The organism is Geomicrobium sp. JSM 1781026 (assembly GCF_041949955.1).
Taxonomy (GTDB): domain Bacteria; phylum Bacillota; class Bacilli; order Bacillales; family Marinococcaceae; genus Geomicrobium_A.
The window spans coordinates 461372-576714 of the sequence record NZ_JBHFQF010000001.1 but is presented as its reverse complement, the minus strand read 5'-3'; the positions used below and the strand labels follow the sequence as shown (position 1 = coordinate 576714).

Sequence of the window (115343 nt, the reverse complement as noted above, 5' to 3'; positions counted from 1 at the left end):
TTTGTCCCGGTATTCTTTATGTATGCCTTCATAAATTCTTTTCTCTTCTTAAATGCATGTTCCGGTTCAATAGATGGGTTCACTTCCAAAGCTTCGATAATCTCTTCTCGATTCATCTTCATTCCTCCCAAGGGTTTTATAAATCGTTCGTATTGGTCGAGTTTCCCTTCTTGAATCAAAACCTTTTGTTGGTGCGTTCCAAACAAATCGAAGTGTGACAATGACCCTCGCTCATGAATCCATTCTTTACGAAGACCGTAGCGTTTCCCCCATTGTAGCAATTTTTCTAGATCTGCACAGGCGACTTTTGTTACAGTATCACAATCTGGAAAACGATCATCTAACCAAAAATGCGTGAGAATGCTAATTTCACCAGCTCTCGCCCGCGCTTTCCATTGCTCCATCTCTCGTTTTGATACGCCAAACGCCATTACAACTTGTCCCGCTTCGATTGAACTTCGTTTTCATATACACGATGCCACTCCGGTGCAACTTTCTTCATGGATACCGGTCGGAATCGGTCGGCTGTCACAACGACGTGTGTCGTCGTTCCTTCAACACACACTTGTCCTTTGTCATTCGTAATTGTGTACGCATAGGTTGCCCGAATGCCCGTATAATCGGAAAGCCAAGTCGCAATATGAGCCGTCTCAGGATACCGTAGTGCTTGTTTATATTGGAGATTTACTTCTGTTACAGGCGCAAGCAAACCGTCCTGTTCCATTTGTGTGTAAGAAAAGCCAAGTTTTTCAATGAAGTCTGTGCGACCGATTTCACACCAAATAAGATATTGAGAATGATGAATCACACCCATTTGATCCGTTTCTGCATAACGTGTTTGAATGGTCGTGTTGCTCGTTGTCATATGAATAACTCCCTTATTGAACGTTCTCTTCACTTAAGCATAGTAAATAACCCTCAAGCAATCAAGCACTACGATTGAAAAGCTTGCAAACAATAGAAATTGCTCGGTTTTCTCTGAACGCGACATCTCGCTCGTAAAAAACGGACATCCCTATGATTGGGGATGTCCGTTTCTTGCAAATCTTATTTCCGCTTTGCATCCATCTTTTCATCAATTTTTGCAAGTGCTTCGCGATCATTCATAATTTGTTCGCGATTCGTGCGCAACAATTCTGCAAACCTTACTTTTTTCATTCGTTTCATCGTTGATCACCTCTACTGTACATTATGGGAAGACGTTGTCGAAATTATTCATCATGTGCAAATTGATGCACTAATACGGTACGTGAAATTTTTTAATGCACAATAAAGATCCCTCTGCTTATTACACAGAGGGATCGTAAATGACGGCTTATTTGTTTGCCGCTTCTTTCAGTTTGTTACGAAGAACCATCGGCAAGATTCCGCCGTGACGATAGTAATCAATCTCTACTTCAGAATCAAAGCGTACCGTCGCGTCGAATGATGTCTTCTTGCCATTCTCATCCGTCGCTGTTACTTGAATCGTGTCTCTTGGTGTAACGGCGTCGGTAATGTTAATATCAAACGTTTCTTTCCCTGTAAGACCAAGAGAATCTGCACCTTCACCTTTTTTGAATTGTAGTGGGAGTACACCCATCAATGCAAGGTTACTTCGGTGAATACGCTCAAAGCTCTGGGCAATAACCATCTTGATGCCAAGAAGATTCGTTCCTTTTGCTGCCCAGTCACGTGAACTTCCCATTCCGTAATCTTCTCCAGCCATTACAACGAGTCCTGTATCTTCTTCTTTATACTTCATCGCTGCATCATAGATCGGCATGACTTCATCTGTTGGCCAATAGGTTGTGAAGCCACCTTCAGTACCTGGTGCCAATTGGTTTTTGATTCGGATGTTTGCGAACGTACCGCGCATCATAACTTCATGATTCCCGCGTCTAGAGCCGTACGAGTTAAACTGCGCAGGCTTAAGACCTTTGGACATGAGGTACTCACCCGCCGGGCTATTTTTCGCAATTGAACCTGCAGGAGAAATGTGGTCTGTCGTAACAGAATCACCAAACTTCCCGATGGCTCTCAAGCTATTTAAAGATGTAATGCTTTTTGGATCTTTCGACATATCTTCAAAGAACGGTGGGTTTTGGATGTACGTAGACTCCTCATCCCAGTTATAAAGTTCTGCGTTGTCCTTAGACTGAAGCGCATTCCAACGCTCATTGTTATCGAAAACATCCGCATACTCATCTTTAAACAGTTGTGGTGACACGTTGTCGCGGATAAATGACTCGATCTCCGCAGAAGATGGCCACAAGTCTTTAAAGTAAACGTCTGTTCCGTTTGCATCTTTACCAAATGAATCATTACGCAAGTCGAAGTTCACATTGCCCGCAAGTGCATAAGCAACGACAAGTGGCGGTGATGCCAAGTAGTTTGCACGCACGAGTGGGTGAATACGACCTTCAAAGTTACGGTTACCACTGAGTACAGAAGAAACGAGCATATCATTGTCGGCGATTGCTTTTTCAATCTCGTCAGGAAGTGGACCACTGTTACCGATACACGTTGTACAACCGTAACCAACAAGGTTAAACCCAAGTTTATTCAAGTAAGGCATAAGCCCAGAGTCTTCAAGGTAACGCGTAACCACTTTTGAACCTGGTGCGAGTGAAGTTTTTACATACTCTGGCACATCAAGTCCTTTTTCAACGGCTTTCTTGGCAACCAAACCTGCACCAATCATAACCGATGGGTTCGACGTGTTCGTACAGCTTGTGATGGCAGCAATCGTAACAGCACCTGTATCAAGCTTTGATGTTTTGCCGTTCGGATGCTCGACATCTACAGAGCGCTCGAGCTCAGATTCTTCAAGACCAAATCCGTGGTTCCCTGCTGGAGCCGTTACCGCTTTTTTGAATGATTTTTGCATGTCGTCAAGCTCAATGAGATCTTGAGGACGTTTTGGACCTGAAAGTGCTGGATCGACGTTGCTCATGTCCAATTTAACGACTTCAGAGTACGTTGGCTCTGGTGCATCTTCAGTAAAGTAAAGACCGTTCGCTTCGCTATATGCCTTTACAATTGCGATTTGTTCTTCACTACGTCCAGTCAAACGCATGTAGTTAAGCGCTTCCTCGTCAACAGGGAAGAAACCACACGTTGCACCGTATTCAGGAGCCATGTTTGAAATCGTCGCACGATCAGCAAGGCTCATACCGCTAAGGCCCGGTCCGAAGAATTCGACGAACTTGCCGACAACATTTTTGGATCGTAGAAGTTGAGTCACTTTGAGTGCCAAGTCTGTTGCTGTTGCACCGTCTGGAAGCTTTCCTTCCAAGCGTACACCGACAACTTCAGGCGCTGGGAAATAAGAAGGTTGCTGGAGCATACCTGCTTCGGCTTCAATACCACCAACACCCCAACCAAGTACACCAATTCCGTTAATCATCGTTGTATGAGAATCGGTACCGACTAGCGTATCAGGGAAAGCAATCTTCTCACCTTCATCGTTCTTTCCAACGTGAACAACATTCGCAAGATATTCGAGGTTCACTTGGTGAACAATACCCGTTGCTGGAGGTACCGCACTGTAGTTTTCAAATGCTTTTGTTGCCCAGCTGAGCAATTTGTAGCGCTCTTCGTTACGCTCAAACTCTAAGTTCATGTTGCGCATAAGTGCGTCACTTGTACCAAACTGGTCGACTTGAACCGAGTGGTCAACAACGAGGTCGGCTGGAATTGCTGGATCGATCGAAGAAGGGTCTCCCCCAAAATCAGCAATCGCTTTACGAAGTGAGGCAAGGTCAACAACCGCTGGTACACCTGTAAAGTCTTGAAGGATGACACGCGATGGTTTAAAAGGAACGTCTTCAGTTCCGCCACCTTTTGTGCCCCATTTTGCGAGACTTTCCACATGTTCCTTTTTGATGACTTTACCATCTTGCTGTCTTAATAAAGATTCCAATAATACTTTAATTGAATATGGTAGTTTAGTAACATCCGCGACATTGCTTAACGACTGTAAGTCATAATAAACATAAGATTCGCCGTTAACGTCGAATGTTTTTTTGGCTTGATAGAGATCATTTGTTTCACTCATCAAATCCCTCCCTTTACTCCTATCATATAATACCGTAACCAATTTGTCGAAGTATAATCTCTTAAAATCACAAACCTTGTTCATCGAATTTCTTATATGCTAATATAAGAATTGATTATAATACCGAGGTGAACCGAGTGGCTGAAAATCTATTCATGTGGTTTATCGTATTTTGGACCGTCTTTATGGTTGTTTTTATGTTTATCGGTGGTTTCTTTATGTTCCGTAAGTTTCTCAAACGGTTGCCAAAAGAAGATGGACGCTCCATCTTAGACTGGCAAGACCATTACCTTGAGCGAACGAGACACTTGTGGACAAAACAGCAAAGTGACTTGCTAGAAGAGCTCATATCTCCTGTTCCAGAGCTATTTCGTGATGTGGCAAGAGACAAGATCGCTGGTAAAATTGGCGAACTTGCGATCGAGCAAAAAGCAGATCATATTACTGAGGATCTTTTGATTCGCGGTTATATTCTTGCGACACCAAAAAGGGACCATAAATTCCTTCGCAGAAAACTGGACGAGAAAAATATGAGTTACGAAAAATACGAACACTTATTATCATAAAACAACCTCTCACGCTCGTTCGTGAGAGGTTGTTTCGTTATGTTCGTTCACTTTTCATCGGAAATTGGAACGCGGAGTTGGATAACGTCCGTCTTTCAAATTTCTTAAACGATACGAGCATCGCAATCCTCCATGGTAAAATCATTCCAAATGCAAGCAAGAAAAACATGCCCGCTAATTGAGGAAGGTGCACTTGTTCTCCTAAAATCATCTTTACGATCACTCTCGCAATGAGTAAACCTACGAGTAAGTAAATAAACAATTTGGATCGTTTCATATAAATATCTCCATCTTTTAGATGGAAATGTGACGTCCGAATCAAAAAATACGAACAAACGATCCCGGTAAGTAACGGCGCCATAATTTGCAATGTTTCTAAGCGTGCAGGTTCGTAGATGAACATTAAAAAACCAGTGCTCATCATAATTGGCGGAATGATAATCTTTTTAACGCTAGCTGGCTTTTTGATCGCTTTCAGTCTTACGAAGATGATGAAAGAGCTCATAAATACCGCGCCAATCGTCGTAAGGAGCAATAAAGTTGACTCGCTCATAAAGCGTTCTCCTCCTGCTGTCTAGATTGAACGTTATGTATAGGGTACACGATTCTACAATTCTCATTCATACAGATAAAACACCTCGGTGTCGAGGTGTTCACTTTTTGGTGTCTTGCTGCTTTTGCATCGCCTTCATCATCTGATTAATCTTCTTTTGAGAAGGGTTTTGCCCCATTTGCATCATCATGACACGAAGCATTTGTTCATTAATTGGTGGATTCTTTTTCATATAATTCATCATCGTTTTTCTAGCGATGAAAAATCCTAGTGCAACACCTGCTAACATCGCAGCAATTGCAATTAGTACAACCCAGATAGTGCTCACGATCGTTTCCTCCTAATCTTTACACTCGCAGTTCCTTATTACAGCACGTCCCATTATACCGTAACTGAACCTGCATGAAAAGACCATTACACATTCTCAAGCAAAAGCGATTTAAATTTTATCGGTTTTAACCAGCCATACTTTTGCCGATGAATGTCACATGCGAAAAAATAAGGGTCATACGTTTGCAATTGATCAAACCACGGCCACTCATCACCCATGTTTCCATCACTCCATATTTGCATGCGCTCATCGTTCATTGCCACTTTAACCCCGTCTTCACCTTCCATGAATAGTAGCTCTCGTTCTTTTGGTGTTGTCGCAATACGGTCAAGGGAAAATTGTTCACAAATATCATGAACAGGTAACGGCCGGCAAATGTATGCTATTTGTTTTTTTACGATGTGATACAGAGGTTTTACCGTTTCATATTCTTCGAACAGCTGAAACAATTTCGCTTCAGCGCGTATAAATCGTTTCGCGACGTCAGGTTGCAACAAATAAATATCATAGCGATGCATGTTTCGACCTCCTTTAGCTTGTCCTTATCATACCAAGATACTAAAGAGAATCTTGTCAATATTTGCACAGCACATTCGACAAAATGATTCATTCACTGCACACTTTCGCCTCCCTCGACATTTCCGATAAAAATAAACCGCCCTAGCTGAAAGGGCGGTTTATTTTAGTCAATTCACATTTACTTAATCAAACGATTTACGTGGGTAATTACGTTTTCTACATTAAAGCCGTACTCGTCCATCACGACATCTCCAGGTGCAGATGCTCCGAACGTATCAATCCCGATGTTCGCTCCGGAACGCCCTGTGTAACGTTGCCATCCATAAGTCGTACCTGCTTCAATTGAAAGGACTGGAATGTTCGCAGGCAGTACGCCTTCTTGATACGTACGATCGGTTTGTTCAAACAACTCTTGACTTGGCATACTTACGACGCGTACGTGCGTCCCTTGTTCTTTCAATTGTTTCTGTGCGTCCATCGCAAGTGACACTTCAGAGCCCGTCGCAAGAAGAGTAGCTACCGCTCCATCCGCTTCAGCGAGTACGTATGCCCCTTTCTTCACTTGCTCGTATGCGTCATCTGCAGAAATAAGTGTTGGCAATCCTTGTCGGGTCAACACAAGGGCGGTTGGTGTCCCTTTAGACTCAAGGGCGATTCGCCATGCTGCTGCAGTTTCATTGCCATCTGCTGGGCGAAGAACATTCAAGTTTGGAATCATTCGCAGCGATGAGGTTTGCTCGACAGGTTCATGAGTTGGACCGTCTTCCCCGACAGCAACGCTGTCATGGGTAAAGACAAACGTCGAAGGTACGTTCATCAATGCCGACAAACGAATGGCCGGGCGCATATAGTCAGAGAACACGAGGAACGTCGCTCCGTATGGATGTAATCCACCGTGAAGAGCGATACCGTTTACTGCTGCAGCTGTTGCAAATTCACGAACTCCAAACCATACATTTCTCCCTGTACGATTTTCTTTCGTAAAATCGTCATGATCGTTCATCATCGTATTGTTAGAAGAAGCAAGATCAGCTGAACCACCAAACAACGCATCCGTTTGTTTAGAAATTGCACTAATCATTTCACCAGAAGCTTTTCGTGTAGCCAACTTATCTTTTCCTACTTCATAAGCAGGAAGATCTAGAAGCGCTTCTTTATTAAACCATTCTCTGGCAAACGCACCGCGAAGTTCTTCTGCTTTTTTTGGTTCATCTTGTTCGTATGCGGCCAATGTATTTTCCCAATCGCTAAACTGCTTTTTATTGTTTTCTTTTAAAGAAGCAAAGAATGAAGCCACTTCCTCAGGCACATGGAACTCATCGTGCTCCCATTTATAGCTTTCTTTCACGAGTACAGTCTCGTCTGCTCCGAGAGCTTTCCCGTGAGCTTCATTCGTACCTGCTCTGTTCGGGGACCCAAAACCGATGACTGTCTTAATTTCAATCAAGCTTGGACGCGGATCCGCTTTTGCATCTGCAATTGCCCGGTCAATGGCATCAACATCACTTCCATCTTCTACAAGAATCGTGTGCCAGCCGTATGCATCGTAACGTGCCATTACATCCTCAGAAAACGAGCGATTCAAATCTCCATCTAAAGAGATGTCATTTGAATCATACAAAACAACAAGCTTCCCAAGTCCGAGATGACCCGCAAGGGATGCGGATTCTGAAGCGACCCCTTCCATCACATCTCCGTCACCACAAAGAGCGTACGTGTAATGGTCAAACAGCTCATATTTGGATGTATTGTATACTGCGCTCAGGTGGGATTCAGCCATTGCCATACCTACAGCCATTGCAAGGCCTTGACCGAGAGGTCCTGTTGTTGCATCCACACCTGGTGTATGTCCGTATTCAGGGTGACCTGGCGTTTTACTTCCCCATTGGCGGAAGTTCTTCAGTTCATCCATGCTCAAGTCATATCCACTAAGATGAAGCAGGCTATATAAAAGCATCGATCCGTGTCCGGCCGAAAGTACGAAACGGTCACGATCCCACCAGTTTGGGTTATCTGGTTCGTGCTTTAAATGTCTTGTCCACAATGCAAACGCCATCGGTGCTGCACCCATCGGAAGCCCCGGGTGACCGGAATTGGCTCGATTAATGCTATCAATGGATAACGTACGAATCGTATTAATTGCTTTTTCTTCTACTGTATTCAACACTCGTTCATCCTCTCCATCATTCCTATTAAACCTACTCTTGTCCATGATATACGGTTTTATTCATCAAAACAACCTTTAGAGCGGTTTGTTCATGACATTGAAAAAACCTGGATGCACCGTCCAGGTTGATGGGTTAAGCTATTCATTCTGTTAATAGGAACGCCTTCGTTTCTTTAATGAATGAGGAGTCACATCGCTTCCATTCTCATCAACCACTTTAACGGCTTGTAATTGCTTCTTAAAAGATGTTCTTAGACTACTCAAGTACTCATCTCTAAGCGAATGCTGTTCGAACTCTTCGTCATGAGTTAACCCCATCGTCCTTGCCCGCTTGGCAAGTTCGTTCATACGGTCGATTTTCTTACTAGAGTTCATCACGGATCCTCCTTTCGTTATTTATCATCGTTCTCACACGTTAGTATGTATATTCCCGAACAGCAAAAGAAATAAACCTAACATTTATAATTTAAAGAATTTAACCGGTTCGTCATTGTTTTCAGACCTCACGTAAAACGATGGCCAAAGTTATTAGTTTTACTTATATGAAAGAAATGCTGGATTTAAAACGACGGGTTCACTCGCCGCTAATGACGTTTGGGCTACAAACAACATGACAGCGACCGCAAAACCAAACAGAAGAATAATGAGCCACTCTTCTACCGTTTTCCTCTTTATAAGTGCTTTTGATAACTTGACCATCTGATCCCCTCCAAAACGTACGTTCGTATAACGATCATAACCGGAACAAATGTTCTTGTCAACAAGAAAAACAGAACGAGTGTTTGCAAACACATGTTTTGTATGCTATGCTTTTCCTAAGATTGGAAAGAGATAATGAGGTGAAACGATGACAAAGTTATCCGCACGCCAAGAACGCATTCTTACTTATATTAAAGATAATGTACGCAGCAAAGGTTACCCGCCGTCCGTACGAGAAATCGGTGAAGCTGTCGGTCTCGCTTCAAGCTCTACTGTGCACGGTCATTTAGCACGATTAGAGAAGAAAGGCTTTATTCGGCGTGACCCTACAAAACCTCGCGCAATCGAAGTGTTAGGATTAGATGGTGCAACGACAGACGCCTCTTCATACACCGAGAACAGCAATGCACCAGCGGCAACCGCTTACGTACCCGTTATCGGTAAAGTTACCGCAGGTCAACCGATTACGGCTGTTGAGAACATTGAAGAATACGTCCCTCTCCCTGAATCTTTTGTTGGGAATGAGTCGGTTTTCATGCTAACCATTGTCGGTGAAAGTATGATAGATGCCGGGATTTTGGACGGGGATCAAGTCATTGTTCGGCAACAACAGACAGCGAATAATGGCGATATCATCGTTGCAATGACTGAAGAGCAAGAAGCGACGGTAAAGCGCTTTTACAAGGAAGGTAATCAAATTCGTTTGCAACCAGAAAATGAAACGATGGAACCGATCTATTTAGATAATGTATCTGTGCTAGGGAAAGTGACCGGCGTACTGCGAAATATTCATTAAAGAACTGTTGAAATAATCTGTGTAGACACACAGGTTTTTTCTTTTTCGCTTTAAGTTTACATAATGTTTTTATTGTTTACTTTTCCGTTCTTTCACATAGAGAGCGACCCCGATCACACTAAGCATTCCAATTCCTGGTGTAGCGATCATAAGTGACACAATTAATCCAAACTCAAGCATACGCGGACCCCTTTAGTGTCTTTTACATCTAGTGTATGCAAGAAAATTTCTCACGTAACCGAGCGTTTGCACATTTGCCGGTTTGGGCACGATAACGGTATCTAAATAGATGAAGGGAGATATCGTTCATGTGCGGGCGATTTACATTCTTTGAGCAATTAGAAACCCTAGAAAAGCTATTTAACATCAAGTACAGACAGAATACCCCACTACCAACAAGCTATAATATCGCACCGACTCAATCAATTTTTTGCGTTTATCATGGCGGTACGTACGAACAGTTAAAAACGGTCAGATGGGGACTCATCCCCTCTTGGGCGAAAGAACAGAAATCTAGCCGTCCACTTATTAATGCCCGAGCAGAGACCGTCACAGAAAAACCTAGCTTCCGTCAATCCTTTCAAAGGAGGCGATGCATCATTCCTGCCTCTGGCTTTTACGAATGGCAAACGAAAAACAAAAAGAAGCAACCGTTTCACATCCAATTAAAAAACGGTGACCCACTCGCTTTCGCAGGCATTTGGGATACGTGGTCAAACGACACAGAACAGATGACGAGCTGCGCTATTATTACGACAGAAGCAAACGAATTGGTCGCTGACATCCATGAGCGCATGCCGGTCATTCTCTCCCCTGCTGATTTCGATCGTTGGCTAGATCCAACAAACACCGACCCCCAATCGGTAACCCCAATGTTAGAACCCTATCCTGCCGGAGACATGATTGCTTACGAAGTATCCCCACGAGTGAACGACCCAAGATCTAACGATGCTGAGCTAGTGAACTCGCTATAAGTCAAGTCATTACGTTTAATTCTTCAAGTAAACTAGTGGGCAAGCCAACCTGTACCACATTCCACGAGACATATAAAAAAGCCCTATCCCCTGAAGGATAAGGCTTTTTCCATTTTAGTATGCTTGGAAATACTGCTCTCTTTCCCAAGGGTGAACTTGGGTTCTAAACATATCCCATTCGATTTCTTTAGCTTCAACGAAGTGTTCCATTGCATGCTCGCCAAGTGCGTCGACGAGAATTTTGTCGGCTTTTAGTTCTTCAAGCGCTCCTTTTAAGCTACCAGGAAGGGCTTCGATTCCTTCGTCTTTAAGTTCTTGCTCATCCATTACATAGATGTTGCGGTCTGTTTCTTCTGGTGCTTGAAGCTTTCTTTTGACACCGTCAAGACCTGCAGCAAGCAGTGCGGCCATTGCCAAGTATGGGTTGGCAGATGGGTCTGGGCTTCTCACTTCAATTCTTGTGCTCGCTTTTCTAGAAGAAGGAATTCGCACAAGTGGACTACGGTTACGTAGTGACCAAGCGATGTATACCGGCGCTTCATAGCCTGGAACAAGACGCTTGTAAGAGTTCACGATTGGGTTTGTAATTGCTGTGAACGCTTTGGCGTGATCGAGAATCCCAGCTAAGAATTGCATCGCTGTTTCACTCAATTGGGAAGGCGTGCTCTCATCGTAAAAAGCATTCGTCTTTCCTTTGAATAAAGACATGTTACAGTGCATCCCCGAGCCGTTTACACCAAATAGTGGTTTTGGCATAAATGTCGCGTGCAAGCCATGCTTTCTAGCAATCGTTTTTACGGCTAGTTTGAACGTTTGGATGTTGTCACAAGTAGTGATTGCATCGGCATATTTAAAATCAATTTCATGTTGTCCTGGTGCTACTTCATGGTGAGATGCTTCGATTTCGAAGTCCATATCCATGAGTTCAAGTACGATGTCACGACGGCAGTTTTCACCTAAGTCTGTCGGAGCAAGGTCAAAGTATCCACCTTTGTCATTCAACTCCATCGTCGGCTCGCCTTTTTCATCGTTTTTGAAGAGGAAAAATTCTGGTTCAGGTCCAATGTTAAAGTCGGTAAACCCGAGCTCTTCTGCCTGTTTGAGTACACGCTTTAGAATGCCACGCGGGTCGCCTTCAAACGGTTTTGGTTCTTCGCCTGGTGCACCTGGCTCATAGATGTCACAAATGAGACGAGCAACTTTGCCTTTTTCCGGCGTCCAAGGGAAAATGACCCAAGTATCAAGGTCCGGATATAAGTACATATCTGACTCTTCAATACGAACAAATCCTTCAATTGAAGACCCGTCAAACATCATTTCGTTATCTAACGCTTTCTCAAGCTGATCAACCGGGATTTCAACGTTTTTAATCGTCCCTTGAAGGTCAGTAAATTGCAGTCGAATAAACTTTACGTTTTCTTCTTTTGCCAGTCGCGCAATATCTTCTCGCGTATACTTTGCCATGTTTCGTCATTCCCCTTTTCGTTTAATAATTCAAAAAGCAATGTATGTGACTTCCCCACAAAGTGTATGTGGAGAAGGTAATACCGAATTATGATCTAAAAAAGTGAGACAGTTGCCCTTGAATCATGCTTGCTTTCGTTTCGTTTGGATGATTCACTGCTTCTCGCTTCAACCGTTCACGAAGCTTTTTTAGTTCTTCACGCTCACGCACTTCTTTCTCGCGCTCTGCTTCTTGTTCTTTCATCATTTCCTTAATGCCTGCCATGTTCACGCCGCGATCGGTGAGCTGCTTGATATCAAGGAGAACATCGACATCCGCAAAAGAGAAAAGCCGCTGGTTGCCATCCGTCCTTGCCGGTCTTACAAACCCGTGTGTTTCATAATAGCGAATTTGTCTTGGCGTAAGGCCTGTTAATTCCTTCACGATACGGATCGAGAACAAAGGCATGTGCAGTCGTTCACTTTGCTCCAATTGTTTGCTCCTTTCAAGATCAGCACGTGTGATCCGTGAAAATATTACGTTGTATCTATGAATATATTACTTAGTTTAAGAGATACAAAATTTCATGTCAACTTTTTTAATCAATTTATGTTAACTTTTTTGACATGAGTGGTGCAACATCGTTGCAAGTGCCCGTTTCACCGCAATCTTTACGTGAGCGAAAGAAAGGCCCCCTTGAACATACGCGGTGTAAGGCTCTGCCACAGGTCCATCCGCACTAAGTTCAATACTTGCCCCTTGCACGAATGTCCCAGCTGCCATAATGACGTTGCCATCATAACCCGGAAGCGGACCTGGGACCGGTAATGCGCGGGCATCTACCGGTGAATTCTGCTGAATGCTCTGGCAGAAGCTCACCATTGCGCGCTCTTCACCAAAATGAACCGCTTGGATTAAGTCCGTTCGCTTTGTCATTGAGCTAGGAGTGGTATGAAAGCCCGCCTTCTCCAACATAGCGGCTGTAAAATGTGCTCCTTTTACGGCGTCGGCGACGACAGTTGACGCCATGAATACACCTAAAAAGGCGTCATGTAAAAACGGACCGGTTGCCCCAGCTTCAATTCCAATTCCAGGCGCACTTAAACGAGAGGCTGCCCGTTCGACGAATCGAGCTTTTCCGGCGATGTAACCACCGGTTTTGGCAATGCCCCCACCTGGGTTCTTAATGAGGGAACCTGCAATCAAATCCGCTCCAACATCCCCTGGTTCTTCAGTTTCTACAAACTCCCCGTAGCAATTGTCCACGAAGACGTTCACGTGCGGGTGATGGGTTTTAATGTGCAAAATGTACGCACCAAGCTCGTCCAAAGTAATGGATGGGCGGGAATCGTAACCCGAGGAACGTTGAATGACTACCCAGCTCGTTTTTTCAGAAATTGCAGCTGTTACACAGGAAAGATCAATGCGTCCTTCTTTGAGGGGAACGACGTGCGTGTCCATATTATACTCTTTGAAATTCCCAACCTCGTCGCCTGTTAAACCTAAAACCGATTGCATCGTTTCATAGGGATCGCCGCTAGCATACACTAATTGTTCCCCTGGCCTCATGTTCCCGAACAAAGCTGCGCTAATGGCATGTGTTCCCGACACGAAATGCGGACGTACAAGCGCCCTTTCCATCCCAAAGATCTGGGCGTACACTTGCTCAAGCTTTTCTCTCCCCTCGTCGTCATACCCATAACCGTCCGAACCTACGAGATGGTGCTTTGAAATTCCCGCCTCTTGAAAGGCATCCAACACTTTCGCTACATTTCGTTCACTCGTTTGGTCGATTTGTGTATAGATGTCAGAGAGGTCAATATTGATTTCTCGCTCCCACGTCTGAATTTGGTCTGTCATTCTCTTTTGTCTCCTTTAGTTGTCTTTGTTCACGTAGCGATTTTGTGAGCGTGCATAACCCTTCACGAAATAACTCTCCGTTTGTTCATCAAAATCTTCCTCTTGAACAATCGTTGTACTTTTTAACCGAGACAACCGCTTCCCATCTCCAGCAGGAACCACTTGTTCGTACGGTTCCATAAAAGAGATGATTTGCTTCTCCAATAAAAGCAAAAGCTCCTCGATATTTCTGCCGGTTTTCGCACTAACTTCGATTCGCGGGGCATTACCTGACACCAACGTTTCTCGGTTCGAGTGATGCTCATCTTGTTTATTCAGTACTGTAATCGTTTCAATACCACTTGCGCCAAGGTCTTGAAGCAGCGATTCAACGGTTTTCACTTCATCATCTGCGTGCTCGCTCGAAGCGTCCACTACGTGAACGAGCAAATCTGCTTCTGTAACCTCTTCGAGGGTGGATCGAAAGCTCGCAATAAGTGTGGTGGGCAAGTCCCGAATAAAACCAACCGTATCACTCACTTGCACTTCTAAGCCTGATGGCAGTCGTAGTCTTCGAGTGAGTGGATCAAGTGTAGCAAACAACAGGTCCTCGGCGAATGCTTGTTCATCCGTTAGTGCATTCAAAAGCGTCGTTTTCCCTGCATTTGTATACCCTACGAGCGTAATGTGCAGCCGCTCTCCTTGTTGCTTTTGATGCTTGCGCACATCTCGGTGCTTTTGCACGCGAACGAGGTCCCGCTTTAACTCATCCATTCGCCGGTGAATGTGACGACGGTCGGTTTCTAGTTTTGTTTCACCAGGACCCCGCGTTCCAATGCCTCCGCCTAACCTAGAGAGCGATAACCCTTGACCTCTTAGACGCGGCAACAAGTACGTCAACTGCGCAAGTTCCACTTGAATTTTCCCTTCTCGGGTTCGTGCGCGTTCGGCGAAAATATCAAGAATCAACTGGGTGCGGTCAATGACCGCAACACCGGTCGATTCTGAAAGCGATTGGCCTTGCCTCGGGGACAGCTCATCGTTAATGACGATCACGTCTACTTCTAGCTCCGAAGCGAATTCTGATAGTTCATCAACTTTACCAGAACCAACATAACGAGACACGTCTGCAGTTCTACGGTTTTGTAAACTCGTATGCACAACTGTGCCGTGGGCCGTCGTTACAAGACTTTTCAATTCTTCTACACTTCTATGTTGCAAAGCTTCGTCTTCTTTTTCATTGATGACTGCAACAACAATAACTCTTTCCAAAAATGGCTTCCTCCTAAAAATCACGATCAGATAAGGTTTTTAATGCATCTACGTCATGTTCATTATGCTCGCGCATCGTTCGAACCGCATGCTGGCGAATCGCCTGCTCAATCGTGTTTCGAATGTATCGTCCGTTACTAAACGGCTCTCTAACTGAGGATTTACGTTGCTGTAACGCTTGCTCAAATTTCGTTTTTGCACGTTCGGTCCAAATGTATTCTCGCTCCACGAGTAGACGCTCTGCAATTCGCATGAGCTGTTGTACCGAGAAGTCCGGGAACTCAAGTTGTAATGGAAACCGAGATGGCAAACCAGGATTCAAATCCAAAAACGCATCCATTTCCCTTGAATACCCTGCGAGAATGAGAATAAACGACTGTTTGTGGTCTTCCATCGCTTTCACTAGTGTATCAACAGCTTCTTTTCCAAAGTCTTTTTCCCCACCTCGGGCCAGTGCATACGCCTCGTCAATAAAGAGAATTCCCCCTGACGCTTTTTGCACCAGCTCACGAGTCTTTTGTGCCGTCTGACCAATATATTCCCCAACAAGATCTGCCCGCTCTGCTTCAATAAAATGGCCTTTTTGTAAGAAACCAAGGTCTTTAAACAACCGACCGAGAAGACGGGCAGCTGTCGTTTTACCTGTACCAGGACTTCCTTTAAAAATCATGTGCATCGACTGTTCAACGGTCTTCAATTGATGTTTCTCGCGACAACGGTTAATATGAATCCAAGCATAAATTTCACGAACCATTGTTTTGACGTTCTCGACACCAATCAGTTTTTCCAATTCTTTTTCTGCTTTTTGCAGTAGATAATGGTGGTCGGTTTCTAACGTTGCTGTTTCTCGTTTCTCTTTCTCTTTTAAACGTACGCGGATGCGAGATCTTCCCTGCTGACTGCTGATCATTGTTATCCCTCCGAACAATCACGGGCATTTGCCCATAGTGTACGCAAGCAAAGGGAAAGATGTGCAAAAACCGCGTTGCCTACATTATTGTATCGAAAGGAGAAGGAATTTGCACCCAAACGAATGTTCATTACCCAAACCTGCAAACAAGTACTTAGACGCTTTAGCCGCAAAAGGCAGAAAGACGTCTACGATCAAGCGATATCGATATGACTTATTAGATTATTACTCTTATGTTCATGAACATGTACAACCCGATGAACAATTGCCCACATATGAGTCTCTTTCGACGTTCTTTACTGAAATTATCGAGAAGCGAAACTATAAATACAAAACGTACAAACGAATTCATACGGTATTGCTCCGTTATGGCGCGTATTTATGTGAGATGCGTTGGCAGTCGGTTAATCCCGTCGAAGACATTACACTTCCAGAGAGCGATGAGGATGAGCTTTCAGTAGAGGATTTATTTAGTCATCGCGAAGTGGATCAATTGCTCCGTTCCATTCATTCAGACAATGGTCTCTCAGAAACTCAGCAGAAATCCCGGCCGCTTCTAGCACCACGAAACCTCATTATGATCCGACTTCTCTTGTTTTACGGTTTGCGATTGCAAGAATTGTACGGCCTACAAATCGATGACTGGCAACGGCCCGGTCGCTTACACGTCAAACCGTTAGACGGTGAGGTGCTTCCGCGTACGATTTCACTTTCACAAGCCGACCGCACGTACCTCCGTGATTATCTTGACGTAATTCCAACGCCAGTTCAGCCGGTACTCGGAAGTGAGCACCCGCTATTTATCAGTTTCGACTACCAACGGCAAACGTATCGCTGGTCATATGAAGAAGATATGCCTAAAAGACTCACGATCGTGGCAATGCAAAAAATGATTCGAGAGGAACTAAAACGAGCAGGACTGCCTCTCGGGCGAAGCGCACAGCACATGCGACATACATTCATTGTTCGTTCCCTTGAAAATGATGAACCCCTCTCAAGCCTCCAACAAAAACTTGGTTTGCACTCCCCACTCGTACTTCAACGCTATGAGCAACTGGCCTTGAAGGATGAATCGTAGCATGTAAGGAACTGGCTCACACAATTTCTTTCGTGTGAACAATGTGGCGATCTATATATTGGCAAGGTATTCTTTACTCATTTGAAAAGAAAATCCCGTCTCTTTTAAAAGAGACGGGATTTTCTTTATTCTCCTTGATTCGGATCTAATTGTAGTTGGACGTTCCGCTGCGGAGCAAACGTTGAAATGGCGTGCTTGTACACCAACTGTTGTTTGCCGTCGGTATCAATGATGATCGTGAAGTTGTCAAATGCTTTCAAATACCCACGAATTTGAAAGCCATTCGTCAAAAATACAGTAATTGCGATATTCTCTTTTCGCAACGTATTTAAGAATTGATCTTGAATATTGACGTTTTTCAATACAGGTCCCCCCAATTCATGTCTTCTGTTCATTTCGACACGTCTTGCACGATTCCTTCAAGAAATTTAACAATTCCTTGAAAATCCTCTGACTTCGGTTCAGCACCCATGTCGAACCATGTGACCGTCTCTTTATTTTTAAACCAAGTGAGCTGACGTTTCGCAAATTGTCGAGAATGAATTTTAATTCGATCTACCGCTTGTTCGAATGAGTATTCGCCTTCAAAATAGGCAACGAGTTCTTTGTAACCAATTGCCTTCATTGCTTGAGTATGTGCATACCCTTCTTCGTAGAGACGCTCAACCTCTTGAACCAACCCTTGATCAATCATCCGGTCTACTCGTCGTTCTATACGGCTATACAACTTACTCCTCTCCATCTCCAAACCAATGATAATGACGTCGTAAAGAAGCGCGGGATTCGTTTGTGAGAGAGGATCGGGAGCCGACTTACCACTGTGAATCAATTCCAAAGCTCGAATGACCTTGCGCGTGTTGTTTTGATGGATACGTTCTGCTGCCGCCTCGTCCTGTTGCCGCAATGCTTCGTGCAACTCTTCTTTTCCACCCGGTTGATTGGCAAGCTGTTCCATCTTTTCCCGCCATGCCAGGTTCGCTGGTTGGTCCTCAAATTGCCAATCAGACGTGACGCTTTTCACATACATCCCGGTACCACCGACTAAAATAGGTAGATGACCTGTTTCTTGAACGCGATGAATGGCTTCTTTCGCTTGTCGTTGAAACTCGGCGGCACTGAACGATTCATCGGGAGCTATGTAATTGAGAAGGTGATGGGGAACGCCTTGTCGCTCATCGACCGTTGGTTTTGCTGTTCCAATATCAAGTCGTTTGTACACTTGGAATGCGTCACCGTTGATGACTTCACCATGAAATGCTTTCGCAATTTCAATACTGAGCGCCGTCTTACCGACGGCTGTCGGTCCGACGATGACGACTAATGGTAATCGTTTCACACTGCTACTCCTTTCTCATAAATCAATTGTGCCATACGTCACCGTGCCCCGCCTTCGGTCTAACCGCTGAAAGCCGAACTCGTCAAACAGGGAGCTTTGTGATTCTGCTTTCAGTACAACTGCCTTCTTAGCGACCCGCAACGCCTCTTGAACGGTTTCATTAGATAATCCATCATAACATGCAATCTCTTTTAGCGGCTGCAAATGTACAGATTGTTGTACGGACTGTTTAAACATCGGGTCCATATAGATCACATCAAAACTATTATCGGCTTGTTTCTGTAAATATTGTCGTTGGTCAACACAGACGACTTGAACTCTTCTCATCGCTTCTACCAATGCAGGGTGTTGGTCATCAGTCCAATTTTTCAACCCTTCTTGGACGACACTCGCAATCATCGGTTGCTTTTCAACACCAATGACTTTTCCATTCGGTCCCGCATAAAAACTCGCAACAATACTGTCACTGCCAAGCCCTAATGTCACATCCAAAAACGAATCTCCTGGCACCAATCTTGAGGCTCTCACTAACGGATCGGCTTCTCCATTTTGCAGTCGTTGAATCCGTAACGTTGCCATGCTCGGGTGGAAAAAGAACGGTTCCTTGCGCTTCGTATAGACCACATCTTTGCCGGCTTTTCCTACCATATATACGTGCGGGTGATGCGCATGAAATTCCGTAATCGTCTGCTTGTTTCGCCGATGGTAAGGCAGCTCAAAATCGGCGGCAATTTGCTCAGCACGAGCGACCATTTCCTGTGTAGGCTTACGACTTGTCGTAATCATCGGCGTATGCTCCTCACCAAAATAAAAGAGGTGCGCCTTTAACTTGGCCGCACCTGGTTCATTGTATTAGTGTTTCTCCGAAAACTTGTACAAAACGTATGCCATGACAGTGGCAACGAGCACAGCTGCAAATGTGATGCCGAGGATGGCTACAAGATCCATTGGTGTCATCGTTCTCTCTACCCCTTTATCTCTAGTTGTATCGTCTACTATAGTCGTTATTGTACCATATCTAAGACGAGCTTGCATTACGTACCGATTGCTTAATTCATGACTCTCTTAAACATTTTCTCCAATTCATACGTAGATATATGAACAAAAATATTCCTGCCATGCGGGCACGTAAACGGCTGGTTGCACGACCGTAATCGTTCTAACAGATGAAAGATTTCATCTGTTCGCAAATGCCGATTCGCTTTGATTGCTTGTTTACAAGACATAAGAATTGCAGCTTCTTCACGAATTTGGACAGTGTCAGGCTTTTTTAATTGTAATGACTGGGCAGCGAGTTCCCGAATCGTCTCTTCTTCATATCCTTTCGGAAACCATACCGGGTGCGCCGTTACACGATACGTATTCGTACCGAACGGTTCCATCCTTAAGCCAAACGCAGCGAATTCGTCTTGCACTTGCTCCATTTGCATAAACTCTTCCGACGTAAAGTCCATCGTAAACGGGACGAGCAACTCTTGTTCGTCCCGTTGCTTTTCGTGAAGTTTCTCGTGAAATTCTTCATAATAGATTCGTTCTTGTGCGGCATGCTGGTCAATCATATACAAACCGTGATCATTTTGAGCAAGAATATACGTCCCATGAAGCTGACCAATCGGATAAAGAACAGGAATTCTCTCTTTTTGCTCCGTCTCTTCTTTAGGGAGTTCATCCTCTATCGAACGAACAGACGTCGTCTCTTCTGCCTCCAGCTCTCGTTTTCGTTCTATACGAGCAGGTGCGGGATCTTCTTTCACAACGAGCGGTTCATTCTCTTCACGTTTCTCTCCAATTTCCTTACGTGTTGGCTCTACAGCACGTTCATAAGAAAGTGGCAGCTCCTGAGCGACAGGAACCGGTGCTGTTACGCGTTTTGAAGGCGTCGCAGTAGGAATGAATGTTTCTTTTTTAAGGTGAGCGGCAATCGTACTCTCCACCTCTTGAAGCAATTCGTCTTCTTTACTTAATCGCACATCCCATTTGGACGGGTGCACATTTACATCGACTAACGTTGGGTCCATCGCAATTGAAAGTAGTACAACCGGATAGCGGTGCAAAGGTAAGAGTGTATGATACGCTGACTCCAACGCTTTCACGATTGGAAAATGACGAATATAACGGCCGTTAATAAACGTGCTCATATAATGCCTGCTCGCTCGATTCAACTCCGGCCGTCCGATAAACCCTGAGATGGTATAGTCTAACGATTCATGGGAGACTGGGAGCATCTGTTCAGCCACTTGCTTGCCGTACACTTGAAAAATGACCGATTGCAAATTGCCATTCCCATTCGTAAATAACAGTTGCTTGTCATTGTGCTTAAACCGAATTGACACATCGGGTCGGGAAAGCGCCGCCCGGTTGATCACATCGCTCACTCTTCCAAGTTCCGTATTGACGGTCTTCATATGCTTAAGCCTAGCAGGCGTATTGTAAAACAGCTCGTCCACAACGATGCGCGTGCCTTGCCTTGCTTTTGTCGTATTCTTTCCTATGAGACGCCCACCTTGATAGCGAAGTTCAATGCCCGCTTCACCAGAGACGGCCGTTTCCATCGTCACTTTCGCGACTGACGCAATACTTGGCAACGCCTCCCCTCTAAACCCTAGCGTGCGTATTCGATTAAGATCTGATTCACGGGCAATTTTACTCGTGGCATGCCGTAAAAAGGCGAGCTCAGCTTCACCGCTTCGAATTCCTGAGCCGTTATCAATAATGGAAATGGAGGCAAGCCCTCCTTCGGTAATTCCAATATCGATTTCTGTACTGCCCGCATCTAGTGCGTTTTCCAACAGCTCTTTTACGACCGAAGCGGGGCGTTCGACCACTTCTCCTGCAGCAATTTTGTTTGATAAGTGATCATCCAACTGTATGATCTGAGCCATTGTCATCCCCTTTCTGAATCATTGATTTTTCGTTGCCACTCATAGATTTTTTCGAGTGCCTGTATTGGCGATAAGTTTAATACATCTAGTTGTTGCACTTCTTGTTCGAACTCACTTTTGCTTCGCTTTGCTGTCTTGTCTCGTTTTTTTGTTGACGCCGGTTCCATTTCTTCAAACAAGACGAGCTGTTCATGAACACTTGAATGACGGGTCGGTCTGTGTTCGGTTTGTTCCAATTCTTGCAACAAATGTTCGGCACGATCAATGACTTGATCGGGCAAATTGGCAAGCTTGGCTACGTGAATCCCATAACTTCGATCTGCTTTGCCATCTTCAACTTTATGCAAGAAAATAACGTTCCCGTCTTCTTCCTCCGCACGAACATGAACATTTTTTAGCCTTCCAAGTTGTTCTTCAAGGATCGTCAATTCATGGTAGTGCGTTGAAAATAGTGTTTTGCATTGGTTCTTCTCATGAATGTATTCGATGATTGCTTGTGCGAGCGCCATTCCGTCATACGTTGACGTTCCACGGCCAATTTCGTCGAGCAACACCAAACTGTTTGCAGAAGCTTGTTGCAATGCATATTCTGTTTCCACCATTTCCACCATGAATGTGCTCTGGCCGCTAGCCAAATCGTCCGCTGCCCCAATACGGGTAAAGATCCGGTCAAATAACGGCAATACCGCAAGATCAGCAGGAACATAACAGCCGATTTGTGCCATCACACTAATCATCGCCACTTGGCGCATGTACGTACTTTTACCCGCCATATTTGGCCCTGTAATGAGCAGCATATCCCGCTCCCCGTCTAAGTGAATATCGTTCGGTACGTAATCACCGACTGGGATCGTCTCTTCTACGACGGGATGGCGACTCCGTTCGAGCCGAAGTTCCCCGGCTTCTGAAAACAGAGGTTTAGTGAAGCGTTTCTCTTCACTTGCAACTGAAAAGCTTTGCAATACATCGATCTCACTAATCATCTTAGCGGCTTGTTGGATGTTCGGAATATACCTTTGGACTTCTTCTCGAATTTGCAGAAAAAGTTCATACTCCAACGTTTCCATCTGATCTTCTGCATTTAAAATCTTACTTTCCATCTCTTTAAGCTCGTTGGTTGCAAAACGTTCTGCATTGGTTAACGTCTGTCTACGCTCGTACTGTTCAGGTACGAGGTGCGCACTTCCTTTTGACACTTCTAGATAAAAGCCAAACACGCGATTGTACCCGACTTTTAGCGTTTTAATTCCCGTTCGCTCACGTTCTGTCTTCTCCAGATCAGATAGCCACGTCTTCCCATTCTCTGTCGCTTCTCGGTAAGTGTCGAGCTGTTCATTGTACCCAGCAGAAATCATCCCGGCTTCTTTAATTGAGATCGGCGGCTCATCAACAAACGCTTCTCGTAAAAGCACTTCTAACGGTGCGCACTCTTCGATGTTTTTGCCGTATTCGTTTGCAGACTCTCCAAGCTGTGAAAGTAGCGCGCGGATCCCGGGCACTTGTTGCAAAGACTTTCGCAATTGCACGAGCTCTCTTGCATTCACATTGCCGTAAGCGACTTTTCCGGCGAGACGTTCCAAATCATACACTTGTTGAAGCGCCTCTTGTAACGTGCGACGTTCAATGGGGTTGTCCAAAAATACCGAGACCATTTGAATTCTTGCCTCGATTTGCGATTGGTCATATAACGGTTGTTCAATCCATTTCCGTAACCTTCGGCTCCCCATTGCTGTTTTTGTGAAATCTAGCAATCCATATAACGACCCGCTTTTCGTTCGTTCACGCAACGACGCGATAATCTCTAAATTCTTTCTCGTATGCACGTCCATTTGCATGTGTTGCTGATGGATATGAGTAACGGCGGGCTGCATATGTTGCAATGACCGCTTTTGTGTGTGTGTTAAATAATTGAGCAATCGGCCAAAAGCCGAGCGTATGAGCGGTTCATTTCCATCATAGAGATGGTCCATATGAGATGGGATTTCTTCTTTCATCTCTGTAGACATCGTCATTCCAACAACTGGGAGGTGTGACCCTGCTGCTTCATCAACCACAACCTCTTTAAGACCATCCATATGTAATAACCGATGCATTTCGTGATCGCCGCGGTCCGTCACACCGACCTCGGTTTCTCCTGTCGACAAATCGGTACGCGCATAACCCATCTGTGCGATACCGATTGAAAGCGAGAGAATATATTGATTTTCCTCGGCTTGAATCGCTTTCCCTTCCATGACCGTACCAGGCGTAATGACACGAACGACGTCACGTTTGACGACCCCCTTTGCTGTTGCGGGATCTTCCGTTTGTTCACAAATGGCAATTTTATAGCCTTGTTCTACAAGGCGAGTAATATAATTTTCTGCTGAATGGTAAGGAACACCACACATCGGCGCTGCGTCGTCTCCCTTTCCTCTTTTCGTTAAAGTAATTTCAAGTACACGCGCTGCAAGTACGGCATCATCATAAAACAGCTCATAAAAATCACCAAGACGAAAGAACAAAAACGCATCCTGATGTTCTTCTTTGATTCGAAAATATTGTTGCATCATCGGTGTTTGTTTAGACACTTTGTTTCCCCCACTATATAACGAACTAGAACAAATTATAGCATATTCATGTTTTGATGATGAACGAATTCAAATAGAAAAACCAGGAGCAAATCTCCTGGTTAATCTTTCTTATAGCTTTCTTTTTCTTCTTCATGTTTACGATGATCTTCTTTCTCTTTATGATCGTAGTCTCGTCGATCATCTTGTCGTTCACGCTTTCTATTTCCAAACTCTCTTGGTGGTCTACGATCAAGAAATTTCGGATCAATCTGATCTTTTAGCTCTTGGTCACTCACTTGTTCGCTCCACTTTACATCTTCATAATGGGCATCTTCTTTGTCTGGATAAACGAGAATGCTCACTTTTGTCTCCCCGACAACTTCAGCAGCGAACTCTTTCTCAACTTCAACATTCACATCTTTTTCGTTTTTCGCGATTAATGCCTCAATCGTTTGCGGTTGCTTCGTTGCTCTTGCAATGACGTCCAACTCATCGGTCATGAGTTCATCGGGTCTCATCTTTAATGGCACGTGTTCATGGTAAGATACCCGTTCTGTTGCCACATCGGTTTTCGTGTTTTTCTCATAAGAATACCAAACGTTAATATCATAGGAACCTTTAATTTCTACACTGTCCCCTTTACGCTCTGCATCATAGCGATGATTAATAACCCAGCACCCTAGTATACTCGTAGGATTGTGCTGCGGACAAATGGTGTGCATCGTTTTGGAGAATTTTCTTCCTTTACCGCAAACGGCTTTCGTAATAATTTCTCTGTAATGTTCAGACACGTCACGTTCCTCCCTTATTTTCGGCATTCCGGCGCTTGCATGCCTCTTCTTATTCATATGTATGACCTAAATGTACGTTCATGCCCATAAATTGTTGCTCACGAAAAAAAGAGATGAGGATCTGATCTCCTCATCTCTTACCTATGCAAAACCAAATTCATTTATTCTTGGTCTAAATAAGCTCTTAACATCCAATCATCTTTTTGGAAGTCTCTTGCAATTTCTTGAATCGCATCAGCAAGGGACAATGCTTTTTTATCTTCAAGTTGTTCCATAATCTCATACAATTCATTACTCATCTTCTGAAGGTCGAGGGAAATGCTGTTTACCATATCCAATTCACCTTCATTACCTGTCGCTTCGTCAATCGTAGAAGCAGCGAGGAAATCTTTCATCGTAGCGAGCGGCTGCACTCTTACCGTTAGCATTTGCTCTGCATACTCATCAATGTGTGTTTTCGTTTTGTCATACATCTCTTCAAATTTCTCATGCAAAGAGAAGAAATGCTTCCCTTTAATATACCAGTGATAGTTATGAAGCTTGATATAGAAAACATGAAGATTGGCGAGTTGCTCGTTTAATTCTTTGTCCATTGCTCTAGCGCTTGTGCCTTTAATTTCTGCTTGTCGTTTAACCATGTAAAACGCCTCCTATAAGTAGTGATGTGTATTCAACTAATTATTGATTATAATTATTATATAATAATAATTATAATTTGACAACCATTATCGTGTTTTCGTGGCGTCTAATTATTATCTACCCGTTTCTCAAATAAAATATGCCCCTATTTATAGAAAAACACCCGCGATCATCCTCGCGGGTGTTTTTGATTAATGATTACTCTTTATCTTTAGAGCTTGTAATGTGCGCGGTTACCGTATCTGAAATCGTACTGGATACGAGTTGCAACACTTCGTTTACTTCTGTTTGGCTGCGCTTAAATTCTTGGACAATCGGAATGTCATCAATTTTTTTGTGAAGATCTTCAATCTCCGCCTCAGTTTTCTTAATGGCTTCTGTTTTTTTGTAGTGCTTCAAGTTTACAAGTTCTTTTTGTTTTGCTTTCACTTCATCGATGAGCCCTTGAATCTTCGTATTTTGGTTAATTTGCGCTTCAGCCCGAATGAAAAAGTCGACCTCTTCCGTTTGGGTAAGTTCATTCGCCAACTGCTTCGCTTTTGCCATAATCTCTTCTTTTGTATACAATCCTTCTGTCATGCGTTCTGCACCTCGCTGTATTCGACCAGTTCACCATCTAGTGACCACGTTTTTACGTTTGTGATTTTTGCATAGATTAGCTGTCCAATTTTATCTTTTGACGTTCGTACGTTTACACGTTTGTTTGTACGTGTTCGACCAGAAAGTACATCTGGATTTTTCTTACTCTCGCCCTCAATAAGAACTTCAACCGTTTGTCCTTGCATTGCGGCATTACTCTCTGCGGACAATCGGTTTACAAGTTCGTTCAGTCTTTGTAATCGTTCTTTCTTCACGCTCATCGGAACATTATCTTCCATCCGAGCCGCAGGTGTACCTTCTCGAGGAGAATAAATGTACGTAAACGCACTGTCATATCTCATCTCTTCAACCAACGTGAGCATATCTTCAAACTGCTCATCGGTTTCATTCGGGAAGCCAACGATGAGGTCAGTCGTGAATGTGGCATGCGGCATCGCTTTTTTAATTCGGTTAGCAAGGTCGATGTATTGTTCTCTCGTATACTTTCTCCCCATAAGCTTAAGAATCTCGTTATTTCCATGTTGGACAGGGAGATGAATATGTTCTAACAAGTTGTCTCCTTTTGCCAAGACTTCGATCAGCTCGTCGTCAAAGTCTCTTGGGTGGCTCGTCGTAAAACGCACACGTGGAATATCGACTTGTCGAATCATATCCATCAGTTTTCCGAGGGAACTCGGGTCCTCAAGATCTTTTCCGTACGCATTCACATTTTGCCCGAGAAGCGTGATCTCTTTGTACCCTTGCCTTGCCAAATCTCTCACTTCATGAATGATGTCTTCAGGTTTTCTGCTTCGCTCTTTTCCTCTCGTATAAGGAACGATGCAATATGTACAGAACTTGTCACACCCATACATAATGTTGACCCATGCTTGTGTTTTCCCTGCACGTTTGCGCGGCATGTTCTCAACAACATCGCCTTCTTTTGACCACACCTCAACGACCATTTCTTTACCGAGGATCGCATCATGCAAAAGCTCTGGTAATCGGTGAATGTTGTGTGTCCCGAAAATAAGATCCACATGTTGATGCTTTTGCAAGATCTTATTGACGACCGTTTCTTCTTGAGACATGCATCCACAGATTCCGAGCACAACTTCTGGTTTCTCCAGTTTCAAATTCTTTAAGTGACCGATCTCGCCGAACACTTTATTCTCGGCGTTCTCACGGATCGCGCACGTGTTCAATAAGATCACATCGGCATCTGCGGTTTCATCTGTACTCGTAAACCCTAGTTCTTCTAAAATGCCGGCCATGTTTTCGGTATCATGAACGTTCATCTGACATCCGTACGTGCGAATATAATAGCGCTTGCCTTGGCCAATTTGTTTCATTTGCTCTGGAACCGAAAAGTCATAATGAAAGTCGACTTCTTTTCTTCGTCTTCGTTGGCCTTGTCGGTAATTCGGTGGTTCATTAACGACGATACTTCTCCCGCCAATTTTCATGACGTTTTTGCCTTCATCATTCTCTTCGAAAACTGCATTCGAGAAATCAAAGTATTTCCCGAAGTCCTTTTGGTCTAAAGACTTCCCATTTTTTTCTGTATGATCAGGGTTGGTCTCGTTTTGACGGCGTTTGTGATCGCTCATAGCCATCCCCTTTCTGTATACCAAAAATCTCATATATAAACGGATGTTACTGCAAATCCATTAACTGCAGAACTTACCAGTTCAAATTATAATGGTTCAACGTTAGGAAAACAACCTCAAGTTCTTTCACTCGTAGATGTTCACCTCTTAGTCACAGATTTCAGGAATGATTCAGTTGCAACCCTCGGTGCCGATTTAAGGCAGCGGCAATTTCCATCTTTCGAGGCCTAGCCAAATCCCCTGGGTGTTGACCATAAAACGAAGATACTTGTTCAATACCAGCTATTGTTGCTTGTTCGTAACGCTCTAACAGCTCGTTAATGGACGTGTTCCCGTCCATATGGTGCTTCGTGAGCATCCGCAATATCTCTGCAATCGCACGTGTTTGACTGTCGTCGACGATTTGCTCGACATTCGTCAAATCAATGGCTTCACGCCCAAAGAGAATCGTCTTTGTACCTTTGGCTCCTACTTTTTCTTTTTTGCCTTTTTGTGCATTCCAACCTGCTTTTTTCGGCATCCGCTTTTTCGTTGAACGAGTAACATCATCGGGCATAACCGCCTGCCTCGTCGTTCCTTCGCTTGCAATTTGTTTCGCACGATCGGTGACGTCGGTGACTTCGTATTCATCAAGCATAATGACCGTGTCTGCCACTTCTAAATAATCGCCACTTCCTCCTACAACGACAATCGTTGAGATGCCTTCTTCTTCATATAAATATCGAACCCGATCAATAAATGGCGTAATTGGCTCCTTCTCTTTCGCTACGAGTTGCTGCATGCGTTGGTCACGAATCATGAAATTCGTTGCGCTCGTATCTTCATCAATGAGCAAAAGCGTTGTGCCAACTTCTCGAGCCTCTATAATATTTGTCGCTTGTGACGTACTCCCACTTGCATTTGTTGTTGAAAACGAACGAGTGCTTTTATCATTTGGCAAATTACCGATAAACATGCCAATATCAACACCACTCACGCTTCTTCCATCCTCGGCTCGAATTTTCATCGCTGTGTCGTCGGTAGCAATGTACTCTCGCCCATCTCCAGCAATATGGTTGTACACCCCTTGCTCAATCGCTTCAAGCAACGTGCTTTTGCCGTGATAACCACCTCCAACAATGACCGTTACACCTCGTTTAATCAACATTCCGCGAACGTTGCCCGCATGGGGTAAGTTTGCGTAAGCTTCCAGTTCTTTTGGGCTCGTAAAACGTTTTGTGTGATCACTTTGAAGTGGCTGTTTACTTATGCCACTCGATCGTGGCAAAATCGCGCCATCACGAATAAACACTAAGCCACCCTCTTTGGCTACAAATTGGCGCAAAGCATGCTGATCATCACAAAGACGTAAGTGCTCGTGTAACTGATCGATGTCCATATCGTCAACGGCTGATTGCATAATTTTTGGGAGTTGTACCGTTAGTCGTTGGATCGCTTCTTTCGCAAGAATGGAGCGCCCCCTTGCCGGTAACTGAACAGATAGACGCACTTCCAGTTGACCATTATGAATAACGACTGCACTTCTCTCCAATATTTCTTGAGAAGGAGCGTCAATGAAAATGCCTTTGTTTGCTTGGTACTTCTGGATCATTCGGTTTACCACTCTTGCCAAATAATCCGTGAATCCTACATACCGCCAATGATCGGTGTACATGTCTTTCGTAAACGATAGCTTGTCCACCGATGCACTTACGCGTATTCGAGACGGAGACGCATATGGGTCGGCTTGGACATGATCAATGTGCAGCGTATACTTCCCAAACGTGTGCGCGCCTTTAATGTCGTGATATGCTTTGTATCCTTTATGATCAATGCGATGTAAGATCGAGGTTAATTGCTTCATAAGAATTCTCCTTGTATTACGGTTTTATAAGAAAGTTTGGCACATGGATAAAAAACCTAGTGTACGTACACTAGGTTTTTTATCGTTACCTTTGCTAGTCATCACTTATCTTGGTTCAATGATCAATTTAATCGCCGTGCGTTCCTCACCATCAATCTCAATATCGGTAAAGGCTGGAATACAGATTAAATCAATGCCACTCGGTGCTACAAATCCTCTAGCAATGGCAACCGCTTTAACCGATTGATTGAGTGCGCCAGCGCCAATGGCTTGAATCTCTGCCGCACCTCGCTCTCGTATGACTCCTGCTAGGGCACCGGCTACAGAGTTCGGAACAGATTTCGCTGAGACTTTTAAAACTTCCATGTATTGTCCTCCTATCGCTTTTAAATGGCACCGTTACCCCCATAATATTCAGCAGTTGCCTTCCTATGCCTTTATCGTGATAATTTACGGTTATTCATAAAAAGGATGATCATCATTAATCATAATTCTTTGCAGGGAACGTGCCTTGCCTGTTTGGTCATCGAGGTCAATGCAAATCCCATTTAATTGGGTTCGACCTTCGGCCACTTCGAACTTCACTGGCATCGCTGTCAAAAACTTGTCCAATACAGCCTCACGTTCAACCCCGAGTATTCCGTCATACGGCCCGGTCATACCAACATCTGATTGGTAAGCCGTCCCACCCGGAAGAATTCGGTCATCGGCTGTTGAAACATGAGTGTGTGTTCCAATGACAGCACTTGCTTTCCCATCTAAAAACCAGCCCATTGCTTGCTTCTCACTTGTGACTTCAGCATGAAAATCTACAAATACAAACGGGGTTCTTTTCTTTGCTTCTTCCACCGCTTCTTCAACAGCCCGAAACGGGCAGTCAATATCAGCTAAAAATGTACGACCCATCGCATTAATAACGACAACTTCTTGTCCATTTATATTCACACTCACTGTTCCTTTACCAGGTGTGCCTACCGGGTAATTGATCGGACGAATGAGCTTTTTGGCATCATCAATAAATGAGAATATCTCTCTTCTTGCCCAAGCATGATTGCCAAGTGTAACGACTTGTGCTCCTGCTTCTAAAAAGCTTTTGTAAATCTTTTCTGTAATGCCTTTGCCACTAGCCGCATTTTCGCCATTAACAATCGTAAGCGATGGTCTATACTTCTTACGCAGTTTCGGTAAATAGTCTTGTACCATGCTTCTGCCTGGTCGACCGACGACATCTCCAATAAATAAGATTCGCATGCTGTTTCCCTCGCCTCATCTTCGAATTCATGCGATAGTCATTATATACCCTTTCAGGGAGTTCATAAAACTATCATCGCTTTTAACACGTGTAAAACGTAAAGAAAGCAGCACAATGTGCGCTGCTTTACTTTGCATAATCTACTGCCCGTGTCTCCCGAATGACAGTAATTCGGATATGACCTGGGTAGTCTAATTCGTTTTCGACCCGCTTTGTAATATCGCGGGCAAGACGATGTGCTAACACATCATCAATTAAATCAGGTTTCACCATAATGCGGACTTCGCGACCCGCCTGTATGGCATACGTTTTTTCAACACCATCAAATGATTCTGCAATCTCCTCGAGTTTTTCGAGTCGGCGTATATACGTTTCCAGTGTCTCTCTTCTTGCTCCAGGGCGTGCTGCAGATAACGCGTCTGCTGCAGCGACGAGTGTCGCTATGACAGACTCGGCCTCTTCATCGCCATGGTGAGAAGCAACACTGTTGACGACTACCGCATGCTCATTGTACTTTTTCGTTAGTTCTACACCAATTTCTACGTGGCTTCCTTCAATTTCATGATCAATCGCTTTTCCGATATCATGTAGAAGACCCGCTCGTTTTGCTAGTTGCACATCTTCTCCTAGCTCCGCCGCCATTAAGCCTGTCAAATGAGCCACTTCCAATGAATGTTTGAGCACATTTTGTCCATAACTTGTTCTAAATCGAAGTCGACCCATAATCTTAATTAAATCTGGGTGCAAGTTATGAATGCCCATTTCAAAGGTTGCTTGCTCACCGTACTCACGGATCCGCTCATCCACTTCTCGTCTCGCCTTTTCAACCGTTTCTTCAATACGAGCTGGATGAATACGGCCATCTTGTACGAGACGTTCAAGTGCGGTTCGTGCAATTTCACGACGAATAGGGTCGAAACCAGATAGGATCACCGCTTCTGGTGTATCATCAATGATGAGATCGATGCCAGTTAGCGTTTCTAAGGCACGGATATTTCGACCTTCTCGTCCAATAATCCGACCTTTCATCTCATCATTTGGCAAATTCACGACTGAAACTGTTGTTTCGGCAACATGATCCGCCGCAAATCTCTGTAAAGCTAAAGATAACATTTCTTTTGCTCGCTTGTTCGTTTCTTCTTTTATACGCTCGGTGTTCGACTTGATCATAACGGCTGATTCGTGTTCCAGTTCTTGTTCGAGATCGACGCGAATCATTTCCTTCGCTTCTTCCCTCGTTAATCCGGATACGCGCTCCAGCTCTTCTTGCTGTTTACTGATCAAACCTTCCATTTTACTGTTCATCGCTTCGGTTTCACGCTGTTTCTCTGCGAGAACCTCTTCTCGTTTTTCGAGTGATTCTTCTTTTTTATCTAAAGACTCACTCTTGCGATCAAGTGTTTCTTCTTTTTGAAGAAGTCGACTTTCTTGTTTTTGAACATCGTTTCTCCGTTCGCGAATATCGTTTTCGGCTTCGGAACGAATGCGATACGCTTCATCTTTCGCTTCAAGAATGGATTCTTTCTTGCTTGCTTCAGCGTTTCGCTCCGCTTCTTCAATCATCTTCTTGGCTGCTTGCTCAGCACTTGAGATCTTTGCCTCCGCAATCTTCTTACGGATCAAATAACCGATGAACCCGCCGACGCCAACACCGACCAACAGCAGCAAAATGGAAGTGACCACCATAACAGGACTGTTATCTATCAAGAGATACACCTCCTTTGCTATGAAGTTGTTCTGTGTGAATCTTGTTCACCTTGCGGGTTTGCCAACGAAAAACGGAGACAGCAGGTTTCTGGTGTTGAATTCCATTTGGGTTTTCATCAAACGCATTGTTCATTGAACCAAATGTTTCTGTTCATTCTGTTCCATCATTCATCTTATCTGTTATGAATGTACTATCTGATGGAGAATACGAACTGTATTCTTCATCGATGATAAGCGGCTGCTAACCTTGTCTATCCAAGTCAATTCTTGCCAACAGCAACTCATTTCATTCTTTATAATTGTATACTTCTATTCATGAAAATGTCAACATTACGACGCTGTTCATCTTCGTGTGGAATAAGGAAGATTTGATACGAAAAGAGCAGGGAATGTCCCTGCTCTTCATTAAGCGTCCTCAAGTTTCAACGTCACTTCTTCTTCGTCACTATCTTTCTTCGCGCTAGCGTTCAATTCATAGTGAGCACGAATCTTTTGCTCAATATCTTTAGCGATATCTTCGTTTTCTTTCAAGTATTGCTTCGCATTCTCACGGCCTTGACCGAGCCGCTCGCCTTCATATGCATACCATGCACCGCTTTTATCAACGATGTCAATATCCGTCGCAATATCAAGCAAGGAACCTTCTCTTGATATTCCTTCTCCGTACATAATATCCACTTCTGCTTGGCGGAAAGGAGGCGCTACTTTGTTCTTCACGACTTTCAGTCTCGTTTTATTACCAACCGTTTCATTGCCTTGTTTTAGCGCTTCGGCACGACGTACTTCTAAACGAACGGAGGAATAGAACTTGAGTGCTCGCCCACCTGGTGTCGTCTCTGGATTTCCAAACATTACGCCAACCTTCTCACGAATTTGGTTAATGAATACGGCAATTGCATTGGATTTACTAATTGCTCCTGACAACTTACGAAGCGCTTGGGACATAAGGCGTGCTTGCAAACCGACGTGAGTATCCCCCATATCCCCTTCAATTTCCGCCTTAGGTACGAGTGCAGCCACTGAGTCAATAATCAAAATGTCGACCGCACCACTGCGAATAAGCGCCTCAGCAATTTCCAAGCCTTGTTCTCCAGTGTCTGGTTGAGAGAGCAACAGCTCATCAGTGTTTACACCGAGGTTACGTGCATAGACAGGATCTAGTGCATGCTCAGCATCAATAAAGGCCGCTTGTCCGCCATTTCTTTGAACTTCTGCAATCGCGTGGAGAGCTACTGTCGTCTTACCTGAAGATTCCGGACCGTAGACTTCAACAATCCTTCCGCGCGGATAGCCGCCAACGCCTAGAGCAATATCAAGAGCCAAAGCCCCGCTTGATACTGTCGATACTCTTCGTTCACTATCTTCTCCAAGCTTCATGATGGAGCCTTTTCCGAACTGCTTTTCAATGTTTCGAAGCGCTTGGTCGAGCGCTGCTTTGCGGTCACTCATTGTTCTATCTCCTTTATTATAAATTCATACATTTCTCTCATGCAGAATGATGGTCGTTTTATCCCCTGCATTCATCATATCGTCTTTTGTTCATTTTGCCAAGAAAAATACGAACATTTATTCGTTTTTTTCTTGGAGAACTCACGAGCAAGCCGAAACACCTTCTGTGTCAAAGATCGAAAAACGAACGTCGGATTATATAGGGCAAACATCGACAACCTCAGAAAACTGGCGCGTTCATCGGCCGTAAGGTGTTGAGGCTCGATGTGAGCTTTTCCAAAATTGCGCGGAGAGAGCATAAGGCGACATCAACTTGGTCTTCTGTCTACCCGTTTCGTGAAAAATAGGTGAGACTGTCTAGAGATGGGCTCCTCTATTCAAATACTATTTTTTTATGGCAATTAACCGTGCGAAATTCATCATTCTAAACCTGAATAATTTCTAAGAGAAGTCTATGAGACAGTTGGCACCTTACAGTGTCCTGTTTGAGGGGCGGATAAACACATAAAAGAGTCAGAGAGACCGTGATTAGCCTTCTCCTCTTCTATGTTGGCGTTTGACCGTAATGTCCCCCGACTTTCCTATGACAAGTGTATGGAACGAAGACCGGGTGCAATCTCGACCATAAGGTTCATGGAATTTCTGAACGTATAGATTAGCATAAGACGTCTGCGGTTCGTCAAGACTTCGCAGCAGCGCTGACACGGTTTCAGAAAATGCGCGATGCGTTCAACTTTACATTTCCCTTATTTGCGTTGTTGGTCCTCGATTTCGACCAACCGGTTGAAATTCTCCATAGGCGTTGGAGAAAGCAGAAAACGTTTTTTGCTTCCAAAGGGCTTGTAATGGAAACAGAATCAGCTATTATGCTCGTTTTGGTCTCGTTTTGGTTCCAATCCATAGACATCTGCTTCCAAACAGGCATTTATGGAAGCAGATCGAGCGCTTTACAGTAAATGAACGACCGTCTGCTTCCAAAACCTTCTTCATTCTCGTGTAGTACAAAATTCTAAAACAACCCCTAGCCTAGAATTTATATGGAATGTACTTCACGTTTTTCCAGTTTGCACTATTGTTGCTCTCCACTGCAGGCGGCTGCTTGTAATCCAGAGCATAAATACGACATCACCTCTCACTGCGCTCCGCTTGTGCTCGCTGTGTCTACTTGACAGTCCAGACGATAAGGGCAACAACGGTGCAGCACCAAAGATCGACCACCGTGTTTTCTATGCAGTCCAGACTACAAGTGCAACATCGGTGGCCAAAGTGCGCCCACCTTGTTTTCTATGCACTCCAGAGCATAAGGGCGACACGGTTCACGTTTTTGCCTACTGGTTACAGTGTCTGGAATGAAGTCCAAATGTCCCAAATATTTATTAATGTGACACTTGGGAAAGAAAAATCATCATTTTAAACGTGGATCGGCACATAAACGGAGCGGGCGGTCACAAATTGCGATATATGTGACCGTCGAGAGCCGAAAGTGCCCGGATTGAGGGCTGGATTGTCACATAAGTGACACGTCATCACATTCCTTACGCCAGGTGGTGGCCATCGGCTATGCGATGCTTCCCTTCGAGAAACGCTTTCTATTTTGCCTGCAACTCTCACTCACATTGCCGGACAACGTGAGTTGAGATGAGCTTCAACAGTCACTCTGTTAGCGTTCGCCGGCCAATAGCGATCTTAATCATAGGATTTGTTGGAGTTTTTAAGTTTATGTTTAGTCGTACTAAATATCCGAACGTTAGCACATCCAAAAAACGCTCGCCACAAGTCCTCCTCGGACGAATGACAAGCGCTTATCGGAACTTTTCTTACGATTAGGAACGAGCGGGACTCGGTTTGCGAGAATCTCGTTTTGGACGCGGTTTCGCAGGCTCCAAGTTCACTCTTGCTCCGTTCAATCTCGAATGACGAAGGCCTTCATAAACGAAAGGTGCAACGCTCTCAGGCACTTCAACAAAGGTGAAATTCTCAAAGATGTCGATCTTTCCAATTGATTTACCTGGAATGCCAACGGCGTTTGCTACTTCTTCAACGAGAATTTTTGGCGTCATATTCACGTTGCGACCGACGTTAATGAAAAAGCGTACCATTCCTTTTGCACCACCGGTTTCACCGAAGCTATACCCTTCTTCAGACAGGTTGTTTTCCGTCTGGTAGTTCATCTTTAGTAACGCTTGAATAACGTCTTTTTGATCGAAGTCTTTTAGTAGCTCCTCGGTAAGGTCATCAAAAATGGACGTCTCTTCACTCGTCTGAATCACATTTGTAATTTGTGTTTTCCACGCGTCTTGTTGCTTTTCAACCACTTCTTCAATGGTCGGAATATCGCGGGTTGGAATTTGCATCTTGATTTCTTTCTCAATTGAGCGCAGGTGCTTCATTTCGCGTGGCGTAACGAGCGTGAGCGCTTGCCCTTTTTTACCTGCACGACCGGTACGACCGATGCGGTGCACATATGATTCAGGGTCTTGAGGGATGTCATAGTTAATGACGTGAGTGACGTTATCGACATCAATTCCTCTGGCCGCAACGTCTGTCGCAATGAGAAACTCAATTGAACTATCTCTAAATTTCTTCATGACAGCATCTCGCTGTGATTGCGTGAGATCCCCGTGCAAACCATCTGCAAAATATCCACGTGCTTGCAATGACTCTGTAAGCTCAGCGACGCCTTTTTTCGTACGAGAGAAAATGATGGCAAGCTCTGGGTTGTAACGATCAATTACCCGGCATAGTGATTCCAATTTGTTGCGTTCTAACACTTTAAAATAAAGCTGTTCGATCGATGGGGCGGTCACATCACTGCGACTAATCGACACCGTCTCTGGCTTTTCCATGTAGCGACGTGACAACTTGCGAATCGGACCCGGCATCGTCGCTGAAAACAGGAGTGTTTGTCGCTCTTTGTTCGTTTGTTTGAGGATGGACTCGATATCATCAATAAAACCCATGTCCAACATTTCATCTGCTTCATCAAGGACAAACGTTTCGACACGGTCCAAGCGAAGTGTCTTTCTACGCAAATGGTCTTGAATACGCCCAGGCGTTCCGATCACGACTTGGACACCGCGCTTCAATGCTTTGATTTGGTGACCAATTGATTGCCCACCATAAATCGGTAATGTTGTCAGCTTCATATTCGCAGATAATTTCTGCAGCTCACCGGCAACTTGAATGGCTAATTCCCGTGTTGGCGTAAGTACAATCGCTTGCACGTCCGAACTAGCCGTAATTTTATTTAAGAGTGGAATGCCAAATGCGGCTGTTTTTCCAGTTCCTGTCTGTGCTTGACCAACAACGTCATTCCCGTCTAAGACGATAGGAATCGCCTTTTCTTGGATTGGAGAAGGTTCTTCAAACCCCATCTGCTTAATGGCTTGTTTTAATTCTGGCTTAATGGCTTCGTGTTCAAATACGTTCATTCACTAATCACCTTTTTTCTTTTCTAGCAATAGACAACTGCATGCCTCTTTGGCAGCTCTTCGTCGAATCGTTTCGCGGTTGCCTGTAAGCTTTCGTTTATATACAGTGGTTTGATTTGGTAAAGCAATGCCAATGTAAAGCGTACCTACTGCTTTATTTTCTAATGTGTCTGGTCCAGCAACACCGGTAATCGATATGCCTACTGCACTCTCATACCGATCGCGAATTCCTTCTGCCATTTGCTTTGCGCATGCTTCACTAACAGCGCCGTGTTCATCGAGCAGATCAGCATTAACGCCGAGATGCTTGATTTTCATCTCATTGCTGTAAGTGACCATACCACCAGCTGTCACGGAAGATGCACCGGCAATTTCTGTAAGTTGTTGCATCAAGCCCCCACCAGTCATGCTCTCTGCGGTAGCGACTGACCAGTTCTTTTCCTTTAAGTATTCCACAGATTTTGAGAACAAACTATCCTCATTGTAACCGTATAAATACTCACCGACGCGTTCCAAAATCTTATTTTTTGTTTTGTTTAAGCGGTCGGTCGCCCGGTCTTCATCGGTTTCCGTAATTGTGAGGCGAAGCGTCACTTCATCTTGCCCCGCAAGAGGAGCGATCGTTGGGTTCGTTTGTTCGTGGATCAGGTCTTTCAACGTTTCTTCAAGTGCCGATTCGCCGATACCGAAAAATCGTAACACCCGTGAACGAAAAAACGCACCTGCATGATTTCGTTCTGCTAAGAACGGTTCCAACTCCCGTTTGACCATCGTTTTTAATTCTTGAGGCGGCCCCGGTAACAACACATACAGTGTTCCGTCATGTTCCAACGCACAGCCTGCTGCAAGCCCTGCATGATTGAAAAAGACGTGTGATCCATCAAGCACAAGCGCTTGCTTTCGGTTCGCTTCTGACGTCTCTTTGCCTCGGCTCGTAAAAAAGCTTTCAACATGCTGGAGAGCACTAGGGTCATAGATGAGTGGCACTTGCAAGTACTCTGACAGTGCTTCTCTTGTCAAATCGTCTTCGGTTGGTCCGAGACCACCAGAGAAAATAATTAAGTCGTGATGCTGTCTCGCTTCCTCAATCGACGACTGTATTCGCCGTTTATTGTCACCGACAACGGTATGTTTGTATACATTGACCCCAAGAGAAGCGAGCTGCTTTGAAACAAATTGACCATTCGTGTTCGCAATTTGTCCGAGTAGCAGCTCTGTACCTACGGCAATGATTTCAGCGTTCACCAGACCTCCTCCAATCTTCAGACACCTGTTTTATGCATCTTTAAATACATGTTTGTTCTTCCAAAAGTAATCGATTCCCGACACAATGGTTAATAAGACTGCCATCCACATGAGAAAATCAGCGAACGGAATGCCAATTGATTCAAACGGTGCGTTATGTACCATTAGGAAAAAGATCGCAACCATTTGAAATACCGTTTTCCACTTCCCAAGTGAACTCGCAGCGATGACCGTGCCATCTGCTGCTGCTACGAGACGCATGCCCGTTACAGCAAATTCTCTCGTTAAAATAATGACCGCCATCCATGCCGGTAATAAATCCAGTTCGATTAATGAAAGCAACGCTGCCGTCACGAGCAATTTGTCAGCAAGTGGATCGAGAAACTTCCCGAAGTTACTCACCAAATTCCTGCTTCTAGCAATGTAACCATCTACCCAGTCGGTCAAAGCCGCAAATGCATAAATCAGGGCAGCAACAAGATGGTGCACGGGGACTTCTGTACCGAAAAGAGAAACCGAGCCCCATTGAAATGGATAGAGAAAAACAATCATAAAGACGGGAATAAAACATATTCGGGCAATTGTAATCTGATTCGGCAAGTTCACATCCGCGCCCTCCTTTCAACCCTATATTATTTTAACAGAAACGAACAAAAACTAAAAACAGAGGATGTACTTATTTACCGAAGAAACGGGCAAATAAATAAAAGAGGACACGGATTGCGCACGATTCCCGGCACAATCCGTGTCTGTTTCTAAAGACTTCATTTTATTCTCGTTCAATCGTAATATAATGATGGTGCACATCAACCGGGTATTCTAATTCCTCGCCGTTCACCGTAATGTTCACACCAAAAATATTGCCGACGTTAATCGTGATCGCATCTTCATCGAATTCAAATGATTCATCGCTGCTCAGCACCCCACCGGCTTCAATTGGGTCACCGAAGCGCTCAGTACGAAAGTCAATATAACTTTCTCCATCAAATTCAAGATCAATCTCGATTGTATCTCCAGTCACAGTAAAGATGGATTGATTATTATCGGTCACTTCGACAAATTCAAGGCTTGCTGAAGAAGTTTCTTCGTCGTCTTCATTGGTCGAAGGCTCCGTATCGCCATTTTCATCAGCACCATTTTCTTCATCAGTGCCCTCGTCCTCGTCTGTACCTTCGACGTCTTCATCGTCCTCTTCATCCTGTGGAGTATCTACAATTGCCATCTGTTCATCTGAATCTCCATTTTCTTCCTCATCATCACTCGCCGATGGCCATACGGATATTGCCCAAATTCCAGCAACGAGAACGACTAAAAACAAACCGATCAGTATCGCAGGTAAAATGCTCGATTTCTTTTCTCTTTCACTCGTGCGCTTGGCACGTGTATGTTCAGTTCTTGACGGCAGATCGACCGCTTCTTGTTTTGGTTTAGGTAAGTCTGATTCAAATTGTTGAAACACTTGATCTGGTTCCAAACCGAGAACTTCAGAATAGCTCTTAATGAATGCCCGAGCATAAAATGCGCCTGGCAAATCACTATAATTCCCCTCTTCAATCGCTTGCAAATAACGCTTTTGAATCTTTGTGCGCGCTTGTACCTCTTCTAAATCCCAACCAAACTCTTCTCTTTTTTCTTTTAGAAATTGGCCTAACTCTGTCATACTCCCACCTACCACCTAGCTAATATCAAATGAAGAAAAACCTGACTCCACCATTTCATACGTAATCTTTTCATCCTCATTATTTCGCAACTCAATAATACAATCAAAATCTTGTAATGTATAGGCTGTTTCTCGTACAAATATGTCTGGATGTTCCACAACTTTCACACTTGGCATGCTCATAATCTTGTCAACAAGTGTGCGATGCTTTTCGTTGGCACGCATCGTCGTAACAATTCCATCAATGATATAAACGAGATCATCGCCAAGTTCGTCTTCAGGAATGGTCGATCGCACGGTTTGACGGAGCAAAGTGGATGAGATAAAGGACCAATGTTTGTTCGCACACACACTAGCAGCCACAATCGATTCGGTTTTTCCAACACGAGGCATGCCGCGAATGCCGACCAAATAATGACGCTCTTCTTTAAACAATTCAGCCATGAAGTCTACGAGCAAGCCCAGTTCATCACGAACAAACCGATACGTTTTCTTATCATCGGCATCGCGTTCAATGTAGCGACCGTGCATGACCGCCAGACGATCCCGCAACCTCGGCTGTCGAATTTTCATCAGTGTGATGCTTTCCATCGTTTGCAAGATATCTCGAAGCCGTGTGATGTTATCATCCTTTGCACTGCGTATGAGCATTCCACGACGATTGTTCTCCACTCCGTTAATTGTCACAATATTAATGGACAGCATTCCGAGTAACGAGGAGATATCTCCAAGCAAACCTGGGCGGTTTTGATGGATTTGATATTCAAAATACCATTCTTTCTTTTCCATCAATTCCCTCGCCTCCTTCAGCATTTCTATACTTAGCATTATCTCTCATTTTACGTTATTTTCGAGCATTTGGGTAGTAGTATGTAAGAATATGGTTGGACAGCAAGAAAAACGCACCTCGTTCGGTCTGACCGAAGAAGGTGCGTAGCTCCCATCTAATCTCTTTGAACGAGTTTAACCATCATGTTTGCAATCGCATGTTGTTCTTGTTCATCCGCGACATTCCACATGTCTTTAAGCACGCGTTCCTGTTCGTTTTGTGGCTCAACTTCTTTTGCCAAATAATCGCCAACTTCAAAAGCGACATCAGAGACCACGTCATGGCTTAATCCATCATCTTCAGCAGATTCAAGACGATCGCCTAAAAATGATTTCCAATGCTCCCAGTTTTCTAGAACGGACACTGTTGCTCCCTCCTCTACTAATTCACTACGGTTGTAGTTTGAGGCAAGCGGCAACATTTCATACATACTTTATCCGCTCCAAGCTCCGTTGATGGAAAGTACGTGACCATTTACATATGCCGCTTCTTCGGAAAGCAAATAATTGCAAGCATGCGCGACTTCATGTACGTATCCAAAACGACCCGCTGGAATTTCCTCAGACAGTTGTCTCAATTCTTCCTGGCTAAACCCTTCCATTTGTGTGGTTTGAATGACCCCAGGAGAGACTGCATTGACCGTAATGTGCGAAGGTGCTACTTCTTTTGCAAGTGCTTTTACAAATGCAATCTGGCCACCTTTGGCTGCGGAATAAACCGTTTCAAAAGATGCACCCACTTCTCCCCAAATCGAGGCAACAAGTACAATTCTCCCCGCTTTTTGCGCGATCATTTGCGGCAAAATCCGCTTGATTAATCGAACAGGAGAACCGAGGTGCTCATTCATAAGCCGGTCAACTTCTTCATCGGCATGGTCATCCAAGAGACCGTAAAAGGCCGTTCCGCTCGCAAAAATGATGTCGTCAATGTGAGCGTCAAGTTGTTCGAAACAATCGTTAGCACCGGTCGATAGACCAAAATCTGCTTGAACGAGCGTAACCTCGCTACCTAATTTACGGCACTCTTCTTGAATGTCCAGCGCAGCACTTTTGTTTTGATAATAATGAAGATACAGGTGAGTGTATTCCCCTGCCCGCTCCTTTGCCACTGCTCTACCGATACCGCCTGTGGCTCCAGTAATTAACGTACGCCTCATGAAGAGTGGGGGAGCACTTTCATTACTGAACTATGGTCTTCTGCAAAATGACGCTGCAACACTTTTTCTAAATCACCGATCGTTAGCTTTTCAAGCTTAGGAACGACATCAAACAGCGCGTCACCGTTCATTTCATACCTCGTAAATTGTGTCGCAATAAATTCAGAGCTGTTTAGTTGCTTTAAAAACGAACCGATTTTTCGCTTTTTCGCTACTTCGATCTCTTCTTCGTTTAAGACTTTTTGCTTGTACGTGCGGATCGTGTCGCGAAGCACTTCAACGAGACGGTCAGGGTCTTTTGAGTCTCCTCCAATTGCAGAGAAGCCAAAGGATCGTTCCATCGTGAAATCCGTAGAGAAAGAACCGTCAATGAGTCCTTCTCGGTATAGCTTCTCGTACGCTTGTGACCCGCTACCGAACATGACGTCTAGAAGCATTTGTACAGCGAGTTCATACGTCAGCCCGTCAAGTGGATACGCATCGCCACCCTCTTTATATCCGAGCAATACTTTCGGCGTTTGCACATTCATGTGCAAAACATCTTCCTTTTGATTACTTTCATCGGGCTCGTCACCATATACTCGGCTGATCTCTTCAACGTCTTTGAACGATTTCGCTGCTTGGTTATCGCGCACAAGCGCACCCATTTCTTCGGGATCAACAGGGCCTGTCACGAACAGCACCATGTTTGACGGGTGGTAAAACGTTTCGTAACACGTATACAACATATCTTTCGTAATCTCATGAATGGATGACACTGTTCCAGCAATGTCTACACGCACGGTGTTGTTTTTGTAAAGACTCGCAATGAGGCCAAAGAACAACCGCCAGTCGGCGTCATCATCGTACATACGAATCTCTTGTTCAATAATGCCTTGCTCTTTTTCAACCGATTCTTCCGTAAAATACGGCTTCTGCACAAAGTCAATTAGCGTCTCCACGTTGTTATGCACATCACTCGTACTTGAAAACAAATAGGCCGTTCGTGTGAAACTCGTAAACGCGTTCGTTTGGGCGCCCCGTTTCGAAAATGTATCGAAGACGTCGCCATCTTCATCTTCAAACAACTTGTGCTCAAGAAAGTGCGCGATGCCATCAGGTACACGAATGGCTTCTTTTTGCCCTAAAGGACTGAAGTGGTCATCAATTGAACCGTAATCCGTTGTGAAAATCGCAAACGTTTTATTGTTTTCATGACGGGGGAGTACGTACACTTTTAGTCCGTTATCAAGCGTCTCATAATAAAGGGTTTCACCGAGCTGGTCGTATTGTTGTTTTTTCATTGTGAATCCTCCTTGCCTGTTAACAGATACACCGTATCGAGTGTGATTTCTGATGCAATTCGCGTCACATCTTCTCGTGATACGCTTTGAATTTCTTTCACACGGTCTTCAACCGAGCGGTGTTTGTTCGTGAGTACATTCTGGTACAAGAGATCAATCGACCCTCTCGCCGAATCCACTTGTTCAAGAATTTGGTTCGAAAGCATGTACTGAGTCGTTTGCAACTCTTCATCGGTAAAATTACCGTTTTTGAGTTCCTGTAACTGCTCTTTAATGATCGTCACTGCCCGTTCGTATTTATCAGAAGCAATACCTGCCATCGCAAAAACTAGACCTTTGTATGGCTCATACCGTGAAGCGGCGTAATAGGCAAGGCTCTCTTTTTCACGAACGTTAACGAACAGTTTGGAATGAGGAAATGCCCCGAAAATCCCGTTCGTAACGAGGACGGCTGCATATTCGTTATCGCTCGCTTGAAACGGTACCCGAAACCCCATGTGCAATTTCGCTTGTTGCACATCTTCATGGTCCACGACTTCTCGTGTCTCCTCAGGTGCTTTTTGCATTTTTGTTTCACTCGTCACTGACTTGCTCGTAAACTGTGTCGCATACTCATTCAGAACAGATTCAATTTCTTCACGCTCTCCAGGTCCTGTAATGAATAGATCAAAAGCATTTGTTTTTAGCAAGTCTGTGTAGGCGTCTTGGAGCGCTCGTTCGTCTACGTCTTCAATGTGTGTTGCTGTACCATATGGCGGAATGCCATACCGTTCTTCTTTGCACATCTCTTCAACGAGGCGTTGGTTCGCGTAGCGGATTTTATCATCAGCAATGCTTTTCACCCGACTGATGAGCGCTTGTTTTTCTTCTTTAATAATGCTGTCTAGAAACGCGCCATCATCGTTTTCGGCAGGTTCAAACAATACCGAGAGAAAAAATCGCAACATCTCTTTAGCTAGCGGTTCGTTTTCACTTTGCAAATATTGCTCGTGAACGACTTCAGCAAAAAACGTAACAAAGTGTTGTTCGCCCTTTTTGCCGACGTCGGCACCAAAACTTGCCCCGTAAAGCCCATCCAAGTGCTTGCGGATTTCTCTTCGGGAAGGGTACTTTTTCGTTCCAGCTTGCAATACTTGGGTAAGCAACGCTCGTGCTGCTGATGTTTTTTCGTCCTCTAATGGGGCTTTCATTTGAAGCACAAACGTTGTCGTTTTATATTTATCACTCGGCTGCCAATGTACATGTAAGCTGCCAACGTTAAATTGTTCGACCATGAGTCATCACCTTTTCCTTTACTTAGCGTCCGTTAAATCGTCTGGTTCATTTCGTTTTAGCACCTCGCGGGGTTTCTTGCCTTCGTATGGACCGACTATGCCTTGTGCTTCCATTTCATCTACGAGTCTGGCTGCACGTGTATAACCGATCCGAAAGCGTCGTTGCAGCATGGAAACCGATGCAGAGTCCATTTGCATCACAAGGTCTATCGCATCATAATACAGATCGTCTTCAGGCTCTTTATGAGTTTCAACGACCTCATCTGGCGTCATCTCTTCTTCATATTGCGCTTTTTGTTGGGCAACAACGTGAGAAACGATATCTTCAACTTCTTCATCAGAAATAAACGCCCCTTGAATTCGGGTCGATTTATTTGCACCGACGGGTAAAAATAACATGTCCCCTCGCCCTAATAATTTCTCAGCACCAGACGCATCCAATATCGTACGTGAATCGGTCTGACTAGAAACCCCAAAAGCGATACGTGAAGGGATGTTTGCTTTAATTACTCCTGTAATTACATCTACAGAAGGTCGTTGTGTTGCAATAATCATATGAATGCCGGCGGCTCTAGCCATTTGCGCAAGTCGCGTAATTGCATCTTCAACATCGCTTGAAGCGACCATCATTAAATCGGCAAGCTCATCTACAATGACAACAATGTACGGGAGCAACGGCTTATCATCGTCCTCTTTCTCATTTTGCTTCCGGATCATCGCATTATACCCTTCAATATTTCTGCTCCCACTATGGGAGAACAAATCGTAGCGTCGCTCCATTTCAGAAACCACTTTCTTCAATGCTTGTGCGGCTTTTTTCGGCTCGGTTACGACAGGTGTAAGCAAGTGCGGAATGCCGTTGTACACATTTAATTCCACCATTTTCGGGTCAATCATCATAAGCTTTACTTCATGAGGCTTTGCCCGCATGAGAATGCTCGTCACAATTCCATTTATACAAACGCTTTTCCCGCTTCCTGTTGCCCCTGCGACGAGCAGGTGAGGCATTTTATTAAGCTCAGCAGTCATCGGCTCGCCTGAAATGTCGCGTCCGAGCGCAACAGAAAGAACATGAGCATCATTGGATTTCGACGTTTCTAGTACTTCCCGAAGGGTAACCATTGCAACGTCTTGGTTAGGAACTTCAATTCCTACCGCTGATTTCCCAGGAATCGGCGCTTCAATTCGAATGTCTTTCGCAGCTAGAGCAAGTGCAATATCATCCGTTAGACTGACGATTTTACTCACCTTAACCCCTACCGCTGGTTGGACCTCGTATTTTGTTACAGCAGGACCGAGGTGAACTTCGTTCACTTGAGCTTGCACACCAAAACTTTTCAACGTGTCTTCGAGTTTTTTCGCATTCGTAGACACTTGGTTTCGATCACTCGTTTGGTGATTTTGAACAGGGGACTGCAACAATGTAAGACCAGGCAACTGATAATCTTCGTTTGATTTCTCACTCGTAAGAAGCGGTTGAATATCTTCTGTCTCTTCTTTTTCTACAACAGGTTCCTTGCCTTTTTTCTTTTGACTTCGCTCTTCTCCCTTATACGCTTGCTCTTGGAAATTATGAATGACCGGTCGCTCACTCGTGCTTGCCTCCGTGGCTGCAGGTGTTTGTGGCGTTGGTGTTGCGGTCGACACCTTCTCTTTCTTTTCGGTCGCCGGCGCTCGAGGTTTATTTTCTTTCGTGCGGGAATTCTTGTAAGCATCCAATCCCTTCACGCCCCAAACGCGTACTCGTTTTGATACAGCGTCATACACATCACGAATCGATTTACCACTAAGTAAAATAAACGCAATGACAAGAAGTACCGCTCCGAGGACATACGTCCCACCAACATCTACGAGAAACGTACCGACTGCATACCCTAAAGCGCCAACCATTCCCCCTCCAAGATCATCGGCTTGACCGGTCAAGTCTAAGCGATACAATTCCAGCGTATTCATGAGCACCGAACCATTTTGGAACGGTCCAACGCTTTGTAAGTTCTGAAATAGTTCAAGATGGCTGTATAAGAGTACTGTAAACATCGCAATGTATAAGCCTGCAAACCGTCTAGACCACATTGTCGGCAACACTCGTTTAAAAATGAGCATGAAGGCAAACATGTAAAGCAACAATGTGAGAAAGTGATACCACTCACCTGCGAAAAACCGAAACAGCTGAATAATGATAATGCCGAGCGGATCAAATTGAAAAGAAGTAAACAGTGCAATCGCAAGGAGAATTAAACCAGCCATTTCAAATTTAAGCTGGGTTGTCCACTCTTGTTGCTTTTTTTTCTTTTTCTTTTTCTTCCCCATCTACTCCTCCCCCCCTTGTTTTCCTGTATAAAAAATCCATCGATTACGTAAAGTTGGTAGCTGAACCATTATAACACACTACAACTTCACAAAAAGCGCTGAAAAAGACCGAGATTCATGAAAAAAGATGAACAACTCATTGTTGATCATCTTTGAGATCCCAAGGCATTCCTGGCTGATACTTCGGTTGTAAAAAGTCATTGGGTTCCGTGCTTAATAAACGTCCAACCACCCATTGCCCGTCACCTGATTTCTCAAGCATAACAACGCCATTATCAGTTTCTACATAGTGACAGTCAATTCCTTCTGTTTGTGGAAATACCTCGTCCATTGATAACGGTGTGTAAATAATCATTGCAAAAGTTCCCCTTGCCTTGATATTAATTCTCTTAACTTTTCTATAGCTGGACCGACCCCGCCGACTTCATCAATTAAACCGTGATCAACGGCATCTTGACCGACGACGTTCGTTCCAATGTCTCTCGTTAAATTGCCTTTATCAAACATCAATTCTTTAAACACCTCGGTTTTAATGTTGGAATGGCCGGTGACAAATTGAATGACACGCTCTTGCATCTTCTCCATGTATTCAAACGTCTGTGGCACACCAATGACAAGTCCGTTAAGGCGGATGGGGTGAATCGTCATCGTTGCTGTTTCAGCAATAAACGCGTAGTCCCCAGCGACAGCAACCGGTACACCTATGGAATGGCCACCACCTAGTACGAGCGTAACGGTCGGTTTGTTCATACTTGCGACCATTTCTGCAATTGCCAAGCCCGCTTCCACATCACCGCCAACTGTATTTAATACGAGCAGTAGTCCTTTGATTTTTGAATTCTGTTCTGCGGCGACGAGTTGAGGAATGATATGTTCATACTTGGTCGTTTTATTTTGCGGCGGCAACTGCATGTGCCCTTCAATTTGACCAATAATCGTAATGCAATGAATGTCGGATTGCTCACTCGTTGGCACACTCGTTTGCCCGAGGGATGTAATCTTTTGGACAACATCTGAACCTTTCTCTTTTTCTTGGGGTTGTTCTCCTGCCATTGTATTGCCTCCTTTTCATCTAGTATTCGAGTGTGGGACAGACTTATTCCTTCCAGGTTCTCCATATTAAAAAAACCGCGCGCTTACATCGGTTGTAAGCGCACGGTACGATTATACTTCCATAATAATCGGCAAGATCATCGGCCTGCGTTTTGTTTTGTCGTATAAAAAGCGGCTGAGTACTTCACGCACGTTGCTTTTCAGTGACGACCATTCATTGACATTTTCACTCATGCATTCATTTAGCGTGTCGGTCACTTTCTTCTTTGCTTCTTCGAGCAGCTCTTCAGATTCTCTCACATATACAAACCCTCGAGAAATGATGTCTGGACCTGAAACGAACGCATTCGTTTTCTTGTTTAACGTGACGACAACGACTAGAATGCCATCTTTTGATAATAGGCGTCGGTCACGAAGAACGATATTTCCAACATCCCCAATACCTAAACCGTCAATGAGGACATTTCCAGCAGGAACTTTGGATGCTTTTGTCGCATTCTTCCCTTGAAGTTGCAACACGTCACCGTTATCTAGCATATGAATACGCTCTCGATGCACACCAGTCGTTAGCGCGAGTTCAGCGTGAGCAAATTGCATGCGGAACTCTCCTTGAATCGGGACAAAGTGACGCGGTTTCATGAGATTGAGCATAAACATGAGCTCTTCTTGGCTACCATGCCCAGATACATTCACCCTTTTATCAGAATGCACGACTTCAGCACCTAATTTGTACAAGTAATCGACGACCCGACCAATGGATTTCTCATTGCCAGGCGATGGGCTTGCGGAAATAATGACGGTATCTTTCGGTAAGATCGATAGCTGTCGGTCGCTTCCTTTCGCCATGCGGTGTAGTGCAGAAACCGGCTCCCCTTGTGTTCCTGAGCATAATACAGCAACATCTTCTCCGTTGTATTTGCTAATCTCTTCAACAGAGATGATCAGCCCTTTCGGAACACGTAAGTAGTTGAGTCGCTGGGAAATCTCGATGACTTTTTTCATCGAATCACCAACAATCGCGAGCTTGCGATTCGACTCGGCTGCAGAATCAATGACTTGTTGAATGCGGTACACATTCGATGCATACGTACTTACAATAACACGCCCGGGTGCATCACGGAATACATCTTTAATGCCTGCTTCTGTTTCCTTTTCTGATGGCGTCGTGCCTGGAACTTCCGCATTCGTGCTGTCAGATAGCAGACAAAGCACGCCTTTTTTCCCGTAGTCTGTCATGCGACCGACATCAGAGAATTTCCGGTCTGGGGGTGTTTGATCAATTTTGAAATCTCCTGTATACACCACATACCCTTGCGGCGTCTGAATCGCCACGCCAAGACAATCAGGAATGCTATGGTTGACACGGAAAAATTCAATTTTCATTTTTCCGGCTTTAATGTTGCCACCCGGTGATACGACTTTCAGTTTTACTTTGTTCTCGATGTTCTTCATTTTCAAGTCATCTTCGACTAAGCCCATCGTTAACTTTGATCCATATACAGGAGCTTGTAACTTACTAATCACATATGGAATGGCGCCTGTATGGTCTTCATGCCCATGAGAAAGAATGACCGCTTTTACTCGGTCGCGGTTTTGGACGAGATAGCTGATGTCTGGAATAACGACATCAATCCCTAACATATCATCCTCAGGGATCATTTGGCCGGCATCAAGAACGACCATTTCTTCATCTACTTCTACGACGTACATGTTTTTGCCTGTCTCCCCGAGTCCGCCCAAGGCAAAAATACGTACTTTACTTGTTGTCTCTTGCTTAGACAATATCTGTTCCTCCCACAATTATATAAATTTTCTCTACTCGCTTTTCCGTCAAAGCGACATTTCACACCGTTACTAAGGTCATCGATCAACAACGAACGTTAACCGACGGCCCATTGGCTTGCAACCGAACGAATGAACTGGTAGTAGTATACCTTATTCTTTTGTACAAAGACAAGTATCACAAGAAGATTACCCTAATGTTCATGCATTTTTGTTGACGTGAGACGTCGAGGTGACCACTGCACAAAAATCGGCCCCCTCTTCACGAGGGGGCCGATTTTTAGATTAGGCGTTATGCGTCTGTTTATTCGCAAGATCGAACATTTGATGCAACGCATTAACTGCTTGATGCATATAGTTTTCTTTCACGAGTACCCAAATGGTTGTATGAGAATCTGTCGCCTGAAGTATTTCGATTTCTTCTTGAAAAAGGGCTTTTGTAATTTTGGAGACGACCCCGGGAACACCGGTCATGCCCGCCCCTACAGCGGACACCTTCGCACATTGGGGAGTTAGAATAACTGGGTAGCCAATGCTCTTAATCGCGTGCTGAACGTCTTCTTGTTTATGCATCGGAACCGTGAACACAATTTCAGTGCGACCGATGTTAATAAAATCTACACTAATGCCTTGCTCAGCCAAATGCGTGAAGATCGTTGAAGCCGCTTCGTGGTCATCTTCCTTCTTCGTTACCGTCACTTGAGCAAGGTCTTTCACGTACGTGATGCCCGTCACGAGTCGCTCTTCAATGTCACTGCCAGGAAGCTGATCTCTTGACATCGTGATTAACGTACCAAACGAATCCGATTCCAAAGAGCGAATGCGCAGAGGAATTTTTGCATACATCGCGATTTCAACGGCCCGCGGGTGAATGACTTTTGCCCCTTGATACGCCATGTTGCTAACTTCAGAATACGTGAGTGTCTTCAACGGTTGTGCATCATCAACAATTCTTGGATCAGCCGTCATAATGCCGTCCACATCAGTGAAAATATCTACAAATTCAGCGTTCAAGGCTGCGCCAAGTGCTGTGGCCGACGTATCACTACCCCCACGACCTAGCGTCGTCAGTTCGCCATCGGTGCTCTCCCCTTGAAACCCTGCCACAACGACGACATCGTCGTGCTTCAAACGTTCAAGTAAAGCATCGGTTTTCATTTCTGTAATTCGCGCATTCCCAAACGATCCATTCGTAACAAACCCTGCCTGCTTGCCAGTAAGTGCACTGGCTGCTACGCCTTTTCCAATCAAAAGATTGGTGAATACAACCGATGAAATGATCTCTCCGCACGATTGCAATAGATCTTGTTCTCTTTCGGGGACGTGCGCTTTGACGCCACCAATCAGGCTGAGTAACGTGTCCGTGCTATACGGATCATTTTCTCTTCCCATGGCCGAGACGACAGCAACGACTTTGTACCCTTTCTCAACCGCTTGTTGAACGTGACTCGCTGCTGCCTCTCTTCGTTCTTCGGAGTGAACAGATGTCCCTCCAAACTTTTGAACTACGATGTTCATGAGGCGTCTTCCTCTGGTACAATCAACCCTAATTGGTCTAAGCTTTCAGCGATTTGTACCGAATTGTACGCAGCACCTTTAATGAGGTTGTCAGAAACAATCCACATATGAAAGCCATTTTCTTTATCCAAGTCTTTTCGAACACGACCGACGAATACATCAGGTAGCCCTACACAATGACTGGCTAGCGGATACGTTTGTGTCGCTGGGTCGTCTTGTAATGTCACACCTGCTCCTTTTGCAAGGATTTCGTGGACGTCTTTTACGCTCATGCCGCTTTTTTCTGTTTCGATGTATACAGATTCTGAATGACCCGTTTCAACTGGCAAACGTACACACGTCGCTGCCACTTCTAACTGGTCATCGTGCATGATTTTCTTAGTTTCATTGATCATTTTCATTTCTTCAAATGTATATCCGTTTTCTTGGAAAAGGTCGATTTGTGGGACAGCATTAAACGCAATTTGATAATGCTTTTTGTCTCCAGATACCGGTAAAACTTGCGGGTCAATTGATTCGCCATCAAGCAATTGTCTTGACTGTGATTGCATTTCCTGAACAGCGTCTAACCCTGCTCCTGAAACCGCTTGATACGTTGATACAATCACTTTTTTAAGACCAAATGCTTTCTTTAACGGCTCTAAAGCGACAACCATTTGAATGGTTGAACAATTTGGGTTGGCAATGATGCCTTGGTGGTTGCGCAAGTCTTCTTCGTTCACTTCAGGGACAATGAGTGGGACATTCTCATCCATGCGAAATGCACTCGTATTGTCAATAACGATCGCTCCGCGTTTGACAGCTTCTGGCGCCAACGCTTTAGAGATCGAACCTCCTGCTGAGAACAAGGCAATCTGGATGCCTTCAAATTGCTCTGGAGCCGCTTCTTCAACCGTGTGCTCTTCCCCTTGAAACACAATTTTCTTGCCGGCGGAACGTGAAGATGATAACAGCTTTAAAGAGCGAATCGGGAAATTCTTCTCTTCTAATGTTTTTAACATTTGCTGTCCGACTGCACCTGTTGCTCCAACGATTGCTACATGATAACCTTGATGATTTGCCATTTGTGTAGTTCCTCCTCAAATATTCACTCGCCAATTCTCGGCGTTTAATACAGCAGTTTTTAATTTTTAAGAGCCGGGACAAAACCGAGTCTTATAACCTACCTTACTAACGATATAAGAGAGCGTGAGAATAATCAACTCAGATGATAGACTAATCGTTATACTTATCAATTAAGAGAGGCTGGAATTGCCGACCATCTAACGCATCTTCAATCGTTGACGGGATTGCTTCCATTCTTGCTACTAACGAGGTTGGTTTTTTAATGGGATCGTCCTGACCAAAGGGGACTAGAAATACTTGTTTCATCGTCAAAAGTGTGGCCAGGTTTTTGGCGTTTAAGCCAAGCGCATCATTCGTTGAGATGGCTGCAACGACGGGTGAGCCATTTCTTAGTGTTGCTTTGGCTGCCATAAGCACTGGCGAATCGGTAAGTGCATTCGCAAACTTCGCTAATGAGTTACCGGTCATTGGTGAGATTAACATGCAATCCAGCGGCTTCTTTGGTCCGTATGGTTCTGCCTTGACAATGCTGTTAATAACCTCATGACCTGCCGCCTTCTCGATGGCCTCGATCCAATCAGCTGCCTTACCAAATTTCGAATCGGTTGATTGTACCGTCCAACTAACGAAAGGAACGACTTCTGCACCTTTTTGGATAAGTGATTCAATAAGCGGAATGACTTCTTCTAACGTACAGTGAGAGCCTGTCAAACCGAACCCTATTCTTTTCCCTTTAAGTTTCATGCCCAAACTCCTTTTCAAATATCTTTATCGTTGCTTTTCCGAGTATTTCTCCGGCACTTTTTGGAGCCACTTTTCCCGGGATACCCGGAACATTTAAAATCGTCTGCGGAAACGCTTTTGCCACGTCTGGATCAAATGCCCCTGGCGCACTGCTAATGTCTAATACGAAACACGTCGATTTCATCTTCTGAAAAACCTCAGGCGTCAGCACACGACTTGGGACTGTATTAATACATACATCTGCTTCATAAGCGTCGTCAGTAATATTTAGAAACGAGCGCCATACGAACCCACGCTGTTTTGCTCTTGCTCCCTCTTCATCTTCATTCGTATATACAATGATATTTGCCCCTGAGCCACTGAAAAGATCAGCAATTGTCTTCCCACAACGTCCATAGCCTAAAACAAAAACGGTGGCGCCATGAATCGTATGTGCTGTGTTCTCAATCGCTAATCGCAAACAGCCTTCTGCCGTCGGTATAGAGTTGGCAATCGCAACATCTTCTCTTGACATCCAACTAATGACCTTCCGGGGGACATGTGCTTTTAAGAATGGAGTGAGCACACCTGTAATAAAGAGACACTGCTCACCTGTTCTTTTTATATGACTTCGTTCCAGTTTTAATGGGTCTCCATGAAGTGTTGGAACAGTACCGTCTGTTCCAACACCTTGGACCGGTAGAATGATCGCATTTAGCCGCTCGTACGGCAAGTTTTCGAGTGTACGTTCACAAGCCTTTACGCCCACTTCTTTTTGATTGAATCCGACCGTGTACATTCGACTCGCGTATGATGATAGTGTATTCATTAAGGAGATTGTTCGCAGGTCTCCTCCGAGCACAGCGATTTCGACCATGAGCACCTCGCCTCCTTTATTGTTGCACTATGTTAGATTATGAGCATTTCACACATCGGTGACGGGTTCGCGCTTGGTAGATAAGCCCCTTCTGAATGTTCCCGTCGTTCTTGTATGATTTGCTTTCATGCAAAACAAGAAATGACAACAAAAAACCCCGAGACCGTTCGTCTCGAGGCGACTAGTATGTGGATGTTTCTTTTGTGAGTATCCAGCCGTTATTGTACAGAGCGATTGACGATAATCATGTCCTCCCCAATCGTATGGATATGGCGCCAATGAATCTCAAGCATGTCTTCATTTTTTCGAAAAGGGCTCCAGCGGTTGGTCGGAAACAAAAATGCCTGCACTTCTCCTGTTGATGCATCGATTCTCGCATCTAATCTTCCTGGAACACCGAGACGCTCCCCTTGCTCATAATCGACAATTTCTTTTGCGCTCATTTCACTTAACCTCATACACTCTCCTCCTTCATAAAGGATATGATGAAGAACAACCATTGAGACCATTAGTTGTAAGGCAGTTTTCCGTCTGGGCTAATGAGTGCCATCGCATGCCGATCAGCATGAATATGCTCAGCAATTTCATGAACATCAGGAAGGTGTACACGTTCAATGCGGTGAGAAAGTTCTTCCAATGTTTGATGTTCTTGAAGTGCGACTTCATTTCTACCGTTACGGTTCATGCGGCTACTTGAACTTTCTAATCCAAGAAGCGTACTGCCAATTACATGCGCTTTTGCACTTTCAAGATCTTCTTCTGTAATTGAGTGGCTCTTGGCCAGCTCCTCAATCATTCGCATCGTTGTTGCGTACGTTTCTTCAAGGCGTTCTGTCGCTGTGCCCGCATAGATCGTAAGCATGCCTGTATCTTGATAAGAAGTATGATAAGAATAGACCGAATACGCCAACGCCCGCTGCTCGCGAATTTCTTGGAACAGTCGACTGCTCATACCCCCGCCGAGTAAATGGTTGTAAATGACCATCGCATATAACCGCTCGTCCGTAAGCGATACACCAGGAAGTCCGAGGCAAAGGTGGGCCTGTTCAACCGGCTTTTTCCGGACGAGGTGTTCAAAACCCATCTCTTGTTGTATGGGCGCGTCTTGTTTTGCATCACTCTCTTCAAACTGACTAAAGTCATCACAAATCTGATCAAGTAGCGATGAATCCATGTTTCCTGCAACTGAGACAACAACCCGCTCAGGTCGGTATTGATCTTTGACGAACTGACGAAGCTGGTTTCTGTCAAACGATTGAATCGATTGCTCACTACCTAGTATCGGAAGGCCAAGAGGCGTCGCTCCAAATGCAGCGCGGTCCAAATCGTCATGTACGACGTCATCGGCCGTATCTTCAACCATGCGAATTTCTTCAAGAATCACTTGGCGTTCTCGTTCAATCTCCTCATCTTTAAACGATGAATGAAAAAACATGTCACTCAAGATTCTCGCCGCTTCTTTCGCATGACGACTCATAACTTTTGCATAAAAACACGTGTATTCTTTAGAAGTGAATGCGTTCACATGACCACCAATACGATCAAAAGCTGCTGCAATATGTGCGGCGCTCATCGATTCTGTTCCTTTAAACATAAGATGTTCAACAAAGTGTGAAATCCCATTTTCGCTTGGCTGTTCCGTTCTTGAGCCGGTGTGAACCCAAATACCGATGGCAACAGAATGAATATGTTCCATAGGCTCGACGACAAGTCGGACCCCATTCGCTAATTGAATGCGTTGTACCAACGCTCCCCCTCCTCCACTTCATCGGTGCGGGGCAAAGGTGCTCTTTGTTCACTCAAAACTTCAGAAATTGGAGCAATTTCTAATCCTTCAGCTCGAATGCCATCAATCATTGCTTCCATTCCTTCTTTTGTCGGTTTTGTTGGGTGCATAAGCACAGTTGCGCCTGGATGAATTTTACTCGTGACACGCTCCACCATAGCATCTGTGCTCGGGTTTTGCCAGTCAATTGTGTCTACGGTCCATAAAGCCGTATACATATCCATGTCCTTTGCAATTTCCACCACGCGATCATTGAAGCTTCCTGAAGGTGGTGTGAACCAGACGGGTTCTACATCTAGTGTAACAGAAATCATATTATTCGTTCTTTCTAATTGGTCACGAATTTCTTCATCTGATAATGTAGCCATGTCAGGATGGTTATAAGCATGATTGCCAATTTCATGACCTTCTTCTTGAATCATTCGTGCAAGTCGAGGTTGACTTTTCACCCAAGACCCGTCTAGAAAAAAAGTAGCCGTTACATCCTTTTCGTTCAGTGTGTTTATCATATCAGGAAGATGCTCATTTCCCCAAGCAACATTAATGATGAATGCGACCATTGGCTTTTGATCGTTTGCACGATAGAACGGCACTGCGCCGAGATCACTCATCATCACTTCAGGCTCGGCTTCATCAAAAACGAGCAACTCCTCAGCAAATCTTCCTTCTTCCACCATATTATTAAACGAGGCTTCTTCATTGATTAGGCGCCCATTCAAACCCGGGATGCCTTTCCAAACTGGATCAACGACCGCATCAATGGGCGGTTCGTCCAGCTCCTCTTTCGCAGAAGCTATACGCGATCGTATTTGCTCGTCAGTTTCTGTCGTTTGTAACAACTCTGCTTCTTCATTCCATGTTTCAACCGTATCGTCAGGTAGATGAGGAACTTGCCAAGCAGTAAATCCGATAAGAATAATTGCGACACCGATGACGATTTGGATGAATCTCGTTCGAAACATCATCTGCTACCCACCTCCTCGTCCTAGTTTATGCAACAATTGGACGAGAAGAACAGACCATTTCAAAAGAACGGCTAAACGAACACCCGCTCGACTAAACGCTCTAACAAAAACTTCCTATGTATTTTTTAAAACAAAAAAACTTGGCGGTGGACCAAGTTTTCCTGTTACTCACTTTTTGATTCTTCTTTTGGCTCATCTTTTAGAAGGACTTTGCGAGAGAGGTTGACTCTACCTTGGTTATCAATCTCTGTCACTTTCACATCGACCATGTCACCAATTTTCACAACGTCTTCAACTTTGTTAACTCGTTCTTTAGCTAATTGTGATATGTGAACGAGCCCATCTTTGCCTTTGAAAAGCTCAACGAAAGCACCGAATTTCTCAACGCGCTTCACTTTTCCGTGATAGATCTCACCAACTTCAACTTCTCGAACGATATCAGAAATGATCGCTTTTGCCTGCTCATTTAGAGAAGCTTCTGTAGAAGAAATGTAAACCGTACCATCTTGTTCAATATCGATTTTCACACCGGTATCTTCAATAATTTGGTTAATCACTTTTCCACTCGGTCCAATCACATCGCGAATCTTCTCAGGTTTAATGTGCATCGTCATAATCTTAGGGGCATAAGCCGAAAGCTCAGGACGTGACGTGTCAATAACGTCGAGCATGCTATTTAAGATGTGCATCCGTGCTGTTTTTGCTTGCTGGAGTGCCTCTTGTAATACGGCTCGGTTAATCCCTGAAATCTTCATGTCCATTTGTAATGCCGTCACACCTACTGACGTCCCTGCAACTTTAAAGTCCATGTCTCCGAGTGCATCTTCCATGCCTTGGATATCCGTGAGAACCGTGAGATCGTCGCCCTCTTTTACAAGCCCCATTGCAATGCCTGCGACTGGTGCTTTAATGGGTACACCTGCATCCATCATCGCTAACGTACTGGCACAAATACTTGCTTGAGATGTGGAACCATTAGACTCTAACACTTCAGAAACGAGACGTATCGTATACGGGAATGACTCTTCATCTGGAATGACGCGCTCAAGCGCTCGTTCCCCTAAAGCCCCGTGTCCAATCTCTCTTCTTCCTGGCGCCCGAATCGGTCCAGTTTCACCAACACTAAATTGCGGGAAGTTGTAATGGTGCATGAATCGTTTCGATTCTTCTTGTCCAAGCCCATCAATCACTTGTACTTCTCCGAGTGCACCTAGTGTACACACGCTTAGCGCTTGTGTTTGACCTCTTGTAAACAAACCTGAGCCGTGGGTTCTTGGCAGCAATTGAACTTCGGAAGCAAGTGGACGAATCTCTTCTGGTCCTCGTCCGTCTGGTCTGATTTTTTCTTTTGTAATGAGACGACGAAACTCTTCTTTCGTGAGCATTTTTAAGATTTCTTTTACATGATCAATCGTTTCTTCATCTTCAAACTGCTCGACAATATCCGTTTCGACATCTTTAAGAGCCACTTCACGCTCGTGCTTTTCTTTAACGAGAACGGCATCTTTAAGTTTACCTTCAGATAAGGCTCGCACTTGATTCGTCAGATCTTCGTCAAGCGTTTTCAGAACAACGTCCATTTTCTCTTTGCCCACTTGAGCTACGATCTCTTCTTGAACCGCAACGATTTCTTTAATCTGATCATGGGCAAACAAAATCGCCTCGAGCATTGTTTCTTCAGAGACTTCATCTGCTCCTGCTTCAACCATGTTGATGGCCTCTTTTGTTCCTGCAACCGTTAGATCCATCTCACTTTGAACGGATTGTTCGTGAGTTGGGTTTACAACGAATTCTCCATCTACGAGACCAACTTGTACACCAGCAATTGGACCTGCAAACGGGATATCGGAAATCGATAACGCAAGTGATGAACCGATCATTGCGGCCATCTCTGATGATGCATCTGGGTCTGCACTCATGACCGTGTTAATGACTTGTACATCGTTACGAAAACCATCTGGGAACAATGGACGAATCGGTCGGTCAATCAAGCGACTCGTAAGAACGGCATGTTCAGATGGACGGCCTTCACGTTTAATAAAGCCGCCTGGAATCTTTCCAGCCGCATATAATCTTTCTTCGTAGTTTACGGTAAGTGGGAAAAACGGAAGATCCTTCGGTTCTTTCGAACCTGTGGCGGCAGTAAGTACGACGCTGTCGCCATAACGAACGAGCACAGCTCCACTCGCTTGCTTCGCGAACTTTCCAACTTCAAATGTCATTTCTCTTCCACCGATCATGGTCGAGAACGTACGGGGTTCTACTGACATGCTTTTGCCCCTCCTTTACGATTTCATTTCTTTTAGGATTTGAAAAAAAGCGGGAGATCTCCCGCTTTTCTGCTTTATCGACGTAATCCTAGCTTTTTAATAATCTCACGGTAACGCGTGACATCTTTGTTACGCAAGTACGTGAGTAAGTTACGACGCTTACCAACCATTTTCAAAAGACCTCGACGAGAGTGATGATCCTTCTTATGCGTTCGCAAGTGATCGTTCAACTCATTAATCTGCTCTGTTAGGATAGCGATTTGAACTTCCGGTGAACCGGTGTCCTTATCGTGAGTTTTGTATTGCTCAACGATTTCTTGTTTGCGCTCTAGAGTTAGTGCCATCCTTTCCACCTCCTTTTTCTTTTTCTCCACATTCCTCGCAAATCGCCGGTGGAGCGAATATGCCAAGAATATGGTGATCTGCCCATGGCAGACTACTGTGCTAGAATACCTTTTTTATCGACACAATGCAAGTGTTTATCGTGAACTTGTGAAATAAGCTCTCGCTTTTTTTTCGTCTTCTTTCATTTGGGTAACGAGATCTTCTACACGGTCGAACTTTTCGTCGTCTCTCACCTTGTCAAGAAACTGCACATCCATTTGTTCACCGTACAAGTCACCGTCAAAATCCAATACGTACACTTCGACGCTCACATCTTGGCGATCTTCAAAGAATGTCGGCAAATATCCGATGTTGCAAAGGCCTCGTTTCTCCCCTTGTGCGGTTTTTACCGTCACAAAATACACACCTGTAGCCGGCACGATAAAATTGCTAGTAAGCTCCACATTTGCCGTTGGAAAGCCGAGTTCTCTTCCCCGTTGGTCGCCGCGAATGACGGTGCCACTCAATTCATACGGACGCGTTAGAAGCTCGGTTGCTTCAGCTACATTTCCTTCATCAATCACGCGACGAACACGGGTTGAGCTTACCTTCTCACCCGATTGCTCCCACTTTTCAATGACCGTCGTTGTAATGAGACCACGACTGTATTCAGGCATTGCCTGCATCGTCCCTTTTCCATACTGACCGTATGAAAAATCAAATCCTGCAGTCGCATGTACTACATGAATTGGAATAAGATAAGTATCGACAAATTGCTGCGGAGATAAACTCGACAACTGCTCATCAAACGTGACGAGAAATATATGATCAACGCCTAATGATTCCAGTACGCTTAATTTCTTTTCTATCGGTGTAATTTCGTCATATTGTTGGAGCGGCTCTTTACCGAGGACCGTCTTTGGGTGCGGATGAAAAGTGAGAACCGCACTCTCAACATTTCTCTTCGAAGCATCATCGATGACCGCTTGAATCACTTTTCGGTGACCTTGGTGCACGCCATCAAAATACCCGAGTGCAATCGAGACTGGTGGGTACGTGTGTCGTTCTTCTCCATTCAAGCTTTGTGATAAGTAATGAATACCCATGTTTCGTCACCCAACTTTCAATCACGGCTGTTCTTTTATGACAAGCATCACTTCAGGTTTTATTTTACCTGGTTTGTTTTCGTGTTGTTTATATACGGCAAGCATTTGCCCTTGATGTGTAAGCACCATTCGTTTTGCATCAGGAAATAGATCTGCTTGAAATACCGCACCGTTCTTCACTTGGTTGGCAATTGGAAGTGGCACTTCAACGTGCTGAATATCTTGAAGCACATCGTCAACGCGGAGCAGCTTCTCGTCTGCATTCCCTCGTTCACTTGCCATTTCCATATCTTCAACGGTAACGCAATGCGCGTCTGTGATACCTGCACTCATTGTTCTCGTTAACTGGTGAAGGTGAGCAGGGAATCCGAGTGCTTTGCCGAGGTCGACGGCAAGTGTACGCACATAAGTGCCTTTGGAACATGTCACTGAAAATGGAACATGAACGTGACCACTACTCGTCTCTACTACCTCTCCATTACGCTTCATATCATAAATCGTCACCGTTCGCACTGGACGATCTACCGTTTCGCCCGCTCGGGCATATTCATATAATCTTTTCCCTTTTACTTTAACAGCGGAATACATCGGCGGCACTTGCTGGAGCGTACCGTTAAAATTCGCAATCGCTTGATCAATGTCCGCTTGAGACGGCACTCGTTCAATTGAAGCGTGTGCAATAACGTCTCCTTCGCGATCCTCGGTCGTCGTTGCTTCTCCTAACGCTGCCACGCCGTCATAGGCTTTCTTTTGTTCCATTAAAATCGGAACAAGCTTGGTCGCTCGTCCAACACAAATGAGCAGAACACCCGTGACACTAGGGTCAAGAGTGCCTGCATGTCCAATTTCTTTCGTCTTAAACCACCGTCTTGCTTGGACAACAAGATCAAAAGAAGTATATCCAGCAGGTTTATACAATGGCAAAATACCGCTTTGCACCATATACGTTTCCTCCTGGACTAATTGTTATCAAGATCTTTTAGTAATTCTTCAATGCGATTTCCATAAGCAATTGACTCATCCAACGAAAAATCAATCTCTGGTGTCTTTCGCAGTTGAATTCGTTTGCCAATTTCTGAACGAATAAACCCTTTTGCCTTCTTGAGTGCTTTTAGCGTTGCGTCTTTCTCTTCATCTTCACCAAGAACGGTGACATACACCGTCGCTTGTTGCAAATCTCCAGTCACATCAACGCCAGTAACGGTGACAAACTGCACGCGTGGATCTTTCACCTCACGCATAAGAATGTCACTCATCTCTTTTTTCATTTGTTCTCCAACACGCTGTGCTCTCATCTGACTCATCGTAACACCTCAGTTTACAGAGCAGCTTACAGCCACTCATATTCCATATCGTAACAATCGATCCCTTCAGACTGATCAATCAAATCAAGCACGCTTTGCAGCTCCCGCTCAATCACTTTGCGGTCGCTGCTTATGCATACAGCACTAAGAGAAGTACGTTGCCAAGCGTCTTGATGATCCATCTCTGAAATCGATAGGTTTCGTTTTCTAACTCTCGTGAGGATGCTTTGCAGCACCGCTCGCTTCTCTTTTAATGAGTGTGATGAAGGAAGGGAACACGTTACATGAAGGGCACCAATCATGTTCTTGGAACTTCAACCATAACGAACGGCTCAATAATGTCGCCTTCTTTTACATCATTAAAGTTTTCAAGTGTCACGCCACACTCATAATTCTTTGCCACTTCGCGCACGTCATCTTTGAAACGTTTCAACGCCTCAACCCGGCCATCGTAAACGACAACCCCGTCGCGAATCACCCGAACTTGACTGTCACGTGTGATTTTCCCATCGGTCACATAGCTACCGGCAATCGTACCGATCTTGGATACTTTGAAGGTTTGGCGAACTTCTACTTGTCCTAAAACCTTCTCTTCAAATTCAGGGTCAAGCATGCCTTTCATTGCCGATTCAATTTCTTCAATGGCATCATAAATGACGCGGTGTAGACGAATGTCTACTTTTTCTGATTCAGCGGTGCGCTTCGCATTCACATCTGGGCGAACGTTAAAGCCGACGATAATCCCGTTGGAAGCAGAAGCTAGAATAACATCGGATTCAGAAATCGCTCCTACACCGGTATGAATGATATTCACCTTCACACCTGCAACGTCAATCTTCTCAAGTGAGCCACGGACCGCTTCCACCGAACCTTGAACGTCTGCTTTAATGATTACATTAATTTCTTTAAGCTCACCTTCTTGAATCTGATTAAACAGATCATCAAGGCTTACTTTTGATGTTTGCTTACGTTCTGCTTCTTTCGCACGGGCTTGACGTCCTTCACCAATTTGGCGAGCCTTCTTCTCGTCTTCAAACACGAGGAACTGGTCACCAGCTAGCGGCACATCGTTAAGTCCTGTAATCTCAACTGGTGTTGATGGATCCGCTTTTTTCACACGACGACCGACGTCATTTACCATTGCACGAATTCTTCCGAACGTACTCCCGACAACAATCGGATCTCCGACGTTCATCGTTCCATTTTGTACGAGCAACGTCGCAACCGGACCGCGTCCACGATCAAGCTCAGCTTCAACGACTGTTCCTTGTGCCCTCTTTTCAGGGTTCGCTTTTAGTTCGCCTACTTCAGCGACGAGAAGGATCATTTCGAGAAGCTCATCAATACCTTCCCCTTTTACCGCAGACACATTCACAAAAATGGTTTCCCCGCCCCACGCTTCAGGAACGAGTTGGTACTCGGTAAGTTCTTGCATGACTCGATCTGGATTTGCGTTTTCTTTATCCATCTTGTTGACCGCAACAATAATCGGTACATCTGCGGCTTTTGCATGGTTTAGAGCCTCCACTGTTTGTGGCATAACCCCATCATCTGCTGCAACAACGAGAATGGTAATATCGGTCACTTCTGCACCCCGTGCACGCATTGTTGTAAATGCTGCGTGTCCTGGTGTATCAAGGAACGTCACTTTCTTCCCGTTTTCTTTCACTTGGTACGCACCAATATGCTGTGTAATTCCACCCGCTTCGGTGTCCGTTACTTTCGTTTTACGAATCGCATCGAGAAGGGTCGTTTTACCGTGGTCAACGTGTCCCATAATCGTGACAACTGGTGGGCGAATTTGAAGATCATCTTCTGTGTCCGCTTCTTCGTATAATTCCATATCTAGCACGTCAACGACTTCTTCTTCTTCCACTTCTACACCAAAGTCTTCACATAGCAAATGAATAGTTGTCGCATCCAACTCTTCATTCTTTGTCGCCATTACACCAAGACCCATTAGTTTCTTAATGAGCTCAGCAGGCTCTTTCTTTAGCTTATCGGCAAGTTCAGCAACGCTTAAGCTGCCTGCAAATGTAATCTTTTCCGGCGTCTTTGGTGCTTCTTTTGGCCGGTTTTTCTTGCTTTTTCCACGTTTCCCTGGTCCCCGATTTCCGCGTAGGTGCGGGGGACGTTGATTTTGCTTAGGGGCTTGACGACGGTTGCGCGTGGAGTTGTCGTTACTTTGTCCGCCAGCGGCTTTCGTAGGTCTCGCCGCTTGGGTAGTTGTTTTTGGTTTATTATCTTTTTGCATACTCCCATCCTTTTTCTCCGCTGATTCACTCTCTAGCTGTTTGATGGCATGATCATCAATCACGGACATATGATTGCTTACTTTTATATTCTTTTCTTTTAAAAGGTTAACAATGTCCTTGCTCGACTTATTTACAGATTTTGCGTATTCATAGACTCTCATTTTCGGCATAAGCATAACCTCCAACTTCTAATCATTGATCATGACTTGTAGTTTTTTTGCGAAACCTTCGTCTGTTATGCCAAGGACAACTCTTTCATGTTTACCGATTGCTCTGCCAAGGTGCTCTCTAGTTCCTGCTGTCTGAATCGGAACGTTGTAAGAATGACACTTCGCATGAAACATCTTGTTTGTATTGCTTGAAGCATCACTAGAAATGAGGACGAGTTTGGCGCGTTGGTCGCGGACGGTTTTAAGAACCGTTTCTTCACCGCTTACCACTTTTCCTGCTCGCATTGCCAAACCAAGGAATTTGTAGAACGCCTCCTCGGTCATCGGCTTGCCTCTTTGCTCTCGTCTATGAGGCGTTCATAATCCTCAGCGGTCAGCTTCACTTTAAGATGACGGGACAATAAATCTTTTTCCCGCATCGTTTGGAAACTCTCAGGTGAATGAGTCACATAAGCCCCGCGTCCGTTTTTTTTACCAGACGGGTCGACGCTCACATAATCATCTGCATCCCGCACTAAACGAATGAGCTCTTTTTTAGGCTTCATTTCATTCGTAACAATGCATTTGCGAAGAGGGGTGTTCTGCTTTCTCATTCCTCTTCATGCTCCTTTGTCATTTCCCAAGAATCATCCGTCCACTCCTCACCTTCTATGGAAGCGGACTCTTCACCGGGAACCCGTGCTGTTTCTGGGTTGTAAATGCCAAGCTCTTCAGCTTCTGATTGGCTTTTAATGTCAATCTTCCAGCCGGTTAACTTTGCCGCTAGTCGTGCATTTTGACCGCGCTTTCCGATCGCAAGAGATAGTTGGTAATCGGGAACGACGACGAGTGTGCTTTTTTCCTCTTCGTTCACTTGCACATCCAACACTTTTGACGGACTGAGCGCATTTCCTACATAGTCAACAGGGTTCGAAGAATACTGCACAATGTCAATCTTTTCGCCTTTTAGTTCATTGACAATCGTTTGAACCCTTTGTCCTCTAGGGCCAACACAAGAACCGACCGGGTCGACCTCAGGGTCCTCAGCGTGAACCGAGATCTTTGAACGATCTCCTGCTTCTCTCGCTACGGACTGAATTTCTACAGTTCCATCATAAATCTCTGGAACTTCTAATTCAAACAATCGTTTTAATAACCCTGGGTGGGTTCTTGAAATCATAATCTGTGGACCTTTTGTCGTCTTTTCCACTTTCGTGATGTATGACTTGATCCGGTCGTTATGACGATACGTTTCATTTTGCATCTGTTCACTTTGTGGAAGAATGGCTTCCACTTTTCCTAGATCCACATAGATGAAACGATGATCTTGCCTTTGTACAATCCCAGTCATAATATCTTCTTCGCGATCGATAAACTCTGAATAAATAATGCTGCGCTCTGCTTCGCGCACTCGTTGAGTAACGACTTGCTTGGCAGTTTGTGCTGCAATTCTTCCAAAGTCTTTCGGTGTCACTTCAATTTCTACAACATCATCAAGCTCATAGCGCACGCTCATCTCTTTGGCAGCTTCAACCGAAATTTCCAAGCGAGGGTCGAAAACTTCTTCCACCACTTGCTTTCTAGCAAACACTTTAATTTCACCATTGTCACGGTTAATGTCAACGCGAACGTTTGGTGCTTGGCTGAAGTTTCGTTTATATGCAGAAATTAATGCGGCTTCAATCGCTTCGAGCACGATTTCCTTTTCGATGCCTTTATCTTCCTCAAGCGTCGTTAAAGCATCTAGAAAGTCGCTGTTCATGACAGTACATTCTCTCCCTTCAATATCAGGCTACGCTTCATTTATAAGACAGATAAGCGTGCCTTCGCTACTTTCGACTCAGGGACAGCAATCAAACTTTTTCTCGTTTTATCGATTACTTCCACTGTCAATTCACCTTCTTCATACTCGGTGAGTGTGCCTTGAATTTCTTTTCTACCTTCGATTGGTTCATACGTCTTCACGTACACTTTCTTACCGACGGCATTTTCGAAATCGGCAGGTTTTTTCAATGGACGTTCAGCACCCGGGGAGCTAACCTCCAAATAATAAAAACCTTCAATCGGGTCTTCTTTATCTAACACTTCACTCACGCGTTCACTTACGAGGCTGCATTCATCCAGCCCCATTCCATTTGGATGATCAATGAACAACCGTAAAAACCAGTTGCTACCTTCTTTTTTATACTCGACATCGACCAATTCCATCTCGAGTTCATCAAGGATGGGTGTGGCGAGTCTTTCAACGGCTTGTGTAATCTCTTGAGACATTTCTCTACCTCCAATCGATGCCTCTTATAAAAGCACATTAAACGTACAAGAAAGAGTGGGGAAGCCCCACTCTTTCCTAAAACTTATCCGTTTGTCACCAAAAATTAGTATAAACCAAAATGGCAAACAATGCAAATTAGAACAAAGAAAGCTGATTGGAATCTGGCAACCCTTCCAACGCTCCACTTTGGTCGAGATGCTCGATGACGGTTTTTGTCGCTTTGCTACGTTGCTGCAAATCTTCTTTCGACAAAAACTCTCCACCTTGCCTCGCATCCACAATGTTCTTAGCAGCATTTGACCCAACACCTTCAAGGGCACCGAATGGCGGGATCAAACCATCCTCATCCACTAGAAATTGGGTCGCTTCCGAGCGGTATAAATCAACGTCGCGGAACGCAAAGCCTCGCTCACACATTTCCAATGCGAGTTCAAGAACGGTGACGAGATTTTTTTCTTTCGGAGACGCATCAAAACCTTTTTGCTGAATATCTTCAATGCGCGCCCGGATTGCCGTTCCGCCTTTTTGCATCGTGTCCAATTCAAAGTCGCTCGCCCTTACACTAAAGTACGCCGCATAAAAAAGAATCGGATGATGCACTTTGAAGTAGGCAATTCTCACAGCCATGAGAACATAAGCTGCAGCGTGGGCCTTCGGGAACATGTATTTGATCTTCAAACAAGAATTAATGTACCACTCCGGCACATTGTGCTTTCTCATCTCTTCAATCCACTCGTCTTGTAACCCTTTCCCTTTACGCACAAACTCCGTAATCTTAAAAGCAAGGCCTGGTTCTAACCCTTTATAAATAAGGTTTACCATAATATTATCTCGTAAACCAATCACATCTTTTAATTCGCAAATCCCGTCACGAATCAGTTCTTCTGCATTACCGAGCCACACATCGGCGCCGTGGGATAGACCGGAGATTTGCAGAAGCTCAGAAAAGGTTTGTGGTTTCGTTTCTTCTAACATTTGTCGCACGAAACGAGTCCCAAACTCAGGGATACCAAACGTTCCCGTTTTGCACATAATCTGATCTGACGTTACCCCTAAGATTTCTGGCCCTTCAAAGATTTTCATTACGTCAGGATCGTCAATTGGGATGTCCTTGGGATCCATGCCGCTTAAGTCTTGAAGCATGCGAATAACCGTCGGATCATCGTGGCCGAGTATATCCAATTTGAGCAAGTTATCATGAATGGAATGAAAGTCAAAGTGGGTCGTTTTCCACGTCGCATTTTTATCATCAGCTGGATATTGAACTGGGGAGAAGTCATGAATATCATAATCATCGGGGACGACGATAATTCCTCCAGGGTGCTGTCCAGTTGTCCGCTTCACACCTGTACATCCGCTCACCAATCGATCAACTTCTGCCCCTCGGTAGTGCAAACCATGATCATTTTGATAGCCACGTACATAGCCATACGCTGTTTTTTCGGCAACGGTCCCAATCGTTCCCGCACGGTACACATTTTCTTCCCCAAATAAATCTCTCGTATATGCATGGGCCCGTGGCTGATATTCACCTGAGAAGTTCAAGTCAATATCGGGGACTTTGTCTCCTTTGAACCCGAGAAACGTTTCAAATGGAATGTCTTGGCCGTCACGCGCATACATTTCTCCACACTGCTCACACGCTTTCTTCGGCAAGTCATAGCCCGATGCTACACTACCATCGTCGAAAAAGATGGAGTGAGTGCAACTTGGGCAGACGTAATGTGGCGGCAGCGGATTCACTTCGGTAATCTCTGACATTGTGGCAACAAATGAAGAGCCGACCGACCCTCTTGAACCAACGAGATAGCCGTCCTCTAGTGATCGTTTTACGAGCTTTTGTGAAATCAAATAGATGACCGCAAACCCGTGACCGATGATGCTATCCAATTCTTTATTCAGCCGTGCTTCCACGATTTCTGGCAAATCTTCACCATATATTTCTTTCGCTCTGCCGTACGTAATGTCGCGCATCTCATCTTCTGCGCCCTCAATGTTTGGCGTATACAAGTCGTCAGGCACGGGTTGAATGTCTTCAGCATGTTGGACGAGCGCTTTCGGTTGCTCGATGACGGCTTGTCTTGCCGCTTCTTCACCTAGAAAAGATAATGCGTCGAGCATTTCAGAAGTGGTGCGAAAGTGGGCTTTCGGTAACGTTTGATTGTTCAGTGGGTTTGCTCCACCTTGCGACCCAATGAGAATCTTGCGATATACCCGGTCTCTTGGCTCTAAATAATGCACATTACCCGTAGCAATTACAGGTTTATCAAGTTTCTTCCCTAAATCATTTAATTTGCGTAGCACATCGTACAGCTGCGCTTCTGTGCGAATGATTTCTTTTTCGATCAGATGCATATAAAGGTCAGGCGGTTGAATCTCGATATAATCATAAAACTTTGCGGCTTTTTCTGCTTCTTCCGGTGACTTCTGCATGACCGCCTCAAACACTTCCCCTTTTTCACAACCCGATCCAATGTACAACCCTTCGCGGTGTTGTTTCAATTTGGATCTAGGAATTCGAGGTGTCCGGTGGAAATAGTGGAGGTGTGATAACGAAACGAGCGTATACAAGTTTTTCAACCCGGTTTGATTTAACACATGAATGGTGCAATGTGACGGCCGGTTTTTATAAAAATCTCCTTGGCCTAAGTTATCATTTAACTGACGGTGAATCGTCATGTTTTGCTCTTCTGCGTCTTTGGATAATCGGTAAAACAAATAAGCAGTAGCCTCTGTATCATAGATGGCACGGTGGTGACTTACAAGCTCAATATCAAACATTTTACAAAGCGTGTTGAGTCGGTGGTTTCTTAAATTCGGATACAAAAAGCGGGCGAGCTCCAGCGTATCAACGACCGGATTTGTAATCTCTGGAAGGTTCACCTTTTTATTGCCTGCGTTAATAAAGCCGATATCAAAACTCGCATTATGAGCAACAAGACCGCTATCCCCAACAAAACGATGGAATTCTTCAAGCACTTGACTTACTTCAGGGGCATCCTCAAGCATTTTGTCAGTAATTCCGGTAAGTTCGGTAATTTTTGCGGTCAATGGCACGTGGGGGTTGGCAAACGATTCATACCGCTCCACAATTTCACCGTTCACGATTTTGACGGCTGCAAGTTCGATAATTGTATCGTACACCGCCGATAGTCCTGTCGTCTCCACGTCAAAAACGACAAATTCATCATCTAACAAGTGGCGGTCACTCTCGTTGTACGCAATCGGCACTCCGTCATCAACAATGTTTGCTTCCATCCCATACAACAGCTTAATGTCGTGCTTTTTCGCAGCTGCATGAGCTTCAGGAAACGCTTGAACGACACCGTGGTCAGTGATGCCAATCGCTTCATGCCCCCACTTAGCCGCTTGAGCGACAAGTTCAGAAGCACTCACTGTTGCATCCATTTGACTCATAAGCGTATGCGTATGCAGTTCGACACGCCGCTCCCCTTCTGGCGATTCGTCCATCCGCTCACTCACTTTAATCTCAAGCATATCGTTGGCGATCATGACTAAATCTCGAACGAATGTATCGTTTTGAATGCTACCTCTTGCTTTAATCCACATGCCTTTTTTTAGTTGTTGCATCATCGGAATGTCCTCTTTGTCTCTTGAGAACATCTTGACGAGCAGTGAATCACTATAGTCGGTCAGTTTCGCAGTAAGCAATAAGCGTCCGCTTCTAAGCTCCCGTGTTTCTACGTCAAACACATACCCTTCAATCGTCACACGTCGTTCTTCATCTTGAATTGATGTAAGTTGGACGGCTTCGTCCTTAATCGGATAGCCTAGCTGTAAAGGCTGGTGCTGGAGTTTTGCACCGCTCTCTTTTTCTAGCTTTTGCCTCTCCATCATTGCCTCAATGACCTTCGTTTGATCTTCTTCTTGTTTCTTTTGGATGAATCGTTCTTCTTCTTCAGAGCTCGCCTCCACATATGTGTCAAGGTTTATTCGTTCAAAGCCAACTTGTGCGATCGCCTTCTCAAGTTGCGCCTTTACTTGTCGTTCGAGAGAATTTGCTTCTGCTTCACTCAAACAACGTAACAATATGCCGCGTTCGTTCACTTTCGGAACGGAACGCTCGAGCTTTATGCGAGTATGGTCAGGGATTTGTTCTGCTTTTTGGACAATCGCCTGCCAATACGGTTCAATGTCTTCTTTCTTTAATTCCCCTGCTTCATAATGAATCGAAAAGCCAACAGCTGCAATCTCTTGAAACGCAGATTTTAGCTTTTCATTTAATAGTTGAAGCACGCTAGCGCTAACAGGCTTTTTCACTTGCAAGTGAAATTGCCAATGCTTTTGTGAGCGGTTCACTTCAAGTCGGGTAATTTTGCCGTCTTGAAGTTCTTTTGCAAACGGATCATCACTCATGCCGATCTGCTCGAGTAACAGCAAAAAGCGATCTTCCCTCATCCTCTCGTCCATTGCTCCCCCTCCTCAGACAAGAACAGAGAGGACGTTGGTCAGCCCTCTCTGTTCTTTATTTGTTTAAGAAAACCAGTAGCTCATCAACGTGAACCTCATCCATATCCCCTGATTTACGATCCTTTACTTCCACAATGCCTTCTCCCGCCCGTTTTCCAACGGAGATGCGGACTGGCAACCCAAAAAGATCACTGTCATTGAACTTCACGCCTGCTCTTTCTTTTCGATCATCGTATAATACATCATAGTTTGCCGTTTTTAATGTTTCATAGAGCGTATCACTCAACGCCACTTGCTCTTCATTTTTTGCATTTAAGACGAGCAAATGAACATCAAACGGTGCCGCTTCTTTCGGCCAAGCAATGCCTCGCTCATCGTGATGTTGTTCTACAATTGCTGCTAACGTTCGGCTAATGCCAATGCCATAACACCCCATCGTAAGTGGTGTAGACCGTCCATTGTCATCTAACACTTCTGCTTTTAACGTCTCAGAATACTTCGTCCCTAACTTGAACACTTGTCCAATCTCAATCCCTTGTGCAAATTGGATCGTGCCCTTGCCATCTGGTGACGGGTCTCCTTCTTTAATGAGACGAATATCGGCAAATGTGTGGTCCGTCACGTCACGCTTTGCATTCACGTGCACGTAGGCTTGTCCTGTCTCGTTCGCCCCAGCGATTAAACTCTCAAATGGCTCGAGGCGATGGTCAAACAGTACGCGCACATCGCTTGGCACATCTACTGGCCCTAAGTCATCATTTGATTGAACATTGAATAGCGATTGAACTTGGTCAATGGACGCTTCTACAACATCAATGCTGCCAATCGCAGCCCCTAATTTCACGTCGCTAATGTCATCGCCTTTTTGTGCGACGGCAAGTACCGGTGCGTCTTCTACAAAAAAGAGCGTTGACGTAACAACAGCAGACTGTTCCTGATTCTCCACTGTTGTCAGTGCCGTTTTCAAGAGCGGTTGCTCTTCCCCCACCCGGTCCGTTGACGGCGGATGTGTTGCGGCAATTTCAATGTTTGCTGCGAAGTTTGATCCATCTGAATAGGCGATTGTATCTTCGCCAATATCAGCGAGTGCCTGAAATTCATGTGTCTGACCTGATGAACCACTAATGGCCCCACCGTCCGCTTCAACCGCTCTAAAGTTCAAGCCAAGTCGGGAAAAGATTCGCTCATACGTCGCAAACATCCGCCAGTATTCTTCGTCAAGCTCTTCTTCTGTAATGCTAAATGAATAGCTGTCTTTCATAATAAACTCACGACCGCGAAGCAACCCAAACCGTGGGCGCCGTTCATCGCGATACTTCGTTTGAATTTGGTATAAATTCATCGGCAAGCGTTTGTAACTCGTCACACCGTCACGGACGAGCGATGTGATCACTTCCTCGTGGGTTGGACCGAGAACGAAAGGTCGCTCGTGACGGTCATGCAAGCGGACAAGCTCAGGTCCGTAATCTTGCAATCGCCCGGATTCTTCCCATAGTTCTGCAGGTTGAATGGCTGGCATCAACAGTTCTTGAGCGCCTGTATTGTCCATTTCCTCACGCACGACCGTTTGGATTTTTTGAATCATCCGCTGACCAAGCGGCAAATATGAATAAATTCCAGCTGCGTTTTGTCGAATCAATCCTGCACGAAGCATCAGCTGGTGACTAACCGCCTCAGCATCAGCAGGTACATCACGCATTGTTGGACTAAAAAATGTCTGTTGTCTCATCGCATTCAACTCACTTTTTTGTCTGTCTCATCTATAAGAAAAGACGTGTTATGTCGTTCCACGTTACCATGATTACAAGCAGCATTAAGAGGGCAAATCCCACAAAGTGAGCCATCCCTTCTTTTCCTGGGTCAATCGGCTTTCCACGAATAGCTTCAAGCCCAATAAAGACGAGGCGCCCGCCATCAAGTGCAGGGATTGGCAACAAGTTCATAATCCCGATATTCACACTGAGTATGCCTGCCCAGAAGAACAGCATCTCGTACCCCATTTGCACAACTTCTCCGGTGTAGTCGTAAATTCCAACTGGACCCGCGAGCATGTCAATGGAGAACTCACCGGTAAAGATGAGTGACAGTACATCTGCAATTAGCTCAACAACATCCCACAACTTCACGAAGCTATCTGTAATGACGAGCATAAACGATACTTCAGATTCAGGAACGACACCAATTTGTCCAAAATATTCATCGAGTGGTTCTTGATAAATGCTGTCGGGTGAAATGAGGATCGTTTCTTGAGAACTGTCAGCACGTTCAATATGGAACGATAATTCTTCGCCAGGACTCGTTTGAATCGTTTCTGACATCTCACCCCAAGACGTAATTTCTTCACCGTTAATCGATAACACTTCGTCTCCTGGAGCAAGGCCAACGTCTTCAGCAGGAGAGCCTTCCATCACTTGGTCAACGATCGGGACTGGCACGCCTTCCATGACGTTGTACGTCACGAACAATAAAATGGCAAGCACGAAATTCATTAGCGGTCCTGCAAAAATCGCTACGGCTTTTTGCCATGGCTTTTTGGAACCAAACTGTCGGTCCCACGGTGCGAGTTGATCTCTTTCTTCATCAACGATCAAGTCAGCTTGGCGATCGACTTCAAAACGGACGAGTCCTTCGTCTTCATCTCCGTAAGCTTCAATCATCATCTCATGCTCAAGGTCAATACGTTCGACTGACACGATCTTCGCATTCGGATGTTTCGCTTTATTGTTGACGATAATTTCTTTTACTTTGTCTTCATCGTTAAATGTAAGCCCAATCTCATAGCCTGGTTTGATCGTAACCGATTCGGGGTCTTCCCCTGCCATTCGAACAAACCCACCTATTGGAAAAAGGCGAATCGTATAGAGCGTTTCATTCTTTTTCTTTGAATACAACTTCGGTCCAAAGCCAATCGCAAATTCACGACAGAGGATGCCCATTTTTTTGGCAAAGTACAGATGACCCCATTCGTGAATCGCTACGATCAACCCAAAAATAATGATAACGGCTATGAGCGTTTGCACATGCTTCCCACCTTATCTGTTCATAGCGCTCTTACACGTTTTCTCGTCTCTTCATCAACAGCCAGTACATCTTCAATGGAAGGTTGCGAGATTTTGTCGTGCGTTTCAAGCGCCTTTTCTACTATGTCAGCAATGCCTAAAAACGATACTTTCTCCTGTAAGAAAAGCTCGACTGCAACTTCATTTGCTGCATTTAACACCGTTGGCATCGATCCACCTGCTTTACCCGCACCAATGGACAAGTCCAAACAACGATGTTTATTTTGATCATACGCCTCAAAATGCAGTTTGCCTACTTCCAATAAGTTTAACCTTTCTGTCCCACCGAGTTCAAGTCGATTCGGATAAGTAAGTGCATATTGAATGGCGACCTTCATGTCGGGGCTTCCGAGCTGAGCAATGACGCTCTTATCGATATACTCAACGAGGGAGTGGATAATGCTTTCACGGTGGATGACAACGTCAATCTTTTCGTAAGGTAGACCGAACAACCAATGAGCTTCAATCACTTCAAGGCCTTTGTTCATCATCGTGGCCGAATCAATCGTAACTTTTTGTCCCATTGACCAATTCGGATGTTTGAGTGCATCACTTGGTGTTGCTGTTTTTAACTGCTCGTACGACCAATCTCGAAAACTTCCTCCAGAAGCGGTAACGATAATTCGCTCAACTTCACTCAGTTTGTTCCCTTGTAAACTTTGTAAGATGGCTGAATGCTCACTATCAACCGCAATTAATTCTGCTCCGTACTCCCGACACGTTTCTGTGACGAGGTGACCTGCGGTAACGAGTGTTTCTTTATTGGCAATCCCGATTTTTTTACCTACCTTAGCGGCTGCCATCGTCGGAAGAAGTCCTCTCGCACCTACCATCGCATTCATCACAAAATCTACATCACTGTGCGCGACCGCTTCCACCAATGCTTCTTCGCCAGCGTACGCACGTGCATGACCGAGATGACCTTTTAATTTAGGCAAATCTTCAACTCGTCCAATAATAACCACTTCTGGTTCGAAGGCAGCAATTTGCTGTTTAAGCAAATCGATGTTCCGTCCGCAAGCAAGGGTGTGTACTGTAAACTGGTCCGGATGCTCTCTGATAACGTCTAGCGTTTGCGTTCCAATTGAACCCGTTGAGCCGATAACGGCAATCTTTTTCATATGTTTCTCCTCCTCAATCATACATCTAGAAAATGACAGTTAGAACATAAAGTAGCGGAAAAACGAACAAAAGACTGTCAAATCGGTCAAGCACCCCACCATGTCCAGGCAGAATCTTTCCTGAATCTTTCACTTGGTAATAACGTTTAAAGGCAGATTCAACGAGATCCCCACATTGCGCAGCAATGCTAATCACGATGAGCGCGATGATCGTGATGAGTGGCATGTCATATGGTGGCCAAATAAAGCTAAAGATAATGCCGACCACAAGTGCCAAAACGAGCCCACCAAGGGCGCCTTCAATCGTTTTATTCGGAGAAACATTCGGGGATAATTTGTTGCGACCAAACCGCTTCCCAAACAAGTATGCTCCTGTGTCTGTTGCCCAGATGGCAAGCAAAACAAAAAATATGTATTCAAGACCCATGTCCACTCTTGCTGCGTAAAAGAAATGAAATCCCATGCCGACATACAAAGCTGAGAATGCCACAAACGCTGCGATTCCAAAATGATACCGGTTATTTGTAAAAAAGGTAACGAGCAACAAGAGAATAAATATAACAATCAAAAGCGCAAGGGTCGATTCATTTGCAAACCTTTCTAACCCAGGGCCAGTAAATAATAAGACGAGCGATGCACTCACACCAAGCAAAGCCGGTAGTGAGATCATTGGGATTTGATTCATTCTAAGCAATTCAAGTACACCAACGATCGTCATCGCGGCGACAAGTATACTAAACGCAGGGCCGCCGATAATTAATGGCACAAGCAGCACGACAAGCCCTACAATTGCTGTTAATACTCTAAGCTTCATATGAGCCTCTCCTTAAATGCTGCCGTATCGGCGCTTCCGCTTTTGATAGATATCAACGGCCTCAAAGAAATCTTGTCTTGAGAATTCTGGCCATAGGACGTCTGTAAACACAAATTCACTATACGCCATTTGCCAAAGCATAAAGTTACTCAAACGCAGTTCACCACTCGTACGAATGAACAAGTCCGGATCTGGGATTTCTGATGTAAAAAGATAGTCTTCAATGTGTTGTTCTGTAATGTCATTCGCTTGTTTTTTACCTTGTTCTACATCTTCACATAGCTTTCGTACGGCCTGGGTGATTTCTGCCCGTCCACCATAATTCAATGCAAGGTTTAGGACAATTCCCGTGTTATGCTTCGTTTCTTCAGCTGCTCGGTTCACTGCCACTTGTGTATGTACAGGTAGCTCATTCGCTGAACCAATAATCTTCACACACACATTATTCTTTTGCAGTTTCGGCAACTCACTTGATAAAAACCGTTGCGGAAGGCGAAGGATAAAATCAACTTCGTTCTTCGGTCTGCCCCAATTTTCTGTTGAAAATGCAAACAGCGTCAAAATCTCTACGCCAACATCATCCGCTGCTTTGGCTACTTCATGAATCTTCTTCATTCCTTCACGATGACCGATGTTTCTCGGCAGCCCCTGCCTTGTGGCCCACCTGCCGTTACCATCCATGACAATCGCTACGTGCTTAGGGACCTGAGAGGTCAAATCCTCTGCTTGAGATTCATTTTGTTTCTTTAAAAATCTCTCCAACATTGTACGCACCAGCCTCGTGTTCGTAAAATACTCGGTACCCTCGTCGGCCTGTCAAAAAGCGAATAAGGAAATTATATTTTATAAAACAATCCCTCACAATACAAGATAAAACCCCCTGAAAAACGTAGAGGGTTTTATCTTGGACAGGGGATTGTCACAATTTACACTTCCATAATTTCTTCTTCTTTTGCTTCGGCTGCCTCGTCCACCGCTTTTACGAAATCATTCGTCAGCTTTTGCACATCATCTTGTGCACGACGGGATTCGTCTTCAGTAATGTCCCCATCTTTTTCTTGCTTTTTAAGTTGGTCATTTCCATCACGACGGATGTTGCGGACAGAAACTCGAGCATCTTCTGCATATTTACGCACAAGCTTGGCCAACTCTTTTCTTCGTTCTTCAGTAAGAGCTGGAATCGTAATGCGAATGACTGAACCATCATTGTTCGGAGTAAGACCAAGATCAGCTTTTTGAATTGCCTTTTCAATCTCAGCAATCGACGATTTGTCAAAAGGAGAAACAACGAGCAAACGACCTTCAGGCACACTTACTGTAGCGATTTGGTTCAGCGGTGTATCCATTCCATAATAGCTCACAAGTACTTTATCAAGAAGTGCTGGGTTCGCACGTCCTGCTCGTAATGTCGCAAGCTCACGGTGAAGCGCGTCGACCGCTTTTTGCATTCTTGTTTTTGCATCTTGCATAACTTCAGATGACATTAAGAATTCCCCCTTACGACGGTTCCGATGTCTTCACCTTGAACCGCACGTTTAATATTTCCTTCTTCAGTAATGGAAAAGACGAGCAGCGGAATGTCATTATCCATGCAAAGGGATGAGGCAGTGGAATCCATAACGCCTAATCCGTCTTTTAGCACGTCTAAATACGACAATTCTTTATACTTTACAGCATTTTCATCTTTAAACGGGTCTGCGCTATACACACCATCGACTTTGTTTTTCGCCATGAGAATCACATCGGCTTCAATCTCTGCAGCGCGAAGAGCTGCAGTTGTATCCGTAGTGAAATATGGATTACCTGTACCACCAGCGAAGATCACGACACGTTTCTTTTCAAGGTGTCGAATGGCTTTGCGACGAATGTACGGTTCAGCCACTTGTCTCATTTCAATGCTCGTTTGCACACGACTTTCCACTTCGATATCCTCAAGGCTATCTTGCAACGCCAATGCGTTCATGACGGTTGCAAGCATTCCCATGTAATCTGCTGTTGCTCGGTCCATTCCTTGTGAACTTCCAGCCATACCTCTCCAGATGTTCCCAGCTCCGACAACGACAGCTACTTCTGTTCCTAACTTCACGACATCTTTAATCTGTTCTGCGATGGATTGAATCATGGCCGGCTCAATGCCGTACCCTTGTTCTCCCGCTAATGCTTCCCCGCTTAATTTCAGAATCACGCGCTCATAAGTATGCATGCTGCTCCTCCAGTTAACGAATTGCTTCACTACAATTGATTGTAAAATAGGGAACACCTTCGTGTTCCCTATCGATTATTTTTTCACTTGAGACATAACTTCGTCAGCGAAGTTGTCTTCGCGCTTCTCGATGCCTTCGCCTACTTCATAACGAACAAACGTAGAAACGGTCGCACCTTTGCTCTTCAAGAAATCTTCAACGGTTTGGTCACCGTCTTTAACGAATGGCTGGTCAATAAGAACGACTTGCTCAAAGAATTTCTTCAAACGGCCTTCAACCATTTTTTCAACAATCTTCTCTGGCTTGCCTTCGTTAAGTGCTTGTTGCTTAAGAATCTCACGCTCTTGGTCCACTTCTTCAGCAGGAACGCTGTCACGGCTTGAATACCTTGGGTTAATGGCAGCAACATGCATGGAAATATCTTTTGCAACTTGCTCTTCTGTAGTTCCTTGAACGACAGAAAGTACACCAATCTTACCACCCATGTGCAAGTACGCGCCAAACACACTGTTGTCGTCTTTTTCAGCGATTGTGAAACGACGAAGTGAAATCTTCTCACCGATTTTTGCAATTTGGTCCGTAATATACGTCTCGAGTGTTTCTCCAGAGCTCATCGTCGTTTGCAATGCAGCGTCAACGTCTGCTGGCTCATGATCAAGCAGGTGGTTCGCAATCGTATCGACGAGGTTCAAGAACCCTTCGTTTTTCGCAACAAAATCTGTCTCAGCATTGATTTCAACAATAACCGCTTTGTTACCTTTTACTTCTACTTTCGTAAGACCTTCTGCTGCAACACGGTCTGCTTTCTTCGCTGCTTTAGCGATGCCCTTCTCACGAAGGTAAGCCACTGCTGCTTCCATGTCTCCATCTGTTTCTGTAAGTGCTTTTTTGCAATCCATCATACCCGCGCCTGTTTTTTCGCGGAGTTCTTTTACGAGCTTAGCTGAAATAGCCATTTCGAATCGTCCTCCTTATAATTGGTCAATCTGTTCATGAAAAAAGGGGTACAAGGGTATCACCCTTGTCACCCCTCTTCAGTCGTTTATTATTCGTCAGCTGCAGTTACAGCTGCTTCTTTTGATTCTTCGTTCGCTGCTACTTCTTCTTCCTCACCTTGGCTAGCTTCAACAATTGCGTCCGCCATCTTTGATGTGAGCAAGCGTACCGCACGAATTGCATCGTCGTTTCCAGGAATCACGTAATCAATTTCATCCGGGTCACAGTTCGTATCAACAATAGAGATAATTGGAATGTTCAATTTGTGCGCTTCTGCTACAGCAATGCGTTCCTTACGCGGGTCAACGATGTAGATCGCGTCAGGAAGACCTTTCATGTCCTTAATACCACCTAAGAACTTTTCAAGGCGATCCATTTCTTTTTGAAGTAAAATAACTTCTTTTTTAGGAAGGACTTCAAATGTCCCGTCTTCTTGCATCTTCTCAAGATCTTTTAGGCGCTTAATACGCTTTTTGATCGTTTCGAAGTTCGTAAGCGTACCACCTAACCAACGTTGGTTAATATAGTACATTCCCGCACGCTCAGCTTCTTCACGAACAGAGTCTTGTGCTTGTTTCTTCGTACCAACGAAAAGGACTTTTCCTCCGTCAGCTGCAAGATCGCGAACGTACTTGTAGCACTCGTCCACTTTCTTTACGGTCTTCTGTAGGTCGATGATGTAAATTCCGTTTCTCTCCGTAAAGATGTAACGGTCCATCTTAGGGTTCCATCGACGTGTTTGGTGTCCGAAATGAACACCTGCTTCTAACAATTGCTTCATAGAAATAACTGCCATGATTCTTTTCCTCCTTCGGTTTTTACCTCCGCTTACTTCTCTTTCAAAAACGACCGTTAAAACGGCACCGATTCTTGAATCCATAAGCGTGTGTATTAACACCATCAGTAAATATACCACAAACAATAAACAAAGGGCAAGAGGTTGTTGTGAAAGTATTTTCTTTACGTACACAAACGTATTCAAAGACGCGACTCGGTTGCTCGCCTTCCTTATAAGCGCTTTTGTTCAAAGCGATGAAAAACGAGCCATTTCCTTTTATCCATTATGAAGACGGATCATTAAGTTCACTTCCCCGTGCCCTAAACCAAGGGTTCTCGCAATTGTTTCAGGAGATGAGCCTTCCTTGTACATTTGCAACACTTGCGCTTCTTTAGAAATGTGTAAAGGCGTATCATCATCATTCTGAATAAACTCGTCAGCGGCAGCTACTTCTTCGAGCACGTCTTTAAATGCCGCTTTTCCTTCTGGTTCAGAGTTGTCTACAATCAGCCCTTTTTGTTTTACATAGTGGATCACCCGATCATTGTCTGCTTTCATCTCGTTTGTATATTTAATGAGTAACTGTTCAACCTCGTCGGCATCTTCACCAAACCTCGCCTTTGGCTTCGTATAATACAAGTAAAGGACAAAGAGAATGGTTACGATATGAAGCAAGATGCTTAAAATCCCCCATCCGGACATACTTACACCTCCGCACTTACATTGATGTGAGAACAATCTCCCCATTATCTAGTTGAAAAACAGCGGCGTGTCTCGTTTTCGTAACACTTTTTCGGTATTTGCCAAAATGCGCCACTGTATTCATATGTGTCGCTTTCTCAACGACAATCATGACTGACTCCCCAAAAGTGTTTTGGTCTTCAATCTCTCGAATCGTGTCTGTTGCGAGATGAATTTTCGTTATCCAATCTTCCATAGTGTTGCGAATGCGAAGTCTCGTCACCCGGTCTTTCATACTTAGAAATCCTTGTGCTTTTTCTTTTTGAGCAATCACATGTTTGAGTTGCTGAAGTTTTTTGAGTTCCTCTTTGCCATGCTCAATCGTTCGCTTCGCTTCTTTTTCTTTGTTGAGCCGTTGTTCACTGACGCCGATGTACAATGCTGTTGGCGTGTTCAAGTGATTTCCAGCTTCTCGAACTCGGATGTTCTTCCCCGCTGAATTCTTGCCGCCGATAATGTTCCCTTTGCCCGTGTTGCATATGAGGGATTGTCCAGCATCCACTCGACTATGTATAATGCTTTGGGAAACAATGATGTTGTTTCCAGCAGTGACAATGCCTTGATTAATGTAGCCACATTCAATGTTGTAGCCCGCGACCACTCGTCCTTTACCTTGAGCAGCAATCCCTTGATGGATGTAGACCGACCCTTCGGCATGGATATCCGCACTCTCAACAATGCCTGTAATGCGAACGTCCCCTTTGGCCTCCACACGATACCCTGACGGCACGGAACCACGTATGACAACGTTTCCATTAAAACGAATATTTCCTGTTTGCATTGAAATATCGCCGTTCACCTCATACACAGGATACACGTGAATCCGTCTTCCTTCAATGCTCAGTTGACCGCTCACATTAGCAACAATTTCTCCTCGTTCTTGAACGACGGTCGTATTCTTCCCATTTCTTAATGTGAAATCATTCCCTAAAATACCTGGTATTCGGACTCCAGACAGCGTGGAACCACTCTCTCCTTCAGTCGGCATCACTTTTCTAGCCACAACTTCGCCTTGTTCTGCCATTGGAATGGTAAGTACGTGTTTATAGTCTCGTGTCCGTTCGTGTTCATGATCTTCTTGAGCTGTTGTGTTGTCTTCATCATTAACATAGTGTAGCCATGCAGATTCGCCTTTTTTCGGTGCCGTTCCTTTAGCAACAACAACAGGGTATGAGAGCAGTTCAGGATGTTCGCACAACTTGGTGATTGCTTCATCAAGGTGACCATGAGAGATGTTTTGGCTATGTAAAAATTCTTTCCATTCTTCCATTTGAAACTTCTGACCTTCTTTAATGATACCTCGCTTATAACAAGAGGCTTTCATATTCTCATTAGTAACCTTGATTAAAAAGCAATCCTCAAGCTTCATAGGATCCCCCCGCCATCGTATTAACGAACCGCTATTTCTTTTCGCAATGCCTTCCTTAATTTAAACAATGCTTTTGAATGAATTTGTGAAATTCTTGATGTAGACAAGCGCAATGTTTGGCCAATTTCTGTTAGCGTAAGTTCTTCAAAATAAAAGAGAGACACGACGAGCTTTTCTTTCTCGCCAAGCATACCGATACTTTCTTCAATCTCTCGATAGACGAGTTGCCTTTCGAAACGTTCATGAGGGATGTCTTGTTGCTGATCTGCAATCATCGATTGATAGGCTTCCTCTTTATCTCCGTCTGCTTTTGTTTCTTGATCAATGGACAACCAGTTAGCAAAATAGCTGTCTGCCGTTGTCTTTAACACATCATCCACGCTCATATTTAATGCTTTAGCAACGTCGTGTTCGGTCACGTGCCTTGCATACTTTTGTTCTAGCTGTTCTGTGCACTCATCAATTCGCTTCATTTTCTCTCTCGCTGATCGAGGTAACCAATCTTGCTTTCGCAAACTATCAATAATCGCACCACGAACGCGAAAAGAAGCATACGTATCAAACTTCAGGTCACGATGAATGTCAAATTTATTGAGGGCATCGTACAATCCGATTAGCCCTTGAGAACGAAGCTCTTCACGCTCCATATTCCTCGGTAATGAAGCACCGATTCGGTTCACATGATATTCGACAAGCGGGAGGTACGCCTCGATAATGTCATTTGCAGATTGTGAATCTTTATGTTCGTGCCATTTGAGCCACGCCTCTTCCAATGCCGTACTCGAAGTCACACGAATTCCCTCCTTTCTTAATCAATGTTAATAGTAATTTGTTCCTAGCGTACTCGTTCGCACTTCCATTTGTTTCGTTTCTGGATTAAACATGACCGTTCGACCGTCATGACCACCGGTTTCACTCGCTATGATTGGGATAGAGAGTTTGTCCAACGCTTCAATAACTGCGATCTCATTTCTTTTTCCAATGTGCAAAATACGCGCGTCATTTCGTGACGCCGCAAACATTTGCGCACCTCCGGCAATCTTCACGCGAATCTTGTCGGCCTGCACGTGAAAATTCACAAGCATCATTCGACGCATTTTTGGAATCGCAACATCGGCATATTTCGCCACTTTATGATCGGTTATAATTCGCGCAGGCGCTTGAGGGAGCACAACGTGTGCAAGTATCGAACACGGCTTGTCATCGGCATACATGAAAATAGCTATACAAGAACCTAGACTAATGACTCGTAACGTTTGCGGTGCACAGCCGACCACTAGTTCCCCCATGCCCGCATGCACAGATGTTTGCGTGATCATCGGCATTCCTCAACTCTTTCAATTGTTGTAATTGACTAATTTTATAATTCTATTGTACCACGAAAATATTGCCGAAAATCAGATAAAAGTCTAAATAAGGAGCAAAGACCTATTCAGACTCCGTCATCTGTGCCAACTGCTCAATAATTTCTTCGAGTGACCACACTCCGTCTGCGTAACCCGCTTCAATAATCGCACCTGGCATGCCGTTAACAACCGCACTCGTTTTCGATTCAGCAATCACGGTGGCATCGCCATTTTCTTTTAATGATTTGGCCCCGTCCTTACCATCTGACCCCATACCTGTCAGCACAAAAGCCATCACTTGAACATTTGTTATTTGTGAAAGTGACGTAAACAGTCGATTAACCGATGGCCGATGGTATTCCCCTGGATCTGGGGGAGCATCGCAACACATGTACAACCCGCCCCCCTTTTCTTCAATCGTCAAATGTGCGCCTGCCTTAGCAATGTATGCATAGCCTGGTTCGAGTTTTTTATCGTGTACCGCTTCTTGTACACCGATAGAACTGATCCCGTCAAGTCGATCTGCGAACGTTTTCGTAAAGGGTGCAGGCATATGCTGGACGATGACGATTGGAAAAGGAAACGTGTTCGGCAACCTCGTTAATATCGCCTGTAAAGCTCTTGGGCCTCCCGTCGATGTGCCAATGGCTACAATCGTCTTTTTAAGAGCATGTAATGGGGGCGGCGAAAGTTGCCTCGTCATTCGTTGACGAATCGCCCTCAGCTTTCTCACATCAACGTTTGATGCCTCTTGCAGCTTTGTGATCAACTGCTGCTCGAGCTCTCCCTTTTGATAATCTTTTGGATGACTAGGTTTAAGCACCACATCAATTGCCCCGTATTCCATCGCTTGTAACGTTTTCTTGGCGCCTTTATCTGTATGACTACTCACCATGATGACAGGCAAGGGGTGTGAGCGCATCACTTGAATGAGCGTTTCCAAGCCATCCATAACCGGCATTTCAATGTCAAGCGTCATCACATCGACATGGATGCGGTCGAGTAATTCTAATGCCACTTTTCCATTTCGGGCGACACCAACAACTCGGAGTCCTTTTTGGTTTTCAATAAGCTCACGAAGCCATTTCCTCATGAATGCAGAATCATCAACGATGAGGACGTTCATCTCGATCCTCCTTATGTTGAATAAGAATCGTAATACATTGATTTAACAACGATTCTTTGTCTGATAATAGACCGATATAGGTAATGGATAATTGCAGAAATGCCGCACTCGTGTTCACTAGATTTTGAATGGCTCTTGTTGACTTCGATTCGTCGCTCTCACTATTCACGATGACAAAACACGCGGCAGGCAATTCAGAACGATGTTTTTTTAACCATTCGTATAAAGTGGTGATGTCGGATGGATCGGTCCTCGAAATTAAAAATAAAACAGATGCATGGTGAGGAAGTGCCTGACTAAAGGAGATTTGAACGTGCGGCCTGCGCGTTTCGATCTCCCCCTCAAGCAGTTGCTCGAATACTCGCGTGTCTTGCTCACTTGCGCCGACTGTCGCAACACGAACGCTTTGTTGTACCCCTTCATACATTTGCATTCGGTTTCGTAATTCGTACGCTTGGTCTTTCACGATCGCAACCTCCCTTTACGAAGTAATTGGCAAATGAATAGCGATTTAACTGGAGCAAATCATCGGGAACGGCTTGGCCATTCGTTACAGCCAAAACAGGAAGCTGTGTTTTTTCCATGATGGTCAACATCTCTCCAATTGTCTTCGTTTCATCGAACTTCGTGAACAGAAGCTGATCAACGTGTAGCTTCTCAAATTGCTCACAGACGCGCAGAAGGTCTGACTCTTTCGCTGTTAGGCTTAATGCTAGCACGACTTCTGTTGTGTCATCCCGTTCACCCAACCAGTCACAAAGTTCTTCAACACGATCAGCATTTTGATAGTTTCTTCCTGCAGTGTCAACGAATAGAATATCCACGTGTTTTAGTTTATCTTTCGCGAGCCGATAGTCTTCTTTCGTATACGCCACTTCAATCGGAACATCTAAAATATTGCTGTATGTGATAAGTTGATCAACCGCAGCAATTCGATACGTATCACACGTAATGAATCCTACAGTTCGCTGCTTTTTTAATTTATACAGCGCTGCAATTTTTGCTAGGGTCGTCGTCTTCCCAACGCCTGTTTGCCCTACAAAAATAGCCACAGTTGTATCATCTTTGAGAGCATTTGTGAAAGGCGGGTCCACAAGCAATGGCCTGAGCGCCTGTTCCAACAATTCCACATCTGTTTGTTCGTTTTCTCGTTTATAGTAGAGCGGATACATCTCATGTTGAATGTGCTTTAGCGTGTCACCCTCTACGCCTTGGGCTTCTAGTTGTCGAACGATTCGTTCCAACTGCTCAGGTTGATACGCTTTTGCATCCAGGTTGGGTCGTTCCACGATGGGCACGTTCGGAACGTGCTTCACAGGCTTTTGGACGAGCTCTCGTTTTTCTTCTTTTTCCTCTGTCGCTGCAATGACTTCAATGATTGTTTCTTTTTTCAAACCGAGGAAGCGCTTTTTAATGACTTGGCGATCTTGCAAAATCACGGCTTCATTCCCAAACGCTTGCTTCACCTGATTCATCGCATCGCTTACTGTTTTTCCGTAAAACCGTTTCACGTTCATGCTACATTCACCACCCCGACACTTTGGATCTCTAGATCGGATTCTAACTCGTTATATGAGAGAACGGGTACATTCGGCAAATACCGTGATAACAGTTGCTGCAAATGCATGCGTACCGCAGGCGAGCAAAGGATGACAGGAGATTGTCCCATTTGCGAAAGCTTCATTGACTCATTTTGCACAGCGTGTACGATCTGTTCTGCATCGTCAGGACCGAGCGACAAATACGTCCCGTGATCGGTCTGTTGCAGTGCATCAGCTAACTTCTTCTCAACGCCACCGCCAAGAGTTACCACATAGAGCGGTCCACCTTGTGGTGGTTTTACCGCTTGTGTAATTTGTCTTGATAAAGATTGGCGGACGTACTCTGCCATTAACTGTGGGTCTTTAAACATCGGTCCGTAATCTGCGAGTGTTTCAAAAATGACCGCCAGATTACGTATCGACACCCGCTCCTTCAATAGACTCCGTAACACTTTTTGGATATCGCCGAGCGTCAATGGATTCGGCGTCACTTCTTCAACGAGTGCAGGGTGAGTCGTTTTCAAGTGTTCAACGAGTTGCTTCGTTTCCTCTCGTGTGAGCAACTCATGTGCGTGCTTTTTCAACGTTTCTGTTAGGTGGGTGGATACGACCGACGGCGGATCAACAACAGTGTAGCCCGATAGTTCGGCAATATCTTTCACATCATCAGTAATCCAAAGTGCTGGCAACCCAAAAGCAGGTTCTGTCGTCTCAATGCCTGTCACTTGCTCGTCTTCAACCCCTGGGCTCATCGCCATGTAATGATCGAGCAACAACTGACCACGTTCGACTTCACTTCCCCGCACTTTAATTACATATTCATTCGGTTGAAGCTGGATGTTGTCACGAATTCGGATTACTGGCACGATCATCCCTAACTCCAACGCCAGTTGTCTTCGAATCATAACGACACGGTCAAGCAAATCTCCACCTTGTTGACTATCAGCAAGAGGGATTAATCCGTAGCCAAACTCAAATTCTACCGGGTCGATGCTTAATAGTTGCGTCACATTTTCCGGTGTTGTCGTTGGTGGCTCTTCCTCTTCTTCACGAACATCTTCAACCGGCTCTTCTACAGATTTACGGTCAAGCATGTAACCACCAATACCTAAAAACAGTGCAATAGGCAACGTTAGCAAATTTGGAATTGGCGTGAAGATGCCAAGTAAAAAAATCGCACCAGCAGCCACATACAACAGTTTAGGATACGCAAGCATTTGCCTTGAAATATCTGCTCCTAGTGTGGCATCAGATGCAGCCCGTGTAACAACAATCCCTGTTGCGGTCGCAATCAAGAGAGCAGGGATTTGCGTTACGAGCCCATCTCCGACCGTAAGCAGTGTATATGTACTCGCCGCTTCAGAGAAACTCATGCCCATCTGTACCATACCGATAATAAATCCGAAAATAATGTTGATGAGCACGATGACGATCCCAACGATCGCATCTCCTTTCACGAACTTACTCGCCCCGTCCATTGAACCGTAGAAATCCGCTTCTTTTTCAATTTTTTCGCGACGTTGTTTCGCTTCATGGTCGGTAATCATTCCTGCATTCAGATCAGCATCAATGCTCATCTGCTTACCCGGCATCGCATCCAAGGTGAAGCGTGCGCCGACTTCTGATACACGCTCTGCCCCTTTTACGATTACGATAAATTGAATGACAACGAGAATTAAAAAGACGACGAAACCAACGAGTGGGTTCGACCCAACCACAAAGTTACCAAACGTGTCAATGACCTCACCAGCCTCGGCACGACCGAGAATGGCTCGCGTTGTTGACACACTAATTCCTACCCGAAAAAGTGTCGCTAATAATAAAACCGTAGGGAAGATCGAAAAGTCGAGAGGCTCTTTCATATTCATTGCGACGAGAATGATCATTAAGGATAATGAAATATTGACGATAATAAGAACATCGATCATTGGTGATGGCAAAGGAATGATGAGCATCGCCACAATTAAAATTACAAATACTAGAATAAACAGATCACGAAATCGCATGTGACTTCACCTCACTCCTTTGATCATTGTACGGATTTGTTCAGCTTATAAACGTAAGCTAGCACTTCAGCGACTGCTTTAAATAAATCTTCAGGCACGTCTTCACCAAGGCTAGCTCCGTCATATAACGAGCGAGCTAGCGGACGGTTTTCAACCATGGAAATGTCATGTTTTTTTGCGACTTGACGGATGCGTAACGCATTGTAGTCAACCCCTTTTGCAATTACCTTGGGCGCTTGCATCGTTTCTCCATCATAACGAAGAGCGACCGCATAGTGGGTTGGATTCGTGATGACCACGTCCGCTTTTGGCACCTCTTGCATCATGCGGTTCATCGCCATCTCTTGTGCACGTTGTTTTCGTTTTGCTTTGATGAGCGGGTCGCCTTCCATTTTTTTGAACTCATCTTTCACGTCGTGTTTGCTCATACGAATTTGTTTTTCATGGTCAAATCGCTGATACACGAGGTCAGGAATTGAAAGGATAAGCAGCAAAAGTGCAGAAGCAATTCCGATCATCACCGTTAGCTGACTCACGACCAAAAACCCGTCATTCACGTCATATAACGCAAGAAAAAGTAAGTCATCTCGGTACAACCATAAAATACCGAAAGCAACCATTCCGACGAGAATGATTTTTAAAATCGCTTTCGTTAATTCAACGAGTGCACGAGCAGAGAAAATTCTCTTTAACCCTTTTAGAGGGTTGATCTTTGACAGCTTTGGTTTAATCGCTTCTGGTGCAAACAAGACGCCGACTTGCATCATACTAGCGACAACTCCTGCAAATGCAGCAACGAGCATAATCGGGGCAACGGCGATTACCATCCCAACCGTCACATCGGTTAAGAAACCCATCGTGTTCTCGACCGTAAACGTCATGCCAGACGTGTTAATATACGCCTCTGTAAACAAGTCGTACATGAATTGTCCAGGAATGGAGGCGAAAGCCATTAGCGATATAAAGACAACGAGCAAAATAATGGCTGTATTTACGTCATTACTTTTTGGAACTTGCCCTTTCTTCCGCGTATCTTGACGTTTTTTCGGCGTTGCTTTTTCTGTTTTTTCACCTGTAAAATACTGCAAATCCATCCGCATCGACATGTTATGCACCTCCAAAAAGCTGCATTAACATGCGCATACTGATGACAATTTCTTCAACAAGTCGTTGAAGAAGCCAAAAGAATGCCGGCAGCATGAGCATCATAATCGGTAGACCTAAAATTATCTTCAGAGGAAGACCGACAACAAACACGTTCATTTGTGGTACCGCACGCGACATCATGCCTAGAGCGACATCAACGAGAAAAAGTGCACCAACGACTGGAAATGCCATTTGAAAAGCGATAATAAACATCGTCACAAACGCTTCAACTGCTGTTTGCATGACCGCTTCACTCGTCAAGTTAATGTCGACTTCATCAATCGGAACATATGAAAAACTATAGAACATCCCGTCTAATAACAGGTGATGACCCCCTGTCACAAACAAGAACAAAACCGCAAACGCATAAAGAAACCCTCCCGTTAACGGACTTTGCGCACCCGTTTGTGGGTCGATGACGTTAGCGACGAGAAAACCGATCTTCAGGTCAATAAATGCCCCTGCCGTTTGCACAGCGTAAAACAACGTTGAGGCAATTAAACCGATTAACAAACCTACGAGCACTTCCTTGACGACGAGCAAAATAAATTGTCCATCCAACGCAACGATTGGAGAATCGATCGTAAAGATTACGATAAAAGCAAAGTAAACCGCAAAGCCAATCTTAAAATACGCTGGTACATTTCGATAAGAAAATACCGGTAAAGTTGCTAAAAATGCAAGCAGACGAACAAATACGAGCAAATAGGCGGGTATTAGGTTTATCCATTCCATCGGATCATCCTATAAAGTTATGTAAGTTTGTATACAACTGTTCAGTAAAAAATATGAGCTCATTTAACATCCACGCCCCAAATACGACAATTCCGGCTAACACACCAAGAATTTTGGGTATGAATGCAAGGGTTTGCTCTTGTATTTGTGTGGTCGCCTGAAATACCGCTACCGCCAGCCCAATGACGAGCGCAAGAACGAGCAACGGGCCTGCAATGATGATAATGACCATCACACTGCGCTCGGCAAGGCTTAACACCGTTTCATGTGACATTCGAATCGTTCCTTTCTACTAGAAGCTAATCAAGAGCGACTGCACGACCAAATACCATCCATCCACAAGCACGAACAACAACACTTTAAATGGCAAGGAAATCATGACCGGTGGAAGCATCATCATCCCCATGGACATAAGTACACTAGCGATAATCATGTCAATGACGAGAAATGGAATAAAGATGAGAAAACCGATTTGAAATGCGGTTTGCAGTTCACTAATGGCAAAGGCTGGAACGAGTGCCGTTAACGGAATATCATCAAGCGTTTCCGGGGCTTCCATTTCGGCATACCCCATAAATAAAGCCAAATCCTTCTCCCGCGTATGTTCAGCCATAAACGTTTTTATCGGTGTAGCCGCAAGCTCAAACGCTTCTTCTTGATCAATGTCACCTTCTAGAAAGGGTGTGACGGCCTCTTCGTTAATCTCTAAAAGCACAGGACCCATAATGAAAAACGTCAAAAATAGTGCCAACCCGATTAACACTTGGGTCGGTGGCATCTGTTGTGTCGCAAGTCCCATCCGGACGAAACCTAACACAACAATGATTCGTGTAAAACACGTCATTAGAATAAGGAATGCAGGTGCAAGCGTGAGCACCGTGAGCAACAATACGAGCCGGACCGTCATCGCGACATCTTGAGGATCGTCACTGAGCCAATTGCCTACATCAATACCTGGAATTGCCGTAATGACTATGCTCATTTGCCAATCCCCAACGAGTCAACCGATGATCTTTTGGCGCTCTTCGTTTGACCGAGCTTTCGCTCAAGCGATTGCACCGTCTCATCCTTTTTCGCTTGTTTTTGCAAAAACGATTTCGCATGCGTCATGAAATCAGGAGCGCTATAGGTTTGATCTGCTTTTTCTACGAGCTGTCGGATTTCGTCTTCGTCACGAATCTCATCGAGAAGTTGAATGGAATCGCCAACACCAACAATAAAGAAACGATCACCGACTCGTATCACTTGAACAGACTTTTGTTGCCCGAGTTGTATGCCCCCTAGGTTTTGCAACATGCCACTGGATTGCACATGGTGGCTTTTACGCCCGAGCATTTTTAGCAATACGTACATAATGAGAAGTACGGCAGTGAGTGCGAGCCCAAGTTTAAACAACACGCTCCACATGCTTTCCTCAGCAGCTGCACTCCCGCCGACTTGAATTTGTTCTTCTTCAGGAACAACGGGGGCACTTTCCACTTCCCCCACCCCTTCATTGTTCTGAAGTGTATCTGCTACTGATTGATCCGCAAACGCATGAGGTGCAGGGAATAACAAAAGACTACACATGGCAAAAACGATTGCGGTCCATGGTTTGATCATCCTCATCCCCATGCCCCCTTACTGACCGAGCGTTTTATTTACTGCATCAATGACGCGGTCCGCTTGAAATGGTTTGACGACAAAATCTTTTGCCCCGGCTTTAATGGCATCCACAACCATCGCTTGTTGTCCCATCGCCGAACACATAATTACTTTCGCCTCTGGGTCAAACGCACGGATTTCTTTTAATGCTTCGATGCCGTCCATTTCTGGCATCGTAATGTCCATCGTCACAAACGTCGGTTCTGTCTCTTTATACTTTTCAATTGCATCTTTTCCGTTTTCTGCTTCCCCAGCAACGACAAAATTGTGCTTTTCCAAAATATCCCGAATCATCATTCTCATAAATGAAGCATCATCAACAATTAATACACGGCTTGTCATGAACTCCGCCTCTTCTCTGTTTATTTTAGGTTTTCTAAACGCTCGGCTTGGCTAACGATATCGGTCACACGCACACCGAAGTTCTCGTCTATAACGACGACTTCGCCTTTAGCGACAAGACGGTGATTGACCATAATGTCAACCGGTTCACCTGCCAGCTTATCCAGCTCGATAATCGATCCTTGAGTAAAACTTAAAATATCCTTGATCGACCGTCTTGTGCGGCCGAGCTCGACCGTTACATCAAGGGGAATATCCATAAGCATGTTCAAGTTGCGTGACTGACTTCTCGTGAGTGGTTCTTCTTCAAAGCTCGCAAACTGCGCAGGTTGTACTTCTCTGTCATCCATTGCGAACTCTTCATGCAAATGTTCTTGTCGCTCGTTAGTTGGTGGAGGTGAAGGCGGGACTGACGTTGCCTGAGCAGGTCGGGTTGGCTCCGGATGAGAATCCTGCTCAACCGTTTTCTCTTCTACAGGCATCGCTGGCGCTTCAACTGCACCTGCGTTATCGCCAGGGTTCATGAGCAGCTCGACCATTTCTTTTGCAAACTCCACTGTCACCAGTTGCATGATGATGGAGTCGATCAACTCACCAATCTTTAAACGAAAAGAAATCTTAATGAGCGTCGCTTCATTCGGAAGCTGTTCAATGCCGTCTCCTGCCTCAACATCCAACATCGTAATGCCAGGAGGAGAAATGTCCACTCTCGTATTAAAGATCGTAGACAATGACGTTGACGAACTACCCATCATTTGATTCATCGCTTCTTGCACGGCACTAATGTGCATTTCCCCGAGCTCGCTTGACGGTTCAGTACCGTCGCCACCAAGCATCAGGTCCGCGATAATTTGTGCATCTTTCTCTTTAATGACGAGCACGTTCGTCCCTTCAAACCCTTCTTTATATTGGACGTGTACCGATACGTGGGGAGCAGGGAACTCCTCTTGCAATAAATCTGATTTGACCGCTTGCACAATTGGTGTTGTAATCGACACTTTTTGGTTTAGCAGCTGAGAAAGCGTTGTTGCCGCCGTCCCGAAAGAAATATTGCCAATTTCACCGATCGCATCTTTTTCAATTTCCGTTAGAAATTGTTGGATATCGGTCGTCGCTCGTGTTGGTGCAGGCGGATAGCCGTCGTCTGTCTTTTCAGTTCGTTCGGCTTCTGCTTCATCTTCGAGCCCTTGCAACAGCTGGTTAATCTCCTCTTGAGAGAGCGGCTCATCATTCATCGTCGACATCCTCCTTTATTTCTTCTCTCACTTGCACAGCTATTCTTTGTTTTTTTCGTCCAGGCTGTACATAATATTTAGGTTTTTCTCCGACATTTGTCACAAGTGGGTCATGAACACTTTGACCTAGTTCCAAAACATCTCCAGCTTTTAAGTACATAAGCTCTTCTACCGTGAGTGTTGACGTTCCAAGGATCGTTTGGATTAACAGGTCAGCTTTATGTACCGAGCGCTTCAAATTCCCCTCTTCTTGTTCATTGCGCTCTTTGTTCGGCGATTGCATCCAGTAGTGCGCAGACAACTTCGGCAATAGCTCCTCAAGCACGACATACGGGAGGCAGACGTTAATCATCCCTGACGTCTCATTGATCGTCGTTGATAAACTAATAACGGCTACCGTTTCATTCGGACTGAGCAATTGCACAAATTGCGGGTTCACTTCTAAATCATCCATGACCGGATCTAAATCAATGACCGATTGCCATGCTTGTTGGAAACTATCTAACATATAGTGAAACGTTTGCGATAGCAACCTTTTTTCGATTTCAGTCAGGTTTTCAATTTTATTCATTCCAGCACCCGACCCGCCTAGAATACGGTCCACCATCGCATAAGCAATGTTTGGGTTTACCTCGATGAGAAACCGACCGTCAAGTGGCGAAACGTCAAAGATGTTCAATAACGTTACTGACGGGATGGAGCGAATAAACTCCTCATACGGAAGTTGGTCGACAGACGTCACATTAATTTGCACATAGGTTCGAAGCTGCGCAGAAAACGCAGTCGTTAATAACCGGGCAAAGTTTTCGTGAATGCGCGTTAACGAACGCACTTGATCTTTTGAAAATCGGACCGCCCGCTTGAAATCGTATGTATAAATGCGCTTTGCCGCATCTTCTCTTAACAGTTCTTCTGCATCCATCTCTCCGGTCGAGAGTGCGGACAAAAGCGCATCAATCTCCCCTTGTGACAATACATCTGCCATGAAACTCACCTCTTTTACTGAATCACTCGTTCCGTCGTGTACACTTCGACTACCGTCCCACTCTCAAGCAGCTCGTTAATGTCGGTTCGAAGCGTTTCTTCTAGCTCCCTTAGCCCTTCTGAACTGCGAAGCTCTTCAGCACTTTGTTCAGCGAGCCGATGAATAATCAAGTTTTTAATCTGAAAATCACGCTTCTCTACGTCCGCTCGTGTGTCCGGGTCGTCCGTCTCAATTCGAAATGACGCACGGATTATATGGTCACTGCCAAGGTTCGTTGTCAGCTGATCGGTGTCCCAAGAACGATGGATCACTTCGTCAATACTCGGTTGTTCCGAACCTTCAGCCTGTTCTTCACCAGGCATGCCTAGAAACCATATCGAAGCTGTCACGAGAGCTACACTGAGCGTAATGCCAGACATTATAAGCACAAACTTCTTCACTCGGTTTCCTCCTTCGGTTTACTTTTCACGACAATACCGAACGTCTCATACTTGGTCTCAATCTGTTCAATCACATCGTCCAATGTATTTCTTACAACAAGCTTACGATTGTTCGTTAATGTGAGCGTCGTGTCAGGTAAACTTTCCACCGTTTCAATTTGCATAAAGCTCAAGTAAAATACCGTTTCATCTAACCGGAGTAATCGAATCATATGTACGTATGCGAGCCAGGTCCACCCCGGCCCGCGCCTCCCTAATCAATTATTTCAAGTTCAAGAGCTCTTGTAACACTTCGTCGGACGTCGTAATAATTCTCGAGTTCGCTTGCAAGCCACGCTGAGCGGTAATCATCTCCACAAATTCTTCAGATAGGTCAACATTTGACATTTCCAGTGCACCGGCAACGAGATTGCCGGAGCCCCCCTCACCAGGGGTAACTGGATCACCAGGCGCTCCTGAGTTTGGTGATGGACGGTATAAGTTGCCGCCAACTTTTTCGAGACCTTCAGGGTTCGGGAAAGTGGCGAGTTGGATGGTACCTACTTCCCCAGCGTCAGGACCTCCTACAGCAAATACTACGCCGTTTGAACCTATGCTGAAGCTTTCCGCAGTAGATGGAATAGTTATGTTTGACCCATTTCCATCTAGCAAATAATTACCGTTTGAATTTACAATGTTGCCATCTCCATCAAGGTAAAAATTCCCAGCACGTGTATACAATATATCTTCATCAGCTGCACCATTGGGACCTACACGAAAATATCCATCCCCTGCAATGCCTAAATCCAACTCACGCCCCGTCGGCTGCAACGCCCCTTGGGTATGAATCGTATCGATAGAACCGGTTTGTACACCGAGGCCTATTTGTCTCGGGTTCGTACCGCCTAAATCTCCTCCAGAACCACTCGCTCCTTGCACGGTTTGGCTGAGCATATCTTGGAATGTGTAACGGCCTTTTTTGAATCCGAATGTGTTTACGTTGGCGATGTTGTTGCCGATCACGTCGAGTTTTTGTTGGTGGTTTTGCAATCCGGTTACGCCTGAATACATACTTCTAATCATCTGTATTCCTCCTTATAGTGGGTCGTTCGCGTCAGTCAGTCGGCGAACGGACAGCTTCCTTATCGGTCCAGCTGTTAACGTTTGAGTACAATCGTACCGTCAATGTTCGTGAAGATCTTGTCGGTTGCTTCTCGTTCTGAGAGCACGGTTACGACCGTTTCATTTTGGGCACTTACGACGAGGGCAGCATCGTTTGTGAGCACGAGAGGCTGTGAAATACCTTTCGCTTTTGCTTCATGCACTTTTTCTGTCACCCGTATCCATTGTTCTTCGGACATATGAATTTGTCGTTCTTTCATACGCATTTCAGCATGTTTACTAAGTTTTAGCGGTTCTTTCGTTGTGGCTGCCTGTAATGCTTCTTGAAATGATCCGGTATTTGATTGAGCGGTTTTTACACTTTTTTTCGTAGGTGGATGGGCCGTTTGCACGGCAGCTAAAGGTTGATAAGGAATGTGCATTTATTCGTCATCACCTTCTGATGGTTCGCTTTTCAAAGCTACTTCGGTTAATTGTCGGCTGTCGACCCAGCGACCGGTATCGAGCTGAACTTGCAGTTCACCTGATTCATTTCTTCGTACTGCAGTGACTTCATTTTCACTATAGTGACGTTCTTCAAAGCCGTTATCATCTTCGATAATTCGGTACCAGTTCACTTGTTTTCCGATAAGCCCACTTAGCTGTACGAGTGAGGTATGTTCTTGTTGCTGAGTAAACTGTTGGATGTTGGCATTCATGTTCGTCAACTGCTCAAGGGAAGAAAACTGAGCCATTTGTGCGATAAATTCCCGGTCGTCCATCGGGTCTAGTGGATCTTGGTTTTGCAGTTGATGAATTAAAAGTTTCAAGAAGTCATCTTTTCCAAGAATCGTATCTTCGGGTTTTGCAACCGGTACCCCGTTCACTTGATTACGCTCGCCTGCCGCGGCGGTTTGAAAGTTCACGTTCATAACGTTTTGATCTCCTCCTCTTCTTTTTCAATGGTTTGTGCTAGCCACTCTTGGAACGAAGGGAAGTCCGTTTGTTCATCAGACAACGGTTCTTCGTATTGTGTCGTTTCATCGTCTTCTCGGTCCCGCTCCGCTTGCTCGCCATCAAGTTTTTGCTCAATGTCATCTACGGTGACTCGTTCGACTTGTATATGTTGTTGGTGGAAAGCGTTTCTGAGCTGAGGCAGCTGTGTTTCAATGAGTTCTCGAGCGGTTGCCGATGCGGTTAGTAAACGCGCTTCCATAACACCATTCGTTCGGACAAGCTCAATATGAAGCTTCCCTAGATGTTCTGGATGGAGGCGAATAGTGAGTGTCTCTTTGCCGCCAACCTGTTGAAACTGTGCTCGATTGAGAACAAAATGGAGTTGCCGTTGGAACTGTAACTCTTGTCGGTGCTTTGTATCTTCTGTTCCGATATGAATTTGATGCTGCTCCCCTGCGCCTAACGCTCTCATTGCGTAATACGGCGTAAATTCAACCCGTGACGCACTGTTCATAAAACGGTCGTCCAACAAAACGGGTGCCGGTCGTTCGATCGGTTGGCTGCGTTTATGATCGCTCGTTTCCAGTCGCTCTACACGTTCAATAACGGCTTCAATCTTCTTCACGACCGTTTCTTTGAAAACGGGTGAAGATGTTGTTTGTTCATCAATGATACGCTGAACGATCTTTTGCAAACGACCGAGTTGCTCGGCTGACGGTACGTATTGCCTTCGTAATTTGTCGATCATAACCTGAATTTCTTGCAAAGAAGAGGCTGCTACCCTCAAAGTCGGTTCATGGACTAGATCTTGGATTAAAGATTCAATATGAGCGAACTGGAGGTCGGTTTCTTCATGCAAGCGCTCCGTTTCTAGCTCGTTACGATCTTCAACAACCTCAACTTGTACTTGCTGTGGTCGTTCTCCTGGCTCGTCTTCGCGTGAGGTCAACCATTCGGCAATTCGTAATAACAATGTATCGAGTACGGTTTCTTCTTGGGCGTCGGTATCGGATATTTCTTCTTCTCGTGTGCTGTTCAACGTTTCTAACAGCTGTGCGAATGCTGGTGCTGATGAATGATCTTTTGTTCCTTGAGCGAAAACCGGTTTTAGCGAATCCTTTTCCGGGAATAGCTTATCTGTAAACAAACTTGAATACCCTGTCGTAATCAGTCGGTTCACCTCCTTTCAATCGTCTTGGTCGCTTAGCATCGTCATCACTTCTGCTGCAAGCTCAGCTTCCATGTTTTGCAAGATGCCCGAGCGGGATTGATCGTTCATTTCTGTCATGTGGGTGACGATTTCCTCACCACTCAGCTCACTCATAATATCTGCCGCTCTTCGCGGATTCATGTTTTCATAGATTCTTGCAATACGTGCAAGTTCTTCGTCAACAGCATCTTCTTCTGGTGGCTGCCCTCCCTCAAACGCAGCATCAATTTCATATTGTTCAAGTTCTTCTTCAAGAGCCTCAATCGTTTGCTCAGCAGCGAGCAGTTGTTGTTCTAGCACATCTACATCTGCAGAACTTGTTGACTCTTCTTCACGAATGAGCAATTCTTCCTCAGAATCAGCCGTGAACGTCTCCAATGGATTGAAGTCCAATACATAAAATACAACAGCCAAGATCGTTGCGAGCACAATACCAGGGATAAGTATGACAAACAGCAGAAACTGTTTGCCGCTCCACGAGGAGTGCTTGTCTTTTGATTTTTTCTTCATAGCCTCCCCCTACTCTGCTCGAATGTATTGCATGACCGCCGTTTCATCCAATTGCAGTTGCTCAAGACGGTTTTGTTCTTCTCGCTCACGTTCTTTGTTTTTTCCCTTCATTTTTTCAAGCTTTTTCAGTTCGGTGTTTGCTGCTTGCCACTCTTGTTTCATTTTGACCATATGTTGCCGGGATACATCGGCTTCATGTTGCCAAATGAGAATTTGTTTCTCCAATCGTTTGGACATTAGCTCTGCTTCTTGTAGCGCGGCAATGGTCGTTCCCGCCACCACATTTTGGTCGACTTTTTGTTTAGTTGTCTCTTTTTGTTTGAGCCAGTGGTACAGTTCATAACCGACCGTTTCGAATTTTTTGACCGCTTCGTTATATTTCACCTGGCAATCGTTCGCTTCATTCTCTTTTACTTGCAACAACTTCTCTAACCTAAACCGAAAGGTCACGACCCGGTCACTCCTTTATGGCAATGTCATTCATCCACGCGCGCGTTTGGTCTAAAGAAACATGCTCTCCTGTTGACTGTTGCAAAAACCGTTGTATTTCTGGTTGAAGCTCTACCGCCAAGTCAATCGATCTAGCGTGTCCTTTTTTGTACGCCCCTACACTAATTAAGTCTTCCGTATCACGATAGGCACTCATTCGTTCACGAATGGTTTGCGCTGCCTGTTGGTGGTCTTTTTCTGTAATATCATTCATTAATCGGCTCACGCTTTTTAATACATCAATCGCTGGGTAGTGGCCTCGGTTTGCAATACTACGGTCCAAGATAAAATGACCATCTAAAATCCCCCGCACGGCATCTGTGATCGGTTCATTCAGGTCATCCCCATCAACAAGGACGGTATAAAAAGCAGTGATTGCGCCGTTTACACTCGTTCCTGATCGCTCTAACAGCTGAGGCAGCATCGCGAATACTGAAGGTGTGTATCCTTTTGTTGTCGGAGGTTCCCCTGCAGCAAGTCCAACTTCTCGCTGCGCCATCGCAAAACGTGTGACCGAATCCATCATTAAGTTCACATGTTTCCCTTGGTCTCTGAAATATTCAGCGATAGCCGTAGCCGTCTGTGCGCCTTTAATTCTGACGAGCGCTGGCTGGTCCGAAGTTGCGGCGACGACAATCGAGCGCTTCATCCCCTCTTCGCCCAATTCTTTCTCAATAAAATCTCGAACTTCTCTTCCTCGTTCACCAATTAAAGCAATCACATTCACATCGGCTGCTGAAGACTTCGTAATCATTGAAAGAAGTGTACTCTTTCCGACTCCACTTCCTGCAAAAATGCCGACTCGTTGACCTACCCCAACAGTAAGCAAACCATCAATCACTTTAATGCCTAACGGCATCGTTTCTGTAATTCTTGGACGAGTTAGTGGGTTGGGTGACGGTTGTTCTACTGCAACCTTTTTCAAGCCTCGAGGCAGCCGCTCACCGTTCAGTGGCTGACCAAGGCCGTCAACGACTTTGCCAATCAGGTCATTTCCAACAGCCACTTCAAGTGGTTTTCTCCGATTTTTCACGAGACTACCCGTTTGAATACGGTTCGTTTTGGAAAGAGGCATGAGCAAAAGATTCGTTTCTTTAAAACCAACGACTTCTGCTAATACAACCGAGCCGTCATTTTGATTAATTTCACAAATCTCTCCAACTGCAGCCCGGGGGCCTCGAGCTTCAATCGTTAAACCGACAACTCGGGTTACGTTGCCGTACCATTGGTATTGGTTGACAGTGGCGAGTTCTTCTATGAGATTAATAGCTTTCATGGTGCTCACGCTCACGAACGAGTCGGTGTTCTAATTCTGTGTGCAATCCATCCAATTGTGTGTGAACGCTCGCATCCAAATGCCCGTAAGACGTTTTGATTAAGCAACCATCTTCTTCTAGAGTAGGGTCTGCAAAAAAACGAACACGTTCCGCCATCGTAAGCAATGCTTCATACTCACCGCGACGTTGCACGGTGTCGGCAAAATGATTTGGATGGATGTAAATGAGCACTTCTTCTTCGTCTTTTACTTGCTCGATCGCTTGTTTCAAAAACTGGTCATAGCCTTCTGGCACGCTCACTACTTGGCCAACGATCTGTTTGGCAAACGCCATCGCTAGTTTTAAGATTGTTTCTTCCGCTTGTTCTACGTACCGGTCATAATCTTCCTTCGCTGCTTTTACGACGTGCTTTGCCCGGTCAATTTCCTGCAAATACGAATCATGTCCTTCTTGTTGACCTTTTTCATATCCTTTTTGCCAACCCGCTTCTCGTTGTTCTTCGTACAGACGTTTCGCTTCAGCTTCATGAAGCTTTTTCTCTTCAACGAGTGACGCTTCTAAACGGGCAGCTTCTTGCTTGGCAGATTCAATAATTGTGGCCGCTTTTTCTTGAGCGGCTCGAACGATGTTCACGCCAGTGTCTTGCATGGCGTCAACTTGCTCAGCTGACGATTCTTCGCTCGATAGTTCAGTCTCTCTTTCAATCGGTTGCAAGACGAGAGAAAATGGGCGCTCATTCGTTGAGCTTTTGTTTTGTCGATTCCGTTTTATGAGGTTAGACAATCACATCATCTCCCCCACCTCTAGCAATCACAATTTCTCCAGCTTCTTCGAGACGGCGCACAGCGTTGACAATTCTCGTTTGCGCGTCTTCTACTTCTTTCAAACGAACCGGTCCCATATACTCCATTTCTTCCTTGAACGTTTCTGCCATCCGCGTACTCATGTTGCTAAATAGAATATTTCTAACTTCCTCGCTTGCAATTTTAAGTGACAATTGCAAGTCTTCATTGTCTACATCGCGAATGATGCGTTGAATCGACCTAGCGTCAAGCGTGACAATGTCTTCAAACACAAACATCCGCTTTTTAATCTCTTCTGCCAGATCAGGATCTTGAATCTCTAATGAATCAAGAATCGTTCGCTCGGTGCTTCGATCGACGCTGTTAAGCACGTCAACAACCGCTTCTATTCCTCCAGCTTCCGTATAATCATGAGTGAACGTCGATGACAATTTCTGTTCGAGAACCGCCTCCACCTCACTAATAATTTCCGGAGACGTCCGGTCCATCGTTGCAATTCTTTTTGCAACATCCGACTGCATTTCAGAAGAGAGCTCCGAAAGTATTTGACCACTTTGGTGGGGGTCTAAGTAAGAAAGGACGAGTGCGATCGTTTGTGGATGCTCATTTTGAATGAAATTAAGAATTTGAACCGGCTCTGATTTGCGCGCAAAATCAAACGGGCGCACTTGCAACGTCGATGTGAGCTTCGTAATGATGGCCATCGCCTCATCGGTTCCTAGCGCCTTCTCTAGCACATCTTTGGCATAACCGATGCCGCCTTGCGTCATGTATTCTTGAGCGACCGCGAGTTGATGAAATTCGTGAATCAACTGATCTCGGTCTTCATTGTCTACTTTTCGAACGTTCGCAATCTCTAGTGTGAGCTGTTCGATTTCTTCTTGCTGTAAATGTTTATATACATTTGCAGATACGTCGGGTCCAAGAGAAATTAATAGCGCTGCTGCTTTTTGTTTGCCAGAGTACTTCTGTCGCGTTCGATTCATCTGTGAACCCCCTTAGTCATCAGATAGCCAAGTGCGCAGTAGTTTTGAAAATTCTTCTGGACGCTCTCTTGCCAGCTGTTCCAATTTCCTCCGACGCTCAGCACCTGGTGTAATGTCTTCAGTCGGGATTTCTTCGACTGTTTCGGTAAACGTCTCTTCTTCAAACTCTTCGAATTCGTCATTGTTTCTTCTTAACAACAGCCAGCCTGCTACGATGAGGACGAGTAGCCCTAAGCCCCCTGCAACGTAAACCCATGCAGGAATTGCAAATTGAGCGGTTTCCTCAACATCTGCTTTTCCAAATAAAGGCTGTGCGGTCACGACAATTCGGTCACCAACATCCCCTTCCATATCTTCGAGCGATGGAGAAGCGATGCTTGTTGAAACAACGGTCTCGAGCATATCCTCAATTTCGCCAATCGCTGTTGGTGGTAGGGATGTTAAATCGGTTGGGTCCGGCGGTTCCACAACGACTTGGACACCTAAATCTCTAACCGTGTATGGACTTTCTTGGATTTGTCGATGAATCCGATTCACATCATTGTTAATTCGCTCTTCAATTCGCTCGTAATCGCCATCCCCTGCAGCCCCTACAGCTGGGTAGTTGGCAATGTCATCGTCGCCTGTTCCGACGACACCTTCCTCAGGAACTCCGCCGCCTTCATAGTATTCAGACACACGCTCTACACTGATTGCAATTCCTTCCGTCGTATCTTCATCCACAGGTTCGACGAGCTCTTCCTCACGGTACTCTTGTGTGAAATCAACATCAGCGGTTACCGAAACGACGACCTTATCTTGACCCATCATCATCCCTAACATCTGCTGAAGCCGTTGTTGTATGTCTTGTTCTATGTTTCGTCGGATTTCTCGCTGTTGGTCGTAAACGTGAAGGGTACTGTCGCTCATCTCACTTTGGTCATATGTATAATTGTTAAAGAGTTGGTCAGTGATGACGATATTATCGGTAGGCAAATTCGGTATACTTTTAGATACGAGATTAAAAAGTGCTGATACGTTATGTGGATCGAGCGAATAACCACCTGCAAGCGTAAGTACGATGGACGCTTGTGCCTCACCAGGATCATCACTAAGCCAAATTGTCTCTTCTGGAAGCTGTATCATGACCGTTGCGGACTGAACCCCATCGATCGTCTGAATCAACCCTTCCAATTCCGTTTGCATTGCCGCTTTTTCCATGACCGAAAATTCGTTATCCGTCATGCCAAACCCAAGAGAATCACGAAAATCTTCGTAGTTAATGGCGCCTGTGCTCGGAATTCCCTCAGCAGCTAGCTCAACTTTCACATCATCAACGACGTCTCTTGGTACATAAATCGCTGTTCCATTTTCATTAATCGTATTGGCAATCCCACGGCTATCAAGCGTCTCTTTAATTTGTCCTGTTTCCTCAACGGACAAATTGCTGTAGAGCGGTGCATAGTTTGTGCGCAATGTGAAAAATAGCAACATTACGATTAGTAATAGAACGACAATGACCGAACCGATAAAGAAGCCTTTTTGCTTCTTTGTTTTGGACGTCCAAAACGTAATGGTCTGCGCCTTCATTTGTTCAATCTTCTCATTCATGGTTCGTCCCGCCTACTTCCGCTTAGAGATGCTACACTTGCATTCTCATGATCGTTTCATAAGCCTCGATGGCTTTGTTACGCACTTCAATCGTAGTTTGCATCGCAATACCGGCTTTCTCTGAAGCGATGATTACATCATGAAGGTTATCTACTTCACCTGAAACGAGTTTTTCGGTCATTTGCCGTGATTCGATCTGTTGGTCGTTCACGTTCTCAATTGCACCTTTTAGCAACTCATGAAACGCGCCATGCGCATCAGCCGGTGTGTGCGTGCGACTACTAGAAGCAACGTTTCCACTGTAACCTACAGGCATAAACGGTTGAATTGTGTTGCCACCCTCCATTACTTAACCCCCTCTAGTTATGTACGTCCAATTTCCAACGCTTTCATCATCATGCCTTTGTGAGCATCAAATACGGTAACATTCGCTTCATATGAACGCGTTGCCCCCATAATATCGACCATCTCTTTTAATGGGTCCACATTCGGAAGAAAAAGCATACCTTCTTCGTTCGCATCAGGATGGCCTGGTGCATACATTTGTTCAAACGGGGTTTCATCTTCTACAATTCCCGTAACCTGAACCCCATTTGCACGATTCTCTGCAGCTCGCAAATGTGACGCAAACGACGACTGCGCACCGCTGCCCATCGTGACCATCTTACGACGATAAGGCTGCCATTCCCCATCCACCATTTGCCCACGCGTCGTTTCCGCATTGGCCATATTGCCAGCAGCCACATCCATACGAAGCCGTTGAGCGGTTAGTGCGGAAGCGGTATGATTCATACCTGCAAACATACTCATCTAGTTCCCTCCTCGAATCGCAGTTTTTAAGGAGCTGAATTGTCCGTTTAATCGTTCGGCAACGGCATTGTAATAAATTTGATTGTTTGCCATCATCGCCATCTCATGGTCCAGATCAACATTGTTGCCATTATGGTTGAATGCTGTATCGGTATCTCTTTTCATCAATGGTTCCCTTCCTCCACTTGAAAAAGGTACATGACGCTCATCTGTTCGGTATGCATCCAATTTCGCCTGTGCGTCGGTGAGGGCAGACTGAAAGTCAACACGCCTTGCCTTATAATTCGGTGTATCGATATTGGCTATATTGTTAGATATCGCTTGTTGTTGCATCGATGATGCATTCAAACCTCTTTCCAAAGAAAGCATTGTATTGGATATTAAGCTCATTCGCTAACCCTCCCTGTATGATTCGTCCGAATCACTACACGATTCAACGCACTCAGTTCGGTACTTATGTATTGTGAACTTCGTCTCTTTAAATTGTAGTCAACGTCGACAATTTTTTCTATTATAATCTAAAATTTTCATGAAAACACGAGCTACGGACTATTAAATGTTCGATTATATTAATACTTTTTAACTAAACCCAATTCACCACTTCCAAAACGATAGTTCTTAAAGACCAGTAATATGTTTTCGTTTCGACATGAGCACTGCAAGATAGACAGGAGAAAACCCCTCACCACTTTCCTAATATTGGTATTTTTTGTCGGATTTCATTTCATGCTTGCGTTCACCTTCTATAGGCACATGCCTTCTTCACTAAGTGCACACCAAAAGGACTGGTCATTTCGTCATAACAAACACGAAAAAAGCCCCACTCCTTTTATCAGGAATGGGGCTTTTGCTTTGCTTATTTACTCGTCTCTTAGTCTTTCAAGTTCTGTAAGAAACTTTCCATTTAACACTTTAATATACGTACCTTTCATTCCTAGGGAACGAGATTCAATGACACCGGCACTTTCTAACTTACGAAGTGCATTCACGATGACAGAACGTGTAATTCCTACACGGTCAGCAATTTTACTTGCGACAAGTAAGCCTTCTTTGCCGTCAAGTTCTTCAAAGATATGCTCAACCGCTTCTAACTCACTGTAAGATAATGAGCTAATCGCCATTTGAACAACCGCTTTACTTCTTGCTTCTTCTTCAATTTCTTGAGCTTTCTCATGGAGGATCTCCATGCCGACAACCGTAGCTCCATACTCAGCTAGAATGAGATCATCATCACTGAAAGAGTCATTCAAGCGGGCAAGAATGAGCGTACCAATACGTTGTCCTCCACCGATGATTGGAACAATGGTTGTAAGTCCTGTTTTAAATAGTTCACGGTTTTCAACAGGGAATGCTGTGTACTTGCTGTCAATATCAAGGTTTGGAGATGTTTCAGCAACCCCAAATAATCCTTCTGTATACTCTTCAGGGAATTGACGCTCCTCTAAAATGCGGTCAATCTTATCGTGCTCGATCTCTTGTTGAATGGAATAACCGAGCAACTTCCCTCTTCTACTGACAACGAATACGTTCGCTGTGATGACATCGCGCAATGTTTCTGCCATGTCTTTAAAGTCCACATGTTGCCCCGCTGATTTTTGTAGCATCTCATTGATCTTTCTAGACTTCGTTAATAGTTCCATCTGTTAATAGATCCTCCTATTCATATATTACAATATAAAGTGGCTGGTATCTTGGTTCGCTGCAACGTCTTTGAGCTTATCATCCACATAAGACGGCGTGATCGTAATCTTTTCTAACGTCACATCTGTCGCTTCAAAAGATAGGTCTTCAAGTAAACGTTCCAGTAGTGTGTGCAAGCGTCTTGCGCCAATGTTCTCCGTCGTTCGATTTACATGCTCTGCAAGTTCAGCCAATCTAACTACAGCTTCGTCAGAAAATTCAACGATTATACCTTCAGTTTCCAAAAGTGCTGCATATTGTTTGAGCAGCGCATTGTCAGGCTCTTTTAAAATCCGCACAAAGTCATCTTTCGTGAGGTTATCAAGTTCCACACGAATCGGAAAACGCCCTTGCAGTTCAGGAATGAGGTCTGACGGTCTTGAAATGTGGAATGCACCAGCAGCAACGAACAATATGTGGTCGGTTTGCACAGGTCCATATTTCGTCGTTACCGTTGCTCCTTCCACAATAGGAAGGATATCTCTTTGAACACCTTCTCGAGATACGTCAACACTGTTGTTCTGCTGTTTTCCTGCAACTTTATCAATCTCATCGATAAAAATCATGCCAAGTTGCTCTGTCTTCTCAACAGCTTTTTGGCTAATCTCTTCCATATCAACAAGCTTTTGTGCTTCATCATCAGCCAGAACTTTGCGCGCTTCTTTTACAGTTAGTCTGCGCTTCTTCTTACGCTTTGGCATCATGTTGCCAAGCATGTCTTGCATGTTCATGCCCATCTGCTCCATACCAGACCCTTGAAACATATCCATCAGTCCAGCATTTTGCTCATCTACTTCAACCGTTACCGTTGTATCTTCTAGCTCACCTGTTTCAAGCTGAGCTGCAATTCGTTTTCTCTGTTCCTTTAACGATTGCTGATCCGCATCTTCAAGGTCATCCACATCTTGTTGAGCGGCTCCGCCTTGGTTAAAAAACATCTCCAACGGATTTTTGTACGATTGATTCTTCTTTTTTGACGGGGCTAACAACTCAACAAGTCGTTCGTTAGCAAGCGAGTCTGCTTGCGGCTTTACAGCCTTTGTCGCTTCGTCTTTTACGAGGCGCACCGCGACTTCCACTAAGTCACGCACCATCGATTCAACGTCGCGACCGATGTAACCGACTTCGGTGAATTTCGTCGCTTCGACTTTTACAAACGGCGCACCGACGAGCTTTGATAATCGTCTGGCAATCTCGGTTTTTCCGACACCGGTAGGACCAATCATCAAAATGTTCTTCGGTGTAATTTCATCTCGCATACTTTCTGCAACTTTACTTCTTCGATACCGATTTCGAAGCGCAACGGCTACCGCTCGTTTCGCCCCAGATTGGCCAACAATATATTGATCCAATTTGTTTACAATTTGCTTTGGTGTTTGATTGGCATGTTCCAAAAGCCATCACCTATCCTTTATCATCTCACAAAGGAGAATGATTAAATTTCTTCAACGATTCGTTCATGATTGGTATACACACAAATGTCTCCAGCTGTCCGCAATGCTTCTTCAGCAATTTCTTTGGCACTAAGAGATGAATGCTTGGCAAGGACTCTACCTGCTGCCAGCGCATAGAACCCACCTGACCCGATGGCAATCATGCCATCATCGGGTTCGATGATCTCTCCTGTACCCGCAACGAGTAACAACTTCTCCTCATTCATGACGAGTAGCATGGCTTCTAATTTGCGGAGCACTTTATCATTGCGCCATTCTTTCGCTAGATTAATTGCTGCTCGGTCTAATTGACCACTGGCTTCTTGAAGTTTCCCTTCAAACATATCAAACAGCGTGAATGCATCTGCAACCGAACCGGCAAATCCTGCAACAACTTTCCCGTTGTAGATTCTTCGAATCTTCTTTGCTGAGTGCTTCATCACCGTTGCCTGACCGAACGTTACTTGACCGTCACCTGCCATCGCCCCTTTTCCGTTGTGGCGAATGGCAAAAATCGTTGTCGCATGGAAAGACTGTTCCATGTTGCCTCCTCTCAGGTGCGTGGATGTGCACCTTTATAGACCTTTCGCAGACGCTCTGTCGTTACGAGAGAATAGCGGTTGAGTTGTTGACAGGTCAAGAACCCTGAGCAACTCCTGTACCGCTCGTAAATCCGCACCTTCGTTCAACAGATGTGTTGCGAATGTATGCCTTAGACTATGCGGAGAAATGTGTAAGGTGTGCGAAGCTTCTCGAACCCGTTTCGTAAGAATGTAGCGAAGCCCACGATCCGTAAGTGGACCCGAGCGGAAATTCAAGAACACTCCTGTTTCTTCATGCTGCAGCAACGCTTGCCTGCCATCTTCCATATATCGTCGAACGGCCGCCACCGCAAGGACTCCAACTGGAACGTATCGTTCCTTTCGCCCTTTACCAAGCATAAGAATGAGGTCAGCATGATTATCGATGTGTTTGACTTGAAGACCGATAAGTTCACTTGCTCAAATGCCCGTTGCGTAAAGGAGCGCTATCATAGCCAGATCTCTTTGTTGAAGCGGGGAGTCACCTCCACAAGCATCAAACAATACTTGTAGTTCTTCTTCATACATAAATCGCGGTAAGCGATTGGGTTGCGAGGGGAAGTGTGTAAATGCTGTAGGGTTCTCCGAAACCATTGATTCCCGTTTTAAGAAACGATAAAACGTTCTTAATCCGGATCATTCACGAGCGATGCTCGTGCGTTTTAAACCTTTATCATGTAATCGCGTCAAATAAAGTCGAATGTACACATTCTGTGCAGACAAGCATCCTGCATCCACGCTCTCAGCATCCAAGAAATTCTTCCAATCTTCGAGTTAACGACTGTATGCTTTGATTGTGTGCACAAAAGCATTCTTCTCCACTTGTAGATATTGAAAAAATCTTTGATAAGGATCTTGTGCAGTTGTACACATGATCATTCACCTCATTAAAGCGACTAAATTCTATCACATAACCTGAGCAATCGCAACCTAAACGCCTTCTTTTTTCATAAAATTCTGAACGGAACTCAACGCTGTTCGTCCAAGATACTCGTACCTTTCTTTCTTTTTCATTCGCTCTTTCGGACGAGGCACAAGCCCGAAATTTGCATTGATTGGTTGAAAATGATCAGGATCTGCCGTCGTAATATATTCTGCCATTGCACCGATCATCGTTTCTTTTGGGAAAACCGTTAATTCATTCCCTTTCACAAGGTTTGCCGCGTTAATGCCTGCAACAAGCCCAGAAGCAGCGGATTCTACGTACCCTTCTACACCGGTCATTTGACCTGCAAAGAACAAATCATTCCGCTCTTTATATTGATACGTTGGATGAAGAAGTGTCGGGCTCTTCATAAACGTGTTTCGATGCATCACGCCGTACCGGACGATGTCCACATTCTCTAGACCAGGAATAAGGCGGATCACTTCTTTTTGTGGTCCCCATTTCATATGTGTCTGAAATCCGACAATGTTGTAAAGACTGCCTTCAATATTATCTTGACGCAGTTGAACGACTGCATATGGGCGTTCTCCCGTTTCAGGGTGTTCTAGACCAACGGGCTTCATTGGTCCAAAGAGAAGTGTCTTTTCTCCTCTTGCTGCCATTACTTCGACAGGCATACAACCTTCAAAAAACATTTTCTTTTCAAATTCACGCAACGGGACGGTTTCTGCGCGAATGAGTGCATCATAGAAAATCTTAAACTCAGCCTCTGTCATCGCGCAGTTAATGTACGCCGCTTCCCCTTTGTCATAGCGCGATTTGTAGTACACCTTGTCCATATTAATCGAGTCGGTTTCCACGATTGGAGCTGCCGCATCGTAAAAGTACAGTTGATCTTTTCCTGTCAAATTGATAATGCTCTCTGACAACGCTGACGACGTCAATGGGCCCGTCGCAATAATTGTCGGTCCATCAGGAACCTCTGAAACTTCATCGCGCACGACCGTAACGAGAGGATGATTGTGAAGAGTGTTTGTCACTTTTCCAGCAAAGTCATGCCGATCAACAGCAAGTGCCCCGCCTGCCGGAACTGCACTTGCATCGGCAGATTGAATGACGAGTGAATCTAAATATCGCATTTCTTCTTTTAGAACACCAACGGCATTGGCCAATGAGTTGCCTCGTAGCGAGTTCGTGCAGACGAGTTCAGCAAATTGTTCTGTATGGTGGGCGGGTGTCTTTTTCACCGGTCTCATTTCATAAAGCGTTACGGGCACGCCGCGATTTACAAGTTGCCATGTTGCTTCACTTCCTGCAAGGCCAGCACCAATTACATTTACAGATGGATATTGACTCACATTCATCACCTCGTTTTTAGATTACGTACATCCCCTTATCTTTCCATTATACGTGATTGCCCGTTTGTTAGAAAAACAAACATTCAGTGAACAAATTTACACATAAGGAAGCGCCCCTTCTACAGAAAGGGGCGCTTGTGTCTTAGTTTGGTTCTTCTTCGTAATCACACTTGGTACATTGTACTCGAACTTCTTTTTTCGTTTTCTTCTCCACGAGCAATTGTTGACATTTAGGACATGGCCTAGCAATCGGTTTGTCCCAAGAAACAAATTCACATTCTGGGTACCGTTCACACCCAAAAAATGTCCGTTGTTTTTTGCTCTTCCGCTCAACCACATCGCCTTTTTTGCACGTCGGGCAAGTGACGCCAATCTTCTTAACAATCGCTTTTGTATTGCGGCAATCTGGGAAGTTGGAACATGCCATGAACTTTCCGTATCGGCCCATTTTAATGACCATCGGATTGCCACACACTTCACAATCTTCACCAGCGGGCTCGTCTTTAATCTCAACTTCTTGCATTTCTTTCTCCGCAACGTCGAGACGCTTTTCAAACCCTTTGTAGAAATCGTCAATAATGCCAATCCAGTCCGCATTACCTGCTTCAATCTCATCCAAGTCTGTTTCCATTCGAGCTGTAAACTTGACATTTAAGATCTCAGGGAAGAACTCAACGATCAGATCAAGAACAATTTCTCCTAATTCAGTAGGCACGAAACGTCGATCTTGGAGCGCGACGTAACCTCTTCTTTGAATCGTGTCGAGCGTTGGAGCGTACGTCGACGGCCTGCCGATGCCAAGCTCTTCCATCGTCCGTACGAGCCGTGCTTCTGTGTACCTTGGCGGGGGCTGCGTGAAATGTTGGTTTTCATTTAGCTCTGTTGACGTTGCCGTCTCGCCTTCCTTAAGCTCAGGCAAATACTTCTTGTCATCTTCTTCGTTGCCGTCATCATTACCTTCAACGTACACTTTCATGAAACCAGGAAACTTCACTTTAGATCCTGTTGCCCGAAACAACACACCGTTGTTCGTCAAGTCGACACTCATCGTATCCATTACAGCAGGAGCCATCCGGCTTGAAACCATACGCTCCCAAATGAGTCGATAAAGACGCAACTGGTCTCTTGACAAGTAGCTTTTCACTTCTTTTGGTTCTTTTGCAACGGTTGTCGGTCGAATGGCCTCGTGAGCATCTTGGGCATTTTCATTTTGTTTTGTTTGTTTTCGTTCAGCCCCGAGGTATTCTTTGCCGTACTTGTTCTCAATGTACTCCCGCGCTTCTTCTTTAGCGGTATTGGAAATACGTGTGGAGTCGGTACGCATATACGTAATTAAACCGACAGTCCCTTCTTTTCCAAGATCCACACCTTCATACAGCTGTTGTGCCAACATCATTGTTTTCTTCGCTCGAAAATTTAATTTACGAGCCGCTTCTTGTTGCAAAGAAGATGTCGTAAACGGTTGTACTGGATTACGCTTTCGTTCCTTTTTTGTTACGGTGTCAATATGAAAATCGTTACCCTCGAGTTTGGCGAGTACGTTTTTCACATCTTCTTCCGTATGGAGGGATTGTTTCTTTTTATCCACACCATAAAATTGTGCATCAAACGTTTCTTTTTCATAAGAGAATTGCCCGCGAATGGACCAATACTCTTCAGGTTCAAATTGTTGGATTTCTTTTTCCCGCTCATTAATCATCTTTACAGCAACCGATTGGACACGTCCGGCACTTAACCCCTTTTTAACTTTCTTCCATAATAACGGGCTAATGTTGTACCCAACGAGACGATCGAGGATGCGCCGTGCCTGTTGCGAGTCAACAAGGTCCATATTAATGGGACGTGGGGTCTTAAACGCACCCTTAATCGCATCTTTAGTGATCTCATTAAACACAACGCGGCAATCCGAGTCCTGGTCAATATCTAAGCTATGCGCTAAATGCCACGCAATCGCTTCCCCTTCACGGTCGGGGTCGGCAGCAAGATAGATTCGTTTCGCTTTCTTGGCTGCTTGTTTTAATTCTTTTAGGACTGGGCCCTTTCCACGGATCGTTATATATTTCGGATCGTAGTCTTGCTCCACATTCACGCCCATCTGAGATTTAGGTAAATCACGGATATGGCCCATGGACGCTTTAACCGTATATTTTTTTCCCAAATACTTTCCAATGGTTTTCGCTTTTGCGGGAGATTCAACGATTACAAGGTAATCTGCCATCTCTAGAGTTTCCTCCCCCTCTTTTTAAATGTAAACCTTCCCTATTATTGAACACCCATTTACAATTTGTCAAACACTAGTGTCCATAAATCGGTGAATTTTTATGAAATTACGACAATACATGCATCTAAAAGCGGATATTTAAGAAGGGATTAGATCGTCTACGGTTAACACCATTTTAGCACCTTGTTGAATCAGCCGATTCGTCCCAACACTCGTGCTCACACCGACATTCCCAGGTAAGGCACAGACGTCTTTCCCTTGCTCTAAAGCGCAATCAACCGTAATAAGTGTACCTGACCTTTCACCTGCTTCCACAACAAATAACAAATCTCCTAAGGCGCTAATTAATCGGTTTCTCTCTGGAAAATGCCATTTTTGTGGCACCACATCTGGTGGATACTCACTAAGTAGCAAATGATTTTGACTGATCGTCTTGGCGAGACCTTGATTTTCTTTTGGATAAATGTGGTTGTGGCCACTCCCAATGACCGCAATTGTCTTGCCGTTATTACCAATCGCAAGCTTATGGGCAAGCGTATCAATTCCCCGCGCGAGCCCACTTACGATAACCGTGTTTTGCTGAACAACGGGAACGAGTAACTCATTTAAACGAGCTTTACCGTATTCACTTGGACTTCTCGTACCGACAACAGCGAGTGTTCGGGTGCAATTTAACAAATGCTCGTTTCCTGACACATACAAAACGGGTGGTGGGTCGGATAAATACCGAAAACGGTCTGGATACTCCTCATCTACGATCGTCACAGAGCGAACGGAGCCTTTCGTATAGCGACAGACGACTTCGTCGACCGTTCTCGTTCGCCAATAGTGTTGCCACTGCTGTATGATATCAGAACGGCGGTTTGTGATCTGTTGTAATGATTCGTGTGAAAGACGAAAAATATCTAGCGTAGGCACTTTGAGTAGCAATTGACGTAAAGATGCGGAGGTCATGCGGGGTGAAGAGTGGAGGTAAATGAGGCGATTGCGCGTTTCGTTAATCTGAACCGCTCCTTTCAGGTAATCTTTGAATATTCTGTTATATTATAAGAAAAAAATAACTGTTGTCCAGTACGAATGCTTTGCCTCTTTATTTTTTGTAGCAATAAACACTACACATTAGTGACGCTGTCCACTAGGCCCTTCGTTTAAACCATTACAGCCAGATAACTGATCTGCAATCAGAATTGCTCAAGACGACATCTACTATTTAACACGATGAAGTAATGACATTCACGGAGCCTATAGTCGAGTTTGAACGTGCAACTTAAAAATTATTTCCAAAGGATCGCCGATTGGAATCAGATTCACTCCTATGTGACCTTTTGCCTCTTTCTGCTTCCAATCGATGCTTATCTATATAAGTAGAACGAAAGGATTTCACTGAATCCGATGACCGAGAACGGTCTTTACAGGCAAACGCCTACCGATCGCCTGTTGAAGTTCATCTCACTTCAATGTCGATCGTTGTTCGTTACTGCAAGGGTTGCCGGCAACACAGAAGACGTTTCCTGAATGGTAAAAAGACGTGACCGATGGTCACCACCTGATGCAAGCGTGTGATCTACTATCACGTATGTGACAATCCAGCTTTTAAACCGTGCACTTTCGGCCCTCAACGGTCACATATATTCAGATTTGTGACCGTTGACTCCGTTTATGTGCGCATTCACATTTAAAATGATGATTTTTCTTTCTCAAGTGTCACACAAATGAATATATGGGGCATTTAGGCTTCTTTCCACACCGTGACCAGTAGGCCAGAAACGAGAACCGTGTAACGGGAGTACATAGAAAACACGGGGGCGTCTTTTGACCACCGATGTTGCACTTGTGCTCTGGAGTACAAGCATCCGCCTGCAGTGGAAAGCAACAACAAACTGTGCAATTAGGAAAATGTTACGTTCATTCTATATAGTTTCAAACATCCGTTTATGGAATCAGATTCAATATTCTAACGACACTCTATATAAGTTGAACAAAATAGTTTCTTCAAGAACCAGTCGTACGCTTGGTAAAGTGGAGAATGTGCTCGAGTTGAGCGAAATCGCAGGAAAAACGGTATATTCCCATAAACTAAGTATTAGAATGAACGAACTCGGTAACAGATGATAAGGTCGTGTACACCCCCGCCCCGAAGTAACCACAACACGTCGTCTCGGTTCGCGTCGAACCAAGCCCGATTTTGCTTCTGCCCTACTAGGGCCGACAGGTAACTCACTTATGAGCAATGAATCTGCGCGCAAATTGGCACCCAGCAACGCGCTACCCCTCCCACTCAACGCTCAACAGCGCAAATTAGGAAAATCTTACGTTTATTCTATTTTGAAGACTGCTTTTTAACGAAAAAAAGCGGATGTTCCAAAGGAACATCCGCTTTGATCTTATTTCACTTCATGTGTAAGGCATGCATCGTAAAGGTTGTTGTCTTTTAGGACACCAATCAATGTTTCACCGATAACTGCAGGTGTTTCTGCAACTTCGATGCCACACGCGCGAAGCGTTTTTTGCTTTTCTTCTGCTGTACCTTTACCACCAGAGATAATCGCACCGGCATGACCCATACGCTTTCCTGGAGGTGCAGTGGCACCGCCGATGAATCCGACGACAGGCTTCGTCATGTTTTCTTTAACCCATTCAGCAGCTTCTTCCTCTGCAGTACCGCCGATTTCACCTATCATAATTACGGCTTTTGTATCTTCATCTTCGTTGAAAAGTTTCAACGTATCAATGAAATCTGTACCGTTAACAGGGTCACCACCAATACCGACCGCTGTTGATTGGCCGATGCCGTTGGAAGACAGTTGATCTACTGCTTCATACGTAAGGGTACCTGAACGGGATACAACACCGACGTGACCTTTTTTGTGAATGTAACCAGGCATAATGCCAATTTTACATTCTTCAGGCGTAATAACACCTGGGCAGTTCGGTCCAACGAGGCGAGTA

The 115343-nt window shown here is 44.8% G+C and carries 113 protein-coding genes (2 of these 113 running past the window's edge); 4 read left to right on the top strand and 109 right to left on the bottom strand.

Going from position 1 to position 115343, the window contains the following annotated elements; translation table 11 throughout:
• From nadE to acnA, 4 genes are all read right to left on the bottom strand, one after another.
• Positions 1 to 431, bottom strand: partial view of an ammonia-dependent NAD(+) synthetase gene (gene nadE / locus ACE1TF_RS02860; protein ID WP_375014034.1) — the beginning only. It extends 709 nt beyond the left edge of the window; only the first 431 of its 1140 coding nucleotides appear in the window; the start codon lies at positions 429 to 431; its stop codon lies beyond the left edge, outside the window.
• On the bottom strand, positions 431 to 865 hold the full coding sequence (locus tag ACE1TF_RS02855) for an acyl-CoA thioesterase (RefSeq protein WP_375014032.1): 435 nt from the start codon (positions 863 to 865) through the stop codon (positions 431 to 433). Before ACE1TF_RS02855 ends, nadE begins: the two co-directional genes overlap by 1 nt.
• 182 nt (positions 866 to 1047) lie before the next feature.
• On the bottom strand, positions 1048 to 1167 hold the full coding sequence (locus ACE1TF_RS02850) for an FbpB family small basic protein (protein WP_081828954.1): 120 nt from the start codon (positions 1165 to 1167) through the stop codon (positions 1048 to 1050).
• A gap of 148 nt (positions 1168 to 1315) precedes the next feature.
• Positions 1316 to 4039, bottom strand: a complete 2724-nt coding sequence (acnA, locus tag ACE1TF_RS02845) for an aconitate hydratase AcnA (protein WP_375014030.1) — start codon at positions 4037 to 4039, stop codon at positions 1316 to 1318.
• Between the two features lie 137 nt (positions 4040 to 4176).
• Here acnA and ACE1TF_RS02840 point away from each other — a divergent pair, with 137 nt between their 5' ends.
• A complete protein-coding gene (locus ACE1TF_RS02840) occupies positions 4177 to 4605 on the top strand; it encodes a DUF2621 family protein (protein WP_042396753.1) in 429 nt (142 codons plus the stop codon).
• Positions 4606 to 4642: 37 nt separating this feature from the next.
• On the opposite strand, the gene ACE1TF_RS02835 is transcribed toward ACE1TF_RS02840, so the two are convergent.
• The 6 genes from ACE1TF_RS02835 to ACE1TF_RS02810 form a co-directional block, all read right to left on the bottom strand.
• Positions 4643 to 5158 carry a CcdC family protein gene (locus ACE1TF_RS02835; protein WP_042396756.1) on the bottom strand — a complete coding sequence of 172 codons (516 nt, stop codon included), beginning with the start codon at positions 5156 to 5158 and terminating at the stop codon, positions 4643 to 4645.
• 100 nt (positions 5159 to 5258) lie between these two features.
• Positions 5259 to 5486, bottom strand: coding sequence for a YneF family protein (locus ACE1TF_RS02830; RefSeq protein ID WP_081828955.1), 228 nt, complete (start codon positions 5484 to 5486; stop codon positions 5259 to 5261).
• 86 nt (positions 5487 to 5572) lie between these two features.
• Positions 5573 to 6007 (bottom strand): sporulation inhibitor of replication protein SirA, encoded by a 435-nt coding sequence (gene sirA, locus ACE1TF_RS02825; RefSeq protein WP_042396757.1) that lies wholly within the window; start codon positions 6005 to 6007, stop codon positions 5573 to 5575.
• Between the two features lie 179 nt (positions 6008 to 6186).
• Positions 6187 to 8175: a transketolase gene (tkt, locus tag ACE1TF_RS02820; RefSeq protein ID WP_375014026.1), complete on the bottom strand. Its 1989-nt coding sequence runs from the start codon at positions 8173 to 8175 to the stop codon at positions 6187 to 6189.
• A 150-nt stretch (positions 8176 to 8325) separates the two neighbouring features.
• On the bottom strand, positions 8326 to 8550 hold the full coding sequence (locus ACE1TF_RS02815) for a DUF896 domain-containing protein (RefSeq protein WP_042396760.1): 225 nt from the start codon (positions 8548 to 8550) through the stop codon (positions 8326 to 8328).
• A 159-nt stretch (positions 8551 to 8709) separates the two neighbouring features.
• Positions 8710 to 8874 (bottom strand): hypothetical protein, encoded by a 165-nt coding sequence (locus tag ACE1TF_RS02810; RefSeq protein WP_193744617.1) that lies wholly within the window; start codon positions 8872 to 8874, stop codon positions 8710 to 8712.
• Positions 8875 to 9022: 148 nt separating this feature from the next.
• Between ACE1TF_RS02810 and lexA the strand changes: the two genes are divergently transcribed.
• Together lexA and ACE1TF_RS02800 are read left to right on the top strand one after the other, a co-directional pair.
• Complete coding sequence (lexA, locus tag ACE1TF_RS02805; RefSeq protein WP_042396763.1) at positions 9023 to 9670, top strand: transcriptional repressor LexA; 648 nt, start codon at positions 9023 to 9025, stop codon at positions 9668 to 9670.
• Positions 9671 to 9978: 308 nt separating this feature from the next.
• Positions 9979 to 10644: an SOS response-associated peptidase gene (locus tag ACE1TF_RS02800; protein WP_375014023.1), complete on the top strand. Its 666-nt coding sequence runs from the start codon at positions 9979 to 9981 to the stop codon at positions 10642 to 10644.
• A 114-nt stretch (positions 10645 to 10758) separates the two neighbouring features.
• Here the strand turns inward: ACE1TF_RS02800 and glnA are convergent, their stop codons facing one another.
• The 5 genes from glnA to ACE1TF_RS02775 form a co-directional block, all read right to left on the bottom strand.
• Positions 10759 to 12108 (bottom strand): type I glutamate--ammonia ligase, encoded by a 1350-nt coding sequence (gene glnA, locus ACE1TF_RS02795; RefSeq protein WP_375014021.1) that lies wholly within the window; start codon positions 12106 to 12108, stop codon positions 10759 to 10761.
• Positions 12109 to 12196: 88 nt separating this feature from the next.
• Positions 12197 to 12580: a MerR family transcriptional regulator gene (locus ACE1TF_RS02790; protein ID WP_152550060.1), complete on the bottom strand. Its 384-nt coding sequence runs from the start codon at positions 12578 to 12580 to the stop codon at positions 12197 to 12199.
• A 120-nt stretch (positions 12581 to 12700) separates the two neighbouring features.
• A complete protein-coding gene (locus ACE1TF_RS02785; RefSeq protein WP_375014018.1) occupies positions 12701 to 13948 on the bottom strand; it encodes a methionine gamma-lyase family protein in 1248 nt (415 codons plus the stop codon).
• A 15-nt stretch (positions 13949 to 13963) separates the two neighbouring features.
• Entirely contained in the window at positions 13964 to 15199 is a 1236-nt protein-coding gene (gene hflX / locus ACE1TF_RS02780; protein WP_375014016.1) for a GTPase HflX, read from the bottom strand.
• Positions 15200 to 15212: 13 nt separating this feature from the next.
• On the bottom strand, positions 15213 to 16115 hold the full coding sequence (locus ACE1TF_RS02775; protein ID WP_373900151.1) for an AAA family ATPase: 903 nt from the start codon (positions 16113 to 16115) through the stop codon (positions 15213 to 15215).
• A gap of 103 nt (positions 16116 to 16218) precedes the next feature.
• Here ACE1TF_RS02775 and ACE1TF_RS02770 point away from each other — a divergent pair, with 103 nt between their 5' ends.
• Complete coding sequence (locus ACE1TF_RS02770; protein ID WP_375014014.1) at positions 16219 to 17187, top strand: tyrosine-type recombinase/integrase; 969 nt, start codon at positions 16219 to 16221, stop codon at positions 17185 to 17187.
• A 125-nt stretch (positions 17188 to 17312) separates the two neighbouring features.
• On the opposite strand, the gene hfq is transcribed toward ACE1TF_RS02770, so the two are convergent.
• The 94 genes from hfq to sucD all read right to left on the bottom strand — a co-directional run.
• Positions 17313 to 17549 carry an RNA chaperone Hfq gene (gene hfq, locus ACE1TF_RS02765; RefSeq protein WP_042396961.1) on the bottom strand — a complete coding sequence of 79 codons (237 nt, stop codon included), beginning with the start codon at positions 17547 to 17549 and terminating at the stop codon, positions 17313 to 17315.
• Positions 17550 to 17578: 29 nt separating this feature from the next.
• On the bottom strand, positions 17579 to 18523 hold the full coding sequence (gene miaA, locus ACE1TF_RS02760; RefSeq protein WP_375014011.1) for a tRNA (adenosine(37)-N6)-dimethylallyltransferase MiaA: 945 nt from the start codon (positions 18521 to 18523) through the stop codon (positions 17579 to 17581).
• Positions 18524 to 18538: 15 nt separating this feature from the next.
• On the bottom strand, positions 18539 to 19309 hold the full coding sequence (locus ACE1TF_RS02755; RefSeq protein WP_375014009.1) for a class I SAM-dependent methyltransferase: 771 nt from the start codon (positions 19307 to 19309) through the stop codon (positions 18539 to 18541).
• 263 nt (positions 19310 to 19572) lie between these two features.
• On the bottom strand, positions 19573 to 21405 hold the full coding sequence (gene mutL, locus ACE1TF_RS02750) for a DNA mismatch repair endonuclease MutL (RefSeq protein WP_375014007.1): 1833 nt from the start codon (positions 21403 to 21405) through the stop codon (positions 19573 to 19575).
• Between the two features lie 2 nt (positions 21406 to 21407).
• On the bottom strand, positions 21408 to 23975 hold the full coding sequence (gene mutS, locus ACE1TF_RS02745; protein ID WP_375014005.1) for a DNA mismatch repair protein MutS: 2568 nt from the start codon (positions 23973 to 23975) through the stop codon (positions 21408 to 21410).
• Positions 23976 to 24076: 101 nt separating this feature from the next.
• Positions 24077 to 24748 carry an outer spore coat protein CotE gene (gene cotE / locus ACE1TF_RS02740; RefSeq protein WP_307190137.1) on the bottom strand — a complete coding sequence of 224 codons (672 nt, stop codon included), beginning with the start codon at positions 24746 to 24748 and terminating at the stop codon, positions 24077 to 24079.
• 161 nt (positions 24749 to 24909) lie between these two features.
• Positions 24910 to 25386 carry a Dps family protein gene (locus ACE1TF_RS02735; RefSeq protein WP_375014003.1) on the bottom strand — a complete coding sequence of 159 codons (477 nt, stop codon included), beginning with the start codon at positions 25384 to 25386 and terminating at the stop codon, positions 24910 to 24912.
• A 199-nt stretch (positions 25387 to 25585) separates the two neighbouring features.
• Complete coding sequence (locus ACE1TF_RS02730) at positions 25586 to 25966, bottom strand: YlbF/YmcA family competence regulator (protein WP_042396779.1); 381 nt, start codon at positions 25964 to 25966, stop codon at positions 25586 to 25588.
• Positions 25963 to 27576 (bottom strand): tRNA (N6-isopentenyl adenosine(37)-C2)-methylthiotransferase MiaB, encoded by a 1614-nt coding sequence (gene miaB / locus ACE1TF_RS02725; protein ID WP_375014000.1) that lies wholly within the window; start codon positions 27574 to 27576, stop codon positions 25963 to 25965. Before miaB ends, ACE1TF_RS02730 begins: the two co-directional genes overlap by 4 nt.
• Before the next feature lie 160 nt (positions 27577 to 27736).
• Positions 27737 to 29419 (bottom strand): ABC-ATPase domain-containing protein, encoded by a 1683-nt coding sequence (locus tag ACE1TF_RS02720; RefSeq protein ID WP_375013998.1) that lies wholly within the window; start codon positions 29417 to 29419, stop codon positions 27737 to 27739.
• 105 nt (positions 29420 to 29524) lie between these two features.
• Entirely contained in the window at positions 29525 to 29785 is a 261-nt protein-coding gene (locus ACE1TF_RS02715) for a stage V sporulation protein S (protein WP_042396783.1), read from the bottom strand.
• Positions 29786 to 29875: 90 nt separating this feature from the next.
• Positions 29876 to 30670 (bottom strand): TIGR00282 family metallophosphoesterase, encoded by a 795-nt coding sequence (locus ACE1TF_RS02710; protein WP_375013996.1) that lies wholly within the window; start codon positions 30668 to 30670, stop codon positions 29876 to 29878.
• Between the two features lie 127 nt (positions 30671 to 30797).
• Positions 30798 to 32357 carry a ribonuclease Y gene (rny, locus tag ACE1TF_RS02705; RefSeq protein ID WP_375014100.1) on the bottom strand — a complete coding sequence of 520 codons (1560 nt, stop codon included), beginning with the start codon at positions 32355 to 32357 and terminating at the stop codon, positions 30798 to 30800.
• Between the two features lie 426 nt (positions 32358 to 32783).
• Complete coding sequence (gene recA / locus ACE1TF_RS02700) at positions 32784 to 33827, bottom strand: recombinase RecA (RefSeq protein ID WP_042396790.1); 1044 nt, start codon at positions 33825 to 33827, stop codon at positions 32784 to 32786.
• 1823 nt (positions 33828 to 35650) lie between these two features.
• Complete coding sequence (locus ACE1TF_RS02695) at positions 35651 to 37258, bottom strand: DEAD/DEAH box helicase (RefSeq protein ID WP_042396796.1); 1608 nt, start codon at positions 37256 to 37258, stop codon at positions 35651 to 35653.
• A 3-nt stretch (positions 37259 to 37261) separates the two neighbouring features.
• Positions 37262 to 38503: a competence/damage-inducible protein A gene (locus ACE1TF_RS02690; RefSeq protein ID WP_042396800.1), complete on the bottom strand. Its 1242-nt coding sequence runs from the start codon at positions 38501 to 38503 to the stop codon at positions 37262 to 37264.
• Positions 38504 to 38533: 30 nt separating this feature from the next.
• A complete protein-coding gene (gene pgsA, locus ACE1TF_RS02685; RefSeq protein ID WP_042396803.1) occupies positions 38534 to 39109 on the bottom strand; it encodes a CDP-diacylglycerol--glycerol-3-phosphate 3-phosphatidyltransferase in 576 nt (191 codons plus the stop codon).
• A 163-nt stretch (positions 39110 to 39272) separates the two neighbouring features.
• Positions 39273 to 40163, bottom strand: a complete 891-nt coding sequence (locus ACE1TF_RS02680; protein WP_375013992.1) for a helix-turn-helix domain-containing protein — start codon at positions 40161 to 40163, stop codon at positions 39273 to 39275.
• A 15-nt stretch (positions 40164 to 40178) separates the two neighbouring features.
• Positions 40179 to 40952 carry a DUF3388 domain-containing protein gene (locus tag ACE1TF_RS02675; protein ID WP_042396808.1) on the bottom strand — a complete coding sequence of 258 codons (774 nt, stop codon included), beginning with the start codon at positions 40950 to 40952 and terminating at the stop codon, positions 40179 to 40181.
• A gap of 155 nt (positions 40953 to 41107) precedes the next feature.
• On the bottom strand, positions 41108 to 41356 hold the full coding sequence (locus tag ACE1TF_RS02670; RefSeq protein ID WP_042396971.1) for a DUF3243 domain-containing protein: 249 nt from the start codon (positions 41354 to 41356) through the stop codon (positions 41108 to 41110).
• A gap of 69 nt (positions 41357 to 41425) precedes the next feature.
• Positions 41426 to 42148, bottom strand: coding sequence for an elongation factor P 5-aminopentanone reductase (ymfI, locus tag ACE1TF_RS02665; protein ID WP_375013990.1), 723 nt, complete (start codon positions 42146 to 42148; stop codon positions 41426 to 41428).
• Positions 42145 to 43431, bottom strand: coding sequence for an EF-P 5-aminopentanol modification-associated protein YfmH (gene yfmH / locus ACE1TF_RS02660; RefSeq protein WP_042396813.1), 1287 nt, complete (start codon positions 43429 to 43431; stop codon positions 42145 to 42147). The genes ymfI and yfmH overlap by 4 nt, the downstream gene beginning before the upstream one ends.
• Entirely contained in the window at positions 43428 to 44705 is a 1278-nt protein-coding gene (gene yfmF / locus ACE1TF_RS02655) for an EF-P 5-aminopentanol modification-associated protein YfmF (RefSeq protein ID WP_375013987.1), read from the bottom strand. The genes yfmH and yfmF overlap by 4 nt, the downstream gene beginning before the upstream one ends.
• An 18-nt stretch (positions 44706 to 44723) precedes the next feature.
• Positions 44724 to 47015 carry an FtsK/SpoIIIE family DNA translocase gene (locus ACE1TF_RS02650; RefSeq protein ID WP_042396815.1) on the bottom strand — a complete coding sequence of 764 codons (2292 nt, stop codon included), beginning with the start codon at positions 47013 to 47015 and terminating at the stop codon, positions 44724 to 44726.
• Positions 47016 to 47151: 136 nt separating this feature from the next.
• A complete protein-coding gene (locus tag ACE1TF_RS02645) occupies positions 47152 to 47370 on the bottom strand; it encodes a YlzJ-like family protein (protein WP_042396818.1) in 219 nt (72 codons plus the stop codon).
• Positions 47367 to 48068, bottom strand: a complete 702-nt coding sequence (locus ACE1TF_RS02640; protein ID WP_042396820.1) for a ClpP family protease — start codon at positions 48066 to 48068, stop codon at positions 47367 to 47369. The genes ACE1TF_RS02645 and ACE1TF_RS02640 overlap by 4 nt, the downstream gene beginning before the upstream one ends.
• A gap of 111 nt (positions 48069 to 48179) precedes the next feature.
• Complete coding sequence (locus tag ACE1TF_RS02635; RefSeq protein ID WP_375013984.1) at positions 48180 to 49850, bottom strand: ribonuclease J; 1671 nt, start codon at positions 49848 to 49850, stop codon at positions 48180 to 48182.
• Positions 49851 to 50135: 285 nt separating this feature from the next.
• Positions 50136 to 51368: an aspartate kinase gene (gene dapG, locus ACE1TF_RS02630; RefSeq protein WP_375013982.1), complete on the bottom strand. Its 1233-nt coding sequence runs from the start codon at positions 51366 to 51368 to the stop codon at positions 50136 to 50138.
• Positions 51365 to 52432, bottom strand: coding sequence for an aspartate-semialdehyde dehydrogenase (asd, locus tag ACE1TF_RS02625; protein WP_042396823.1), 1068 nt, complete (start codon positions 52430 to 52432; stop codon positions 51365 to 51367). Before asd ends, dapG begins: the two co-directional genes overlap by 4 nt.
• A gap of 151 nt (positions 52433 to 52583) precedes the next feature.
• Positions 52584 to 53177, bottom strand: coding sequence for a dipicolinate synthase subunit B (locus tag ACE1TF_RS02620; protein ID WP_042396825.1), 594 nt, complete (start codon positions 53175 to 53177; stop codon positions 52584 to 52586).
• Positions 53167 to 54033 carry a dipicolinate synthase subunit DpsA gene (locus tag ACE1TF_RS02615; RefSeq protein ID WP_042396828.1) on the bottom strand — a complete coding sequence of 289 codons (867 nt, stop codon included), beginning with the start codon at positions 54031 to 54033 and terminating at the stop codon, positions 53167 to 53169. The genes ACE1TF_RS02620 and ACE1TF_RS02615 overlap by 11 nt, the downstream gene beginning before the upstream one ends.
• 218 nt (positions 54034 to 54251) lie before the next feature.
• The gene (locus ACE1TF_RS02610) at positions 54252 to 54491 is read right to left on the bottom strand and encodes a YlmC/YmxH family sporulation protein (protein ID WP_042396830.1); all 240 of its coding nucleotides are present in this window, start codon (positions 54489 to 54491) and stop codon (positions 54252 to 54254) included.
• A 50-nt stretch (positions 54492 to 54541) separates the two neighbouring features.
• Entirely contained in the window at positions 54542 to 55780 is a 1239-nt protein-coding gene (locus ACE1TF_RS02605) for a M16 family metallopeptidase (RefSeq protein ID WP_375013979.1), read from the bottom strand.
• A complete protein-coding gene (locus tag ACE1TF_RS02600) occupies positions 55759 to 56784 on the bottom strand; it encodes a polysaccharide deacetylase family protein (RefSeq protein ID WP_375013977.1) in 1026 nt (341 codons plus the stop codon). The genes ACE1TF_RS02605 and ACE1TF_RS02600 overlap by 22 nt, the downstream gene beginning before the upstream one ends.
• A 164-nt stretch (positions 56785 to 56948) precedes the next feature.
• Complete coding sequence (locus ACE1TF_RS02595; RefSeq protein WP_375013975.1) at positions 56949 to 59054, bottom strand: polyribonucleotide nucleotidyltransferase; 2106 nt, start codon at positions 59052 to 59054, stop codon at positions 56949 to 56951.
• A 74-nt stretch (positions 59055 to 59128) separates the two neighbouring features.
• Entirely contained in the window at positions 59129 to 59398 is a 270-nt protein-coding gene (gene rpsO, locus ACE1TF_RS02590; RefSeq protein ID WP_042396831.1) for a 30S ribosomal protein S15, read from the bottom strand.
• Between the two features lie 135 nt (positions 59399 to 59533).
• Positions 59534 to 60484 (bottom strand): bifunctional riboflavin kinase/FAD synthetase, encoded by a 951-nt coding sequence (locus ACE1TF_RS02585; protein WP_042396833.1) that lies wholly within the window; start codon positions 60482 to 60484, stop codon positions 59534 to 59536.
• 21 nt (positions 60485 to 60505) lie between these two features.
• Positions 60506 to 61426, bottom strand: a complete 921-nt coding sequence (gene truB / locus ACE1TF_RS02580; RefSeq protein WP_375013972.1) for a tRNA pseudouridine(55) synthase TruB — start codon at positions 61424 to 61426, stop codon at positions 60506 to 60508.
• 17 nt (positions 61427 to 61443) lie between these two features.
• Complete coding sequence (rbfA, locus tag ACE1TF_RS02575; protein ID WP_042396835.1) at positions 61444 to 61788, bottom strand: 30S ribosome-binding factor RbfA; 345 nt, start codon at positions 61786 to 61788, stop codon at positions 61444 to 61446.
• A gap of 26 nt (positions 61789 to 61814) precedes the next feature.
• Positions 61815 to 62090 (bottom strand): DUF503 domain-containing protein, encoded by a 276-nt coding sequence (locus ACE1TF_RS02570; RefSeq protein WP_042396837.1) that lies wholly within the window; start codon positions 62088 to 62090, stop codon positions 61815 to 61817.
• Positions 62087 to 64213: a translation initiation factor IF-2 gene (infB, locus tag ACE1TF_RS02565; protein WP_375013969.1), complete on the bottom strand. Its 2127-nt coding sequence runs from the start codon at positions 64211 to 64213 to the stop codon at positions 62087 to 62089. The genes ACE1TF_RS02570 and infB overlap by 4 nt, the downstream gene beginning before the upstream one ends.
• An 18-nt stretch (positions 64214 to 64231) precedes the next feature.
• A complete protein-coding gene (locus ACE1TF_RS02560; RefSeq protein WP_042396840.1) occupies positions 64232 to 64537 on the bottom strand; it encodes a YlxQ family RNA-binding protein in 306 nt (101 codons plus the stop codon).
• Positions 64534 to 64806: an RNase P modulator RnpM gene (gene rnpM / locus ACE1TF_RS02555; RefSeq protein ID WP_375013967.1), complete on the bottom strand. Its 273-nt coding sequence runs from the start codon at positions 64804 to 64806 to the stop codon at positions 64534 to 64536. The genes ACE1TF_RS02560 and rnpM overlap by 4 nt, the downstream gene beginning before the upstream one ends.
• Positions 64803 to 65954, bottom strand: a complete 1152-nt coding sequence (nusA, locus tag ACE1TF_RS02550) for a transcription termination factor NusA (protein WP_375013965.1) — start codon at positions 65952 to 65954, stop codon at positions 64803 to 64805. The genes rnpM and nusA overlap by 4 nt, the downstream gene beginning before the upstream one ends.
• A 41-nt stretch (positions 65955 to 65995) precedes the next feature.
• Positions 65996 to 66463 (bottom strand): ribosome maturation factor RimP, encoded by a 468-nt coding sequence (rimP, locus tag ACE1TF_RS02545; protein WP_042396847.1) that lies wholly within the window; start codon positions 66461 to 66463, stop codon positions 65996 to 65998.
• Between the two features lie 136 nt (positions 66464 to 66599).
• Positions 66600 to 70895 carry a PolC-type DNA polymerase III gene (locus tag ACE1TF_RS02540; protein WP_375013963.1) on the bottom strand — a complete coding sequence of 1432 codons (4296 nt, stop codon included), beginning with the start codon at positions 70893 to 70895 and terminating at the stop codon, positions 66600 to 66602.
• 55 nt (positions 70896 to 70950) lie between these two features.
• Entirely contained in the window at positions 70951 to 72624 is a 1674-nt protein-coding gene (locus ACE1TF_RS02535) for a proline--tRNA ligase (protein ID WP_375013961.1), read from the bottom strand.
• A gap of 31 nt (positions 72625 to 72655) precedes the next feature.
• Entirely contained in the window at positions 72656 to 73915 is a 1260-nt protein-coding gene (gene rseP, locus ACE1TF_RS02530; RefSeq protein WP_375013959.1) for an RIP metalloprotease RseP, read from the bottom strand.
• A gap of 20 nt (positions 73916 to 73935) precedes the next feature.
• The gene (dxr, locus tag ACE1TF_RS02525) at positions 73936 to 75075 is read right to left on the bottom strand and encodes a 1-deoxy-D-xylulose-5-phosphate reductoisomerase (protein ID WP_375013957.1); all 1140 of its coding nucleotides are present in this window, start codon (positions 75073 to 75075) and stop codon (positions 73936 to 73938) included.
• 25 nt (positions 75076 to 75100) lie between these two features.
• Complete coding sequence (locus ACE1TF_RS02520; protein ID WP_375013955.1) at positions 75101 to 75889, bottom strand: phosphatidate cytidylyltransferase; 789 nt, start codon at positions 75887 to 75889, stop codon at positions 75101 to 75103.
• A 12-nt stretch (positions 75890 to 75901) separates the two neighbouring features.
• Positions 75902 to 76654, bottom strand: a complete 753-nt coding sequence (locus ACE1TF_RS02515; protein WP_375013953.1) for an undecaprenyl pyrophosphate synthase — start codon at positions 76652 to 76654, stop codon at positions 75902 to 75904.
• 161 nt (positions 76655 to 76815) lie between these two features.
• Complete coding sequence (gene frr / locus ACE1TF_RS02510) at positions 76816 to 77373, bottom strand: ribosome recycling factor (RefSeq protein ID WP_042396861.1); 558 nt, start codon at positions 77371 to 77373, stop codon at positions 76816 to 76818.
• Entirely contained in the window at positions 77373 to 78092 is a 720-nt protein-coding gene (gene pyrH / locus ACE1TF_RS02505) for a UMP kinase (protein WP_375013951.1), read from the bottom strand. Before pyrH ends, frr begins: the two co-directional genes overlap by 1 nt.
• A 75-nt stretch (positions 78093 to 78167) precedes the next feature.
• On the bottom strand, positions 78168 to 79049 hold the full coding sequence (gene tsf, locus ACE1TF_RS02500; RefSeq protein ID WP_375013949.1) for a translation elongation factor Ts: 882 nt from the start codon (positions 79047 to 79049) through the stop codon (positions 78168 to 78170).
• Positions 79050 to 79138: 89 nt separating this feature from the next.
• Complete coding sequence (gene rpsB / locus ACE1TF_RS02495; RefSeq protein WP_375013947.1) at positions 79139 to 79885, bottom strand: 30S ribosomal protein S2; 747 nt, start codon at positions 79883 to 79885, stop codon at positions 79139 to 79141.
• Positions 79886 to 80143: 258 nt separating this feature from the next.
• Entirely contained in the window at positions 80144 to 80569 is a 426-nt protein-coding gene (locus tag ACE1TF_RS02490; RefSeq protein ID WP_375013945.1) for a DUF6115 domain-containing protein, read from the bottom strand.
• 16 nt (positions 80570 to 80585) lie between these two features.
• Positions 80586 to 81977: a flagellar assembly protein A gene (locus ACE1TF_RS02485; RefSeq protein ID WP_375013943.1), complete on the bottom strand. Its 1392-nt coding sequence runs from the start codon at positions 81975 to 81977 to the stop codon at positions 80586 to 80588.
• Positions 81978 to 81997: 20 nt separating this feature from the next.
• Positions 81998 to 82768 carry a FliA/WhiG family RNA polymerase sigma factor gene (locus tag ACE1TF_RS02480; protein ID WP_042396871.1) on the bottom strand — a complete coding sequence of 257 codons (771 nt, stop codon included), beginning with the start codon at positions 82766 to 82768 and terminating at the stop codon, positions 81998 to 82000.
• 27 nt (positions 82769 to 82795) lie between these two features.
• Complete coding sequence (locus ACE1TF_RS02475) at positions 82796 to 83296, bottom strand: chemotaxis protein CheD (protein ID WP_375013940.1); 501 nt, start codon at positions 83294 to 83296, stop codon at positions 82796 to 82798.
• 109 nt (positions 83297 to 83405) lie between these two features.
• Positions 83406 to 84449 carry a protein-glutamate methylesterase/protein-glutamine glutaminase gene (locus ACE1TF_RS02470; RefSeq protein WP_375013938.1) on the bottom strand — a complete coding sequence of 348 codons (1044 nt, stop codon included), beginning with the start codon at positions 84447 to 84449 and terminating at the stop codon, positions 83406 to 83408.
• Complete coding sequence (locus ACE1TF_RS02465) at positions 84430 to 84915, bottom strand: hypothetical protein (RefSeq protein ID WP_375013936.1); 486 nt, start codon at positions 84913 to 84915, stop codon at positions 84430 to 84432. Before ACE1TF_RS02465 ends, ACE1TF_RS02470 begins: the two co-directional genes overlap by 20 nt.
• Positions 84869 to 85966, bottom strand: a complete 1098-nt coding sequence (locus tag ACE1TF_RS02460) for a flagellar biosynthesis protein FlhF (RefSeq protein WP_375013934.1) — start codon at positions 85964 to 85966, stop codon at positions 84869 to 84871. The genes ACE1TF_RS02465 and ACE1TF_RS02460 overlap by 47 nt, the downstream gene beginning before the upstream one ends.
• Positions 85963 to 87996, bottom strand: a complete 2034-nt coding sequence (flhA, locus tag ACE1TF_RS02455; protein WP_375013932.1) for a flagellar biosynthesis protein FlhA — start codon at positions 87994 to 87996, stop codon at positions 85963 to 85965. The genes ACE1TF_RS02460 and flhA overlap by 4 nt, the downstream gene beginning before the upstream one ends.
• Positions 87997 to 88019: 23 nt before the next feature.
• Positions 88020 to 89102 (bottom strand): flagellar biosynthesis protein FlhB, encoded by a 1083-nt coding sequence (gene flhB, locus ACE1TF_RS02450; protein WP_375013930.1) that lies wholly within the window; start codon positions 89100 to 89102, stop codon positions 88020 to 88022.
• 1 nt (position 89103) lies between these two features.
• Positions 89104 to 89877 carry a flagellar biosynthetic protein FliR gene (gene fliR / locus ACE1TF_RS02445; protein ID WP_042423662.1) on the bottom strand — a complete coding sequence of 258 codons (774 nt, stop codon included), beginning with the start codon at positions 89875 to 89877 and terminating at the stop codon, positions 89104 to 89106.
• A gap of 4 nt (positions 89878 to 89881) precedes the next feature.
• The gene (gene fliQ / locus ACE1TF_RS02440) at positions 89882 to 90151 is read right to left on the bottom strand and encodes a flagellar biosynthesis protein FliQ (RefSeq protein ID WP_042396883.1); all 270 of its coding nucleotides are present in this window, start codon (positions 90149 to 90151) and stop codon (positions 89882 to 89884) included.
• An 18-nt stretch (positions 90152 to 90169) separates the two neighbouring features.
• Positions 90170 to 90859, bottom strand: a complete 690-nt coding sequence (fliP, locus tag ACE1TF_RS02435; RefSeq protein ID WP_375013927.1) for a flagellar type III secretion system pore protein FliP — start codon at positions 90857 to 90859, stop codon at positions 90170 to 90172.
• Complete coding sequence (locus ACE1TF_RS02430) at positions 90856 to 91485, bottom strand: flagellar biosynthetic protein FliO (protein WP_375013925.1); 630 nt, start codon at positions 91483 to 91485, stop codon at positions 90856 to 90858. The genes fliP and ACE1TF_RS02430 overlap by 4 nt, the downstream gene beginning before the upstream one ends.
• A gap of 12 nt (positions 91486 to 91497) precedes the next feature.
• Positions 91498 to 91863: a response regulator gene (locus ACE1TF_RS02425; RefSeq protein ID WP_042396885.1), complete on the bottom strand. Its 366-nt coding sequence runs from the start codon at positions 91861 to 91863 to the stop codon at positions 91498 to 91500.
• 20 nt (positions 91864 to 91883) lie between these two features.
• Complete coding sequence (gene fliY / locus ACE1TF_RS02420; RefSeq protein WP_375013923.1) at positions 91884 to 93098, bottom strand: flagellar motor switch phosphatase FliY; 1215 nt, start codon at positions 93096 to 93098, stop codon at positions 91884 to 91886.
• The gene (fliM, locus tag ACE1TF_RS02415; protein WP_375013921.1) at positions 93091 to 94083 is read right to left on the bottom strand and encodes a flagellar motor switch protein FliM; all 993 of its coding nucleotides are present in this window, start codon (positions 94081 to 94083) and stop codon (positions 93091 to 93093) included. Before fliM ends, fliY begins: the two co-directional genes overlap by 8 nt.
• A gap of 14 nt (positions 94084 to 94097) precedes the next feature.
• Entirely contained in the window at positions 94098 to 94523 is a 426-nt protein-coding gene (gene fliL, locus ACE1TF_RS02410) for a flagellar basal body-associated protein FliL (protein ID WP_052363411.1), read from the bottom strand.
• Positions 94520 to 94735, bottom strand: a complete 216-nt coding sequence (locus tag ACE1TF_RS02405; RefSeq protein WP_042396891.1) for a flagellar FlbD family protein — start codon at positions 94733 to 94735, stop codon at positions 94520 to 94522. Before ACE1TF_RS02405 ends, fliL begins: the two co-directional genes overlap by 4 nt.
• Before the next feature lie 49 nt (positions 94736 to 94784).
• A complete protein-coding gene (flgG, locus tag ACE1TF_RS02400) occupies positions 94785 to 95585 on the bottom strand; it encodes a flagellar basal body rod protein FlgG (protein ID WP_375013918.1) in 801 nt (266 codons plus the stop codon).
• A gap of 74 nt (positions 95586 to 95659) precedes the next feature.
• Complete coding sequence (locus ACE1TF_RS02395) at positions 95660 to 96046, bottom strand: TIGR02530 family flagellar biosynthesis protein (protein ID WP_375013915.1); 387 nt, start codon at positions 96044 to 96046, stop codon at positions 95660 to 95662.
• Positions 96047 to 96535, bottom strand: a complete 489-nt coding sequence (gene flgD, locus ACE1TF_RS02390; RefSeq protein ID WP_052398449.1) for a flagellar hook assembly protein FlgD — start codon at positions 96533 to 96535, stop codon at positions 96047 to 96049.
• A complete protein-coding gene (locus tag ACE1TF_RS02385) occupies positions 96532 to 97740 on the bottom strand; it encodes a flagellar hook-length control protein FliK (RefSeq protein ID WP_375013913.1) in 1209 nt (402 codons plus the stop codon). The genes flgD and ACE1TF_RS02385 overlap by 4 nt, the downstream gene beginning before the upstream one ends.
• A gap of 6 nt (positions 97741 to 97746) precedes the next feature.
• The gene (locus tag ACE1TF_RS02380; RefSeq protein ID WP_375013911.1) at positions 97747 to 98280 is read right to left on the bottom strand and encodes a MotE family protein; all 534 of its coding nucleotides are present in this window, start codon (positions 98278 to 98280) and stop codon (positions 97747 to 97749) included.
• A 9-nt stretch (positions 98281 to 98289) separates the two neighbouring features.
• The gene (fliJ, locus tag ACE1TF_RS02375; protein ID WP_042396906.1) at positions 98290 to 98730 is read right to left on the bottom strand and encodes a flagellar export protein FliJ; all 441 of its coding nucleotides are present in this window, start codon (positions 98728 to 98730) and stop codon (positions 98290 to 98292) included.
• Between the two features lie 7 nt (positions 98731 to 98737).
• The gene (fliI, locus tag ACE1TF_RS02370) at positions 98738 to 100045 is read right to left on the bottom strand and encodes a flagellar protein export ATPase FliI (RefSeq protein ID WP_375013909.1); all 1308 of its coding nucleotides are present in this window, start codon (positions 100043 to 100045) and stop codon (positions 98738 to 98740) included.
• Positions 100032 to 100829: a flagellar assembly protein FliH gene (fliH, locus tag ACE1TF_RS02365; RefSeq protein ID WP_375013907.1), complete on the bottom strand. Its 798-nt coding sequence runs from the start codon at positions 100827 to 100829 to the stop codon at positions 100032 to 100034. The genes fliI and fliH overlap by 14 nt, the downstream gene beginning before the upstream one ends.
• Complete coding sequence (gene fliG / locus ACE1TF_RS02360; protein WP_375013905.1) at positions 100822 to 101835, bottom strand: flagellar motor switch protein FliG; 1014 nt, start codon at positions 101833 to 101835, stop codon at positions 100822 to 100824. Before fliG ends, fliH begins: the two co-directional genes overlap by 8 nt.
• A 12-nt stretch (positions 101836 to 101847) precedes the next feature.
• Positions 101848 to 103425 carry a flagellar basal-body MS-ring/collar protein FliF gene (gene fliF, locus ACE1TF_RS02355; RefSeq protein WP_375013903.1) on the bottom strand — a complete coding sequence of 526 codons (1578 nt, stop codon included), beginning with the start codon at positions 103423 to 103425 and terminating at the stop codon, positions 101848 to 101850.
• A 31-nt stretch (positions 103426 to 103456) separates the two neighbouring features.
• The gene (gene fliE / locus ACE1TF_RS02350; protein WP_042396981.1) at positions 103457 to 103741 is read right to left on the bottom strand and encodes a flagellar hook-basal body complex protein FliE; all 285 of its coding nucleotides are present in this window, start codon (positions 103739 to 103741) and stop codon (positions 103457 to 103459) included.
• A 47-nt stretch (positions 103742 to 103788) separates the two neighbouring features.
• Positions 103789 to 104235, bottom strand: a complete 447-nt coding sequence (gene flgC / locus ACE1TF_RS02345) for a flagellar basal body rod protein FlgC (protein WP_042396912.1) — start codon at positions 104233 to 104235, stop codon at positions 103789 to 103791.
• Complete coding sequence (gene flgB, locus ACE1TF_RS02340) at positions 104236 to 104625, bottom strand: flagellar basal body rod protein FlgB (RefSeq protein WP_042396913.1); 390 nt, start codon at positions 104623 to 104625, stop codon at positions 104236 to 104238.
• A gap of 470 nt (positions 104626 to 105095) precedes the next feature.
• Positions 105096 to 105875, bottom strand: coding sequence for a GTP-sensing pleiotropic transcriptional regulator CodY (codY, locus tag ACE1TF_RS02335; RefSeq protein WP_375013900.1), 780 nt, complete (start codon positions 105873 to 105875; stop codon positions 105096 to 105098).
• Positions 105876 to 105902: 27 nt separating this feature from the next.
• Complete coding sequence (gene hslU / locus ACE1TF_RS02330) at positions 105903 to 107309, bottom strand: ATP-dependent protease ATPase subunit HslU (protein ID WP_042396918.1); 1407 nt, start codon at positions 107307 to 107309, stop codon at positions 105903 to 105905.
• Between the two features lie 41 nt (positions 107310 to 107350).
• Entirely contained in the window at positions 107351 to 107890 is a 540-nt protein-coding gene (gene hslV, locus ACE1TF_RS02325; protein ID WP_042396921.1) for an ATP-dependent protease subunit HslV, read from the bottom strand.
• Between the two features lie 33 nt (positions 107891 to 107923).
• Positions 107924 to 108289, bottom strand: a complete 366-nt coding sequence (locus ACE1TF_RS02320) for a tyrosine-type recombinase/integrase (RefSeq protein ID WP_304412680.1) — start codon at positions 108287 to 108289, stop codon at positions 107924 to 107926.
• Between the two features lie 570 nt (positions 108290 to 108859).
• Positions 108860 to 110173, bottom strand: coding sequence for an FADH(2)-oxidizing methylenetetrahydrofolate--tRNA-(uracil(54)-C(5))-methyltransferase TrmFO (trmFO, locus tag ACE1TF_RS02315; protein WP_373900131.1), 1314 nt, complete (start codon positions 110171 to 110173; stop codon positions 108860 to 108862).
• Positions 110174 to 110315: 142 nt separating this feature from the next.
• A complete protein-coding gene (topA, locus tag ACE1TF_RS02310) occupies positions 110316 to 112391 on the bottom strand; it encodes a type I DNA topoisomerase (RefSeq protein WP_375013896.1) in 2076 nt (691 codons plus the stop codon).
• 141 nt (positions 112392 to 112532) lie between these two features.
• Positions 112533 to 113312: a DNA-processing protein DprA gene (gene dprA, locus ACE1TF_RS02305; protein WP_375013894.1), complete on the bottom strand. Its 780-nt coding sequence runs from the start codon at positions 113310 to 113312 to the stop codon at positions 112533 to 112535.
• Positions 113313 to 114778: 1466 nt separating this feature from the next.
• Positions 114779 to 115343: the 3' portion of a succinate--CoA ligase subunit alpha gene (gene sucD / locus ACE1TF_RS02300; protein ID WP_042404459.1), read on the bottom strand. 347 nt of this gene lie beyond the right edge of the window; the window shows 565 of its 912 coding nt (coding positions 348-912); its start codon lies off the right edge, out of view; the stop codon is at positions 114779 to 114781.

What these genes read in the sequence shown, in the direction of transcription:
- ACE1TF_RS02855 (WP_375014032.1), bottom strand. Translation starts at nt 865, where the DNA reads ATGACAACGAGCAACACGACCATTCAAACACGTTATGCAGAAACGGAT.
- ACE1TF_RS02850 (WP_081828954.1), bottom strand. Translation starts at nt 1,167, where the DNA reads ATGAAACGAATGAAAAAAGTAAGGTTTGCAGAATTGTTGCGCACGAAT.
- acnA (WP_375014030.1), bottom strand. Translation starts at nt 4,039, where the DNA reads ATGAGTGAAACAAATGATCTCTATCAAGCCAAAAAAACATTCGACGTT.
- ACE1TF_RS02835 (WP_042396756.1), bottom strand. Translation starts at nt 5,158, where the DNA reads ATGAGCGAGTCAACTTTATTGCTCCTTACGACGATTGGCGCGGTATTT.
- sirA (WP_042396757.1), bottom strand. Translation starts at nt 6,007, where the DNA reads ATGCATCGCTATGATATTTATTTGTTGCAACCTGACGTCGCGAAACGA.
- ACE1TF_RS02815 (WP_042396760.1), bottom strand. Translation starts at nt 8,550, where the DNA reads ATGAACTCTAGTAAGAAAATCGACCGTATGAACGAACTTGCCAAGCGG.
- ACE1TF_RS02810 (WP_193744617.1), bottom strand. Translation starts at nt 8,874, where the DNA reads ATGGTCAAGTTATCAAAAGCACTTATAAAGAGGAAAACGGTAGAAGAG.
- lexA (WP_042396763.1), top strand. Translation starts at nt 9,023, where the DNA reads ATGACAAAGTTATCCGCACGCCAAGAACGCATTCTTACTTATATTAAA.
- ACE1TF_RS02800 (WP_375014023.1), top strand. Translation starts at nt 9,979, where the DNA reads ATGTGCGGGCGATTTACATTCTTTGAGCAATTAGAAACCCTAGAAAAG.
- glnA (WP_375014021.1), bottom strand. Translation starts at nt 12,108, where the DNA reads ATGGCAAAGTATACGCGAGAAGATATTGCGCGACTGGCAAAAGAAGAA.
- ACE1TF_RS02785 (WP_375014018.1), bottom strand. Translation starts at nt 13,948, where the DNA reads ATGACAGACCAAATTCAGACGTGGGAGCGAGAAATCAATATTGACCTC.
- ACE1TF_RS02755 (WP_375014009.1), bottom strand. Translation starts at nt 19,309, where the DNA reads ATGATTACGACAAGTCGTAAGCCTACACAGGAAATGGTCGCTCGTGCT.
- mutL (WP_375014007.1), bottom strand. Translation starts at nt 21,405, where the DNA reads ATGGCTCAGATCATACAGTTGGATGATCACTTATCAAACAAAATTGCT.
- ACE1TF_RS02735 (WP_375014003.1), bottom strand. Translation starts at nt 25,386, where the DNA reads ATGGTTAAACGACAAGCAGAAATTAAAGGCACAAGCGCTAGAGCAATG.
- ACE1TF_RS02730 (WP_042396779.1), bottom strand. Translation starts at nt 25,966, where the DNA reads ATGACAGAAGGATTGTATACAAAAGAAGAGATTATGGCAAAAGCGAAG.
- miaB (WP_375014000.1), bottom strand. Translation starts at nt 27,576, where the DNA reads ATGAGCGATCACAAACGCCGTCAAAACGAGACCAACCCTGATCATACA.
- ACE1TF_RS02720 (WP_375013998.1), bottom strand. Translation starts at nt 29,419, where the DNA reads ATGAAGCAATTAACCTCGATCTTACATCGCATTGATCATAAAGGATAC.
- ACE1TF_RS02715 (WP_042396783.1), bottom strand. Translation starts at nt 29,785, where the DNA reads ATGGAAGTTTTAAAAGTCTCAGCGAAATCTGTTCCGAACTCTGTAGCC.
- ACE1TF_RS02710 (WP_375013996.1), bottom strand. Translation starts at nt 30,670, where the DNA reads ATGCGAATCTTATTTATTGGAGATGTCGTCGGTCGACCAGGCAGAAGC.
- rny (WP_375014100.1), bottom strand. Translation starts at nt 32,357, where the DNA reads ATGGTGGTCACTTCCATTTTGCTGCTGTTGGTCGGTGTTGGCGTCGGC.
- recA (WP_042396790.1), bottom strand. Translation starts at nt 33,827, where the DNA reads ATGAGTGACCGCAAAGCAGCGCTCGACCAAGCGCTTCGAAACATTGAA.
- ACE1TF_RS02695 (WP_042396796.1), bottom strand. Translation starts at nt 37,258, where the DNA reads ATGAACGTATTTGAACACGAAGCCATTAAGCCAGAATTAAAACAAGCC.
- ACE1TF_RS02680 (WP_375013992.1), bottom strand. Translation starts at nt 40,163, where the DNA reads ATGACAGAGTTAGGCCAATTTCTAAAAGAAAAAAGAGAAGAGTTTGGT.
- ACE1TF_RS02675 (WP_042396808.1), bottom strand. Translation starts at nt 40,952, where the DNA reads ATGGAAAAGAAAGAATGGTATTTTGAATATCAAATCCATCAAAACCGC.
- ymfI (WP_375013990.1), bottom strand. Translation starts at nt 42,148, where the DNA reads ATGAGGCGTACGTTAATTACTGGAGCCACAGGCGGTATCGGTAGAGCA.
- yfmH (WP_042396813.1), bottom strand. Translation starts at nt 43,431, where the DNA reads ATGAAAAAACAACAATACGACCAGCTCGGTGAAACCCTTTATTATGAG.
- yfmF (WP_375013987.1), bottom strand. Translation starts at nt 44,705, where the DNA reads ATGGTCGAACAATTTAACGTTGGCAGCTTACATGTACATTGGCAGCCG.
- ACE1TF_RS02650 (WP_042396815.1), bottom strand. Translation starts at nt 47,015, where the DNA reads ATGGGGAAGAAAAAGAAAAAGAAAAAAAAGCAACAAGAGTGGACAACC.
- ACE1TF_RS02645 (WP_042396818.1), bottom strand. Translation starts at nt 47,370, where the DNA reads ATGATTATTTACACACCGTTATCAATGGACGAGGTATTTCCACAAACA.
- ACE1TF_RS02640 (WP_042396820.1), bottom strand. Translation starts at nt 48,068, where the DNA reads ATGGCAGGAGAACAACCCCAAGAAAAAGAGAAAGGTTCAGATGTTGTC.
- dapG (WP_375013982.1), bottom strand. Translation starts at nt 51,368, where the DNA reads ATGAACATCGTAGTTCAAAAGTTTGGAGGGACATCTGTTCACTCCGAA.
- asd (WP_042396823.1), bottom strand. Translation starts at nt 52,432, where the DNA reads ATGGCAAATCATCAAGGTTATCATGTAGCAATCGTTGGAGCAACAGGT.
- ACE1TF_RS02620 (WP_042396825.1), bottom strand. Translation starts at nt 53,177, where the DNA reads ATGAAACTTAAAGGGAAAAGAATAGGGTTCGGTTTGACAGGCTCTCAC.
- ACE1TF_RS02615 (WP_042396828.1), bottom strand. Translation starts at nt 54,033, where the DNA reads ATGGTCGAAATCGCTGTGCTCGGAGGAGACCTGCGAACAATCTCCTTA.
- ACE1TF_RS02610 (WP_042396830.1), bottom strand. Translation starts at nt 54,491, where the DNA reads ATGAGGTTAAGTGAAATGAGCGCAAAAGAAATTGTCGATTATGAGCAA.
- ACE1TF_RS02600 (WP_375013977.1), bottom strand. Translation starts at nt 56,784, where the DNA reads ATGATGTTTCGAACGAGATTCATCCAAATCGTCATCGGTGTCGCAATT.
- ACE1TF_RS02595 (WP_375013975.1), bottom strand. Translation starts at nt 59,054, where the DNA reads ATGTCAGTAGAACCCCGTACGTTCTCGACCATGATCGGTGGAAGAGAA.
- rpsO (WP_042396831.1), bottom strand. Translation starts at nt 59,398, where the DNA reads ATGGCACTAACTCTAGAGCGCAAACAAGAAATCGTTGAGCAATACAAA.
- ACE1TF_RS02585 (WP_042396833.1), bottom strand. Translation starts at nt 60,484, where the DNA reads ATGGGTATTCATTACTTATCACAAAGCTTGAATGGAGAAGAACGACAC.
- truB (WP_375013972.1), bottom strand. Translation starts at nt 61,426, where the DNA reads ATGGTGCAAAGCGGTATTTTGCCATTGTATAAACCTGCTGGATATACT.
- rbfA (WP_042396835.1), bottom strand. Translation starts at nt 61,788, where the DNA reads ATGAGTCAGATGAGAGCACAGCGTGTTGGAGAACAAATGAAAAAAGAG.
- ACE1TF_RS02570 (WP_042396837.1), bottom strand. Translation starts at nt 62,090, where the DNA reads ATGATTGGTGCCCTTCATGTAACGTGTTCCCTTCCTTCATCACACTCA.
- infB (WP_375013969.1), bottom strand. Translation starts at nt 64,213, where the DNA reads ATGCCGAAAATGAGAGTCTATGAATACGCAAAATCTGTAAATAAGTCG.
- ACE1TF_RS02560 (WP_042396840.1), bottom strand. Translation starts at nt 64,537, where the DNA reads ATGACCGAGGAGGCGTTCTACAAATTCCTTGGTTTGGCAATGCGAGCA.
- rnpM (WP_375013967.1), bottom strand. Translation starts at nt 64,806, where the DNA reads ATGAGAAAGCAGAACACCCCTCTTCGCAAATGCATTGTTACGAATGAA.
- nusA (WP_375013965.1), bottom strand. Translation starts at nt 65,954, where the DNA reads ATGAACAGCGACTTTCTAGATGCTTTAACGACGCTTGAGGAAGATAAA.
- rimP (WP_042396847.1), bottom strand. Translation starts at nt 66,463, where the DNA reads ATGTCTCAAGAGATTACACAAGCCGTTGAAAGACTCGCCACACCCATC.
- ACE1TF_RS02540 (WP_375013963.1), bottom strand. Translation starts at nt 70,895, where the DNA reads ATGGACGAGAGGATGAGGGAAGATCGCTTTTTGCTGTTACTCGAGCAG.
- ACE1TF_RS02535 (WP_375013961.1), bottom strand. Translation starts at nt 72,624, where the DNA reads ATGAGACAACAGACATTTTTTAGTCCAACAATGCGTGATGTACCTGCT.
- dxr (WP_375013957.1), bottom strand. Translation starts at nt 75,075, where the DNA reads ATGAAAAAGATTGCCGTTATCGGCTCAACGGGTTCAATTGGAACGCAA.
- ACE1TF_RS02520 (WP_375013955.1), bottom strand. Translation starts at nt 75,889, where the DNA reads ATGAAGCTTAGAGTATTAACAGCAATTGTAGGGCTTGTCGTGCTGCTT.
- ACE1TF_RS02515 (WP_375013953.1), bottom strand. Translation starts at nt 76,654, where the DNA reads ATGTTGGAGAGATTTTTAAAGAAACAAAATGAATCTCAAGCAGAGGAT.
- frr (WP_042396861.1), bottom strand. Translation starts at nt 77,373, where the DNA reads ATGTCATCTGAAGTTATGCAAGATGCAAAAACAAGAATGCAAAAAGCG.
- pyrH (WP_375013951.1), bottom strand. Translation starts at nt 78,092, where the DNA reads ATGCATACTTATGAGCGCGTGATTCTGAAATTAAGCGGGGAAGCATTA.
- tsf (WP_375013949.1), bottom strand. Translation starts at nt 79,049, where the DNA reads ATGGCTATTTCAGCTAAGCTCGTAAAAGAACTCCGCGAAAAAACAGGC.
- rpsB (WP_375013947.1), bottom strand. Translation starts at nt 79,885, where the DNA reads ATGGCAGTTATTTCTATGAAGCAATTGTTAGAAGCAGGTGTTCATTTC.
- ACE1TF_RS02490 (WP_375013945.1), bottom strand. Translation starts at nt 80,569, where the DNA reads ATGTCCGGATGGGGGATTTTAAGCATCTTGCTTCATATCGTAACCATT.
- ACE1TF_RS02485 (WP_375013943.1), bottom strand. Translation starts at nt 81,977, where the DNA reads ATGAAGCTTGAGGATTGCTTTTTAATCAAGGTTACTAATGAGAATATG.
- ACE1TF_RS02475 (WP_375013940.1), bottom strand. Translation starts at nt 83,296, where the DNA reads ATGATCACGCAAACATCTGTGCATGCGGGCATGGGGGAACTAGTGGTC.
- ACE1TF_RS02470 (WP_375013938.1), bottom strand. Translation starts at nt 84,449, where the DNA reads ATGAACGTCCTCATCGTTGATGATTCTGCATTCATGAGGAAATGGCTT.
- ACE1TF_RS02460 (WP_375013934.1), bottom strand. Translation starts at nt 85,966, where the DNA reads ATGAACGTGAAACGGTTTTACGGAAAAACAGTAAGCGATGCGATGAAT.
- flhA (WP_375013932.1), bottom strand. Translation starts at nt 87,996, where the DNA reads ATGCGATTTCGTGATCTGTTTATTCTAGTATTTGTAATTTTAATTGTG.
- flhB (WP_375013930.1), bottom strand. Translation starts at nt 89,102, where the DNA reads ATGTCGATGCGGATGGATTTGCAGTATTTTACAGGTGAAAAAACAGAA.
- fliR (WP_042423662.1), bottom strand. Translation starts at nt 89,877, where the DNA reads ATGGAATGGATAAACCTAATACCCGCCTATTTGCTCGTATTTGTTCGT.
- fliQ (WP_042396883.1), bottom strand. Translation starts at nt 90,151, where the DNA reads ATGTCACATGAAACGGTGTTAAGCCTTGCCGAGCGCAGTGTGATGGTC.
- fliP (WP_375013927.1), bottom strand. Translation starts at nt 90,859, where the DNA reads ATGAGCATAGTCATTACGGCAATTCCAGGTATTGATGTAGGCAATTGG.
- ACE1TF_RS02430 (WP_375013925.1), bottom strand. Translation starts at nt 91,485, where the DNA reads ATGAGGATGATCAAACCATGGACCGCAATCGTTTTTGCCATGTGTAGT.
- ACE1TF_RS02425 (WP_042396885.1), bottom strand. Translation starts at nt 91,863, where the DNA reads ATGACAAGCCGTGTATTAATTGTTGATGATGCTTCATTTATGAGAATG.
- fliY (WP_375013923.1), bottom strand. Translation starts at nt 93,098, where the DNA reads ATGAATGATGAGCCGCTCTCTCAAGAGGAGATTAACCAGCTGTTGCAA.
- fliM (WP_375013921.1), bottom strand. Translation starts at nt 94,083, where the DNA reads ATGGCAGATGTATTGTCACAAGGGGAGATTGATGCGCTTTTGTCCGCA.
- ACE1TF_RS02405 (WP_042396891.1), bottom strand. Translation starts at nt 94,735, where the DNA reads ATGATTCGATTACTCCGGTTAGATGAAACGGTATTTTACTTGAGCTTT.
- flgG (WP_375013918.1), bottom strand. Translation starts at nt 95,585, where the DNA reads ATGATTAGAAGTATGTATTCAGGCGTAACCGGATTGCAAAACCACCAA.
- ACE1TF_RS02395 (WP_375013915.1), bottom strand. Translation starts at nt 96,046, where the DNA reads ATGCACATTCCTTATCAACCTTTAGCTGCCGTGCAAACGGCCCATCCA.
- flgD (WP_052398449.1), bottom strand. Translation starts at nt 96,535, where the DNA reads ATGAACGTGAACTTTCAAACCGCCGCGGCAGGCGAGCGTAATCAAGTG.
- ACE1TF_RS02380 (WP_375013911.1), bottom strand. Translation starts at nt 98,280, where the DNA reads ATGAAGAAAAAATCAAAAGACAAGCACTCCTCGTGGAGCGGCAAACAG.
- fliI (WP_375013909.1), bottom strand. Translation starts at nt 100,045, where the DNA reads ATGAAAGCTATTAATCTCATAGAAGAACTCGCCACTGTCAACCAATAC.
- fliG (WP_375013905.1), bottom strand. Translation starts at nt 101,835, where the DNA reads ATGAATCGAACGCGACAGAAGTACTCTGGCAAACAAAAAGCAGCAGCG.
- fliF (WP_375013903.1), bottom strand. Translation starts at nt 103,425, where the DNA reads ATGAATGAGAAGATTGAACAAATGAAGGCGCAGACCATTACGTTTTGG.
- fliE (WP_042396981.1), bottom strand. Translation starts at nt 103,741, where the DNA reads ATGCCTGTAGGTTACAGTGGAAACGTTGCTTCTAGTAGTCGCACGCAC.
- flgC (WP_042396912.1), bottom strand. Translation starts at nt 104,235, where the DNA reads ATGAGTATGTTTGCAGGTATGAATCATACCGCTTCCGCACTAACCGCT.
- flgB (WP_042396913.1), bottom strand. Translation starts at nt 104,625, where the DNA reads ATGAGCTTAATATCCAATACAATGCTTTCTTTGGAAAGAGGTTTGAAT.
- codY (WP_375013900.1), bottom strand. Translation starts at nt 105,875, where the DNA reads ATGGAACTATTAACGAAGTCTAGAAAGATCAATGAGATGCTACAAAAA.
- hslV (WP_042396921.1), bottom strand. Translation starts at nt 107,890, where the DNA reads ATGGAACAGTCTTTCCATGCGACAACGATTTTTGCCATTCGCCACAAC.
- ACE1TF_RS02320 (WP_304412680.1), bottom strand. Translation starts at nt 108,289, where the DNA reads ATGCTTGGTAAAGGGCGAAAGGAACGATACGTTCCAGTTGGAGTCCTT.
- topA (WP_375013896.1), bottom strand. Translation starts at nt 112,391, where the DNA reads ATGGCAGATTACCTTGTAATCGTTGAATCTCCCGCAAAAGCGAAAACC.